Source organism: Streptomyces sp. CB02009 (assembly GCF_001905825.1).
Lineage (GTDB): Bacteria > Actinomycetota > Actinomycetes > Streptomycetales > Streptomycetaceae > Streptomyces.
The window spans coordinates 747,274-855,535 of record NZ_LIVV01000001.1 but is presented as its reverse complement, the minus strand read 5'-3'; the positions used below and the strand labels follow the sequence as shown (position 1 = coordinate 855,535).

97 protein-coding genes and 3 pseudogenes are annotated in these 108,262 nt (G+C 73.1%); 46 read left to right on the top strand and 54 right to left on the bottom strand.

Translation table 11 applies throughout. The features are described 5' to 3' along the window. The 5 genes and pseudogenes from AMK27_RS43375 to AMK27_RS03780 all read right to left on the bottom strand — a co-directional run. A pseudogene (locus AMK27_RS43375) lies at positions 1-493 on the bottom strand (FUSC family protein); the annotation flags it as partial. A 55-nt stretch (positions 494-548) separates the two neighbouring features. Further along, positions 549-1,682: a hypothetical protein gene (locus AMK27_RS03795; RefSeq protein WP_073903905.1), complete on the bottom strand. Its 1,134-nt coding sequence runs from the start codon at positions 1,680-1,682 to the stop codon at positions 549-551. 194 nt (positions 1,683-1,876) lie between these two features. Further along, a complete protein-coding gene (locus AMK27_RS03790; RefSeq protein WP_073902569.1) occupies positions 1,877-2,320 on the bottom strand; it encodes a DUF2267 domain-containing protein in 444 nt (147 codons plus the stop codon). A 60-nt stretch (positions 2,321-2,380) separates the two neighbouring features. After that, positions 2,381-2,776: a DUF2267 domain-containing protein gene (locus AMK27_RS03785; RefSeq protein WP_073903903.1), complete on the bottom strand. Its 396-nt coding sequence runs from the start codon at positions 2,774-2,776 to the stop codon at positions 2,381-2,383. Between the two features lie 100 nt (positions 2,777-2,876). After that, entirely contained in the window at positions 2,877-3,308 is a 432-nt protein-coding gene (locus AMK27_RS03780) for an Hsp20/alpha crystallin family protein (protein WP_073902568.1), read from the bottom strand. Between the two features lie 128 nt (positions 3,309-3,436). On the opposite strand from AMK27_RS03780, the gene AMK27_RS03775 reads away from it, so the two are divergent. Further along, entirely contained in the window at positions 3,437-4,066 is a 630-nt protein-coding gene (locus AMK27_RS03775; RefSeq protein ID WP_073903901.1) for a type III effector protein, read from the top strand. Positions 4,067-4,204: 138 nt separating this feature from the next. Here the strand turns inward: AMK27_RS03775 and chrA are convergent, their stop codons facing one another. Further along, positions 4,205-5,614, bottom strand: coding sequence for a chromate efflux transporter (gene chrA / locus AMK27_RS03770; RefSeq protein WP_079188261.1), 1,410 nt, complete (start codon positions 5,612-5,614; stop codon positions 4,205-4,207). Between the two features lie 207 nt (positions 5,615-5,821). On the opposite strand from chrA, the gene AMK27_RS03765 reads away from it, so the two are divergent. Together AMK27_RS03765 and AMK27_RS03760 are read left to right on the top strand one after the other, a co-directional pair. After that, positions 5,822-6,316: a Chromate resistance protein ChrB gene (locus AMK27_RS03765; RefSeq protein WP_198955790.1), complete on the top strand. Its 495-nt coding sequence runs from the start codon at positions 5,822-5,824 to the stop codon at positions 6,314-6,316. After that, complete coding sequence (locus tag AMK27_RS03760) at positions 6,313-6,747, top strand: chromate resistance protein ChrB domain-containing protein (protein ID WP_073902567.1); 435 nt, start codon at positions 6,313-6,315, stop codon at positions 6,745-6,747. The genes AMK27_RS03765 and AMK27_RS03760 overlap by 4 nt, the downstream gene beginning before the upstream one ends. A 69-nt stretch (positions 6,748-6,816) precedes the next feature. Here AMK27_RS03760 and AMK27_RS03755 read toward each other — a convergent pair whose 3' ends face one another. From AMK27_RS03755 to dnaK, 8 genes are read right to left on the bottom strand one after another with little or no spacing between them, the layout of a single operon-like run. After that, positions 6,817-8,568: an FAD-dependent oxidoreductase gene (locus tag AMK27_RS03755; RefSeq protein ID WP_073902566.1), complete on the bottom strand. Its 1,752-nt coding sequence runs from the start codon at positions 8,566-8,568 to the stop codon at positions 6,817-6,819. Beyond that, positions 8,568-8,831 (bottom strand): UBP-type zinc finger domain-containing protein, encoded by a 264-nt coding sequence (locus AMK27_RS03750; protein WP_073902565.1) that lies wholly within the window; start codon positions 8,829-8,831, stop codon positions 8,568-8,570. The genes AMK27_RS03755 and AMK27_RS03750 overlap by 1 nt, the downstream gene beginning before the upstream one ends. Before the next feature lie 34 nt (positions 8,832-8,865). Then, a complete protein-coding gene (gene trxA, locus AMK27_RS03745; RefSeq protein ID WP_073902564.1) occupies positions 8,866-9,306 on the bottom strand; it encodes a thioredoxin in 441 nt (146 codons plus the stop codon). Beyond that, complete coding sequence (clpB, locus tag AMK27_RS03740) at positions 9,303-11,942, bottom strand: ATP-dependent chaperone ClpB (protein ID WP_073902563.1); 2,640 nt, start codon at positions 11,940-11,942, stop codon at positions 9,303-9,305. Before clpB ends, trxA begins: the two co-directional genes overlap by 4 nt. Next, positions 11,933-12,343 carry a chaperone modulator CbpM gene (locus AMK27_RS03735; protein WP_073902562.1) on the bottom strand — a complete coding sequence of 137 codons (411 nt, stop codon included), beginning with the start codon at positions 12,341-12,343 and terminating at the stop codon, positions 11,933-11,935. Before AMK27_RS03735 ends, clpB begins: the two co-directional genes overlap by 10 nt. Then, a complete protein-coding gene (locus tag AMK27_RS03730) occupies positions 12,340-13,293 on the bottom strand; it encodes a DnaJ C-terminal domain-containing protein (RefSeq protein ID WP_073902561.1) in 954 nt (317 codons plus the stop codon). Before AMK27_RS03730 ends, AMK27_RS03735 begins: the two co-directional genes overlap by 4 nt. A gap of 6 nt (positions 13,294-13,299) precedes the next feature. Then, positions 13,300-13,905, bottom strand: coding sequence for a nucleotide exchange factor GrpE (locus AMK27_RS03725; RefSeq protein ID WP_073902560.1), 606 nt, complete (start codon positions 13,903-13,905; stop codon positions 13,300-13,302). A gap of 9 nt (positions 13,906-13,914) precedes the next feature. Continuing rightward, the gene (gene dnaK / locus AMK27_RS03720) at positions 13,915-15,813 is read right to left on the bottom strand and encodes a molecular chaperone DnaK (RefSeq protein ID WP_073902559.1); all 1,899 of its coding nucleotides are present in this window, start codon (positions 15,811-15,813) and stop codon (positions 13,915-13,917) included. A 605-nt stretch (positions 15,814-16,418) separates the two neighbouring features. Between dnaK and AMK27_RS03715 the strand changes: the two genes are divergently transcribed. Further along, positions 16,419-18,050, top strand: a complete 1,632-nt coding sequence (locus AMK27_RS03715; RefSeq protein WP_241847291.1) for a PucR family transcriptional regulator — start codon at positions 16,419-16,421, stop codon at positions 18,048-18,050. Positions 18,051-18,189: 139 nt separating this feature from the next. Here the strand turns inward: AMK27_RS03715 and AMK27_RS03710 are convergent, their stop codons facing one another. The 7 genes from AMK27_RS03710 to AMK27_RS03680 all read right to left on the bottom strand — a co-directional run bounded on the left by AMK27_RS03710 (position 18,190) and on the right by AMK27_RS03680 (position 25,121). Beyond that, entirely contained in the window at positions 18,190-19,302 is a 1,113-nt protein-coding gene (locus AMK27_RS03710) for an acetate/propionate family kinase (protein ID WP_241847290.1), read from the bottom strand. Between the two features lie 430 nt (positions 19,303-19,732). Then, positions 19,733-20,539, bottom strand: coding sequence for a hypothetical protein (locus AMK27_RS03705; RefSeq protein WP_073902557.1), 807 nt, complete (start codon positions 20,537-20,539; stop codon positions 19,733-19,735). A 586-nt stretch (positions 20,540-21,125) separates the two neighbouring features. Continuing rightward, complete coding sequence (locus AMK27_RS03700) at positions 21,126-22,343, bottom strand: esterase/lipase family protein (protein ID WP_073902556.1); 1,218 nt, start codon at positions 22,341-22,343, stop codon at positions 21,126-21,128. Between the two features lie 264 nt (positions 22,344-22,607). Beyond that, positions 22,608-23,600, bottom strand: coding sequence for a DNA polymerase Y family protein (locus AMK27_RS03695; RefSeq protein ID WP_073902555.1), 993 nt, complete (start codon positions 23,598-23,600; stop codon positions 22,608-22,610). Continuing rightward, complete coding sequence (locus AMK27_RS03690) at positions 23,597-23,836, bottom strand: hypothetical protein (RefSeq protein ID WP_073902554.1); 240 nt, start codon at positions 23,834-23,836, stop codon at positions 23,597-23,599. The genes AMK27_RS03695 and AMK27_RS03690 overlap by 4 nt, the downstream gene beginning before the upstream one ends. A gap of 555 nt (positions 23,837-24,391) precedes the next feature. Next, positions 24,392-24,748 carry a PRC domain containing protein gene (locus AMK27_RS03685; protein ID WP_073902553.1) on the bottom strand — a complete coding sequence of 119 codons (357 nt, stop codon included), beginning with the start codon at positions 24,746-24,748 and terminating at the stop codon, positions 24,392-24,394. Positions 24,749-24,959: 211 nt separating this feature from the next. After that, a complete protein-coding gene (locus AMK27_RS03680; RefSeq protein ID WP_055599654.1) occupies positions 24,960-25,121 on the bottom strand; it encodes a hypothetical protein in 162 nt (53 codons plus the stop codon). Positions 25,122-26,101: 980 nt separating this feature from the next. Between AMK27_RS03680 and AMK27_RS03675 the strand changes: the two genes are divergently transcribed. The 4 genes from AMK27_RS03675 to AMK27_RS03660 all read left to right on the top strand — a co-directional run bounded on the left by AMK27_RS03675 (position 26,102) and on the right by AMK27_RS03660 (position 29,902). After that, complete coding sequence (locus tag AMK27_RS03675) at positions 26,102-27,367, top strand: MFS transporter (protein WP_073902552.1); 1,266 nt, start codon at positions 26,102-26,104, stop codon at positions 27,365-27,367. Between the two features lie 53 nt (positions 27,368-27,420). Beyond that, the gene (locus AMK27_RS03670; RefSeq protein ID WP_073902551.1) at positions 27,421-27,843 is read left to right on the top strand and encodes a GlcG/HbpS family heme-binding protein; all 423 of its coding nucleotides are present in this window, start codon (positions 27,421-27,423) and stop codon (positions 27,841-27,843) included. 95 nt (positions 27,844-27,938) lie between these two features. Then, on the top strand, positions 27,939-28,769 hold the full coding sequence (locus tag AMK27_RS03665; RefSeq protein WP_073902550.1) for an aldo/keto reductase: 831 nt from the start codon (positions 27,939-27,941) through the stop codon (positions 28,767-28,769). Positions 28,770-28,894: 125 nt separating this feature from the next. After that, complete coding sequence (locus tag AMK27_RS03660) at positions 28,895-29,902, top strand: TIGR03571 family LLM class oxidoreductase (RefSeq protein WP_073902549.1); 1,008 nt, start codon at positions 28,895-28,897, stop codon at positions 29,900-29,902. A 50-nt stretch (positions 29,903-29,952) separates the two neighbouring features. Here AMK27_RS03660 and AMK27_RS03655 read toward each other — a convergent pair whose 3' ends face one another. Next, positions 29,953-30,549, bottom strand: a complete 597-nt coding sequence (locus tag AMK27_RS03655; RefSeq protein WP_073902548.1) for an HD domain-containing protein — start codon at positions 30,547-30,549, stop codon at positions 29,953-29,955. Between the two features lie 69 nt (positions 30,550-30,618). On the opposite strand from AMK27_RS03655, the gene AMK27_RS03650 reads away from it, so the two are divergent. Continuing rightward, the gene (locus tag AMK27_RS03650) at positions 30,619-31,539 is read left to right on the top strand and encodes an NAD(P)-dependent oxidoreductase (RefSeq protein WP_073902547.1); all 921 of its coding nucleotides are present in this window, start codon (positions 30,619-30,621) and stop codon (positions 31,537-31,539) included. Positions 31,540-31,622: 83 nt separating this feature from the next. On the opposite strand, the gene AMK27_RS03645 is transcribed toward AMK27_RS03650, so the two are convergent. From AMK27_RS03645 to AMK27_RS03630, 4 genes are all read right to left on the bottom strand, one after another. Continuing rightward, the gene (locus AMK27_RS03645; RefSeq protein ID WP_073902546.1) at positions 31,623-32,795 is read right to left on the bottom strand and encodes an alpha-hydroxy-acid oxidizing protein; all 1,173 of its coding nucleotides are present in this window, start codon (positions 32,793-32,795) and stop codon (positions 31,623-31,625) included. Positions 32,796-33,004: 209 nt separating this feature from the next. Beyond that, positions 33,005-34,108: a hypothetical protein gene (locus AMK27_RS03640; RefSeq protein ID WP_073902545.1), complete on the bottom strand. Its 1,104-nt coding sequence runs from the start codon at positions 34,106-34,108 to the stop codon at positions 33,005-33,007. 157 nt (positions 34,109-34,265) lie between these two features. Next, positions 34,266-35,474: an enoyl-[acyl-carrier-protein] reductase FabV gene (fabV, locus tag AMK27_RS03635; RefSeq protein ID WP_073902544.1), complete on the bottom strand. Its 1,209-nt coding sequence runs from the start codon at positions 35,472-35,474 to the stop codon at positions 34,266-34,268. Between the two features lie 166 nt (positions 35,475-35,640). Continuing rightward, positions 35,641-36,351, bottom strand: coding sequence for an NPP1 family protein (locus AMK27_RS03630; RefSeq protein WP_376572532.1), 711 nt, complete (start codon positions 36,349-36,351; stop codon positions 35,641-35,643). Positions 36,352-36,616: 265 nt separating this feature from the next. Here AMK27_RS03630 and mgt point away from each other — a divergent pair. Continuing rightward, positions 36,617-37,859, top strand: a pseudogene (gene mgt, locus AMK27_RS03625) (macrolide-inactivating glycosyltransferase); the annotation flags it as partial. Between the two features lie 88 nt (positions 37,860-37,947). Here mgt and secD read toward each other — a convergent pair. Together secD and AMK27_RS03615 are read right to left on the bottom strand one after the other, a co-directional pair. Next, the gene (gene secD, locus AMK27_RS03620) at positions 37,948-40,392 is read right to left on the bottom strand and encodes a protein translocase subunit SecD (RefSeq protein WP_073902542.1); all 2,445 of its coding nucleotides are present in this window, start codon (positions 40,390-40,392) and stop codon (positions 37,948-37,950) included. A 146-nt stretch (positions 40,393-40,538) separates the two neighbouring features. Then, positions 40,539-40,946 (bottom strand): hypothetical protein, encoded by a 408-nt coding sequence (locus tag AMK27_RS03615; RefSeq protein ID WP_073902541.1) that lies wholly within the window; start codon positions 40,944-40,946, stop codon positions 40,539-40,541. Between the two features lie 207 nt (positions 40,947-41,153). On the opposite strand from AMK27_RS03615, the gene AMK27_RS03610 reads away from it, so the two are divergent. The 11 genes from AMK27_RS03610 to AMK27_RS03560 all read left to right on the top strand — a co-directional run bounded on the left by AMK27_RS03610 (position 41,154) and on the right by AMK27_RS03560 (position 54,839). Next, complete coding sequence (locus tag AMK27_RS03610) at positions 41,154-41,825, top strand: lysophospholipid acyltransferase family protein (RefSeq protein ID WP_073902540.1); 672 nt, start codon at positions 41,154-41,156, stop codon at positions 41,823-41,825. A 260-nt stretch (positions 41,826-42,085) separates the two neighbouring features. Further along, entirely contained in the window at positions 42,086-42,832 is a 747-nt protein-coding gene (locus AMK27_RS03605; protein WP_073902539.1) for a cupin domain-containing protein, read from the top strand. Continuing rightward, positions 42,829-43,914: a hypothetical protein gene (locus AMK27_RS03600; protein WP_073902538.1), complete on the top strand. Its 1,086-nt coding sequence runs from the start codon at positions 42,829-42,831 to the stop codon at positions 43,912-43,914. Before AMK27_RS03605 ends, AMK27_RS03600 begins: the two co-directional genes overlap by 4 nt. Continuing rightward, positions 43,911-45,014, top strand: a complete 1,104-nt coding sequence (locus tag AMK27_RS03595) for a hypothetical protein (RefSeq protein ID WP_073902537.1) — start codon at positions 43,911-43,913, stop codon at positions 45,012-45,014. Before AMK27_RS03600 ends, AMK27_RS03595 begins: the two co-directional genes overlap by 4 nt. Further along, complete coding sequence (locus AMK27_RS03590; RefSeq protein WP_079188170.1) at positions 45,011-45,994, top strand: hypothetical protein; 984 nt, start codon at positions 45,011-45,013, stop codon at positions 45,992-45,994. Before AMK27_RS03595 ends, AMK27_RS03590 begins: the two co-directional genes overlap by 4 nt. A gap of 43 nt (positions 45,995-46,037) precedes the next feature. Then, positions 46,038-46,625, top strand: coding sequence for a hypothetical protein (locus AMK27_RS03585; protein ID WP_073902536.1), 588 nt, complete (start codon positions 46,038-46,040; stop codon positions 46,623-46,625). 197 nt (positions 46,626-46,822) lie between these two features. Next, positions 46,823-48,598, top strand: a complete 1,776-nt coding sequence (locus AMK27_RS03580) for an asparagine synthetase B family protein (RefSeq protein WP_073902535.1) — start codon at positions 46,823-46,825, stop codon at positions 48,596-48,598. A 33-nt stretch (positions 48,599-48,631) separates the two neighbouring features. Then, positions 48,632-50,029: an aldehyde dehydrogenase family protein gene (locus tag AMK27_RS03575; RefSeq protein ID WP_073902534.1), complete on the top strand. Its 1,398-nt coding sequence runs from the start codon at positions 48,632-48,634 to the stop codon at positions 50,027-50,029. Between the two features lie 268 nt (positions 50,030-50,297). Next, positions 50,298-51,185, top strand: coding sequence for a bis(hydroxyethyl) terephthalate hydrolase (bdeA, locus tag AMK27_RS03570; protein ID WP_445194837.1), 888 nt, complete (start codon positions 50,298-50,300; stop codon positions 51,183-51,185). A gap of 99 nt (positions 51,186-51,284) precedes the next feature. Then, positions 51,285-54,032 (top strand): helix-turn-helix transcriptional regulator, encoded by a 2,748-nt coding sequence (locus AMK27_RS44130; protein WP_073902533.1) that lies wholly within the window; start codon positions 51,285-51,287, stop codon positions 54,030-54,032. Between the two features lie 36 nt (positions 54,033-54,068). Continuing rightward, a complete protein-coding gene (locus AMK27_RS03560) occupies positions 54,069-54,839 on the top strand; it encodes a class I SAM-dependent methyltransferase (RefSeq protein ID WP_073902532.1) in 771 nt (256 codons plus the stop codon). On the opposite strand, the gene AMK27_RS03555 is transcribed toward AMK27_RS03560, so the two are convergent. The 7 genes from AMK27_RS03555 to AMK27_RS03525 all read right to left on the bottom strand — a co-directional run bounded on the left by AMK27_RS03555 (position 54,836) and on the right by AMK27_RS03525 (position 61,832). Further along, a complete protein-coding gene (locus AMK27_RS03555) occupies positions 54,836-55,303 on the bottom strand; it encodes an NUDIX domain-containing protein (protein WP_079188259.1) in 468 nt (155 codons plus the stop codon). The genes AMK27_RS03560 and AMK27_RS03555 overlap by 4 nt on opposite strands. A 148-nt stretch (positions 55,304-55,451) precedes the next feature. Next, positions 55,452-56,381, bottom strand: coding sequence for a glutaminase (locus AMK27_RS03550; protein ID WP_073902530.1), 930 nt, complete (start codon positions 56,379-56,381; stop codon positions 55,452-55,454). Continuing rightward, a complete protein-coding gene (locus AMK27_RS03545) occupies positions 56,378-57,580 on the bottom strand; it encodes an enoyl-CoA hydratase/isomerase family protein (protein ID WP_107425465.1) in 1,203 nt (400 codons plus the stop codon). Before AMK27_RS03545 ends, AMK27_RS03550 begins: the two co-directional genes overlap by 4 nt. A 349-nt stretch (positions 57,581-57,929) precedes the next feature. After that, positions 57,930-58,613: a GNAT family N-acetyltransferase gene (locus tag AMK27_RS03540; RefSeq protein WP_073902529.1), complete on the bottom strand. Its 684-nt coding sequence runs from the start codon at positions 58,611-58,613 to the stop codon at positions 57,930-57,932. 297 nt (positions 58,614-58,910) lie between these two features. After that, positions 58,911-59,639: a ribonuclease H family protein gene (locus AMK27_RS03535; protein WP_073902528.1), complete on the bottom strand. Its 729-nt coding sequence runs from the start codon at positions 59,637-59,639 to the stop codon at positions 58,911-58,913. Between the two features lie 64 nt (positions 59,640-59,703). Further along, positions 59,704-60,621, bottom strand: a complete 918-nt coding sequence (locus AMK27_RS03530) for a phosphatase domain-containing protein (protein ID WP_241847289.1) — start codon at positions 60,619-60,621, stop codon at positions 59,704-59,706. Between the two features lie 2 nt (positions 60,622-60,623). Then, the gene (locus tag AMK27_RS03525) at positions 60,624-61,832 is read right to left on the bottom strand and encodes an RNA ligase (protein ID WP_073902527.1); all 1,209 of its coding nucleotides are present in this window, start codon (positions 61,830-61,832) and stop codon (positions 60,624-60,626) included. A gap of 202 nt (positions 61,833-62,034) precedes the next feature. On the opposite strand from AMK27_RS03525, the gene AMK27_RS03520 reads away from it, so the two are divergent. Next, positions 62,035-62,379, top strand: a complete 345-nt coding sequence (locus tag AMK27_RS03520; protein WP_073902526.1) for a hypothetical protein — start codon at positions 62,035-62,037, stop codon at positions 62,377-62,379. Between the two features lie 149 nt (positions 62,380-62,528). Next, entirely contained in the window at positions 62,529-63,110 is a 582-nt protein-coding gene (locus AMK27_RS03515; protein WP_073902525.1) for a dienelactone hydrolase family protein, read from the top strand. On the opposite strand, the gene AMK27_RS03510 is transcribed toward AMK27_RS03515, so the two are convergent. Further along, positions 63,100-63,549, bottom strand: coding sequence for a protein-tyrosine phosphatase family protein (locus AMK27_RS03510; protein WP_073903885.1), 450 nt, complete (start codon positions 63,547-63,549; stop codon positions 63,100-63,102). The genes AMK27_RS03515 and AMK27_RS03510 overlap by 11 nt on opposite strands. Positions 63,550-63,782: 233 nt before the next feature. Here AMK27_RS03510 and AMK27_RS03505 point away from each other — a divergent pair, with 233 nt between their 5' ends. Then, the gene (locus AMK27_RS03505) at positions 63,783-64,961 is read left to right on the top strand and encodes a YncE family protein (RefSeq protein WP_073903884.1); all 1,179 of its coding nucleotides are present in this window, start codon (positions 63,783-63,785) and stop codon (positions 64,959-64,961) included. Between the two features lie 6 nt (positions 64,962-64,967). Here the strand turns inward: AMK27_RS03505 and AMK27_RS03500 are convergent, their stop codons facing one another. Continuing rightward, a complete protein-coding gene (locus tag AMK27_RS03500) occupies positions 64,968-65,537 on the bottom strand; it encodes an NADPH-dependent FMN reductase (RefSeq protein WP_073902524.1) in 570 nt (189 codons plus the stop codon). Between the two features lie 100 nt (positions 65,538-65,637). Then, the gene (locus AMK27_RS03495) at positions 65,638-67,218 is read right to left on the bottom strand and encodes an aspartate:alanine exchanger family transporter (RefSeq protein ID WP_073902523.1); all 1,581 of its coding nucleotides are present in this window, start codon (positions 67,216-67,218) and stop codon (positions 65,638-65,640) included. Between the two features lie 59 nt (positions 67,219-67,277). Between AMK27_RS03495 and AMK27_RS03490 the strand changes: the two genes are divergently transcribed. Beyond that, positions 67,278-68,660, top strand: a complete 1,383-nt coding sequence (locus tag AMK27_RS03490; protein ID WP_073902522.1) for an NAD(P)/FAD-dependent oxidoreductase — start codon at positions 67,278-67,280, stop codon at positions 68,658-68,660. 156 nt (positions 68,661-68,816) lie between these two features. Here the strand turns inward: AMK27_RS03490 and AMK27_RS03485 are convergent, their stop codons facing one another. After that, the gene (locus AMK27_RS03485; RefSeq protein ID WP_073902521.1) at positions 68,817-69,644 is read right to left on the bottom strand and encodes a hypothetical protein; all 828 of its coding nucleotides are present in this window, start codon (positions 69,642-69,644) and stop codon (positions 68,817-68,819) included. A 178-nt stretch (positions 69,645-69,822) separates the two neighbouring features. Between AMK27_RS03485 and AMK27_RS03480 the strand changes: the two genes are divergently transcribed. The 3 genes from AMK27_RS03480 to AMK27_RS03470 all read left to right on the top strand — a co-directional run bounded on the left by AMK27_RS03480 (position 69,823) and on the right by AMK27_RS03470 (position 71,919). Next, on the top strand, positions 69,823-70,263 hold the full coding sequence (locus AMK27_RS03480; RefSeq protein WP_073902520.1) for a GNAT family N-acetyltransferase: 441 nt from the start codon (positions 69,823-69,825) through the stop codon (positions 70,261-70,263). A 91-nt stretch (positions 70,264-70,354) separates the two neighbouring features. Then, positions 70,355-71,434: an NAD(P)H-dependent amine dehydrogenase family protein gene (locus AMK27_RS03475; RefSeq protein WP_073902519.1), complete on the top strand. Its 1,080-nt coding sequence runs from the start codon at positions 70,355-70,357 to the stop codon at positions 71,432-71,434. After that, complete coding sequence (locus tag AMK27_RS03470; RefSeq protein WP_073902518.1) at positions 71,431-71,919, top strand: carboxymuconolactone decarboxylase family protein; 489 nt, start codon at positions 71,431-71,433, stop codon at positions 71,917-71,919. Before AMK27_RS03475 ends, AMK27_RS03470 begins: the two co-directional genes overlap by 4 nt. A gap of 76 nt (positions 71,920-71,995) precedes the next feature. On the opposite strand, the gene AMK27_RS03465 is transcribed toward AMK27_RS03470, so the two are convergent. The 3 genes from AMK27_RS03465 to AMK27_RS03455 form a co-directional block, all read right to left on the bottom strand. After that, positions 71,996-73,639: a GMC oxidoreductase gene (locus tag AMK27_RS03465; RefSeq protein WP_073902517.1), complete on the bottom strand. Its 1,644-nt coding sequence runs from the start codon at positions 73,637-73,639 to the stop codon at positions 71,996-71,998. A 255-nt stretch (positions 73,640-73,894) separates the two neighbouring features. Beyond that, complete coding sequence (locus tag AMK27_RS03460) at positions 73,895-75,328, bottom strand: aspartate ammonia-lyase (protein ID WP_073902516.1); 1,434 nt, start codon at positions 75,326-75,328, stop codon at positions 73,895-73,897. Positions 75,329-75,703: 375 nt separating this feature from the next. Next, positions 75,704-76,819 carry an asparaginase gene (locus AMK27_RS03455; protein ID WP_073902515.1) on the bottom strand — a complete coding sequence of 372 codons (1,116 nt, stop codon included), beginning with the start codon at positions 76,817-76,819 and terminating at the stop codon, positions 75,704-75,706. A gap of 118 nt (positions 76,820-76,937) precedes the next feature. Between AMK27_RS03455 and AMK27_RS03450 the strand changes: the two genes are divergently transcribed. From AMK27_RS03450 to thpD, 6 genes are all read left to right on the top strand, one after another. Beyond that, on the top strand, positions 76,938-77,402 hold the full coding sequence (locus AMK27_RS03450) for an Lrp/AsnC family transcriptional regulator (RefSeq protein ID WP_073902514.1): 465 nt from the start codon (positions 76,938-76,940) through the stop codon (positions 77,400-77,402). Positions 77,403-77,636: 234 nt separating this feature from the next. Further along, positions 77,637-78,440 carry an endonuclease I family protein gene (locus AMK27_RS03445; RefSeq protein WP_073902513.1) on the top strand — a complete coding sequence of 268 codons (804 nt, stop codon included), beginning with the start codon at positions 77,637-77,639 and terminating at the stop codon, positions 78,438-78,440. Between the two features lie 364 nt (positions 78,441-78,804). Beyond that, the gene (gene ectA, locus AMK27_RS03440) at positions 78,805-79,335 is read left to right on the top strand and encodes a diaminobutyrate acetyltransferase (RefSeq protein ID WP_073902512.1); all 531 of its coding nucleotides are present in this window, start codon (positions 78,805-78,807) and stop codon (positions 79,333-79,335) included. A 52-nt stretch (positions 79,336-79,387) separates the two neighbouring features. Next, positions 79,388-80,659, top strand: a complete 1,272-nt coding sequence (gene ectB, locus AMK27_RS03435) for a diaminobutyrate--2-oxoglutarate transaminase (RefSeq protein ID WP_073902511.1) — start codon at positions 79,388-79,390, stop codon at positions 80,657-80,659. A 73-nt stretch (positions 80,660-80,732) separates the two neighbouring features. Then, positions 80,733-81,149, top strand: a complete 417-nt coding sequence (locus tag AMK27_RS03430; RefSeq protein ID WP_073902510.1) for an ectoine synthase — start codon at positions 80,733-80,735, stop codon at positions 81,147-81,149. A 72-nt stretch (positions 81,150-81,221) separates the two neighbouring features. Then, a complete protein-coding gene (gene thpD, locus AMK27_RS03425; protein ID WP_073902509.1) occupies positions 81,222-82,118 on the top strand; it encodes an ectoine hydroxylase in 897 nt (298 codons plus the stop codon). Between the two features lie 196 nt (positions 82,119-82,314). Here the strand turns inward: thpD and AMK27_RS03420 are convergent, their stop codons facing one another. Continuing rightward, entirely contained in the window at positions 82,315-83,154 is an 840-nt protein-coding gene (locus AMK27_RS03420) for a SigB/SigF/SigG family RNA polymerase sigma factor (RefSeq protein WP_073903883.1), read from the bottom strand. Positions 83,155-83,411: 257 nt separating this feature from the next. Between AMK27_RS03420 and AMK27_RS03415 the strand changes: the two genes are divergently transcribed. The 5 genes from AMK27_RS03415 (at position 83,412) to AMK27_RS03395 (ending at position 87,803) form a co-directional block, all read left to right on the top strand. Then, positions 83,412-83,864, top strand: a complete 453-nt coding sequence (locus AMK27_RS03415) for an ATP-binding protein (RefSeq protein WP_107425464.1) — start codon at positions 83,412-83,414, stop codon at positions 83,862-83,864. Positions 83,865-83,922: 58 nt separating this feature from the next. Further along, positions 83,923-84,726, top strand: coding sequence for an N-formylglutamate amidohydrolase (locus AMK27_RS03410; RefSeq protein WP_073902508.1), 804 nt, complete (start codon positions 83,923-83,925; stop codon positions 84,724-84,726). Positions 84,727-84,854: 128 nt separating this feature from the next. Then, the gene (locus AMK27_RS03405) at positions 84,855-85,580 is read left to right on the top strand and encodes a flavodoxin family protein (RefSeq protein ID WP_073902507.1); all 726 of its coding nucleotides are present in this window, start codon (positions 84,855-84,857) and stop codon (positions 85,578-85,580) included. Between the two features lie 112 nt (positions 85,581-85,692). Beyond that, complete coding sequence (locus AMK27_RS03400; RefSeq protein WP_073902506.1) at positions 85,693-86,967, top strand: VWA domain-containing protein; 1,275 nt, start codon at positions 85,693-85,695, stop codon at positions 86,965-86,967. After that, positions 86,967-87,803 carry a hypothetical protein gene (locus AMK27_RS03395; protein WP_073902505.1) on the top strand — a complete coding sequence of 279 codons (837 nt, stop codon included), beginning with the start codon at positions 86,967-86,969 and terminating at the stop codon, positions 87,801-87,803. Before AMK27_RS03400 ends, AMK27_RS03395 begins: the two co-directional genes overlap by 1 nt. Before the next feature lie 119 nt (positions 87,804-87,922). Here AMK27_RS03395 and AMK27_RS03390 read toward each other — a convergent pair whose 3' ends face one another. Then, positions 87,923-89,173: an MFS transporter gene (locus AMK27_RS03390; RefSeq protein ID WP_073902504.1), complete on the bottom strand. Its 1,251-nt coding sequence runs from the start codon at positions 89,171-89,173 to the stop codon at positions 87,923-87,925. 61 nt (positions 89,174-89,234) lie between these two features. On the opposite strand from AMK27_RS03390, the gene AMK27_RS03385 reads away from it, so the two are divergent. Then, a complete protein-coding gene (locus AMK27_RS03385) occupies positions 89,235-89,609 on the top strand; it encodes a MerR family transcriptional regulator (RefSeq protein WP_073902503.1) in 375 nt (124 codons plus the stop codon). 295 nt (positions 89,610-89,904) lie between these two features. Here the strand turns inward: AMK27_RS03385 and AMK27_RS03375 are convergent, their stop codons facing one another. The 3 genes from AMK27_RS03375 to AMK27_RS43355 all read right to left on the bottom strand — a co-directional run bounded on the left by AMK27_RS03375 (position 89,905) and on the right by AMK27_RS43355 (position 93,358). Continuing rightward, a complete protein-coding gene (locus AMK27_RS03375; RefSeq protein ID WP_073902502.1) occupies positions 89,905-90,384 on the bottom strand; it encodes a (2Fe-2S)-binding protein in 480 nt (159 codons plus the stop codon). A gap of 17 nt (positions 90,385-90,401) precedes the next feature. Next, complete coding sequence (locus AMK27_RS03370) at positions 90,402-92,795, bottom strand: molybdopterin cofactor-binding domain-containing protein (protein ID WP_073902501.1); 2,394 nt, start codon at positions 92,793-92,795, stop codon at positions 90,402-90,404. A gap of 101 nt (positions 92,796-92,896) precedes the next feature. Beyond that, positions 92,897-93,358, bottom strand: a complete 462-nt coding sequence (locus AMK27_RS43355) for a hypothetical protein (RefSeq protein WP_073902500.1) — start codon at positions 93,356-93,358, stop codon at positions 92,897-92,899. Positions 93,359-93,641: 283 nt separating this feature from the next. On the opposite strand from AMK27_RS43355, the gene AMK27_RS03360 reads away from it, so the two are divergent. Further along, on the top strand, positions 93,642-94,373 hold the full coding sequence (locus AMK27_RS03360; RefSeq protein ID WP_241847288.1) for a type 1 glutamine amidotransferase: 732 nt from the start codon (positions 93,642-93,644) through the stop codon (positions 94,371-94,373). Positions 94,374-94,519: 146 nt separating this feature from the next. Then, on the top strand, positions 94,520-94,957 hold the full coding sequence (locus tag AMK27_RS03355; RefSeq protein WP_073902499.1) for an OsmC family protein: 438 nt from the start codon (positions 94,520-94,522) through the stop codon (positions 94,955-94,957). 57 nt (positions 94,958-95,014) lie between these two features. Here the strand turns inward: AMK27_RS03355 and AMK27_RS03350 are convergent, their stop codons facing one another. Beyond that, positions 95,015-95,716 carry an RraA family protein gene (locus tag AMK27_RS03350; protein ID WP_073902498.1) on the bottom strand — a complete coding sequence of 234 codons (702 nt, stop codon included), beginning with the start codon at positions 95,714-95,716 and terminating at the stop codon, positions 95,015-95,017. 226 nt (positions 95,717-95,942) lie between these two features. Here AMK27_RS03350 and AMK27_RS03345 point away from each other — a divergent pair, with 226 nt between their 5' ends. Together AMK27_RS03345 and AMK27_RS03340 are read left to right on the top strand one after the other, a co-directional pair. Beyond that, positions 95,943-97,442, top strand: a complete 1,500-nt coding sequence (locus AMK27_RS03345; protein ID WP_073902497.1) for an APC family permease — start codon at positions 95,943-95,945, stop codon at positions 97,440-97,442. Position 97,443: 1 nt separating this feature from the next. Then, the gene (locus AMK27_RS03340; protein ID WP_073902496.1) at positions 97,444-97,860 is read left to right on the top strand and encodes a universal stress protein; all 417 of its coding nucleotides are present in this window, start codon (positions 97,444-97,446) and stop codon (positions 97,858-97,860) included. 87 nt (positions 97,861-97,947) lie between these two features. Here AMK27_RS03340 and AMK27_RS03335 read toward each other — a convergent pair whose 3' ends face one another. The 3 genes from AMK27_RS03335 to AMK27_RS03325 form a co-directional block, all read right to left on the bottom strand. Further along, positions 97,948-100,191, bottom strand: coding sequence for a sulfatase-like hydrolase/transferase (locus AMK27_RS03335; protein ID WP_073902495.1), 2,244 nt, complete (start codon positions 100,189-100,191; stop codon positions 97,948-97,950). A 386-nt stretch (positions 100,192-100,577) separates the two neighbouring features. Beyond that, positions 100,578-102,092 (bottom strand): carboxylesterase/lipase family protein, encoded by a 1,515-nt coding sequence (locus AMK27_RS03330; protein WP_079188167.1) that lies wholly within the window; start codon positions 102,090-102,092, stop codon positions 100,578-100,580. 58 nt (positions 102,093-102,150) lie between these two features. Then, a complete protein-coding gene (locus AMK27_RS03325) occupies positions 102,151-103,386 on the bottom strand; it encodes an MFS transporter (RefSeq protein ID WP_073902494.1) in 1,236 nt (411 codons plus the stop codon). 135 nt (positions 103,387-103,521) lie between these two features. On the opposite strand from AMK27_RS03325, the gene AMK27_RS03320 reads away from it, so the two are divergent. After that, the gene (locus tag AMK27_RS03320) at positions 103,522-104,496 is read left to right on the top strand and encodes a LysR family transcriptional regulator (RefSeq protein ID WP_073902493.1); all 975 of its coding nucleotides are present in this window, start codon (positions 103,522-103,524) and stop codon (positions 104,494-104,496) included. Between the two features lie 44 nt (positions 104,497-104,540). Next, positions 104,541-104,909, top strand: coding sequence for a hypothetical protein (locus AMK27_RS03315; protein WP_073902492.1), 369 nt, complete (start codon positions 104,541-104,543; stop codon positions 104,907-104,909). Here the strand turns inward: AMK27_RS03315 and AMK27_RS03310 are convergent. From AMK27_RS03310 to AMK27_RS03300, 3 genes and pseudogenes are all read right to left on the bottom strand, one after another. Beyond that, positions 104,900-105,352 (bottom strand): nuclear transport factor 2 family protein, encoded by a 453-nt coding sequence (locus AMK27_RS03310; RefSeq protein ID WP_079188166.1) that lies wholly within the window; start codon positions 105,350-105,352, stop codon positions 104,900-104,902. The genes AMK27_RS03315 and AMK27_RS03310 overlap by 10 nt on opposite strands. 4 nt (positions 105,353-105,356) lie before the next feature. Further along, positions 105,357-105,866 (bottom strand): DinB family protein, encoded by a 510-nt coding sequence (locus tag AMK27_RS03305; RefSeq protein WP_073902491.1) that lies wholly within the window; start codon positions 105,864-105,866, stop codon positions 105,357-105,359. Between the two features lie 71 nt (positions 105,867-105,937). Then, a pseudogene (locus AMK27_RS03300) lies at positions 105,938-108,262 on the bottom strand (arylsulfatase); the annotation flags it as partial.

Here is a 108,262-nt window from a genome sequence, read left to right as displayed (position 1 = left end):
GCAGGATGAGCGCGGCCTGCACCACGCCCCCGAGCGCGATGACCCCGGCGTGCTCCAGAGCCCGCCCGACGCTGGTGGGCAGGGTGACGGTCACGAGCATGCTGCCGACCGTCGTCGCCGCGACGATCCCGGCGGTCGATCCCACGGCCCACGCCATCCCCGCGGCAAAGGCCCATACGGCCAGCAGCGGGAGGAACGTCACGAGTCGTTCCGCTGCCAGATAGCCTACGAAGGTGCTGAGGGCCAGACCGGCGCCCGCGCCGAGCGCGATCACTTTGCGCGGACGCCAGGTGCGCTGGAAGGTGGCTGCGCCCGCGGAGTAGGCGCCGAGGGCGGCCGATGCGGCATAAGCGGGGGAGGCCAGCCACAGCGCCGGTCCGACGATGATCGCCACCCCGACGGCCGTGCGCAGGGCGAGGAGGGGCTCCAGTCGCGTCTCCTCGATCGTGAGCCCGGATCGCACGACTTCTCGGAGGGCCCGCAGCCACGTCACGGGCATGAGCCTAGTCGGAACGCCCTGCGGGGTCGCGCCGAGCCGGTCCTCCGGCTCAGGTCACCCGCTGGTCCCCTCGGTCGTCCTGTGCCATCTGGCGTCGTTCCTGTTCCCGCTTGGAGTAGGCGGCCGCCCGGATGGCCTCGTCGCTCTCCAGGCCGGAGCCCAGCGCGCCGCCCACGGTGGCGGTCGACGCGACGAACCATGACAACGTCCAGTAGTCCGTCGCGTCCAGTGGTTCTCGTGTCAAGGAGGCGAACACCTGGTCGTTGAGGATGAACAGCGCCCACACGACGTTGATGAGCAGCAAACCCCCGTAGCAGACGAGCACGCCGATGCCCACGGTCAGGACCGTCGACGTGTTGTAGAGCCTCGCCCTCTGCCGTGCCTCCGGAGAGCCCTCCGCCGAGCGATGCCAGAGCTCCGCGTCGACGATCAGCCAGCCGATCATGAGTGCGACCGAGCCGACCATGGCGATCACGAGCCGCGGGGTGCTCAGTGCCTCGGCGAGACTCCAGACGGTGGAGTTGACGGTGGCGACCGCTCCCGTGGCCAATGCGGCCGCCAAGGCTTTCGACAGCCCCGGCACCAAGCGCCAAGGCCGGTTGGCGCGGACCATGCCGGCGAGCACCCGCAGGTAGCCGCGTGGCCCGCCGACGACGTACCGCAGATCGGCGGTCTCTTCTTCACCGGCCCCGCCCGGACGAACGGGTGTCAGACGATGGGCGAGCGGGCTTGGACGCCGTTCGCCACGCGGCCGCTCCCCGGCGCCGGAGTCCTTTGGCCCGGTCAGGGCCAGCACGGCCTCTTCCACGGCCCGCCGCGCCCTCGTCTGCAGGCGCAAGCCACCCAGGGAAGGAAGCGAGAGCAGCGCCAGGCCGTGTTCGTGGCTCAGGTCCACAGCCAGCCTGCGGCCGTGTGAGTGCAGCGGAAGGTCGGTGAGGGCCACGACGATGTCCCAGTCCTCCGCGCTTCCGCGGTCCTTGATCCGGCGCATCAAGGTGTGCGGGTCCTCGGTCCCCGCGGTGAAGGGCTCACTGACGACCGTGACCTCGAACCGCCGCTCCTGGGGGGACGTGTCGGCGAGCCGAGTGGAGAGGACCCGGGCCATGCGGTGCGCGATCTCCGTCGGCGCGTCCGGATCCGCCAGGAGGGCTACGACCGTGACGTCCTGAGGCGACGTACGCATGCCCCGCCTCTTCTCGTCGGCCACCCCCACAATCGCAGGTGCCCACAGGATGCCTTCACGGCTACGTCGCCACCGCACGCGACACGCGGGCCTCCCAGAGGAAGATGCGGGCCGTGCGCCTGGCCGCCTGCCGGGACCGCCGGGGGCGGTCACCGTCAGGCCTCTGCTTGCCGCGGCCGCGGGAGGCCGCTCGTCTACGCGGCCGAGTGGAGTTCGGCCCGGCCGAACAGCAGGGCCCAGCCGGTGGGGAGCCGGTGGAGGATGCGGGTGATGAGGTCGGGGCCGGCGTGGGCGGTGACGGCGGCGAAGACGGATCCGGTGTCCCAGCGGGTGGTGGCCAGGGAGGCGCCGGAGCGGGCGGCGAGGTCCTTGACGAAGGCCCAGCCTCCCAGCGGCTGATGGTCGGGGATCTGCGAGGCCAGGACGCGGGCGGCCTCCAGGGGCAGGCAGGCGGTCAGGTCGACACGCTCGTCGCCGGTCAGCTGGCGTCCCAGCCCTGCCAGGACCAGGCGGACGGCCTCGTCTGCCCGCTCGCGGGTGGGGTAGGCGCCTTCGTAACGGACCCTCTCCAGCATCTGCTCGTACGTCGTCGAGTACGGCTGCCGTTGCTCGAGCGGTACGCGGACGTCGGTGATCATTGCGGTGGATGCCTTTCGTCAAGCCGGGGTCGAGTGGGTGCCGGTGTGCGGCACCCTTGGTCAGATGGGGTGGGGGCGGCCGAAGAGGAGGTCGTAGCCGACCGGGAGCTGGAGCAGGATCTGTCCCAGCAGGTCCTCGCCCGCGGCGTCGGCGACCGTGGACAGCACGGCGCTGACGTCCCATGTCGCGGTCTGCTCGGTGGCGCCCTCGATCCACGCCGCGGTAGCCCTCACGAACCGCTCCGGTGGCAGCGGTTCGGCGCTCTGGAGCGGGTTGAGCAGGATCAGGGCGAATACCTCCGGCAGGCGTGCCGCGAGCTGGGCGCGGACTGCGCCGACCAGGTGCGCGCCGAGCAGCGCGAGGACCACCCGGGCCGCGCGCTCGGCCTCCTCTGCGGTGCCGTACTCGCCGCGTTCCCTGACGTGGTCGAGGAACGCTTCGCGTCGCAGGGTCATCTCGGTCGCCACCCTTTCGGATCTGGAAGTCCGTAGGGGTGCGGAGGGCGGGTGAGGGGGAGATCAGGAGCCCGTCCTCCGCACCGGTGTCCGGTCGGGGTCAGCCGGAGATCTCCCTGCGGCCGGAGCCGATGCCGACGGAGATCTTGCGGGGCTTGGCACGCTCGGCGATCGGGATGCGCAGGGTGAGCACGCCCGCGTCGTAGTCGGCCTCGATGCGCTCGGTGTCGAGGGTGTCGGCGAGCACGAGCTGGCGGGAGAAGGCGCCCAGTGGCCGCTCGGACAGTTCCATCTGCACGTCGTCGGCCTTCGCGACCGGGCGGCGCTCGGCCCTGACGGTGAGCATGTTGCGTTCGACGTCGACGTCGATCGCGTCCGCGCTGACGCCGGGCAGGTCGAAGACCACCACGTACTCGTCGCCCTCGCGGTAGGCGTCCATCGGCATGGCCGAGGGCCTCGACCAGGTGCCAGGACCCAGCAGCTGCTGCGTCATCCGGTCCAGCTCCCGGAAGGGGTCAGTGCGCATCAACATCGTGAGAACACCTCCAGCAGGTCAGGCAGTTACTGCCAATGCGCTTCACTGACACCGTTGTAACATGTCATCCAATGGATGACAAACACGATGTCGTCGACCTGATGACAGATCCGAGGGAGGTGCTCGTGACCCCGTCCGACCAGCCGCGGTCACCTCGTACCGACGGCCACAGCCCGGCGTCGTTCCTGGCTGCCGCGGCAGCCCTTCACGCCGTGGACGAGGCCCTGCGAGCCGCCCAGGAGCAGATTCCCGAGGGCCCCGACGCCGGGCCGGGACCGGAGCAGGCCCTGGCTTCGCTGTCGCTTCTGCGGCAGGTCCGCGAGCAGCTCGCCGGGTGGGAGACGGGCATGATCGAAACCGCCCGGGACGCCGGCGCGAGCTGGGCCGACCTCGCCTCTCCCCTGGGCGTCGCCAGCCGTCAGGCCGCCGAGCGCCGCTATCTGCGCGGCCGCCCCGGCGCGGCAGGGACCACCGGCGAACAGCGCGTGACGGCCACCCGGCAGGCCCGTGCCGCCGACCGCACGACCGCCGCCCGGGCCCGCCGCAACGCCGCCGACCTGCGCCGTCTCGCCGGGCAGATCACCGCACTCGACGACCTGCCCGTCTCCGCCCGCCACCCGCTCAGGGAGCTCCACGCCGCCCTCGCCCACGACGATCCCGCCGACCTCATCGCCCCCCTGCTCGCCGCCCGCCCCCACCTGGCGGCTGCCCACCCGGATCTCGCGGCCCGGCTCGACACCCTCACGGCCCCCTAGCACGCGTCGTACGATCCGCTGCCCGCCGACGCAACGTCCTGGAGGAGCAGGGTGTCGACGTGCACCAGCGCGGGCCCGAGCAGGTGCGGCGTGAGCAGGGACACGTCCTGGGACTTCGGTCCGCTTCCACGTCGGCGCTCAGACGCCGGGGAGCCCGGCCAGGGCGGCGCCCAGTCCGAGGGCGGCACAGACACCGAGGGTGCGCAGGACGCTCCAACGGAGTTTGAAGATCAGCAGGGCGGCGAGCACGGTGATCGCGAGCGCGGCGGGCCGCAGCGTGCCCGCGTCCGGCAGCGCGAAGGTCACAGGGCCGAAGACCTTCTCGTGCACGTCTGTGAAGAGGGCGTGTTCGGCGAAGTAGAGGGCGAGGTTGGCGATGACCCCGACGACGGCCGCGGTGATGCCGGTCAGGGCTGCGGAGATGCGCCGGTTGCCGCGCAGGCGCTCGATGTAGGGGGCGCCGAGGAAGATGAAGAGGAAGCAGGGCACGAAGGTGACCCAGGTGGTCAGCAGTGCGCCGAGCAGGGCCGCCGCCCAGGGGGCGAGGGTGCCGGGGTCGCGGTAGGCGCCGAGGAACGCGACGAACTGCACCACCATGATCAGCGGTCCCGGGGTGGTCTCTGCCAGGGCGAGGCCGCTGACCATCTCCTTCGGTGTGAGCCAGCCGTAGGTCTGCACGGCCTGCTGGGCGACGTAGGCCAGAACCGCGTAGGCGCCGCCGAACGTGACCAGCGCCGTGCCGGAGAAGAACACGCCCTGCCTGGTGAACACGCTCTCGGTGCCCGTCAGGAGGGCGACCGCGGCCACGGGGACGCCCCACAGGAGCAGCCCGATCGCGACAATGCGCCAGGTGCGGCGGCGGCTGGGCCGCTCGTGGTGCAGCGTGTCGTCGGGGATCAACGGCGCGGGGCCGTCGCCGGCCCCGTGGCCGCCGGCGGGCTTGAGCGCGTCGGGCTTGTACCGGCCGATCAGCCACCCCGCGAGGGCGGCGGCGGCGATGACCGCGGGGAAGGGCATCGAGAACAGGGCCAGCGCCGCGAACGAGGCCGCCGCCAGGGCGATGAGCAGCGGGTGGGTCAGGGAGCGCCGGGCGACCCGTGTGACGGCTTGGGCGACGATGGCGACCACCGCGGGAGCCAGGCCGGCGAAGACGCCGGTGACGGCTGCCGTCGAGCCGAAGGCGACGTAGAGGGCGGACAGGGCGAGCAGGGCGAGGACGCCCGGGAGCACGAAGAGGGTGCCGGCCACGAGTCCGCCGCGGGTGCCGTTGAGGAGCCAGCCTGTGTAGATCGCGAGCTGCTGCGCTTCCGGGCCGGGGAGGAGCATGCAGTAGCTGAGAGCGTGGTTGAACCGCTGCTGGCCTATCCAGCGTTTGTCCTCCACCAGTGCCCGCTGCATCACGGCGATCTGACCGGCGGGGCCGCCGAAGGTCTGCCAGGAGATGGCGCACCAGGCGCGGGTCGCCTGCCGCAGGGGGATCACGTCCCCGTCGGCGGCGCCCCGGTCGGCTCGGGCCCGGCAACTCGGTGGCTGGTCGGTGGCGGTCACCGGCACTCCCCTTCTCGTCCTGATCAGGCCGCACGAGACGACCGGGTCCGGGCGGCTCGGGCGTACGCGACCGCGTCACCCACCTCGCCCACTGTTGTGTAACCATGGTTACATCTGAAGATGGACTGAGGAAGGCGGTTCTCGGGGGATGGACATGAACAGCTCGTTGCAGCCGCCGGTCGTGAGCGGCGCCCCGGGACTCTTCGGGTGAGCGGCCCGGACACCGGGCAGCGCCAGTGGGTGCTGCTCTCCTACCGGCTGCCCCGGGAGCCCTCCACCCCGCGGATCACCGTGTGGCGCAAGCTCAAGCGCCTCGGGGTCGCACAGATCAGCGACGGCCTCGTCGCCCTGCCCGCCGACGCCCGCACCCGCGAGCAGCTGGAGTGGATCGCCGAAGAGGTCACCGACCACGACGGCAACGCCACGGTGTGGCTCGCCCACCCAGCCGCTGCCGGCGACGAACAACGGCTCATCGACACGATGACGCAGGCCCGTGCCGCCGAGTACCAGCAGGTGCGCGGCGAGGCCGAAGCCGCCCGCACGGAGGACGACGCCGAACGGCGGCGGGCCCTGACCAGGCTGCGCGCCGAACTACGGCGCATCCAACGCCGCGACTACTTCCCCCCCGACGCCCGCGACACTGCCGAGCAGGCCGTCAACGCCCTGCATGCCACCGACACCACGGAAGAGAGCACCCCATGAAGTGGGCCACCCGCGCCGGCATCCACATCGACCGCGCCGCCTGCGCCTGGCTGATCAGCCGCTTCATCGACCCTGCTGCCGAGTTCGTGTTCGTCACCGACCCCGCCCACGTCCCGGCCGACGCCACTCCCTTCGACATGCGCGGCGCCGAACTCGGGCACCACCACGGCGACTGCAGCTTCGAGACGATCCTGCGCGTCCACCGGCTCACCGACGACCCCGCCCTGCGACGGATCGCGGACATCGTCCATGAAGCCGACATCGACGACGAACGCTTCCACGCGCCCGAGGCCCCCGGCCTCGACGTCGTCCTGCGCGGTCTGTCCATGATCGGCGACGACGCCCACACCATGGCCGTCTCAAGCCCCGTCTTCGACGGCCTCTACGAGTATTACCGGCGCGCCACCCTCCTCGGCCGCGAACCCGCATGAGAACCGGGCAAGGCGAGCAGGGCGGCGGACGGCGAAGACTCGGCGCGAGCTCACAGCCTGACCATGACCTCAGCGCCAAGCGACTGTACCGTCGTTCCCCGAGGCCGATTCAGGGCCTGCGGGGCGGACCAGGCTGCCCGTCATCTCCCGGTGCTCGTGCACGAAGCGAATCGCCATGGCCCCCTCACCGGCGGCCGAGGCCACGCGCTTGACCGAACCGCTCCTGACGTCGCCGGCGGCGAAGACCCCCGGAAGGGTCGTCTCCAGCAGCAGCGGACCGCGGCCGAGCGGGTCCCACCGGGACGCGTCGGCCGCCGCCAGGGCGTCGGCACCGGTGAGGACGAAACCCTTCTCGTCCAAGGCCAGCACGCCCCCGAGCCAGTCCGTGCGCGGCCGGGCCCCGATGAACACGAACAGCGCCGCGGCCCGCACTTCGCGGCGCTCACCGCTCGCGTTGTCCTCGACGGTCAACGACTCCAGCTTCTCCTTCCCGGACACACGACGGACCTCGGTGTGGAGCATCACCTCGATCTTCGGGTGCCGTTCCACCTGATCGACCAGGTACCGCGACATGTCGGCGGTGAGGTCGCCGCCCCGGACGAGGAGATGGACCCGGGCAGCGTGGTTCGCGAGGAACAGCGACGCCTGCCCGGCCGAGTTCCCGCCACCCACCACGGCGACCGGATCCGCCCGGCAGAGACTGGCCTCGTGGACGGTCGCCGCGTAGTAGACGCTGATGCCCTCCAGGCGGTCGATGTCCGGGACGGCGAGCCTGCGGTAGCGCACACCCGAAGCGAGCACCACGGCGCCTGCCCGCGCCGTGGAACCGTCTGCGAAGGTGACGACGTACTCGTCGTCCCGCGGGGCGAGCCCGGTGACCTGGGCCGGCACCATGAGGCGGGCGCCGAACTTGTGGGCCTGGAGCACCGCCCGTTCGACGAGCTCGCCCCCGGAGATGCCCGAGGGGAAGCCCAGGTAGTTCTCGATGCGGGACGAGGTGGCGGCCTGGCCTCCGGTGGCCACCGCGTCCACGGTGACCGTGGTGAGGCCGTCGGAGGCTCCGTACACGGAGGCGGCGAGTCCTGCGGGGCCCGCGCCGACCACCAGTACGTCGCACCGCCCGGCCTCCGGCGAGGGGGCGGGCAGCCCGATGAGCCGGGCGAGTTCGGCGTTGCTGGGATTGCGCAGCACCTGCTCGCCCTTCCAGAGGACCACCGGGGTCTCCTCGGGTCGGATCGAGAACCGGCTCAGCAGCGCGTCGGCCTCCTTGTCACGCTCCAGGTCCACCCATCGGTGGGGAAGCCGGTTACGGGCGGCGAACTCCCGCAGCCGCAACGTGTCCGGTGAGTAGCACGACCCCAGGATCCGGAAGCCGGCGCCGAGGCCGATGAGCAGGTATCTGCGGCCCAGATAGGCGCGGAGGATCAGGTCGCCGAGGACGGGGTCGCGTTCGACCAGGGCGCGTTGAAGCTCCACCGGCACGGCCAGGACCTCGCCGGTCCGGCGCATCACGGCGGTGTCGAAAGCGGCTTGGCCCTCCAACAGACCGAGTTCACCGAGGAACCTGCCGGGTCCGTGCACGGCCACCGTGCGCTCCTCGGGCCCACCGTGGTCGTGGAGGATCTCGACGGCGCCGCTGAGGATCACGAGAAACTCCCGGAACGGCTCACCTTCGCGGTACAGCACCTCGCCCTCGGCGGCCCTGCGGCGTTCACCGTGCGCGGTCAGGTCCTGGAGTTGCTCCGATGTCAGCCGTGGAAACGCCCCGTACCGGTCAGGTGTCTCGCGGACGGCATCCTGCTCGTGCTCGGTCGTGCTCATCAGACCAGGGCCTCGTGAACGAAGCACCAGCGCCAGTCCTCTCCCGGCTGCAGGGACCGCACGACGGGGTGACCGGCACTCCCCGCGTGCCGCCTGGCGTGCTTCATGGGCGAGGAGTCGCAGCAGCCGACGTGTCCGCAGGTGAGGCAGAGGCGCAGATGCACCCACGGGGTGTGCTCCCTGAGGCACTCCTCGCAGCCTTCCGGGGTACGCGGTGTGACCGGGCGCACCATCGACAGGTGCGGGTCGGGAATCGTGGCCATGAGGGTTCTCCTTCCGTGAACCTCTTGCAGTGGTCTAGCGGCCCGCCATCGCCTGCTCGACCCATGCGCGCAGAACGTGTGCGGGTGCCGCGCCGGCCTGCCGGGCGATCGTCTCGCCCTTGTCCAGGACGAGGAGGGTCGGCACGGCCTGCACGTCGAAACGACGGCTGAGCTGCGGGTTCCTGTCGACGTCGACCTTCACGAGCTTGATCCGGCCGGCGAGGTCGCGGGCGACCTGTTCGAGGGCGGGGCTGACCGTGCGGCAGGGGCCGCACCAGGTGGCCCAGAGGTCGACGACCACGGGCACGGAGGCCCGTTCGACGACCTCGGCGAAATCGTCGTCGCCTGCGTCCACGACCCAGGGCAGCGGTTGCTTGCAGTGGCCGCACCTGGGCCGCCCCTCGGCGGTTACGGGTATCCGGTTGCCGCGCCCGCAGTTCGGACAGGTCACCGTCGTCGTCCGGGTGGTGTTCACGCAGCCCTCGCTTCCGAGGCAGGCTCCTGCCGGTCGTAGGTGACCACCAGCTCTCCGTGCGCGGCGTCGACGCGCACCGTCGCACCGTCCTGGACGTCGCCGCGCAGCAGCGCGCGTCCGACCAGCGTCTCGACCTCGTGGGAGATGTAGCGCCGCAGCGGCCGGGCCCCGTACACCGGGTCGTAGCCCTGGTGGGCGATCAGCTCCTTCGCCGCGTCGGTGAGTTCGACGGTGATGCGACGCTCGGCGAGCCGCTGTCGCAGCTCGTCGAACTGCAGGTCCACGATCCGCTCGATCTGCCGCTCACCGAGCGGCTTGAACAGCACGATGTCGTCGACGCGGTTGAGGAACTCCGGGCGGAAGTGTCCGCGCAGCTCTCCCATCACCAGGGCGCGCGCGTCGGGCTTGATCTCACCCTCGGCGGTGACGCCGTCGAGAAGGTGCTCGGAGCCGATGTTGGACGTCATGATGATCACCGTGTTGCGGAAGTCGACGGTACGGCCCTGGGAATCGGTGATGCGGCCGTCGTCGAGGATCTGCAGCAGGGTGTTGAAGACATCGGTGTGCGCCTTCTCGATCTCGTCGAACAGCACGACCGAGTAGGGCTTGCGGCGTACCGCCTCGGTGAGCTGGCCGCCCTCCTCGTAGCCGACGTATCCGGGCGGGGCGCCCATGAGCCGGCTGACGGTGTGCCGCTCCTGGTACTCACTCATGTCGAGACGGACCATGCTCTCCTCGGAGTCGAACAGAGCCCGGGCGAGGGTCTTGGCCAACTCGGTCTTCCCCACGCCGGTGGGACCGAGGAAGATGAACGAGCCGATGGGACGACGTGGGTCGCGGATGCCGGAGCGGGCGCGGATGATGGCGTCGGCGACGAGCTTGACGGCCTCGTCCTGACCGATGACGCGCTCGCGCAGGATCTCGTCGAGGCGCAGCAGCTTCTCGCGTTCGCCCTCCTGGAGGCGGGCGACGGGGACGCCGGTCCAGGCGGCGACGATCTCGGCGATCTCCTCCTCGGTGACGACCTCGCGCAGCAGCCGGTTCTGCCCCTGCTTGGAGGCCAGTTGCTCCTCCTCCGCGGCAAGCCGGCGCTCCAGATCCCGGAGGCGGCCGTAGCGGAGCTCGGCGGCCCGGTTGAGGTCGTAGGCGCGTTCGGCCTCCTCCGCCTCCAGGCGGACCTGCTCCAGTTCCTGGCGCAGCTCCTGCACACGGCGGATCGCCTGCCGCTCGGCCTCCCACTGGGCGCGCTTGGAGTCGGCCTCCGCGCGCAGGTCGGCCAGTTCCCTGCGCAGCTCCTCCAGGCGGGCCTCACTGGCGGGATCGGTCTCCTTCGAGAGGGCGGCGTCCTCGATCTCCAGGCGGGTGACGCGACGGGTGATCTCGTCGAGTTCGGCGGGCATGGAGTCGATCTCGGTACGCAGCCGGGCGCACGCCTCGTCCACGAGGTCGATGGCCTTGTCCGGCAGGAACCGGTCGGTGATGTAACGGTGGCTGAGGGTGGCAGCGGAGACCAGGGCGGTGTCCTGGATCTTCACTCCGTGGAAGACCTCCAGGCGTTCCCGCAGTCCTCGCAGGATGGAGACGGTGTCCTCCACGCTCGGCTCGTCGACCACCACCTGCTGGAAGCGTCGCTCGAGGGCGGCGTCCTTCTCGATGTGCTTGCGGTACTCGTCGAGGGTGGTGGCGCCGATCATGTGGAGCTCTCCGCGCGCGAGCATCGGCTTGAGCATGTTGCCCGCGTCCATGGCTCCTTCGGCGGCACCGGCGCCGACGACGGTGTGCAGTTCGTCGACGAAGAGCAGGATGCGCCCCTGAGCGGCCTTGACCTCGCCGAGCACGGCCTTGAGCCGTTCCTCGAACTCGCCGCGGTACTTGGCCCCGGCGACCAGGGAGCCCATGTCGAGGGCGAACACCGTCCTGTCGCGCAGCCCTTCGGGCACGTCGCCGCGGACGATGCGCTGGGCGAGACCCTCGACGATGGCGGTCTTCCCGACGCCCGGGTCGCCGATGAGGACCGGGTTGTTCTTGGACTTGCGGCTGAGGATCTGGGTGACGCGGCGGATCTCGGCGTCCCGGCCGATGACGGGGTCGAGGCTGCCGCTCCTCGCCTCGGTGACGAGATCGCGACCGTACTTCTCCAGAGCCTCGTAAACCACCTCGGGGTTGGCGGAGGTGACGCGCTGGTTTCCTCGGACCTGGGTGAGCGCGCTCAGGAACGAGTCCCTGGTGATGCCGGCCTCCTTGAGCAGACGCCCGGCCGCGGTCGACGACCCCTCCTCCGCGAGGGCGAGCAGGAGGTGCTCCACGGACACGTACTCGTCCTTGAGGCGTTTGGCCTCCCGCTCGGCGGCATCGAGCAGGCGGGCCAGCCGCTGGGTGACGAAGACCTGGCCGGGGGACGCGCCGGGCCCGGTGACCCGCGGGCGGCGGGAGAGCTCCTCCCGCACGGCCGCACGCAGTTCGTCGGGCCCGCTACCGGCCTGTCGCACCAGTCGCGGGATCAGACCGTCCTCCTGATCGAGGAGTGCGAGCAGCAGGTGCTCCCCGTCGACCTCGGTCTGCCCCATGCCGACGGCCGCGGACTGGGCTTCCTGAAGGGCTTCCTGGGACTTCTGGGTGAGACGGTTCATGTCCATGGGGGGTTATCACTCCTCGTGCCGCGCCCTCGCAGGGCGGCTTCGAGCAGGCTGATGCGATCGAGCAGGTCGAGCACCAGGCCGATCGAGGCGTAGTTGAGGCAGAGTCCGGAGCGCAGCCGCTGGATGCGGGCGAGCACCGCCGGGGCCGTGGGGTCGAACACCAGGCGCCCCGCGGCGTCGCGTTCGGCTTCGACGAGACCGAGGGCGACGAACCGGCGGATGAGATCGGGGTGGAGGCCCGAGCGACGGGCCACAGTGTCCAGGGAGAGTCTGCGGACGGGCACGAGCGCGTACCGGACGGTCGCCGCGGCGGTGAGGCCGGTGCCCGTGCGTACCGGGCGGTCGTCGCCCCTGTCGGCCCGGGCGGGGCCTGCGGCTCCCGAGGGTCGGTCGTTCATCGTGTCCTCCTGGGGTCGAAGGAGGAGGTGGCGGCGAGTTCCTCGAACAATTCGCGCTCCCGGTCGCCCAGGATGGGCGGCACCACGACACGGAGTTCGGCGTACAGATCGCCGTCGCCGCCGCGCGGGTCGGGCATGCCCTCGCCGCGCAGCCGCAGCCGCCGACCGCTGGACGAGCCCGCGGGGACGGTGACCTTCGCCGTGCCACCGCCAGGGGTGGGCACGGGCACGGTCGCCCCGAGGGCTGCCTCCCAAGGGGTGACGGGGATCTGGACGTGGACGTCGCGGCCGTCCAGCCGGAACTGCGGATGGGACTGGATACGCACCCGCAGGTACAGGTCACCACCGGGGGCATCACCACTCCCCCGGCCGCCCTCCCCCGCCAGCCGGATGCGCTGTCCGTCGGTGACGCCCGGCGGCACGTTGACCTCGTACCTCCGCGGCTGCCCGGTCGGCCCGGCGAGCGTGACGGTACGACGGCCGCCCTTGAACGCCTCCTCCACGGAGAGCGGCAGCTCGGCCTCCTGGTCGGCTCCCGGTACACCGCCGCGGGCGGCGCCCGCCCCGAAGAACGAACCGAACAGGTCCTCGAAGTCGATGTCCTCCGCTGCGAAGTCGTCGCCGAAGCCGGTGGCGTACCGGACGCGGGGGCCGCCCGCCCCCGCGGTCCCCCGGGCGCGGAAACCGCCGCCCGCGCCGGCCGCGACCCGGTCGTCGAAGTCCTCGGGGATCTTGCGGAAGTCCTCGCCGAAGCGGTCGTAGCGGGCCCGGGCCTTCGGGTCCGACAGGACGCTGTACGCCTCGTTGAGGTCTTTGAAGCGTTCCTCCGCCCCCGGGTCCTTGTTGACGTCGGGGTGGTGTCGGCGGGCGAGCCTGCGATACGCCTGCTGGATCTCGTCCTGGCTCGCGGTCCGCGGCACGCCCAGCACCTCGTAGAAGTCCTGTGCCATCGCCTGTCACTCCCGCTTCGCGACAGTCACGGCGGCGGGCCTGAGCTGCCGTTCGCCATCCCCGTAGCCGGGGCGCAGCACGTCGACGATCGTGCCCGGCGAGGCGTGGGGGTCCTCGACGACGCCGATCACCTCGTGCCGCGCCGGGTCGAACGCCACGCCGGTCTCCGCGTGCCGCGGGTAGCCGAGCAGTTCCAGGACGTTCACCGCCTGGTCGCGGACTGCCTGGACACCCTCCACGATGGCACCGGGATCGGCGCCGGCGTGGGTCAGGGCGAGTTCGAGGTTGTCCAGGACGGGCAGGAACGCGGCGGCCGTCCGGGAACGCTCGACCTTCCGCTCCCGCTCCAGTTCCCTGGCGTGGCGCTTGCGCAGGTTGTCGAGGTCGGCGAGCGCGCGCCGCCAGCGGTCCTGCAGCTCCTGGAGCTCCGCCGCGTACTCGTCGTCGGACGGTGCGGGGCCGCCGTCGGCCGCGCCGACGCCGGGTTGCCCGTCCGTAGCGGGCACCCGTCCGGTCGGCCGGCCCGAGGGCGGCGGAGCCGCGGCGTCCTCCGAAGCCGGATCGGTGTGGCCCGGTACGACCGGCTCGGGATTCTGGGGGTGGATGGGCATGGCGGTTCCTCAGTCCTTGTCGAACTCGGCGTCGATGACGTCGTCGTCACCGTCACTGCCGGTCGTGGGACCGCCGGTGGTGGCGTCCTGCCCGGGGCCGCCCGTGTCAGCCGCACCCTGGTGAGCCGCGAGGCCGGCGAGCAGCTGCTGGAGTTCGGAGGTCAGGGGCCGCACACGCTCGACGTCCGCCTCTTCCTTGACCGCCGCCCGGGCATCGGACACGAGCATCTCGGCGCGTGCCTTCTCGTGCGCGGGCGCCGCGTCGCCCAGTTCCGTGAGGCGCTTCTCGACCTGGTACGCGACAGCGTCGAGCTCGTTGCGGGCGTCGACGGCCTCGCGGAGCGCCTGGTCCTGCCCCTGGTGCCGCTCGGCCTCCTGGACCATGCGTTCGACCTCGCTGCGGTCCAGGTTGGAGCTCTCACTGATCGTGATGCCCTGTTCCTTGCCGTTGTCCCGATCGGAGGCCGTGACGTTGAGGATGCCGTTGGCGTCGATGTCGAAGGTGACCTCGACCTGGGGTTCGCCCCGCGGCGCCGGCCGGATGTCGGTGAGCTGGAACCGCCCCAGCACCCGGTTGTCGGCGGCAAGCTCTCGCTCACCCTGGAGGACGACGATGTCGACGGCCGGCTGGTTGTCCTCAGCGGTGGAGAAGGTCTCGGAGCGGCGCACCGGGATCGTGGTGTTCCGCTCGATGATCTTCGTCATCACGCCGCCACGTGTCTCGACTCCAAGCGACAGGGGGGTGACGTCGAGCAGCAGGACGTCCTTGACCTCGCCCTTGAGCACCCCGGCCTGGATCGCGGCGCCCAAGGCCACGACCTCATCGGGGTTGACGCTCATGTTGGGTTCCTTGCCGCCGGTCAGCCTGCGCACCAGGGCCTGAACGGCCGGGATGCGGGTGGACCCGCCGACGAGGATGACCTCGTCGATGTCGCTCTCGCCGGCCTTGGCGTCGGTCATGGCCTGCTGGACCGGTCCGAGGCACCGCTCCACCAGGTCTCCGGTGATCTGCTCGAAGGTGGACCGCATGATCGAGTCGGTGAGGTGCTTGGGTCCGGAGGCGTCGGCGGTGATGAACGGCAGGCTGACCTGGGTCTGCGTCACCGAACTCAGTTCGGTCTTGGCCTTCTCAGCCGCCTCGAAGAGTCGCTGCAACGCCTGCGGGTCCTTGCGCAGGTCGATGCCGTTCTCCTTCTGGAAGCCGTCCGCGAGGTGATCGACCAGGCGCCGGTCGAAGTCGTCGCCGCCCAGGTGGCTGTCACCGGCGGTGGAGCGCACCTCCACCACACCGTCGCCGACGTCGAGGATGCTCACGTCGAAGGTCCCGCCGCCCAGGTCGAAGACGAGGACGGTCTCGTGGTGCTGCTTGTCCATGCCGTACGCGAGGGCTGCGGCCGTCGGCTCGTTGATGATCCGCAGCACCTCGAGTCCGGCTATCCGGCCGGCGTCCTTGGTGGCCGTGCGCTGGGCGTCGTTGAAGTAGGCGGGCACCGTGATGACCGCCTCCGTGACCCGCTCCCCCAGCTGTTTGGAGGCGTCCGCGGTGAGCTTGCGCAGCACCTGGGCGCTGATCTCCTCAGGCGCGTACAACGTGTCGCGGACCTTGAAGCGGGCCGCCCCGCCGTCGCCCTCGACGACGTCGTACGCGACCGCCCTGGCCTCCTCGGAGATCTCGTCGAAGTGCCGGCCGATGAACCGCTTGGCGGAGTAGATGGTCCCCTTGGGATTGAGGATCGCCTGGCGCCGGGCCAACTGGCCCACCAGACGCTCGCCGGTGTCGGTGAAGGCCACCACGGACGGTGTCGTGCGGTTACCCTCGCTGTTCGGCACCACGGAGGGCTCGCCGCCCTCCCACACGGCGATCACCGAGTTCGTGGTACCCAGATCGATGCCCACTGCCTTGGCCATGAGAATCCTCCTCCCGGTGCGGCGGTCCTGCGCCGACTCTCCGGATCACGCTCGTTCGGGTACAAGTGGAATCCCAACCGGTGACAGGCAGAGTGCCGACCTGCCGACCAGCTGTTCAGCCTCGTCCGCGACCTTCTGGTCCGCGGCGACCCCGTACCGGCTCGGCTACAGGAACCTGAGCGAAGCGCAGTGCCGGCGGCCGCGCCGCAGCGCGGGAGAGGTCACCCGGTCATCGCGCGGTGCTTCCAGCCGGTGGCCGCCGAGGCTGCCAGACCCTGTCCAGGATGGTCGGCCGGATGGCTCGGCGCCTTCTCCCGACGAGCCAGAAGTGCGCGCGCCGAGTAGCCCCACGAGCACGAGAGGGGGATTCTGGGCATCTCGGCTGAGTCACCCCCCAGTGGGTAGTGTTAGTAGCGATCGCCTCCCCGGAGATCCGGGGAGATCGGAGTGATCCCATGAACGGCAGCCGATCACCGAACGCTCACGGCCGCTGCTCCGACGGGGAGGGCAGCCTTCCGCCGAAGAGCGCCGGGCGGCACCCTCCGGGCGCACGGGAGGAGACGCTCCCGCCCGCTACCGGACCGATCGGGCATGCCCTCCACTCCATGACGGGTTTCTCCCGCGCCCTGTTCGAAGCCGCGAGTGAAGGCGAGATCCTGCGCCTGGCCATGCATCACATAGCCGACGCCGGGCCGTACTGTGCGGAAGCCGGATACCTCCAGGTCGACGGCGATCTGGTCCCCAGCCCGAGGAACGATCACACCCACGCCGTATCCGTCGACCGGAGTGTCCGGGAACTGGAGGGGCGGGACGGGCCGGTGGCCGTCCCCGACAGAGCCTGGGGGTGGGCCCTCGGGCTGCGCGGGACGGAGCGACTTCACGGGTATCTGGTGGTGACCTCCGTAGCGCGGCCGACGGGGGCCCAACGGTCCCTGCTCGCGATGCTGATCTGGCACACCGCGGCCGCCCTGTCCGTCGCCTTCGCGCAGCGCCGCCGGCGCGAGGACGCGCTGGAGCTCCACCGGGTCAGGGAGGAACGTGCCACCCTTCAGCAGCAGCTGATCTCGGTGGCGGCTGAGTTGGGGAACCAGCGAGCCGTTCACGCGCTCATGGCCGACATCGCCGCATCAGGCGGCGGTGAGGAGGCCGTCACCCGCGCACTGCACCAGCTCACCGGACTTCCGGCGCTGGTCGAAGACCGCTTCGGACGGCTGAAGGCCTGGTCAGGTCCCGGTCGGCCCGACCCCTACCCGGAACCGGACCCCGCCCACCAGGACCTCATGCTGCACTCCGTCGCCCGGGAGGTCGGCCCCGTACGGATCGAGGACCGGCTGGTCACTCTGGTACGTCCACACGGCGAGATCCTGGGCGTACTGGCACTGGTCGACGCCCTCGATCAGGCCGACGGACACACCGCCTTCGCGCTGGAGCACGCCGCCGCGTCGCTCGCCCTGGAGCTGACGCACGTGCGCAACCTGGCCGAAGTGGAGCTGAGACTGCACCGAGAGCTGGTCGACGACCTCCTGGCGGGGACGGACGCCGCGAGCGCCTACGCCCGCTCCGAGGCGGTCGGACACGATTTGCGCCGCAGCCACTACGTCGTCGTCGTGGAGTGGTCGAACCGGACGGCAGACGATTCCTTCGCCCGGGCTGTGGGCCGGGCGGCCTCTGCCGTCGGCATGCGCTCGCTGCTGACCCGACGCTCCGATCACGTGGTCCTGGTCGCCGACGACAGGCCGCCCGCTCGCGCGCTCCACGAGGCGCTCGCCCGGGAGACCGGAACGCGGTCCGGGACGATCGGGGTGAGCTCCCCCTCCGACTCCGTGCCCGACATCCCCCACCGCTACCAGGAGGCACAGCGCGCCCTCGACGCGCGCCTCAGTTCCCGCGAGCGCTACGGCACGACCTTCTTCGACGAGCTCGGCCTGTACCGCATCCTGGGACCCGGCGCCGATCACCGGGAGCTGGAGGCGTTCGTCCACGAGTGGCTCGGGCAGCTCATCGACTACGACTCCCGCCATCACGCGACCATGGTGGAGACCCTCTCCCGGTACTTCGACTGCGGCGGCAACTACGACGAGGCCGCCGCGTCCCTCTCGATCCACCGCAGCACACTGCGCTACAGGCTGCAGCGCATCCGCGAGATCAGCGGCAACGACCTCGCGAACGTCGAAGACCGTCTGAACCTCCAGGTGGCGACCCGAGTGTGGAGGATCGTGCTGGGCGGATCCGGCTGACGAGGGAGGTCGGGGAGGTCTGCTGCTTCGGCCGTTCTCCGTTCTCCGTTCTCCGTTTTACGTTTTACGGACATCGGATCCGGACTCCGCCCGCGTGACATCCCTGGTTGTCGGTGAGGGGCAGTGACATCAGGCCCGGTCAGCCCTGAACCAGGAGAGCACGGGTCTCCAGGTCGATCTGTCGAGCCTCTCCGGTGGGAACGACAACGACGGGAACGCGTGCGTCGGGCGCGCTGACGATCTCGGGCTGTTCGGGGACCACTGGTCGCAGCCCGCCCGTGAGGCCGAACACGGACAGCCGGGCGCACACCTCTTCACGTACCTCAGGCTGATCCTCACCGATCTCACCGGTGAAGACCAGGGCGTCCAGACGGCTCAGAGATGCGGCCATCCCGGCGATACCGCGACGGCAGTGGTGGGTGAAGACGTCGAGAGCGAGTGCGGCACGCTCGTCGCCCGCCGCACGGCTGCGGACCAGGTCGCGCGTGTCGTCCGAAGTACCGGAGAGGGCGAGGAGGCCGGACTCGTGGTTGAGAGCGTCCTCGATCTCGTCGGCCGACACGTTCTTCTGTTTCATCAACCAGGTCAGTGCACCAGGGTCGACGCTGCCGCTGCGGCGACTCATCACCAAACCCTCCAAGGGTGTGAAGCCCATCGTGGTATCGACACTGCGTCCTGCGCGCACCGCGCAGGCCGAGCAGCCGCCGCCGAGGTGCACCATCACCACGTGCAGCTGCTCCGGGCGTCGGCCGAGGAGTTCAGCGGTGCGTGCCAGCGCCCAGGCGTAGGACAGACCGTGGAAGCCGTAACGGCGCAGTCCGTAGGCCTCGCGCCAGCCGGCAGGCACGGCATACTCCCGAGCCGCAGCCGGCAGGCCGGAGTGGAACACCGTGTCGAAACAGACCACGTGCGGGACGCCGGGCAGCAGGTCCCGGGCCGCGTCCAGAACGGTCAAGGCTTGCGGGACGTGCAGCGGCGCGAGTCTCGCCACCCGATCCAAGCGGACACGCACGTCGTCATCGAGCAGGGCGTGGCTGCACAGCTCCGAGCCACCGTGGACGATGCGGTGGCCCACGGCCGCAGGAGCCGGCCCCTCCCTCAGCAATTGCCGAAGCGAACCGAATGCGCTCTCGCCAGGAGGAGATTCGCTGTGATGTTCGTTGAGAACCTCACCGCCGTCCCCGAAGACCGTCAGACGCAAACTGGATGATCCCGCGTCCGCGACTAGCACCGGGCTGATTCGTGTCCGCACGCACCGATCCTCTCCCTTGTTCCGCATCACATTCTGAAAGAGACTTCCTGACCTAGCCAAGGCTCTCCGTGCCCGGCACTGAGTACCCGATCCGGCCGCTCAGGAAACGAGGTTCTGCTGGACAATCCCAGCCGAGCAGCAGAGCAGCAGGATTCGACGCCCCGATTCGCCGGCCGTGAAGCAAGGTGCTCACCGCTCTGGAGCAATGACGACCATCCAGATGGCGGCAGCGAAGGTCTCGTCACCAGAACACCGTCGATTCCGGTCCGGGCGCAGGTGCGTGGGGCGGGTGACGGCCACGAATACCCGTCGCATTGACTGCGTCACGGCTCCGAAGACCGTGCCTCGGTGAAGACCGCTACGAGAAGCAGAACACCGTAGAACGGGCGATCAACCGGCTCAAACGGCCTGGCGGGCCTTTCGGCAGGGCTCAGTGTTCCGGCAGCTCCGATGAAGCGAACCAGTGGGGGAACGGTCCGGCGGAGGGCGGGAAGGCGAACGGCGGGGTGCGGTCGGTGAGCAGGCGCAGCACGAACTCGCCGGTGCCGCAGTCGAAGCGCTGCCACTCACCGCCCAGGTACTGCACCAGGACCGGCCAGTCGTCGGGATCTTCCGGTCCGGTCAGCCAGTGAAAGCTCAGCTCCTGTTCGGAGATCCCCCATGTGAGCACGCCGCCGGGCGCGGGGTGGACGGGGTACGGCCGGTACAGGTCGGCGTACCGCGCCATGTCCTGGCCCCAGGAGACCAGATCCGTGCCCAGCGCACCCGGCACCAGCAGGTCCAGGTACTCGTCGAAGCTGCCCGGGCCGAAGGCGTCGACGATGTCCTTGTAGTCACCGGGCAGCGCGGTGCCCAGCGCGGCCTCCGTCGCGGCCCAGTCGACGCCGCGCCGATCGGGCTCCGTCCACCCGGTGGCCTCCCGCAGCAACGCAGCCCACCCGACGCCGGGCGGGCGGGTGAACGCGCGCCGGGCGAGGATCACGACGCGGCGCGGGCCATCGGCGGTGGCCGTCACGCCGTATCCGAACCAGTGCTCGGCCAGCACCCACCCGCGCAATTCCAGCAGCCCGCCCTCCCCGCCGACGGGGATCCCTTGCTCCCCGCCCACCGGCGGACCGTCGGGCGCCCCTGCCGCCATACCTCCGACGACCCACGCGCGTACGGGCAGACTCGTCCCGTCGATCACGTCCGCGGCGATGCGCTCGAGCTCGGCCAGATCCTCCGCGTCGCTGGGCACACAGACGTGCCCTGCGCCATGACTGGGCTGTGGGCAGTGCAATTCGGGCGCGCGGCAGGCGTCGTTCAGACGGGTGCGCAGAGCTGGGGCGTCCATGCGGCCAAGTGAACAGCACAGCACTGACATGGGTCGTTTCGCCACTGTCCCGGAACCAGAGAGACCGCAGTTCCATCGGAGGAGGCGTCGGACAGTACGGTCCTGCCGGCCACTAGCGTGCGTGGTGGGAGGTCAGGCCGAACTGGTCGTTGAACCGCTTCCCTGGTGCCCGTGACCTGTCATCCCTATATCACGGCTCAGGGCAACGGCCTACCGCCGGTTCCTCGACCGCTGCGCTCGACGGCGGTACGGCTCACCACCGAGCCACGCCGGGAAGATGCAGAAACATTCGTTGCGTCCGGCCCCCTGACTGGGGATGCAGGGGGCCGGGCGTGGTTTTTCCCACCCCGGAGGGGCGGTGCTTCCGCTGGTCGAACGGGCGCCGCTGCGGGCCGTACCCGGTGTCGTGGGCAGATGGACCTGCCGGCTCATCGGGTACGGCTGGCACGCCGCCGGCGTCGGTGCGCTGGCCGGGCGCCACCTGGGGTGTTTAGTCGGGCAGCCGGTCGAGGACCCACTCGCCGATGTCGGGGGTCATGAGGGTGTGCGGGTCGTTGTCGGCGGAGAGCAGGAAGTCGTCGAGCTCGGACTGGTCCGGGTCCAGCTCGTCGATGTTGGTGTAGAGGTCGTCGTGCCGGTCCAGGTCGCGCACGGAGACGGCGCTGACGGACGGCACGAAGCACACCGACCGGTGGGTCGCCTCGACCTCCTCACCCACGCCGGTGAGGGCGTCGGCGATGATGCCGAACGATTCGAGGGTGCCGCCCGGAGCCCCGTCCAACTCGGGGAAGTCGTCGGTGGTGATCGTGTGCGGCCCGCCGAGGACACCGTCGAGGGCGGCGACCTGCGCCTTCTTGCCCTGCGACTGAGCGAGGAAGCGGGTGCCCGCGAAGAGCGGCCCGGCGCAGCTGAGCGTCTCCTTCCCGGCCTCCACGCCGTTGCCCACGCCGTCGCCGCGTCCGCTGGCGACGCCGATCAGGCGCGGGATCCGGGGCCAGCCGCCCACCTGCTGCAGCTGCTCCTTGAACCGGGTGCGCAGGGGGCTCTCGGCGGGGGTGGCGTCGAGTGCGTCGAGGTAGCGCCAGAGCATCTGCTGCGAGGCCGGGCTGCTGATCTGCCTCAGGTAGGTGTCGTCTCCGGTCTTGGCGAGGTAGTGCGCGAACGCCTGGAGGCCGATCGGGACCCACGCCCCGCGGTGCGGGCTGTCGAACGACACGTAGACGCCGGCGCGGTGGTCGATGCGCTGGGTCTCCATCTTGGCCAGCGCGTAGCGGGCGACGATGCCGCCCATGCTGAACCCGCCGACCATCAGCCGGGCGTCGCCGAGCTGCTCGGCGGACGTGCGCAGGATGGCGGCCATCATCGTGTCCGCGTTGGTGAGGATGGACTCGCTGCGCTCGTCGAAGCCGACGAGAACCAGCGTGCGCCCCCGCGCACGGAGCTGGCTGACGAACGGGTAGCGCCCGTTCTCCAGCCAGTCGTACAGCCAGTCCAGGTCGCTGGGACCGAGGTTGAACCCGTCGGCCAGGACCACGGGCCGCACCACACCCCGCTGTCCCTCCGCGTAGTACACGCGGGCCGTGCCGTAGGGAAGTTCCCACGTCTCGTCGGCCGCGGGAGCCTGGGGCACCGCCGGCTGGTCCTGCGGGGTCACCAGTCCGATCGACCCGGCGGCCTTCCTTGCCTTCTCATTCCTGCTGTCGGCCACAAGGGCCCCTTTCACGTGACTGTTCGTCGGTTCGGGAACCATGCTTGTCACGTCTCTCGGCCGCCGCGCTGGTGCCGCTCCGGCTCTCACTCCGCTGGGCAGGCGTACGCCCGGGGCACACGGAATCGCAGGCCGGCGTATCCGCTACGCCTCATCGTCGGTGGCAGCTCTGTTGCCCTTCGGACCCTGAGACAGGCGTGCCCCGGATCAACACCAGCGCGAAAGCACGCGAGCCCACCCGCCCCAGGGCCTGGCTCGCAGGCGTCAGCTCGCCTTCCGACAAGCAGCGGCAGGCCCGGCGACCCGATGGCCGTACCGGGCGTTCAGCTTGTCGATCATCGGCTCCAGCCGCAGCCGGGCCTCCTGCGCGTGGTCGAGAGACAGCTGAGTACCCGGGCCTTCCTCAGCCGGACGGAGGTCTTCGGCGGTGAGGGTGAGGCGGCGGATCCGGGCGCGCTGGAAGGCCATGGCGTCCAGGAGCCGCAGGGTGCCGGTGCGCAGGTCCTCGGTACGGGCGGAGGGCTGCGGGAGGCGTCTGGTCCGCTCGGTGGTGGCGCCGTCGGCGAGGCGCACGGTCAGGGTGAGGCCGCGGGCGGTCTGTCCGCGGCTGCGGATCCGGTCCCCGAGGATGACGGCCAGGTCCAGGAGCGCGGCACGGACGAGGACCGGGTCGTAGACGTCGCGGTCGAAGCCGAAGGACTCCGAGGTGGACTCCGGCATCTTCTGGACCGCGACGGCGCGGGGGTCGATGCCTCGGGCCCGGGCGCGCAGGGTGCGTCCGGCTTTGCCGCCGAGGATGCGGCACACCACGGTCTCGTCCATGGCGGCGAGTGCGCCGATGGTGTGCAGCCCGTACCGCTGGAGCTGGGCGGCCTGGGCGGGGCCGATGCCGTGCAGCGCGTGAACGGGCAGGGGGGCGAGGAAGTGTTCGACCGCGCGGTGGTCGGGCAGGTGCAGCACCCCGGACCGGCCGGCGCGGGCGGAGGCGGTGGCGGCGGTCGCCCAGGTGTCGGCGACGCCGATGTGGGTGTCGATGCCGGTCTGCACCAGCGCTCGCACCCGGAAGCGGGCCGCGAGCTCGCTGGCGCCCACGCCGAACAGGCGCAGCGATCCCTTGACCTGCGCGAGGGCGGCGAGCGGCGGGAGCGGCTGGAGCTGTGGGGTGAAGCCGGCGAGGAGGTCGAGGACGTGGCGGTAGTCCTCGGGAGAGGTGTCCGGCCTGCACCGGACGTGCCAGATGACGCTCGTGCCCGTCATGCTGTCCGGCCCCTACTCGCGCGCTGCTCACGCACCAGCTGCCTCAGCTCTGCGCGCCCTGCGGCAGGGCGGGGGTGTGCCCAGTAGGGGTGGAAGTGCAGCTGCACCGACAGGCGCAGAAGGCGCCGGCGGAGCAGGGTCGTGCTGGTGGCGTGGGGGTGGGCGAGCTCCTCGTAGGTGGCGGTCCAGGATCGCTGGGCGGTGACGAGGTCGTCGGGAAACGGGTGGAACCTCATAGACCGATTAGAGCACCTGTTCGATTTGGAGTGCCAGTCGTGCCGCGTGGGTCGGGCAGAACGCGGGTTCTACTCTCAGCCGCATCGGCACCTGTCCGCCCGACCCCGAGGATGCGCGCCATGACCGCCCCTGCCCGGCTCCGGCCCCTGGGCCACTGCGCCCGTGCCACGCCGGCCTGCCACCGGTACGGATTCGATGGAAACCCGTTGCGTCAGGCACATCATCGAGGGGTGGCCGAACTCCGGGCGAAGAAGCCCACGAGCTGCCACCCGACCTCCTGCGGCTCAGGACCCTGGAGCACTGGCTTGTGCTGTCCCCTGGACCGGGTGCGGGAGGGAGCGGATAGCGGAGGTCGAGACCCGGGAGGCGGCTCTGCGTCCGGTGCGGCCGGGCCCGGAGGGTCCCGGCTGGGTGCCGTCGTTCCTGCGTGAGGGCCGACGGCCGGATCCGGGCGTGCGGCATCTGCTGACGGTGACCATGCGTGCAGAGGACATGGGTGTGGAGCGGCAGCCCGGTGGCTGCCGCCCCACACCCGCACCGCCTCTGCGGCTTCCTCAGAGGCGGTTCGAGAGGCCCCCGTAGTAGTCGCCGACCTGCCGGTGGTAGTCCTCGTTGCCGAGGTGCTTGTCCTTCTCGAACTCCGGGGCGGCCTTGATCTGGTCCTTGGTCCAGCCGACGTAGACCTTCTCCTCCTGCGCGTCGACCCGGTCGATCGTGCCCGCCGGCAGAAGAACCTCCTTGCCGAAGATCCACGGGCCGGTGTCGACCACGATGTACGAGGAGCCGACCTCCTCGGAGTGCTTGTCGACCTTGCCGATGGAACCGTCGGCCGCCTCGACCTTGTAACCCGTCAGGTCGGTTCCGACCGTACGACCAGACGTCTCGCGGTAGCCCCACACATTCTCAGTCATTCGGATTTCCCTCCGTAAACGGGAACCGATCGGGAATGTAATTCTCGATCGACCTTCTTCAGATGCATCACACAGGAGACGGAACTCGCGTTCCGGCCTGGACACCGCCTGCCCCGCGTTCGCGGCGCTACACGTCCGCCCTTTCCTTTCATCCGGAACGCGCCATGCCGACCCTGAACGCCGACCCTGAACTACGCCAGGAGAGGCCGTGCTACCAGCGGTACCAGCGGCCGCTGCTGTTCTTCGGCCGGGCAACGAAGCCGATCAACCAGATCACCAAGACGGCGATCGCGACCCACCAGAGAATCTTCACCGCGAAACCGGCACCGAACAGGATCAGAGCGAGCAGAAGAACAAGAAGCAGGGGGACCATAGTTATCAACCTCCGAAACACCGGATGCCCTACAACCCCTCACTCATGCATATGATTTCCAGCTGTTTTCTAGCGGCGCAGGTGGGTATAAGGCGCGAGCCCGGCTCCCCACTCACCCACTACCTTCCTTTGCCACTGCGCCGCACCTCGCGTCGACTGACCACCTCGGAGAATCGGGAGAGATCTGAAGCCGCCGCCGGCGAGCCGCGCGGGTTCAGGCCTCGGAATCCTGAGCAGGCTGCGGTCGCGACCCATCGGGTACGCCAAGGCGCAGGCCGCGCAGGCCAAGGAGAGCACGGGCCGGGCACTCGGCAACACGGATGACCGCCGATGGGCACGCCGACCAGGCCAAGGGCATCGCCCGCCAGACCAGGCAAAGACGTCAAGGGGACACCCTTCGCCACCGCTGAACCGCGCACGTCAACCATGGGTCCCGACCAATGCTTCCGGTCGAGACCCGGCCACGTCCCCGGCCTGGCGCCCCGGTGATCCCGAGCCACCGTCGACGGCCTGCCACCCGACCATCCGGCCGTCGGTAATCACCAGCGACCCAGACCGTTCCCAGGCGGCAAGGATCGGGGCCACCAGCACACCGCCGCGTCCGCATCGTCCGCACTGGCGCGCAGCGGGACGGTCGCGAGCACCGGTCGGAACTTTGCCGGCACCGCACGCACCCCCCGCTCTCCGTGGCCGCCCTACCGGAGGGCCGACTACTCGGTTCGCGACAGAGGCGTCCGCTCCAGGTGACCGAGGAGCTGGCCGCCGCACCACTGGTCGCACCGGGACGGGCGGGCCCGCGCCCGGAGGGCAGCGACTTCCGATGCGGTGCCGACCGGTCAGCTCCGCACCCGGGCCCCTTCGCGAGCAGTCCACACCATCGAGAGCACACTGGCTACCTGCGGTTGCACATATAGCGCGTGTGCAATTATTGTCGAGGCACGTAAAGAGATGCCTCAAGCAATTCTGGAAGGGGGCGAGCCATGCCGCTCGCACTACTCGCTCTTGCAGTCGGGGCCTTTGGCATAGGCACGACTGAGTTTGTGATCATGGGGCTGCTGCCCGAGATCGCCGCCGACTACGGTGTCTCCATCCCCGCTGCCGGCCTGCTCGTCACTGGTTACGCCCTCGGAGTCGTCGTCGGCGCACCGCTGCTCACCGTCTTCGGGGCCAAGGTCAGTCGCAAGCGAATGCTGATGCTGCTCATGGGCCTGTTCGTGCTCGGAAACCTGCTGTCCGCACTCGCCCCGAACCTGGGAGTGATGCTGACCGGCCGCGTCGTCGCATCACTCGCCCACGGGTCGTTCTTCGGTATCGGGTCGGTCGTGGCCGCTGAGCTGGTCGCGCCGGAGAAGAAGGCCGGCGCCATCGCCACCATGTTCACCGGGCTCACCGTCGCCAACATCGTCGGCGTGCCGCTCGGCACGTTCATCGGGCAGGCCCTGGGCTGGCGCACCACCTTCGCGATCGTCGCCGCGCTCGGTGTCGTCGGGCTGCTCGGTATCGCGAAGCTCGTCCCGGCCATGCCCCGCCCCGAGGGCGCCCGCCTGCGTGGCGAGCTGAAGGCGTTCCGTAACCCGCAGGTGCTGCTCGCGATGGCGATGACCGTGCTCGGCTTCGGCGGCGTCTTCGCCGCGATCACCTACATCGCCCCGATGATGACCCATGTCGCAGGCTACGCGGACGGCTCGGTGACCTGGCTGCTCGTCCTCTTCGGCATCGGCATGTTCCTCGGCAACCTGCTCGGCGGCCGCTTCGCCGACCGTGCGCTGATGCCCATGCTGTACGTAGCCCTCGGCGGCCTGGCGGTGGTGCTCTCGCTGTTCACGGTGACCGCGCATAACAAGATCTTTGCCGCGATCACCATCCTCCTCGTCGGAGCGCTCGGCTTCGCCACCGTCCCGCCGCTGCAGAAGCGCGTCCTCGACCAGGCGCACGGCGCCCCGACCCTCGCCTCCGCCGTCAACATCGGCGCCTTCAACCTCGGCAACGCGCTCGCCGCCTGGCTCGGCGGCCTCGTCATCGCCGCCGGCCTCGGCTACACCGCACCCAACTGGGTCGGCGCCGCCCTCGCCGCCGCCGCGCTCGGCCTCGCCCTCTGGTCCGCGGCGCTGGAGCGCCGGGCCCCCGCGAGCACAGATGCCACCGATGGCTCCAGCGCCTCACGTGCTCCCGGTGCTCCTGGTGTCTCAGCTTCCTCTGCTGCCGAGGACACCAGCGGTGGCGCCCGCGTCCCCGTACGCCACTGACCCACACACTTCCTCTTCCCCCTCCCCCACCGCACACCCCCAGGAGAAGCGCCATGACCACCACCACCGCCGTCGCCCCGCTGACCACACACGACGCCGAGATCCTGCTCACCGCCGCCCGCCGTGCCGCCGAGGCCGCCGGGGTCACCGTGAGCGTCACCGTCCTCGACGCCGGAGGCCACCTCCTCGCCTTCCGCCGCGACGACCGCGCCGTGCTGATCTCCGGCGAGACCAGCACCCGCAAGGCCTACACCGCCCTGCAGCTCAACGCCCCCACCGCCGACCTCGTCGACCTCGTCAAGCCGGACGGCCCCTTCCACTCCCTGACCACGGCCCTGGACCGCCCGCTCCTCTTCATCGCCGGCGGCGTCCCCGTGCACCGCGACGGCACGCTCATCGGCGCCGTCGGGGTCGGCGGCGGCGCGCCCGAGCAGGACCACTCCTTCGCGGTCACGGCCACCGCGGCCCTCGCCTGATCCCTGATCCGCACCGGCGCCGTAGAGAACCCCAGAGACCCCCAGCGATCCCCCAGCGATCCCTCAGCGAACCCGTAGAAGAAGGCAGTTCACGCATGTCCCACGTCCCCGTCCCCACCGTCACGCTCAACAACGGCGTGGAGATCCCGCAGCTCGGCTTCGGTGTCTTCCAGGTCCCCGACGACGAGACGACCGCCGCCGTCGGCCACGCCCTCCAGGCCGGATACCGGTCCCTGGACACCGCCGCGATCTACGGCAACGAGGCCGGCGTCGGACGGGCGCTCGCCGACTCCGGCATCGACCGCGGCGACCTCTTCGTGACCACCAAGCTCTGGAACGCCGACCAGGGGTACGACTCCACCCTGCGGGCCTTCGACGACAGTCTTACCAAGCTCGGCCTCGACCACGTGGACCTCTACCTGATCCACTGGCCGACCCCGGCGCGCGACCTGTACGTCGACACCTGGCGTGCCATCGAGACGCTGGTCGCCGACGGGCGGGTCCGCGCGGCCGGTGTCTCCAACTTCCAGCCCGCCCACCTGAAGCGGCTGCTCGACAGCAGCGACCTCGTCCCGGCGGTCAACCAGATCGAGCTCCACCCGGCGCTCCAGCAGCGCGAACTCCGCGAGCTGCACACCGCCCACTCCATCGCCACGGAGGCGTGGAGCCCGCTCGCCCAGGGCGCCGTGCTCGCCGAGCCGGCCATCGCGGACATCGCCGCCCGGCACGGCAGGTCCCCCGCGCAGGTGGTGCTGCGCTGGCACCTCCAGCTCGGGAACGTCGTGATCCCGAAGTCCGTCACCCCGGCCCGTATCCGCGAGAACATCGACGTCTTCGACTTCGCGCTCTCCGCCGAGGAGATGAGCGCGCTCGGCGGGCTCGACCGCGGTCTGCGCACGGGGCCGGACCCCGACACCCTCAACTGAGCCGACACCCTCGACCGAGCCCGCCCGGGCCGGGTCCCCCTTTCACCCGCCACGCGCGCGGGCGGCGGTCCGCACCCGCTGCCCGCGCGCGAGCGCGCCTCCCCCGCCGGAAGGAACCAGCCGCGATGTCCGCCCCTCCGCCCGCCCCCACCGCCCTCGACCGGCTGGTGTCGTCCGACGGCCGGCCGACGCTCGGCCTCGAACTGCCCCTCGACAACGACCGGGACGCCACCCGTCTGCGTACGGACCGGGCCGCCGGCCGGCCCTTCGGCGTCCCCGATCTCACCGAGCACGCCCGGCTCGCCCGGCTCGCGGACTCGCTCGGCTTCGCGGCCCTGTGGGTGCGTGACGTGCCCCTCCACGACCCGGAGCACTTCGGCGACGCCGGCTCGGTCTTCGAGACCTTCACCCACCTGGGTCATCTCGCGGCGGTCACCGAGCGGGCCGTGCTCGGCACGGCCGCCGTCGTCCTCCCGCTACGGCAGCCGCTGCTCGTCGCGAAGGCTGCCGCGACCGTGGACGTCCTCTCCGGCGGGCGCTTCGTGCTCGGCCTCGCGAGCGGTGACAGGCCGGTCGAGTACCCGTTGTTCGGCGCGGACTTCGACGCCCGCGGAAGGACCTTCCGCGACAACATCGGGATCCTGCGCGCCGCCTGGGCCACGCGCCCGCGTGGCGAGGGGCTCGCGCTGCCCGCGCTCGGCCTCGACGCGGATCGACGGCTCGACGTCCTGCCCAAGCCCACCGGCCCGACCGTCCCGCTGGCCGTCGCCGGGAACGCCCGGCAGACGCCCGCGTGGGTGGCCGAGCACGCCGACGCGACGCTCGACTACCCCAGGCCGCTCGGGGCGCTGGCCCTCAGGACCGGGGAGTGGCGGGCACTCACCGCCGGCTCCGCCCCCAAGCCCTACCTCACGCCGATGCAGCTCGACCTCACGGCGGACCCCGCCACGCCCGCCGCCGCGATCCGCCTCGGCCTGCGCACGGGCCGCCGTGCCCTGCGCAACCACCTGAGGCGCATGGGGGACCTCGGGGTCGCCCATGTCTCCTTCAACCTCCGCCCGGGCAGCCGACCCGTCGAGGACGTCCTCCACGAACTCGCCGAGACGGTTCTCCCGGAGTTCCCCTCGCGCTAGCACCCGGCGGGACTTCGGTCAGCCGGACCGCCCGCCGTACCCACCCTCTCCTACCCGGACACCGGGAAGGCCGCCTGGAACGCGAGCCGGTGGTCGGCGCCGTCCCCGATGTCTCCGAGGAGTTCGTCGAGGGCGAGGTACTCCTCCCAGCGCTCTCTGCCGGACGCCTGCGTCAGCCGTACGAGGAGCAGGTCCTCGAGCTCCGGGACGCGCTTGTTCTTCCACACCTTGTCGGCCGTGCTCACCAGCAGGTCCTCGACTGTCGCGTCGGGAGCCGTCCAGGAGGCGTGGGTCCCGGCGAAGCGGGCCAGCGCGGGGCCGAACCCATGGGCGAGGAGGAGTTCCCGCCCCGCCTCCTCGTGCGCCGAGCCGGGCCCGGACAGCTCGGCGACGTGCACGGTCTTGCCGATGTCGTGCGTGGCCGCTCCGAAGAGCACGGCGTCGCGGTCCACGTCGAGGCCAGGACAGTGCTGCTCCAGCCAGTCGACCAGTCGCACCGCGACATCGTGAACGGCCCGCAGGTGGGCGGCCAGCCGCGGCGGCGCGGCGAGCGACCCGAGGAGCTCCGCCACCGGAGCCGGCAGCGGGCGGAGGGGTGGATCGCCCGCGGTGTGCAGGGCTCGGTGGAGACTGTTCGACGGTGTCACCGCGTCAGGCTACTGACGTGCCGGCACCACCGCACCGCTAGCGCCCGCCCGAGAACAGGAAGCGACTTCATGACCGACCGACCGACCGCGGGTGTCCTGGGCACCGGAATCATGGGGGCCGCCATGGCCCGCAACCTTCTCCGTGCCGGACTCGCCGTCCGGGTCTGGAACCGTACCCGCGCCAAGGCCGAACCGCTCGCCGCGGACGGCGCGTACGTCGCCGACACGCCCGAAGAGGCCGTGCGGGGCGCGGATGTCGTGCTCACCGTGCTCCACGACGGGCCCGCCGTGCTCCGGACCATGCGGCAGGCCGCGCCCGGGCTCCGGCGGGGCGCCGCCTGGGTGCAGTCGACGACCTCGGGGATCGAGGAGGTCGGCGAGCAGGCCCGCCTCGCTCGCGAGCACGGACTGGTGTTCTTCGACGCGCCCGTCCTCGGTACGCGCGCGCCCGCGGAGGCCGGGCAGTTGGTCGTCCTGGCCGCGGGACCCGGTGAGGACCGGCGGGCCGTCGAGCCGGTCCTCCAGGCCGTCGGCTCCCGCACCGTGTGGACCGGCGAGGACGGGGCGGACGCGGCGGCCACGCGTCTGAAGCTCGTGGCCAACAGCTGGGTCCTCGCCGCCACCCAGGCGACCGGTGAGGTCCTTGCCCTGTCCCAGGCCCTGGGGGTCGATCCGCAGAGCTTCTTCGACGTCATCGCGGGCGGGCCTCTCGACATGGGCTATCTGCACGCCAAGGCGGCGCTCGTCCTGGAGGACCGGCTCTCGCCGGCCAGCTTCGCGGTGGACACCGCACTGAAGGACGCCCGGCTGATCGTCGACGCGGGACGCCGGCACGGCGTGCGCCTCGACGTGGCCGCGGCCGGCGCGGAACGCCTCGCCCGCGCCTCGGCGCAGGGCCACGGCGAGGAGGACATGGCCGCCGCCTACTTCGCCAGTTTCGACGAGGAGGGGAACGTAGAGCAGGAGGGAAAGGAAGAGCGGGAGGGGTAGGGAGGGCAGGAGGCGTAGGGAGGCGCGGGTCCGGTCGGCGCCCGATCCGCCGGGCGCCGACCCGGACGCACAATGTGCCCCCCCTACGCCCGGACCGTACGCAGCGAACCCTCCGTACGGAGGTCCGCGAGCGTCGGGTAGCCGTCGACGGCCATGATCAGGTCGGCCTCGGCGAGCAGGGCGCGCAGGACGTGCACGATGCCGTCGGTGCCGCCGAGGGCGAGTCCGTACGCGTACGGCCGCCCGACGCCCACCGCGGTGGCCCCGAGCGCGAGGGCCTTGACGACGTCGGCGCCGCTGCGGACCCCCGAGTCGAAGAGCACCGGGAGGCCGTCGGCGGCGGCGACCACGTCGGGCAGCGCGTCCAGGGCGGGCAGACCGCCGTTGGCCTGCCGGCCGCCGTGGTTGGAGCAGTAGATGCCGTCCACACCGCCGTCCTTCGCCCGGCGGACGTCCTCGGGATGGCAGATGCCCTTGAGGAGGATCGGCAGGTCGGTGAGCGAGCGGAGCCAGGCCAGATCGTCCCAGACGAGCGGCTTGCCGAAGACGCCCACCCACTCCAGGACCGCGGCGCGCGGGTCCTCCTCGGGGCTCTTGGCCAGGCGGGCGCGGAAGACGGGGTCGGAGGTGTAGTTCGCGAGGGCGTGTCCGCGCAGCTGGGGGAAGTTGCCGGTGGCGAGGTCACGGGGCCGCCAGCCGGTGACCCAGGTGTCGAGCGTGACGACGATGCCCTTGAAGCCGGCGGCCTCGGCACGGCGTACGAGGCTCTCCGCGAGGTCACGGTCGGTGGGCGTGTAGAGCTGGAAGAAGCCCGGTGTGTCGCCGAACTCGGCGGCCACGTCCTCCATCGGATCGACGGTGAGCGTGGAGGCGATCATCGGCACGCCGGTGCGGGCGGCGGCGCGGGCGGTCGCCAGGTCGCCGTGCCCGTCCTGGGCGCAGAGGCCGATCACTCCGACGGGCGCCATGAAGAGCGGTGACGGCAGCTTCAGCCCGAACAGGTCGACGGACAGGTCGCGCTGGGCCGCGCCGACCATCATGCGCGGTACGAGGCCCCAGGTGCGGAAGGCCGCGGCGTTGGCCTCCTGGGTGGACTCGTCGCCCGCTCCGCCCGCGACGTACGACCACAGCGAGGGCGGGAGCGCGGCCCGCGCCCTCGTCTCCAGTTCGGCGAAGGTCATCGGCTGGGTGGGCAGGACGCCGAAGAGCCCGTCGAAGTAGATCTCGTGCTGGTAGTCGCCGTAGTGCTGGGGCATGGGGTGACGTGTCCCTTCCGGTTCCTGTCGGCGCGCTCGGGGGCGCCCCGCCGTGGTGGCCCCCATCGTGCCCGCCCGGTGCGTCCGTGACCATGGAACGGCGGCCTGAAATGCCCCCGGGGGCCGGTGCGACCCGTGATCAGGAGCGCGAGCGGCCGGTGGTCAGGAACCGCGTGCGACCGATGGTCAGGAACGCGAGCGGCCACCGGTCAGGAGCGCGACGCCGTCCTGCAGCCGCCGTCGGGGCTTCCCGTCCCTCCGAACATCGAGGTGCTGCGGTCGTACGGGTCGACGGTGTCGCCGTCGGCCGGACCGCCGTCCGCCCCCGACCTCCCGAACTCGGGGGTGAAGTAACCGGTGTTGTCGTCGCAGCCGCCGTTGGTCATGTCGACCTTGTACGAGACGAGGGAGAGGGTGCCCGGCTCGGTGATGACCTTCGAGGGGTCGTCCCAGCTCACCACGACCTCGCGCCGTGCGATCGTGCGCACGACCTCGTCGCCGCCGTCCGCCGGCACGACCGGGTACACGTAGGTGACGTCGGTGGTCACCTGCAGGGCGCCGCGGTCGCCCTCCCGGAAGGTCATCCGGCCGCGCGTCTTGACGACGTCGCCGGCCGGGCGCGCGTACGAGGCGTCGAAGCGGCTGAAGAGGAGGAGCGGGTCGTTCTGCTCCGTCGGCGTGTCGAACGCGGCGGCCAGGTAGGCCTTGACGTCCTTCTGGTGCGGGTTGATCACGGCGACGGCCTCTGCGGGGCGCTCGCCGCGGAGCACGGCCGGGTCCAGGCTGGTCGCGACGAGGAAGTCCCGCGTCTGCCGGAGGGCCTTCTCCACCTGGGCCTTGCTCATCCATCCCGTCGCCCGCGCGGCGGGGACGGTGATCCCGGCCGCGCCGTCCGCCCAGCGCACGGCGGGCGAGCCCCTGAACGGCTCGGCGAGCGTCCCGCGCTGGGCGGGCTCCACGGGCGGCGCCTCGGTCGGGCGCCCCGACTCCTGGGCCAGCGGCGGCCCGGCCGCCGTACCCCCGCCGGACGTGCCGATGATGTCCCACGGGTCGAACGCGACCACGAGCAGCGCCACGGCGACGACCAGACCGAGCAGATACCGGCCCTTGCCGCGCCGGGCAGGCGCGGCGGGCGTGTACGTGCGCCAACCGCCGTTGCCCGACGGCTCGTCGCGCAGTCGGTCCGTCACCTCCCGCGCCCGCGCGGACGGCTCCTTGGGCGCGTCCGGGACGCCTTCCACGGAATCCCGCAGGAACTGTTCCCAGACGTCGTCCGGCACCGACGAATCGCCCTGGTCCCCACCCGTTCTCACACCGAGCTCCTCGTATCGCTCACGCCCGCACGGGCGGCCCACCCCCCGGGGGCAACCGCATGATCCCATGGCGTACTTCAGGGCGTTGAGGCAGGTCAGGGCGTCCATGCCCAGCCGGCCCGGCGATCGGGGCGCGGCCTGGCGCCTCGGGCGCGGTTCAGGCGGTGGGGGCGGGCCAGGGGACGTCCGTCTCGACGGCGGCGGTGTAGTCGACGCCGGGGACGGAGAAGCCGTAGAGGCGGCGGACCTCGTCGCCGAACCAGTCGAGGTCGGCGAGTTCGGCGACGGTGGCGCTGGTGGCGCTGCTCCAGCGCTCGGCGACGGCCTTCTGCACGGCGGGGTCGAGTTCCCAGGTGTCGAGGCGGACGCGGTGCTCGTCGTCGGTGTCGAGGGGCTGGGCGCCTGTCAGCTGGTCCCACAGCTGCACGAGTTGGCCGACCGGGGGCGTCATGGCGTCGCCGAGGACGCCGCGCAGCAGTCCGACGTACAGGGCGATCCCCGGGATGGCGGTGGAGGACTGGGTGACGGCGGCGGCGTTGACCGAGGTCACGGCCCGACCGCCCAAGGTCGTGCCGAGGCGCTCGTCGAGTGTGCGCGCGGTGGCTTCCAGATGGGCCTTCGCGGCGCCGATGGTGCCCTGCCGGTAGATCGCGGCGGTGAGCGGCGAGCCGATGTACGAGAGGGCGACGGTGGCGAAGCCGTCCGCGAGCAGGGACCGGTCGGCCAGGAAGGTGACCCAGCGTTCCCAGTCGGCGCCGCCCATCACGGCCACGGTCTGCTCGATGTCGTCTCCTTCGGCGGGTGCCGTGGTGACGTCCTTGACCTCCGGGGCGCCGTGCTCGTCGAAGACGAGCGTCTTGGTGGTGTGGGGCGCGCCGACCGGCTTGAGGACCGAGGCGTACACGTCGCCGGTGTCCGGGTCGGTGCGCCGGGGGGCGGCCACCGAGTAGACCAGGTAGTCGAGTCGTCCGCCGAACCGCTCGGTGAGGAGGTCGGCGACCTGCTCCTTCGTCGTGTCGCTGAAGGCGTCCCCGTTGAGGAAGACCATGTCCCGTCCGTGCTGCCGGGCGAGCCGCGCGGTGGCCGCGGTGCGGTACCAGCCGGCCGTGCCGGTGCGGCGCGCGGGCGCCTTCTCGAAGCACACGCCGATCCCGCGGATTCCGACGCGGGCGAGGCCGGCGATCGTCGCGGCCAGGCCGTACCCGGCGGACGAACCGATGACCAGGGCCACCGGTCCTTGCGTTCCGGCGGGGGCCGGCGCGGGGACGGCCTGCCACATCTCGTCCACCAGCCGGCGGCAGCCGGCGGGGTGGGAGTCGAGGAACAGGAAGCCCCGGTTCTTGGGGGTGATGACGCGTTCGCTCACGTGTGGTGTCCCAGGTGTGTCGGTACGGACGAGGCCGCGGCGGCGGCCCCGTCCCGCAAGTCTGCGGTCGCCCGGACGAGCGTGGTGATCTTGACCTGGCACAACGATGAACTGCCCGGCTTGGAGGGTTTCCCACTGGCTCCGGCGGGCCGGAGGAACGACCGGGTCAGGCGTAGGGGTCGAAGGGGATGCCGGCCGGCTTGGCCTTGGCCAGGTGGGGGGCGAAGTTGCCGTCCTTCAGGCCGAACACCGCGCTGCCGAAGTCGGCCTGGCTGAGCTTGTCGCGCAGGCCGGCCGGGTAGCCGTTCCAGCCGACCAGGCTCGGGTACTGCCAGGTGTGCTGGTGGTTCTCCGGCGGCTCGTCGTTGGAGTTGGCGGGGCGGAAGCAGTGCGTGCCGATGCCGTCCTTGTGGTAGACGACCTTCGGGTGGGTGCCGTCCCAGCGGATGGCGTCCCGGCCGTAGGTGTTGAAGTTGCCGTGGGCGGACGTGGAGACGTACTGCGCCTGGTTGTTCTGCACCCAGACCACGACGTGCTCCCAGTCGTGGCGGTGCCCTCCGAGGCCGCTGCCCCAGACGGCCTGGTCCTTCTCGAAGTACAGGCCGTAGAGGATCGCGCACCAGCCGTTGTTGCACTTGGCGCGGGAGTATCCGTTGGTCTGGGTGAGGTCCCAGGAGTCACGGCACTGGCCGCTGACGGTTCCGGAGGGGTTGAGCCCGCCGTTGACGGTGCCGTCGGGTCCGATCGCCGCCGTGGAGTAACAGCCGTCCGTATCGTAGTCGTAGGCCGGCTGGAAGGTCTGCTCCAGGCCGTCGGCGTTGGCCGGGAGCGGCGGGGGCGGCGCGGCGAACGCGCTGCCGGGCAGGGCGATGGTCATCGTGAGGGCGGCGGCGAGGGCGAGCGCGCCCCTGGTGGCGTACACCTGTGTCTTCACTGTGTCCCCTGGGTCGGGCGGCATGTTGCGACAGGCGTCATCTTGGCATGGACAGCTCACATCGGTGAGGGCGCGACCATGAAGGCGAGGTGACGACGCGTCGACCGGCACCCGCGAGGCGGCGCGCGCGGGCCGGACGCCCTCCGGGAACCCCACACCTGAACCCTGCACTCGCACCCGCACCCGTACCCGTACCTGCACACCTCATCAACTAGACGAGACGTATCGTCTCCTCTATGGTGGTCGTCATGACCACCACCGCGTCTCCCGCGCACATCGCCATGTTCTCCATCGCGGCGCACGGCCACGTGAACCCGAGCCTGGAAGTGATCCGCGAGCTCGTCTCCCGTGGCCACCGCGTCAGTTACGCCGTCCCCGCGTCCTTCGCCGAGAAGGTCGCGGAGACGGGGGCCACACCCGTCGTCTACACCTCGACCCTGCCGACCGACGACGACCCGGACGCCTGGGGGACGGAACTGATCGACAACATCGAGCCCTTCCTGAACGACGCCGTGCAGGCGCTGCCGCAGCTCGCCGAGGCCTTCGAAGGGGACCGGCCGGACCTCGTCCTCCACGACATCACCGCCTACCCGGCCCGCGTCCTCGCCCACACCTGGGGGATACCGGCGGTCTCGCTGTGGCCGAACCTCGTGCCGTGGGAGGGGTACGAGGAGGAGGTCGCCGAGCCGATGTACGCCGAGCTCAAGGCCTCGCCGCGCGGCAAGGCGTACTACGGGCGGTTCGAGAGCTGGCTCGCCGAGCACGGTCTCGACACCGACCCGGACAGGTTCGTCGCCCGCCCTCGCCGCGCGCTCGTCCTCATCCCGAAGGCGCTGCAGCCGCAGGCCGACCGGGTGGACGAGTCCGTCTACACCTTCGTCGGAGCCTGCCAGGGCGAGCGCGCCGACCAGGGCGGCTGGAAGCGGCCCGCGGACGCGGAGAAGGTCGTCCTGGTCTCCCTCGGATCCTCCTTCACCAAGCTGCCCGGCTTCTACCGCGACTGCGTGACGGCCTTCGCCGGCCTCCCCGGCTGGCACGTCGTCCTGCAGATCGGGAAGTTCGTGGACCCGGCCGAGCTCGGCGACGTGCCGTCCAACGTGGAAGTGCACTCCTGGGTGCCCCAGTTGGCGATCCTGCGGCAGGCCGACGCCTTCGTGACGCACGCGGGTGCGGGAGGCAGCCAGGAGGGCCTGGCCACCGCCACGCCCATGGTGGCCGTTCCGCAGGCGGTCGACCAGTTCGGGAACGCCGACATGCTCCAGGCCCTGGGCGTGGCGCGGCACCTGCCGATGGACGAGGTCACCCCGGAGCGGCTGCGGGAAGACATGCTCGCGCTCCTCGACGATCCCGAAGTGCCGCGCCGCGCCCGGGAGATCCAGGAGTCGATGGCCCGCGAGGGCGGCACACTGCGGGCCGCCGACCTGATCGAGGCGGAGCTCGCGGGCGCGTGACCCGGGGGACGCGTCAGCGCTCGGGCGCGGGTGACCGGTCGCCCATTCCACCGGTGGGGCTCCGGACGTGCCGGCCGGTTCGCCCCGGTCAGACCACCGCCCCCGAGCGGTCCCGGTCCACGCCGGCACCGCCCGCCCGCTGCCGCCCGCCGGGGCCGGAACGGCCGCCCGCAGCACCGGGCGCGGCCGACGCCGGGTTCCTGTGCTCCAGGGCCACCGCCAACGGCATCGCCGTGAACACCGTGGACGCCATGCCGAGCACGACTCCGGCGAGCAGCGCGACGGAGAAGTCGGTGAGCGAGTCACCGCCGAGGAAGGCGAGCGCGACCAGGACGAAGAGAGCGCCCATCCCGGTGTTCACCGTCCGGGGCAGGGTCTGGGCGACGGCCCGGTCGGCGAGGTCCGCCAGCGGGACGCCCCCGCCCCGCCGCCGCAGCTCCCGCAGCCGGTCGAGAACGACCACCGAGTCGTTGACCGAGTAGCCGACGACCGTCAGGAGCGCGGCCAGGAAGACGCTGTCCACCGGCTTGCCCAGCCAGGCGAACAGACCGATCACCAGCAGCACGTCCTGGGTCATGGCGGCCACCGCCGCCGTCGCGTACGTCCAGCGGAACCGCACGGTCAGGTAGAGGAGTTGGGCCGCGACCGCCAGTCCGAGCGCGAGCAGGGCGTGGGTGCGCAGCTCGCCTCCCAGGCTGGGCCCGATCAGGTCGTCGCGCTCCACCTCCACCGGGCCGGCGACCCGGGTGAGAGCCTCCCGGATCTCCCGCTGCTCGCCGTCGCCGCTCTCCCGGACGCGTACCGACACGTCGCTGTCGCCGGTGGTCTGGACGACGGCGTCGGGGAAGCCTGCCTCCGCGATCGCCGCGCGCGCCGCGTCCGCGTCGACGGGACGCTCGGCCGTGTACTGGACGACCCGGCCACCGGTGAACTCGACGCCGAACTCCACGCCCCGGACGCCGATTCCGGCGAGGGCCACCATCAGGAGTCCGGCGCAGGACAGCAGCCAACGGCGCCGGTGGACCATCAGGCGCGGCACCCGGCGGGTCAGCCGGGTGCGCAGCCGGCCGAGTCCCGCCATGCCGGTGACCGCCGGCCGCCGGCGCACCACGGGCAGGCGCAGAGCGAGGTCGGCGAGGAGTCGGGTGATCACCATCGCGGTGAGCAGGGAGGTCACGACACCGATCGCGAGGGTCACGCCGAAGCCCTTGACGGGGCCGGTGGCGAAGACGAACAGCAGGCCCGCCGCGAGCAGGGTGGTCACATGCGAGTCCGCGACAGCGCTCCACACCTTGCCGAACGCCGTCGTCAGCGGCCGTCGCAGATCGCGTCCGGTCGCGGCCCGGCCCAGTGCCGCGTACTCCTCCCTCGCGCGTTCGAAGACGAGGACGTTCGCGTCGACGGCGATGCCGATGGCCAGGACGAATCCGGCGAGGCCGGGGAGCGTGAGCGTGGCGCCGAGGGCGACCACCGCCGCGTACGAGATCAGTCCGTAGAGGAGGAGCGCGGCGGTCGCGAGGACGCCCAGGAGCCGGTAGACCACCATCACGAAGACGCCGGTGCAGGCGAGGCCGATCACGGCGGCCCAGGCACTGGCCCGGATCGCCTCGGCGCCGAGCGTCGGTCCCACGGTGCTCTGCTCGATCGTCGTGACGGGGACCGGCAGGGCGCCGCCCTGGACGAGGGCCGCGAGGTCGCGGGCGTCCTGTGCGGAGAATCCGCCGGTGATCTGCGCGGAGCCGCCGCCGATGCCCGCGCCGCACGGGACGCCGGTCTGCATGGCGGGCGCGGAGACGATGCGGTCGTCGAGGACGATCGCGACCCTGCGGGCCGGGTCTCCGGGCGCCGCGCAGGCGGCGGCTCCGGTCAGCCGGGCCCAGGTGGCGGCGGCGCCGTCGCGGAAGGCGAGGTCGACCGTCCAGCCGCGGCCGCTCGTGGTGTCGAGCACGGCCTCGGCGCTCTTGACGCCGTCGCCGGTGAGGTCGGGTGCGGCGAGGTCGAGGAAGCGGCCGGGCGCGTCGGGGTCGGCGAGGACCCGCGCCGTCCCGTTGCTCGTGGGCGATGCGTCGGATCCGTCGGATCCGTCAGATGCTTCCGGACCGGCCGCACCTTCCGATCCGGCTGATCCTTCCGGTGCGGCTGGTCCCGCCGATCCTTCCGGTCCGGCCGGCTGCTGTGCCTCGCCCTTGACGGCGTGGAAGGCGAGCTGGGCCGTGCGGCCGATGACCTCGGCGGCCTCGCGCGGGTCCCGGAGTCCGGGGAGTTCGACGACGATACGGCGCTCGCCGGAGCGCGCGAGCGAGGGTTCGGCGACGCCCAGCCCGTCGACGCGCTTGCGGAGCACCTCCACGGCGCGGTCGGTGGCCGCGGCGTCGGCGCGAGCGGTGGGCCCGTCCTCGGTCTGGAGGACGATACGGGTCCCGCCGCGGAGGTCGAGTCCGAGGCGGGGTGGGGTGGTCAGGGTGATCCAGAGGGACAGGGCGACGACGGCGAGGGCGAGCAGCGCACGCCAGAAGGCGGAACGAGAGGACACGGTTACTCCACGGGCGGCGCACGGCGACGGCACGCGTCCACGCGGAAGGGGGAGCGCGCACCGGCCGTGCCGGACGTACGGATGGATCCGCGTCGGGGACCGGTCCGAGGGCATGCCGATGGCCCGGACGGCGACGCGGGGAAACGTCAGCTGTGCCGGGTGGAGGGAGGGCCGCGAGGGGCCCGGGGGTCGTGGGCCGTGCCGGGCGGGGCGCGCTCCTGGCGGGGGTCGCCCGCGAGGGCGCCGCGCGCCGGGAGGAAGAGGTCGACGGGCACGGGGGCCGTGCCCGCGGGCAGGGCCTGGAGCCGTACGGGGTTCTCGACGGCGGCGGGGAGCCGTACGACGGCGGTGGGCGCGAAGTGCGGCTCGGGCGCAGAGGCGCGGGGTCCTGCGCCCTGGGACGCGGCGGGCACCACGGTCCTGGTCGGAGCCGGGCCGGTCGCGGCCGTGAGGTCCGTCGGCTGCGCGGTCGCCGCGGGGAGGACGAGGAGGGACCAGACCGCGCAGAGCATCGCGGGCAGGAGGGCCAGGAGCTGTCGCGTCGGACGTCCCACCGCCGTTCCCCTCCCTCCTTGGTCCGGCCTGCGCCGTGCCGGCTGTCGAGCCATCAGCGTAGACCGCCCCGCACGGCCACCCGCCACCGCGCCCCGCACTCATGGCGCTTGGGTACGCGAGCTGAGTACGCGTGCTCATGTGAGGGAGCGCCCGGTCTCGCACGATGAACAGGTCAGCGCCTCGTCCTCGGAGCCAGGGGGCCCCTCGTGCTCAGCCGTCTCGCCGCCCGCGTCGTCCCGTTCTTCGGACGACTGACCGTCACCGCCGATCCCGGGGCACGCCTCGAACCCGGCAGCATCCTGGTGGTGAACCACACCTCGACGGCCGACCCGGCACTCGTCCTCGCCGCGCTCCGCAAGCGGCTCGCCGTCGAGCCGGTGCTGCTCGCCACCGCCGGGCTGTGGCGCATCCCCGTGCTGGGCCGGGCCCTGACCCGCGAGGGCCATGTGCCCGTCCACCGCGGCTCGGCCCATGCCTCCGCCGCCCTCGACCACGCGGCGGTGGCGCTGGCCTCGGGGCGGCACGTGATGCTGTACGCCGAGGGCCGCATCCCGACGCGTCCGGACTCCGCGGAGAACCCGCCGGAGGCGTTTCGTACGGGGCTCGCGCGGCTCGCCGAGGCCACCGGGCGTCCGATCGTACCGATCGGTCAGGCGGGTGCCCGGCGGATCACGTCGGGCGGGCGCGTGAATCAGATCGCCGGGGTGCTCACCGCGCCGGTCCGCAGACCGTGTCTGCACGTCCACATCGGGGCGCCGCTTCGGCTGCCCGCCGATGTGACCGTCGCGACGCAGCTGGCCCACGGCGCCGTCACGGCGGCGTGGCGGACGGCTGCCGGGGCACTCGGCGAGCCGGCGGCGGCCGACCGGCAGCACTGAGCGGGGACGCGGGAACGGTCCCGGCGGAAGGACGCGAGGCCGGCAGCAGGATGCGAGACCGGCCCCGGCGGAAGGACGCGAGGCCGGCAGCAGGATGCGAGACCGGCCCCGGCCGAGGGACGCGCGGCCGGTCGGCGGGGCGGCCGTTCACCTCCGGGTCCCCCGAGAGTCGCCCCGGGTACTCCCCCTGTTGGCGATCAGCGCTCTACCATGCGGTGGTTGTGCGTGAACACGTACAACGGGCGTCAGGGGGAGGCGCGATGGCGGTACGACCCGTACGACAGGGACGAGCGCAGGACCGGGTACCGGACGACCTGCCGGGCCGGGTGGCCGGGAATCTGCCCGGTGGAGTGGAGCTGTACCACCTGAGGCCCGACGGCGGCATCCTGCTGGCCGACCGGGACGGCAGTCGGGAGCTCGGGCCCGAGCGGGAGTTCCTGCGGTTCATCGACGACGGGCAGTTCGCCCACTACCTGGTCGGGGACGCGGGGACCTCGCCGGAGCGGCCGTCGAACGCCACCGTCAAACTCGGGGTGGTCGGCCCGCGCAGTGCCTTCACCCCGCACGCGCACGGCGGCGAGCACTTCGTCCTCAGCCTCGGCCATGCCTCCTGCGGGCTGTACGACGAGGCCCGCGGGCGCGTCACCGACGTCCCGCTCGCGCCGGGCATGCTGATCCGGATCCCGGAGATGATGCCGCACTCCTTCGCCAACCGCGGCGACGACCCGCTGACCATCCTCGCCGCGAACACCGGCTACGGGATCGACCACGAGGACTACGCGATCACCGCGGCCGAGGCCGAGCGGCGGGCCCGGTCCACGGGCGGCGGCTCCGGCGGCCGGACCGCCCTCGCCGCCGAGCCCGTCACGGACTACCGGGCCCTGGCCGCCGAGCTCCGCGACATCGAGCGCGCCCAACGGGTCCACGGCATCGCCGCCACCACGGTCCGCGAGCGGCTCGCCGCCCGGCTGCGCCGGGTGGCGACCGCGCTGGAGGTGCCCAGGTGATCTGTCCGCACTGCGAACGCAACCTGCTCCGCAAGGAGCGCACCGGCAACCGCTGCACCCACTGCAAGCGCACCTACGCGCTGGACCCCAAGACCAACCCGCTCCGTCTCAACGACCTCCGGGTCCGCCGGATCACCACCGCCCTCACCGACGGGGGCCGGATCGCGATCGTCCCCGACCAGCTCTGGTACGCCCTCTCCCGCAAGCGCCTCCGGGACAGCGACTTCGGCCAGGGCTGCCTGGGCGGAGCCTTCGCGGGGGCCGGCTTCGTCACCGTCGTCGCCCTCTTCGCCGAGGCACCGGCGCTGCTGCTGGCCTCCGGCGCCCTGCTGATCATCGGCCTGGGCATCTTCGTGGCACGGGTGATGGGCGCGGGCAAGGGCATACCGCCGGTCGGCCGGGAGGGCTTCCCCACCCTGGTGCTCTCCCCCTGGCGGTCGGTGTACGGGGGGCTGCCGCCCGGTGTGCTGGACACCGCGGCGTCCGACACGGGCACGGCGGGTGCGGCCGGCCAAGCAGACCCGGCGGGTGCGGCGGGCGCGGCAGGCGCCACCGGGGTGCTGGTCTGCCCCGACCGTGCCGTCGTCGCGTTCCTCGTCGCCGACGGACTGCCCGCCCGCCACGGCCTGGCGGTGGTCCGGACTCCGGCGGAGGCCGCGGCCGTCCCCTCGAAGGGGCCGGTGCTGGTGCTCCACGACACCGACGCGGACGGCGAACTGCTCGTCCGGGGCGTCCGGGAGGCCCTGCCGGGCCGGACCGTCGTCGACGTGGGACCGCCGCTGCGCACCGTACGGTCCCTCCCCCAGGCCGTTCCCTACCGGGACCCGCGGCGGCGGCCCGGCCCGGCGGACCTGCGGATCCTCACCGCCCTGGGGACGTACACCCCCGAGGAGCTGAAGTGGCTCGGGCAGGGCTGGCGGTTCCCGCTCGTCGGACTGCCGCCAGCCAGGCTGCTCGCGGTCGTCGACCGGGTCGCCGGGCAGGTGTCGCACGGGGCCGACCCCGACCGGCGGCGCGCCGCGGACCTCGGTTTCCTCACCTGGCCCGAGGCCGCGGGACCGGACCCGGTGGGTGGCCGGTGATCTGCCCGCACTGCGCCGCCCAGCTGGCGGCCAGGGAACGGACCGGGCAGACGTGCGCACGCTGCGCGCACCGGTTCGCGCTCGACCCGAAGGTCCACGGCCGCGGCATGCACGATCTGCGGATCCGGCGGATCGCCGAACGGGCCACCGACGGCGGACGCCTGAAGGTGACCCTCACCCAGCTCTGGTACCTCTCCCGGGTGTCCACCGTCCTCTGGGGCGCGAAGCCCGCACACGGGATCAGGCCCGGCGTCCGGTGGTTGGTCGCCGCGCCCCTCGCCCTTCTCCTCCTCGTCACCGGCCAGCTCGTCCACGGCGTGGCGGGCGCGGTCGCCGTCGTCGCCGCGGTCGTCGTCGTGGTGGTGGCGTCGTCCCTGCGGTACAGGCCCGCCGTCAGGGCCTGGTCGAGCATCACACCCTCGGAGTCCGCGTTCCGGCAGGCGATGACCGGTCCCTGGCGAACCGTGTACGAGCAGCTGCCACCGGGTGTGGTGGACGACGACCCGCGCGTGCCGGCACCCCGTGAGTCCGGCGGCGGCCGACGCGAGGCCGTCGTCCTGTGCACCGACCACGCGGTCGCGGTGTTCCTCCGGGCCAACGCCGTCCCCGCCCGGCTGAAGGCACGGCTCGTCGAGGCCGAACCGGCCGCCGCGCACGAGGCGCTGGCGGACCTCCCCGCCGGGCTCCCGGTGGTGGTGCTCCACGACGCGAGCGCCCTGGGAGCGCTGCTCGCCCCGCTGCTGCGCCTCGCCCACCCCGGCCGGGTCGTGGTGGACGCCGGGCTCCCGGTGTCCGCGGTGAGGACCCGCCGGGATGCCGTGCACCGGATCTCGACCACGTCCACGGTGGACGCCGCGGACCTCCGGTCGGTCGCGGGGCTGTCCGAGGAGGACGCCGCGTGGCTGGCCGGGGGCCGCTGGAGTCCGCTCGCCGCCGTCCCGCCGGCCCGCCTGGAAGCGGTCGTCACGGCGGCCGTGGAGCGGGCCCTGTCCGCCCGCCCCGCCGAACCCCGCTCCACCGACGGCTTCCTGACCTGGCCGGCCGAGGCGCCGCCGAAGGCCGGCGACCCGTCCCGTACGAAAGGCACCACGGCCGGATGAGCAAGCGACACCTCCCGCCTCCGCGCTCCGGCCCGACCGCCGGGACGGGACTGCCCTCCGGCCGGCCCGCCGGGGTCGCCGGCCGGGCGATCACCGCGGCCGCGGCGCGCGCCGGTGCGCCCGGCGGGCTGCGCTTCACCGAGCGCCAGCTGTACTACGAGACCTGCCGCGTCCTGACCCCCGGTTCGACGCTCCTGAGGGGCCGGGTCCCCGGCACTCCTGCCCCCGTCCTGCGGCTACCCGTGTTCACCCGCGCCCTGGAGGCGCGCGGCCGGGAGACCGTACCGGGCCTGCTGCCGCCGCTGCCCGAGTCCGGCGCGCGGGTGGGCCCGCGCCGGCCGCGCGAGCGGGCGGAGAGGCCGGAGCCGTCGGAGTCATCGGAGTTGCCAGAGTTGTCGCAGTTCTCGGAGGCGTACTCCGAACCCGATGTCTACGACTACGGGCTGCCCCGGCTGCTGATGTGCCAGGACCGCTCGATCGCCGGGATGCTGCTCGCCAACCACATCCATCTGGAGGCGGCCTGCCCGGTGTTCGCCGCCGAGGACGCCCTGCCCCTCGACCCGAGACTGCTCGCCGCCCTGCGGCGGGCCGAGGGTGCCACCGTGTACGTCCTGCACGACGCGAGCCCGGCCGGGCTCGCCCTCCCCGCCCAGGTGCGGTCCGGTCTGGGGCCGGTGCCCGGAGTGCGGGTGGTGTCCCTCGGCCTGGCGCCCCGGCACGCGGCCGCCCTGCGGCTGCCCACCGGCCGGGGCCCCGCGCCCGGTCCCGCCGCCCTCGCCGCGCTGCCGGCGGCGCTGCGGCCGCGGGAGGCCGACTGGCTGGCGGAGGGACGGTTCGCCGAGGTGGCGGCCGTGCCTCCCGACCGGCTGCTGCGCACGGTCCTGCGCCTCACGCGGGGGCCACGACCGCCCCGCGACTCCCTCTGGAGCGGTCTGCGCGGGCTGCGCGGAGCCGGCTTCATGACCTGGCCCGCCGCGTGACCCGTCCCGGCGCCCCCTCCCACCGACCCGAGGTACGCACACCATGAACCGTCCCGAAGAGATCGGCTACGCGGACGAACTGCTCGCCGACGGCACCGTCCACCGCCGCTACGAGAACGGCCTGGAGGAGTGGCGCCGCCGCACGTCCGGCCACCCGCACCTCGTGCACTGGCACGACAACCGCGGCGCCTCCGGCACCGACGAGCTGCTCGGCGACCGGATCATCAAGCGCAGCCTCGCCGACGGCACCGTCACCTACGCCCGTGACATCGGCTACGGCCGCACCCTGTGGGCGCGCGGCGAGAAGGTGCTGGTCAACCGGAGCTCCTTCGGCGGCCGGATGGGCGTCCTGCTCGCGGGCCTCGGGGTGGCGACCCTCGCCGTCACCGCCGCCCAGCTGCCGCCGCTCAGCATGTCCCCCGAGCAGGAGGAGGCCCTGCGGCAGCAGCAGGCGCAGGCCCAGCAGTCCAGCGGCGGCGGAGGCGGCGACAGCGGTGGCTCGGGGTACTCCGACGCCGGGTCGGAGGGAACCGACGGGTCGGGGTCAGGGGACGGCAGCGCCGACGGGAACGACTGGGACGCGCACTGGGACGGCGACGGGGACGCCTGGAACGACGACGACTTCGGCTGAGGCGCGCCCCACGACCCCCGACCCGCGCCCCGGCACAACCGGCACCACCCAGGCCCCGGCACAACCGGCACCACCCAGGCCCCGGCACAACCGGCACCACCCAGGCCCAGGCACGACCGGCACCACCCGCGCCGCTGCCCGACCGGCGGCACCCCGCACCGCAGCACGACCGGCAACACCAGGAGAAGGAGCAGTTCGTGGCACGTCTGAGCGCCTGTCTGGCCGCCACCACCGGGCAGGCACGCGGCCATCTCGACGCGATGGGCGCCCTCGGCCCCGGCCATGTCCCGGTCAAGGTCCCCGGCGCCGAGCTGTCGCTGCTGTCCGGTGAACACGGCCGCGCCCAGGGTCCGTTCACCGCGCACGGGCGGACGGCCGTGGGCGAGGTCACCCTGCACAACCGCGCGGTGCTCCTCGCCGCGCTCGCGGAGCGGGCCGCTCCCCCGCCGTCCGACTGCGCGGACGGCGAACTGCTGCTCCACTGCTGGGCGCTGCTCGGGGACGCGGGGGTGGCGCTGGCCGAGGGGATGTTCGTGCTCGCCGTGCTCGACGGCCCCGACCTGGTCCTGATCCGTGACCACGTCGGTGCCCGCACCCTGTTCTACGCGCGGGCCGACGCCGCCTGGGCGGCCTCCACCTCGCTGCGCACGCTGCGCCGCTGGCCCGCGCTCGGCACCTCGATGAACCTGTCCGCGGTCCGCTCCTTCCTCACCTTCGCCTATCTGCCCGGTGAGGAGACCCTGCTGACCGGTGTGCGGGAGGTGCTGCCCGGCCGGGTGCTCCGGCTGCACCGGGACGGGACGTCCACCGAGACCGTGCACTGGGAGCCCCGGGAGCGCGTCGAGGACCCTCGGCCGGAGGACCCGCGCGGCCATGTCCTCGCGCTGCGCGGCCTGTTGGAGCAGGCGACGGCGAGCAGGCTGCCCGCCGCCGAGCCGGCCGCCGTGCTGCTCTCCGGCGGGATCGACAGCTCCCTGGTCACGGCCCTCGCGGCGAAGCTGCACAGCCACCCGGTGCACACCTACTCGATCAGCTTCGGCGACGACCTGCCGAACGAGCTGGGCTACTCGGGTCTGGTGGCCGCGCACTGCCGCACGCGCCACCGGGTCCTGAACGTCTCGGGCGCTGCCGTGGCCGCCCGTCTCGCCGAGGCGGCCGCGCTGCTCGACAGCCCCGTCGGCGATCCGCTGACCGTGCCGAACCTGATGCTCGCCGAGGCCGTGGCCGCCGACGGAGCCTCCGTGGTCCTCAACGGCGAGGGCGGGGACCCCGTCTTCGGGGGACCGAAGAACCTGCCCATGCTGGTCCAGGAGATGCACCGGACTCCGGGCGCGCCCTGGGACGAGGACCGGGCGACCGCGTACCTCCGCTCGTACCGCAAGTGCTGGACGGACCTGCCGGAGCTGCTGACGGCGTCGGCGCTGGAGGCCCTGCGGGACGCCCCGCCCCTGGAGCGGCACGTGGCACCGTATCTGACGGCCGCCGGCGGCAGCCCGTACCGGATGGGGCACTTCCTCAACCAGCTGCTCCACTGCAACCTGCGGACCAAGGGCGCCCACCACATCCTCACCAAGGTGGAGCGGCTGACGTCCTCGCAGGGGGTGGAGGGCCGTTCGCCGCTCTTCGACCGGTCGGTCGTCGACCACGCCTTCGCGACCCCGCCGTCCCTCAAGCTCCGTGGCACGGCGGAGAAGTGGATCCTCAAGGAGGCGGTACGCGACCTGCTGCCCGGCACGGTGGTCGATCGCCCCAAGAGCGGGATGCGGGTCCCGGTCCAGCAGTGGCTGACGGGCCCGCTCCGCGACCTCGGCCAGGACCTCCTCCTGGGGCCCAGGTCGCTGCGGCGCGGCCTGTTCCGCCCGGAGACGGTCCGGTCCTGGCTGCGGGGCGAGGGCGCGCTGCTGCCCCGGCAGGGCGGCAAGTTGTGGCTGGTGCTCACCCTGGAGCTCTGGCTGAGGTCGTACGACGTGTGAACCCGCACCACCCCGATGGACGAGAGGCCCCGCATGACCAGCGACGCAACCGGCTCCCCCGCCGTGACCGAACTGACCGACCCGCGTACCGGGGCGCCGCGGGGCACGGCGGTGCTGTCCCGGCTGCCCGAGGTACGGGCCGCCGTGGCCGGCGCGCGTGCCGCCCTGCCCGGCTGGAATGCCCTGACGCCCAAGGAGCGGGGCCGGCGCCTCGACCGGCTCGCGGGTCTGGTCGAGGAGCACGCGGCGGAGTACGCGGTCCGCGAGGCGGCCGGGACGGGCAAGCCGGAGTCGGAGACGGCCGGCGAGATCGAGCAGGTCGCGGACCTGTTCCGTTTCTTCGCGACGGCGGCCAGGACCCGTACGGCACCGGCGGCGGGCCTGCTGGTGGCGGGCCACGAGAGCTGGGTGCGCTGGGAGCCCGTCGGTGTGGTGGGGGTGGTCGTGCCGTGGAACTATCCGCTGCTCATGGCGGCCTGGCGGTGTGCACCGGCCCTGGCGGCCGGGAACACGGTGGTGGCGAAGCCGGCCGAGACGACTCCGGACAGCCTGGATCTCCTCGCGGAGCACGCCGGGCTCGCCCTGGGCCCGGGGGTCCTCGCGCATCTCCCCGGCGACCGGGAGACGGGCAGGCTGCTCGTCGGGGCGGCGGTGGACATGGTGGCGTTCACGGGCAGCGGCCGGGCCGGGGAGGACGTGGCGGTCCGCGCGGGGACGCGGCGGGTGAGTCTGGAGCTGGGCGGCAACGCCCCGGCGATCGTCCTCCCGGACGCGCCCGCCGACACCTGGGAGTCGCTGGCCGACGCGGCCACGTACAACGCGGGGCAGAGCTGCGCCGCTCCGGCGCGGGTCATCACCCTGCCGGAGAACTACGAGGCCGCCGTCGCCGGACTGACGGCGGCGATGGCCGCCCGGGTGGCGGGGCGGGACTTCGGCCCGCTCAACAACACCGACCAGGCAGAGCGTTACGACCGGTTGGTCGCCGCGTCCGACGCCAAGCGGGACATCGTCGCGGACATCGCGCCGGCACCGGGTGAGGAGGCGGGGCACTGGCGCCCGGCGCGGGTGCTCGCCGACCTCCCGGACGACGACCCGGCGGTCGTCGAGGAGGTGTTCGGCCCGCTCCTCACCGTGCAGCGGACCGACGGGGTGGAGGCCGCGCTCGCCCTGGCCAACGGCGTCCCGCAGGCCCTGGCCGCGAGCGTGTGGACCTCCGACCTGACGACCGGCCTGGAGCTGGCGGCCGCGCTGGACGCGGGCGAGACCTGGGTCAACTGCCACCTCGTGCAGACGGCGGAGCTCCCGCACGGCGGCCGCGGTGCCTCCGGGCACGGCACCGACCTGAGCACGCTGGCCCTCCAGGAGTACCAGCGGCCCAAGACGGTCACGGTCCGGGTCGGACGCCGGATCCCGGGGACGTCGACCCGATGACGCCGCGCGACCGGCCCGATCGGCACGACACCCCGTAGGAGCCGTACCTCTCGGAGCCGTATCTCTCGGAGCCGTATCTCCCGGAGTCGTATCTCCCGGAGTCGTATCTCCCGGAGAAGACCGGCGATTCCGCCGATGCCCGTGGGACGTGGCGGCCGGACAGTGGCCGGGCCAGTTCACGGCGTGGCCGCCGCCCGGACGCCCGGGCGGCCGCCACCCCACGACACGAGAGGACGACTCCGTCGTGACACGACACCTCGGCGCGGCCATGGCCGCCGCCTGTCTGACCCTGCTGCTCGCCCCCGGCGCCCAGGCCGCCGGCTCCGCCTCCGCTGCCGCCTCCGACTCCGCGAGCGCGGCTGCTGCCGCGGACAACCCGTACGAGCGCGGCCCCGCGCCCACCCCGTCGAGCGTCGAGGCGCTGCGCGGCCCGTACGCCGTCGGCGAGACGGCCGTCTCCTCGCTCGCCGTCAGCGGTTTCGGGGGCGGAACGATCTACTACCCGACGTCCACGAGTGACGGCACGTTCGGCGCGGTGGTGATCTCGCCGGGGTTCACGGCCTACCAGTCCTCGGTCGCGTGGCTCGGGCCGAGGCTGGCCTCGCAGGGCTTCGTGGTGTTCACCATCGACACCCTGACCACGGTCGACCAGCCCGACAGCCGGGGGCGGCAGCTCCTCGCCGCGCTCGACTACCTCACCCAGCGAAGCGCCGTGCGGGGGCGCGTCGACGCCGGCCGGCTCGGTGTGATGGGGCACTCGATGGGTGGCGGAGGCACCCTCGAAGCCGCAAAGAGCCGTCCGTCGCTCAGGGCAGCCGTCCCCCTCACCGCGTGGAACACGGACAAGACCTGGCCCGAGATCACCACGCCCACGCTCGTCATCGGTGCGGACGGCGACACCATCGCCCCCGTGGCCACCCACTCCGAGCCGTTCTACGAGAGCCTGCCCGGCTCCCTCGACAAGGCGTACCTGGAACTCAACGGGGCCACGCACTTCACCCCGAACTCGTCGAACACGACGATCGCGAAGTACAGCCTCTCCTGGCTCAAGCGGTTCGTCGACGACGACACCCGCTACGACCAGTTCCTGTGCCCGCTGCCGCGGCCGAGTCTGACGATCGACGAGTACCGGGGCACCTGCCCGCTCGGTTCCTGACGCTCTGTGCACCGTCACAGAGCCCGGCTCCCGGTTCTGGGCCAGTGCCCAGGACCGGGCGCCTTCCGCCGTACCGTACGGCTCGGTAACGTGACCTCCGTGAGCGGAGCGACGCACCCCGCCGGCGGCCCTCGGCTCTACGACCGCGCGGCCGAACTCGCCGCCGTGGCCCGCCTGTCGGCCCGCGTGGCGTCCGGACACGGCGGCGTCCTGTTCGTCACCGGCAACCCCGGCGAGGGGCGCACCGCCCTCCTCCGCCGGGCGGCGCACGACTTTCCCGGTACGGCCCACCGCGTCGGCGCACCCCACCACCGGGGCCCCTGGAGCGCGGCACGGGCGCTGTTCGCGGAGCTCGCCCCCACCCCGGCGGCCGGCCGCCGGGCGCTGCGGCTCGCGCGGGGCGAGGGCGGGCTCGCCCGGGCCGTGACCGCCCTCGCCGTCGAGCGGGAAGCGGTACTGATCTGTGTCGACGACCTCCACCTGTGGGACGCGCATTCACGGGCCGCCCTCGCCGCGGCCTGGCAGGAGACGGGCACGCGGAGGCCGGGCCGGGTGGGATGGCTGGTGTCGGCCGCGCGTCATCACCGGCTCCCCGAGGTGCCGGGAGCGGAGACGGTGCGGCTCGGCCGGCTGACCGTGCCGGGGGCGCGGGCGATGCTCGGTGACCTGTGCCCGGAGGCAGCGCCCGCGCCGCCGGTCGGGGAGCGGCTGCTCGACGAGGCGGCCGGCCATCCCGGCGTCCTGGCCGCGGCGGTACGGCGGCTGACCGCGCCTCAGCTCGCGGGCGTCCTGCCGCTGCCGCGGCCTGCGGTCGACGACTCGGTCCTGGCCGAGGTGTACGGAGGACTCCTGGAGCGCCTGCCCGCGGCCTCCCGCCGGCGGCTCGCCACGGTCGCCGTGGTGGCCCTGGCGGGCCGCGCGGGGGCCGGGGCGGGCACGGCGGCGTACGGGGTCGATGGCGGGGGCGGTTCGACGCCCGGTGGGGCGGTGCGCGGGGGCGGTGGCAGTGGGCGTTCGGCTCCCGGTGGGGCGGCGTACGGGGGCGGTGGCAGCGGCGGTTCGGCGCGCGGGGCGCGTGCCCCGGCCGGGGCGCTGGAGGGGCTGGTCGCGGACGGGCTGCTGCTGCGCCGCGGGGGCGGGGCGGTCGGCTTCGAGGACCCCTTCCTGGGGCGGGCCGCGCTCGCCTCGGCCCGGCAGCCCTGGCGGGGCGGGACCCGCGCCCCCGGCGGTTCCGAGGGCGGCGCGGAGGCGGTGCCGGTGGACGGCCCGGCCTCGGGCGCGGCGCCCTCGGCGGACCGCCGGGCGGCGGGTGCGGCGCTCGCGCGGGGTGAGGGCCATCGTGCCGACCGGCTGGGGCCGCCCGCCGCCGTGCGCGCGCTCTCGCCGGTCGCCCGGGGCCGTGCCCAGCTGGTCCGGGGGCTCGCGGCGCTGGCGGGCGGCCCGGTCATGGACGCCCATGAGGCGCTGCTCCAGGCGGCGGAACTGCTGCGGGGGCGGGCGCCGGTGGAGGCGTCCGACGCCCGGTTCCTGGCGATGGAGGCGGCCTGGGCGGGCGGCGACGTGGAGGCGTGCCTGGCCGCCCTGGGCGGCGGGGAGGACGTGCGGGGCCTGGAGCGCGACTTCGCCGACGGGCTGCGCGCCGCGTTGACCGTACGACTGGACGACGCGCGGACGGCACTGGTGCGGGTGGTGGCGGGGGACGGCGGCGCGGACGATCCCCGGTTGCTCCTTCGGGCCGGGGCCGCCGCCCTCGTCCTCGGCGACACCGCGGCGGCGGCCCGGATCCACGCCCGCGCGCTGGTCCGGGCGCGGGCGGAGCACCGCACCGCCCTGCTCCCCCACGCGCTCGAACAGCTCGCCTACGCCGAGCTGCGGGCCGGCCGGTACGGCCGGGCCGCGCTCGCGGCGCGGGAGGGGCTGCGGTCGGCCGAGTCGACGGGCCAGCACAACGTGGCGGCCCACCAGCACGCCGTACTGGCCCTGGTGGCCTCGGTGAAGGGCGACGGGAGCCTGGTGGCGGAGCACGCCGGGCGGGCGCTCGCGACGGCGGGAGCGCACGGGCTCGTGCAGGCCGCGACGCTCGCGGAGTGGGCGCTGGCGCGGGCCGAACGGGGCCGGGGGCTGGCCGCCCAGGCCGCCGCGCGGCTCGTGCCGCTGGTCCGGCCGGGCCCCCGGGGCGGTCACTTCGCGCTGCGCATGCTGGTGGTCCCCTGCTTCGTGGAGACCGCGGTCGCGGCCGGCCGGGAAGCGGAGGCCCGGGACGCGGCCGAGGAGTACGCGGCCTGGGCCGCGCTGGGCGTCGACGGCCCCGCGCCGGCGCAGTCGGCACGCTGCCGGGCCCTGCTGGCGGAGGGCGAGGCGTCGGCGTACTGGTTCCGTGAGGCGGTGCGTCGCCACGACGGCTGCGGGAACGACTTCGAGCGGGCCCGCACCCTGCTCGCGTACGGGACCTGGCTGAGGCGCCGCCGACGGCCCGGCGACGCACGGGGTCCGCTGCGCGACGCCCTCGTCACCTTCGAGCGGGCCGCCGCCGAGGGCTGGGCGGAGCACGCGCGCTCCGAACTCCGTGCGACGGGAGGCGCGTCGGGCGGGGCGACGGACCCGGCGGCGCTGCGCGAGCTGACCCCGCAGCAGCAGCGCATCGCCCGCCTCGTCGCGGGCGGAGCCACCAACCAGGAGGTCGCCGACCATCTCTCCCTCAGCCCCCGCACCGTGGACCACCATCTCCGCGGCGTCTTCGCCCGGCTGGGCATCCGGTCCCGTGTCGAACTCCCGGCAGTGGTGGACGGGTGGGACGCGGACCGTGAGGTACCGGCGCCGGCCGCCGCACGGCCGCCGGGCCGGTGACCGGGCCCGGGCGGGGTGCCGGGTGATGATGAGGGGATGACATCCTCCTTCGAAGAACTCGTCGCGGAGGCCTCCGAGGCGTCCGTCGACGGCTGGGACTTCTCCTGGCTCGACGGCCGGGCGACGGAGCAGCGGCCCTCCTGGGGCTACCACCGGGTGCTCGGCGAACGGCTCGCCCGTGCCTCCGCGGGCCTCGACGTCCAGACGGGCGGCGGTGAGGTGCTCGCCGGTGTGCCGACGCTGCCGCGGACGATGGTGGCCACCGAGTCGTGGCCCCCCAACCTCGCCCGGGCCACCGCGGTGCTGCACCCGAGGGGAGCCGTCGTCGTCGCGGATCCCGACGAGCCTCCGCTGCCCTTCTCCGACGCGGCGTTCGACCTCGTCACCAGCCGCCACCCCGCCACCGTGTGGTGGGCGGAGATCGCCCGCGTCCTGCTGCCGGGCGGCACCTATCTCGCCCAGCACGTCGGGCCCGCCAGCGTCTGGGAACTGGTCGAGTTCTTCCTGGGGCCCCAGCCGGAGGCGGCCCGGCACCGGCACCCCGACGACGAGAGCGCGGCGGCGCGCGCCGCCGGTCTGGAGATCGTCGATCTCCGCTCCGAGCGGCTGCGGATGGAGTTCCACGACATCGGTGCCGTCGTGTGGTTCCTGCGCAAGGTGATCTGGATCGTGCCGGGCTTCACGGTCGAGTCCCAGCTGCCCCGGCTGCGCGCGCTCGACGCGCTGATCCGCACGGAGGGTCCGTTCGTGGCCCACTCCGCGCGGACCCTGATCGAGGCGCGCAAACCGGAGACCGCCCGGCGCTAGCGCTCCAGGTACGCGGCGCGGGGGACGGCGCCGGACACCAGGGGGGCCATATGGGCGCGGTAGCGGGGCGACAGGGTCCCGAGGGAGGTGATCTTCTCCAGCGGGACCCAGTCGAGGCCGATCTGGTCGATGTCCTGCTCGGTTCCGCCGACGAGTTCGGCGCTGCCCTCCACGGTGCAGAGGAAGACGACCTCGACCCGGTGGAAGTTCTCCGAACTGAGCACTCCGGGGTCCTCCGTCCAGCCCTCCAGGACCCAGAGCAGCGGGCCGACCCGCACGGTCAGACCGGTCTCCTCGTGGACCTCGCGGCGGAGGGCGTCTGGCAGCAGCTCCCCCGTCTCCTGGCCCCCGCCGGGCAGGAAGTGGCACTCGCTGCCGTTCCAGAGGTTCCGGGTGAGCAGGACGGACCCCTCGTGGAGGACGACGGCCTTCGCGGAGGTGCGGATGCGGGTGGGGACGGTCATGGGGGTCTCCTCGGTCCGGGCGGTCGGCCACCCCGGCAGCATGCCCACGCCGACCGACGGCAATGCCGGGCCTCCGCCCCCGCGGCCGGTGGGGGCGCGGCATGCCGCTTCGGCCGGGGTCGGGGCATGCCGCTTCGGCCGGGGGCGGTCAGAAGACCGACAGGCCCGTGATGGTGGTGAAGCGGTCGAGGGCGGTCACGCCGGCCACCGAGTTGCCCCGGTCGTCGAGCCCCGGGCTCCAGACGCAGAGCGTGCAGCGGCCCGGCACGACGGCGACGACCGCCCCGCCGACGCCGCTCTTGCCCGGGAGGCCCACCCGGTAGGCGAAGTCGCCGGCCGCGTCGTACGTGCCGCAGGTGAGCATGACGGCGTTGACCTGCTTGGCCTGGCTGCGGGTCAGCAGCCGTGAGCCGTCGGCGCGCAGGCCGTGGCGGGCCAGGAAGCCGGTGGCCAGGGCCAGGTCGGCGCAGGACGCTTCGAGGGAGCACTGGCGGAAGTACTCGCGGAGCAGGTCGGGCACCGGTCCCGTGATGTTGCCGTAGGAGGCCATGAAGTGGGCCAGGGCGGCGTTGCGGTCGCCGTGGGCGGCCTCGGACGCGGCCACGTCGGTGTCGAAGGCCAGGTCCGGGTTGCCGCTCTCGGCGCGCAGGAAGGCGAGCAGGCCGCCCGAGGCGTCGCCGGTCAGCCGGTGCAGGCGGTCGGTGACGACGAGGGCACCGGCGTTGATGAACGGGTTGCGCGGGATGCCGTTCTCGTACTCCAGCTGGACCAGGGAGTTGAACGGGTCGCCGGAGGGTTCCCGGCCGACATGGGCCCAGAGCGCGTCGCCCTCTCCGGCGAGGGCGAGCGCGAGGGTGAAGACCTTGGTGACGGACTGGGTGGAGAAGGGCCGCCGCCAGTCCCCCACCCCGTAGACCGTGCCGTCGAGTTCCGCCACGGCCATGCCGAAGTCACCGGGGTCGGCGGCGGCGAGCGCGGGGATGTAGTCGGCCGGGGTGCCCCGGTCGGCGAGCGCGGCGATCTCCTCGGCGATGCGGTCGAGGACGGGCTGGAAGGAGGTGGTGGCGTTCGTGGTCACGCGCGGTCCCGGGGGGCCCGGTCCTCGGCGGCCGGCCGGTGGGAGGCCAGGTCATGGGCGGCCGGCCGGTGGGAGGGCAGGTCGTCGGCGGCCGGCCGGTCGCCGACGGCCTGCTCGGTGGGACGCCGGTGCGCCTCGTGCTGCCGGGCGGCCGCCAGGCCGAGGTCGCCGCCGGGCGGCGCGGCGAAGGAGCGGGCGACGGACGCGTCCGTGACCTCGGGCAGCGTGGCCGGGGTCCAGCGGGGGTTCCGGTCCTTGTCGACGACCTGGGCGCGGATGCCCTCGACGAGGTCGGGGGTGGTCAGGGCGGCGCAGGAGACACGGAACTCCAGGTCCAGGACCTCTTCGAGGGTCGCGAGGGCCCGCGAACGGCGCAGGGTGGCCAGGGTCGCCTTGAGGGCGGTCGGGGACTTCGCGAGCAGGGTGGTGGCCGCCTCCTTGGCCGCGGGCACGCCGGTGTCGAGGAGCCGTTCCACGACGGCCTCGACGGTCTCGGCCCGGTAGCAGGTGTCGATCCACTCCCGCTGCTCGCCGAGGACGCCGGGCGGGGGCGTGGCGGTGTGCCGGGCGACGGCCTCCGCGGCCGGGAGCCGGGTCAGGTCGCGGACCAGGGAGGGCAGTTCGGCCGACGGGACGAAGTGGTCGGCGAGGCCGGTGAGGATCGCGTCGGCGGCGCCGACGTGGCCGCCGGTGAGGGCGAGATGGGTGCCGAGCTCGCCGGGGGCGCGCCCGAGGAGGTACGTGCCGCCGACGTCGGGCACGAAGCCGATGCCGGTCTCCGGCATGGCGACCCGGGAGCGCTCGGTGACGACGCGGACGGAGCCGTGCGCGGAGACGCCGACGCCGCCGCCCATGACGATGCCGTCCATGAGGGCGACGTAGGGCTTCGGGTAGCGGGCGATGCGGGCGTTGAGCCGGTACTCGTCGCGCCAGAAGGCCGCGGAGGCGGAGCCGCCGGCGCGTGCGTCGTCGTGGATGGCGCGGATGTCGCCGCCTGCGCAGAGTCCGCGCTCGCCCGCGCCCTCGATGACGACGGTCGTGACGGCCGGGTCGTGCTCCCAGGCGGTCAGGGCCGCGTCGAGGGCGAGGACCATGGGGTGGGTGAGCGCGTTGATGGCACGGGGGCGGTTCAGGGTGAGGAAACCGGCCCGGCCCTCCGTCCGGAGGAGTACGTCGGCGGTTCCGGTCGGCACGTTCACTCGGTCCCTTTCCTGGCGCGGGGCGCTGTCGCGATCACCGTACCGGGCGGGTCGGGACGCGGCTCAGGTGGACCGGGGATCGCCGCTGGTCATCCGCCCCGGCGGTCGGCGGGAGCGGTCGCCGCAGAGCGGACCGGTCGCCGAAGAGGAGGAGTGCGCGGGGCGCGCGGAGGTGGGGACAGGGGGCGGGAAGGACTCATCCGCTTCTCGCGGATCCTGATTGCACGGTGCGCGGTCCTGTGACGGCCGCTACCCCGCGTCCTCGTGAGTCGAGTCCTTCCCGTCCCTTCCATGGAACCACCGCTCCGGCGGGGGCGCGAGCGCCCGCCGGAGCGGTGCCGGAAGGGGTTCAGGCCGGGAGCAGATCCTGCGGAACGCGCACCTGGCGGGGGGTGGAGAGGCGGAGTTCGATGATGTCGCGGACGGTCGGCCACTCCTCGTCGAGGATCGAGTAGAAGGCCGTGTCGCGGACGGCTCCGTCGAGCCCGCGGGAGTGGGCGCGACGGACTCCTTCGCAGCTCGCTCCGAGGCGCTCGATCGCGATTCTGGAGCGGGTGTTGCGGGCGTCCGCGCGCATCGTGATGCGGCGCACGCCCCAGGCTTCGAAGGCATGCCGGAGCATGAGGTACTTGGCCTCGGTGTTGATGCCGGTGCCCCGGGCGTCGCCGGCGATCCAGGTGTTGCCGATCTCGGCGGCGTCCGGCACGGAGGTCAGCGGGTCTCCGTGGGGCATGCCGGGGACGGGCGGCCAGACCAGCGGCCCCCGCCAGTAGTCGAGTTCGAGGAACCGGGTCGAACCGATGACTCGCTCGTCGGCCGTACTGACCAGGGCGAAGGGCAGGGATCTTCCTGCTGCCTGATCGGTCAGGGCGCGCGCGATGTAGTCGAGGGCCGATTCGAAGCCGTCGGGCACGGGGGTGAAGGCGTAGGCCGATCGGTCCGCCCCGCCGGCCCGGGCGAGGGCGTCGGCGTGCCGCATCGCCAGCGGCTCCAGGCGCACGGAGCGCCCGGTCAGGAGAACAGGTACTGGCACGGAACCTCGGGTCTTTCACGGGCAGGGAAAGCTTCCGCCGAGGGGTCGCCGCGGCGGCAGCAGGAGGGAGGTTCTCGCCGGTGCCGACCACGTCATGAGAGCGACAAATAAGCAGGTAAAACGGTTCGTCACCGGTGGCGAGGAGGACAGTATGCAGCCACAAGCGCTCGGAGAACAGAACCCCCGGCGAACCCGGGTACACGCCTGGGTGAAGGCTGGCGCGCGCCCGGGTGGACCGGTCTCAAGCAACGGACGGACCCGCCCGCCAGTCGGACGGCCGGCGGGCCCGGAAAGGGATCAGACGCAGGTGGGATGGCCCCAGCCGTCGGGGTTCTTCGCGATGGTCTCGCCCTTGTCGTAGGCCTTGCCGCAGCGGCATCGGCCCGAGAATCTCGCCTTCAGCGTGCCGCCGGACGGGCGAGTCCTGCGGGCTCCCGCACCGCCGCCGGAGCCACCGGAGGCACCGCCCGCCGAGGCGCCCGCGGAGCCGGACGGCGCTGAGGAGCGCGCGCGGGGCGCGGAGGCGCGTGTCGGCGCTTCAGGGGGCGGCAGCGGGGCTCCGGCGGCGGATCCCGTGGGCTCCTGCGTACGGGCGGTGTGGCTGGCCGCGCGGTCGGCCGCGTCGTTGAGGGGGTCGCCGTCGACCTGGTGCGCGGGGACGTAGACGAAGTCGACGTCCCGGCCGGTGAGGAGCGCGTCGATCCGGACGACCAGGTCCTTGTTGGCCACGGGGCTGCCCGAGGACGTCTTCCAGCCCTTGCGACGCCAGCCGGGCAGCCAGGTCGTGACGGCCTTCATCGCGTACTGGGAGTCCATCCGGACCTCGACCGGCGCCGCCGGGTCGAGGGTTTCGAGCAGCCGTTCCAGGGCCGTGAGCTCGGCCACGTTGTTGGTCGCGCGGCCGAGCGGTCCGGCCTCCCAGCGGTCGATCGCTCCGTCGGCGCGGCCGATGACCCATGCCCAGGCCGCGGGCCCGGGGTTTCCCTTCGACGCGCCGTCGCACGCCGCGATGATCTTTTCCACCATCCCACGATCCTGACACGGCGGCGGGGGTGGCCGGCCCCACCCCCGTGAGGCCGGCCGCCGCGGGTCAGAAGTCGCCGTAGTCGACCTGCCAGGTGGGCAGGCCCATCCGGCGCCAGAGGGCGACGACGCGGTCCCGGTCGTCGAGGGAGACGCGGACGTTGTACCGGTGGCGCACGTGGGCGTCGAAGAGCTCGGCCTTCACGAGGTCGTCGCCGCGGCCGTCGCCGGAGCCCCGCATCCACAGTTCGTCGTACGGCACCTCGTGGTGGGCGAGCCAGGCCTCGGTGATCGCGCGGTGGTCCTCGCTCCGGCCGGACAGCAGCACGATCCGGTCCTGCTCGGTGTGGCGGAAGGCGCGCAGGGCGTCCCGCACCGGGACGTTGAGCAGGTCCTGGTCGCAGTACCGGAAGTCGTACGGGCCCCGGCTCACGCGCAGGGCGAGGGTGCCGTCGATGTCGCACATGACGGCGGTGGGGAGGCCCGGGTCCGGGACGTAGGGCTCGCCGACCGTGGGGCGGTCGTTCAGCCAGTCCGCGGTGAGCCGCCAGCCGCCGCGGGTGGCCTTGGCGTGCTTCTCGGCGAGGATGCGGATGATCTCCTCGCCGACGGGCCGCTCGCGGGCGGCGTCACGGCGCACGCACTCGTCGACCGGGACGTCGGTGAAGTCGTGGACGACGAAGGTGGCGAGGCCCCCCACGGCGGCCTTCAGCCGCTTCGGGATGTGCGGGGTCAGATGGGTGTTGTCGACGACGACGTCGAAGCCGTCGTCGACGGCGGCGCGGACGGCGGAGTCCTGGATGCCGAGCACGGTCTGCTCGTGCTTGTGGGACCGGCCGCGGTCCGGGGCGGGGACGTCGAGCATGGAGCGGAGGTCGTCGAGGTTGACGCGCCGCACGCGTCCCTCGGCGGCCGCCTGGAGGGCGCGGGCGGCCGTCGTCTTCCCGGAGGCCGGGAGGCCGGTCATGACATGGACGACAGGCACGGTCAGTTCTCCTGGTCGTGGGCGAAGGGGTCGGTGGCCTCGGGACGCAGCTGGCGCCAGAGGAGGAGGTCGGTGGGGCGCCCGTCGAGGCGCAGGAACAGGGCGGCGCGCAGGCCCCGGTCGGGCACCCCGGCCGCGGCGCGGGCGAAGGCGCCCCGGTCGCCGGCGAGGTGGGCCAGACCCGCGTACGCCTCGTCGACCGCCCGCTCGCGCTCGGCGGCCGCGGCTTCGAGGCCGCCGATCACCTCGCGCACCCAGGCGTCGAACTCGTCCGGCACCTGCTCCAGGAGGGCGTCGAGCGGCTTGCCGCCATCGGCCTCGACCTCGGCCACGGAGCAGCCGAGGCCCTTGGCGAGCTCGCCGGCCGGGAGCGCGGCGAAGCGCTGGATGCCGCGGCCGCGCCAGATGTCGCGCTCGGTGACGCCGGTGAGCACCTTGTGGAGGCGTACGTACTCGGCGAGCTTGGCCTTGGCGCGTCGGCCGGAGGCGAAGCGCAGGACGAAGCCCTCGGCGTCGGTGCCGGTGGCCCGGTGGCCGTCGGGGAGGGTGTTGGACTCGGTCAGGGCGACGAGCTCGGCGAGGTCCATGGCGGGCCAGGTGCGGACGACGGAACCGACGCCCTGCCAGCCGGTCGCGGCCTCGGCGAGCGGGACCTCCGTGCCGTCCCGGTCGAAGGCGGCGAGCAGGACGAGGTCGCGGCGGTCCCCGTAGTTCACCACGATGCGGTTGCCCGGGTGGAGGATCTCGGCGAGGTACGTGACGCCGGGCGTCAGGCCCGCCGTGTCGGCCGCGTCGAGCCGGCGCTGCGCCCAGGTGGCCTGGACGCTGGTGAAGGAGCCCTTGGAGGCGACGTGCCAGCGGCCGTCGTAGTGGAAGACCACGCCGAGGCTGCCGTCGACCTTGTCGTACACCTCGAAGGGCTCGTCGGGCAGCGGCGGCGCGTAGGGGCGGCCGGCCGCGTGCTCCGAGACGTTGAAGAACTTGGGGAGGGGCAGCGCGACGATCCGTCCGTCGGCGTCGTCGGCGACGAGTCCGCGGCAGCGGGTGGTCGCCTCGTTCCAGTGCTGGGCGTACTGGCACGCGCGCGTGTACGTGTAGATCGACAGCGGCAGCCGAGGGTGCCGCTTGCGCGTGATGTGCCCGGCCGTCAGCGCGGCGGTGAGCTCGTCGGACGGCATCAGGTCGTGCAGAGTCAGGGTCGCCTGGCTCATGGGTCCCTCCCCGGGTGTTCGGTGATCCATTCTCCGTGGTGGGGGCCCTGGGGGACAGCGATTATCCCGGATGTCGGCGGCGCGGCGCGGGGGCGGCCGGGGCGGTGGGCGGGACTCGCTCCGGGGTGTGTCGGTGGTGCCCCGTAGACTCGCCGTCTCCCCGTCGGTGACGTCACCGGCGCAGACGAAGGAAGCGAGCCCCATGAACCACGCGGACGGCACGGCACCGATCTACGCCGAGCTCATACGGGAGCGGGGGGATGTTCCGGGTGACGTCCGCCAGGTCGCCGAGGAGGTTCTGCGGGACCTGAGCCGGGTCATCCAGGTGCCGCCGCAGGGGGTCCAGGGGCCGCAGCAGGGCGTCGTGGCGCACGCGGGGGCGGGCGCGCACCCGGGGGCCCACCAGGGCTCCCACCAGGGCGTCGTCGCCATCGCCCACCAGGGCGCGGTGCAGCCCTCCGGTGTCGGGGGCCCGATGGGCGTCGGCGGACCCGCGGGGGTCGTGGGTCAGGCGGGCGCCGTCCTGCCGCACCGCCCGGTGCGCTAGGACACCTCCCGGGCCGTTCCACCCCGGTCCCGCTCGGCTCGCCGCCCGTGCGCCCGTCCGCGGGCGTTGTCAGTGGCGTGGGTCATGCTGCTGCGATCGGCCCGTGCCGCAGTGGGGCGGGTCCTGTACGGACGACTGGGGATGACGACATGGCCGAGGTTCTGCTCTTCCACCACTGTCTCGGGCTGACCGCGGGAGTCGGCGCGTTCGCCGAGGAGCTGCGGCGGGCGGGGCACACCGTGCACACTCCCGACCTCTACGAGGGCCGGACCTTCACCGACCTCACGAGCGGCGTGGGGCACGCCCAGGAGGTCGGCTTCGGCACCCTTCTGGAGCGCGGCGAGCAGGCGGCCGCGGAGCTGCCCTCGGAGATCGTCTACGCCGGGTTCTCGCTCGGCGCGCTGCCCGCGCAGAAGCTGGCGCAGACGCGACCGGGGGCGCTCGGCGCCCTGCTGTTCAGCGCCTGCGTGCCGGTGGCGGAGTTCGGTCCCGCCTGGCCGGAGGGGGTCCCCGCGCAGGTGCACGGGATGGACGCCGACCCCTTCTTCGTCGACGAGGGCGATCTCGCGGCGGCCCGCGCGCTGGTGGCCGACGCGGCGGACCGGAGACTCTTCCTGTACCCGGGGACCGCGCATCTCTTCGCCGAGCGCGGGACGCCGTCCTACGTGCCGGAGGCGACCGCGCTGTGCCTGGAGCGGGCGGTCTGCTTCCTCGACGCCGTCAAGCGCTGAAGCGGCGGACGTAGCGGCGCTGCCAGGGGGTCTCGACGGCGTGCCGGTCGTAGTGGCGGCGGACGTGGTCGACGGCCTCGTCGGCCGGGACCCCGTCGAGGACGGCGAGGCAGGCCAGGGCGGTGCCGGTGCGGCCCCGTCCGCCCCCGCAGGCGAACTCGACCCGTTCGTCCGCGGCGCGCTCCCAGGCGTCGGTGAGGACCGCTCGGGCCGCGTCACGGTCCGCGGGGAGGCGGAAGTCCGGCCAGCGGAGCCACACCGACTCCCACGGGACCTCGGGCGCGCGCCGCCCGAGCAGGTGGACGGCGTAGGTCGGGCGGGGCCCGCCGGGCAGCGGGCGGCGCAGGGCGCGGCCGCGCACCAGCCGTCCGGAGGGAAGCCTCAGGACGCCGGGGGCCGACTCCGGCCAGGGTTCGGTCGTCGCGTCACGGTCGGTCATCCCGCCACGGTACGGGTCGAAGGGGCTCGACGGTTCGGGTCGACGGAGTTCGGAGGACAGCGCCGGGGTCACGTCGGGGTCAGCCGATCGGTCGACCCCGGCGTCATCCGTACCGCCACCGGGCCGGGGCCGGCCGTCGGACCGGGTCCGGCCGTGCGCGGGCGGAGGATCGGTACGGGGTGCGGCCCGTCCTCGGACGGGCCGCCCGTGTCCGCCGAGCCGAGGAGTCCGTCATGACGAAGTACCGCCGTGCGTCCCGTTCCGCCCGGGTTCTCCTGCCCGGAGCCGTGGCCGTGGTCCTGCTCGCCGGGTGCGCGCAGGGGTCCGGCGGGGCGGCCTCCGCGGGGGGATCGGCCTCTCCGGCCGGGGTGAGCCCCACGGGCGCGCCGCCCACGGCCGGCTCCTCCGTCACCGTGGCACCCGCCCCGACGGGCGGACCCGCGCCGGGCACGCTCCTGGTCGCCGACTTCGGTTCCGACACGGTGACCTTCGTCGACCCCGCGCGGGGTGCCACCGGCTCGGTCGTGGTCGGCACCGCTCCCTACGGTCTGGCCCTCGGGAAGGACGGGCGGGCCTGGGTGGCGACCGCGGAGGGCGTCGCGGTGGTGGACACGGCGACCCGGCGGCGGCTGGCGCTGGTCCCGTACGAGACGGACACGGGTCCCGTGACCACGGGCGAGTACCGGGGCGGCGGCATGGGCATCGCCCTCGCGCCTGACGGGCGCCGGGTGTACGTGGGGGTCAACGTGCCGGGCGGGAACGGCAGCCTCGAGGTGATCGACACGGCGGCCCTGCGGGTCACGGACACGGTGCCGGTCGGCCGGCGCCCCTTCGACGTGGACGTCTCGCGTGACGGAGCCGAGGTGTACGCGACGAACCACGACTCCTTCGACGTCACGGTGGTCGCGGCGGGGACGCTGGAGCCGCGGCGGGTGGAGGTCGCCCCGTACGGCACGGAGGGCGGGCTCGGTTCCTGGCTGAAGCCGCACTACACGGCCGTACGTCCCTCGGACGGCAGGCTGCTGCTGCCCTTCGAGGGGGAGCGGCTCGCGGTCGTCGACCCGCGGACCGGCCGGACGACCGTGGAGCCGATGACGGCCGACACCCACCAGCACGGCGCCGCGGTCACCGCCGACGGCACGCTGCTGGTGGTGGGCACGGGGCCGATCGACCCGGACGAGGACGAGGGGCCCTCCCTGACGGTCAGGGCCCCCGGCGGCGCCGAGCGGGTCTATCCCCTGGAGGGTCCGCACGAGGACGTGGCGGTCTCCGAGGACGGCCGCACCGCCTATGTGACCGGCGGGTTCACCCGCGACGGGTACTGGGACGGCCTGAGCGTCGTCGACCTGGACACGGGTGACGTCCGCCGGCTGGCGGCCGGTTCGCGTCCGCTGGGGGTCGTGGTCCTGTGAGCCCGTTCAGCGCTGGGGCAGGACGGTGGTGACCCGTTCGATGAAGGTCTTGAAGTCGGCCATGAAGTCGGTCAGGAACTGCTGGGTCGTCGGGTCGGTGACCTCGCCGTCCGGGGTGAAGAGCCCCGGGACGAACTGGATGTAGCCCTCGGGTGCGTTCATCTGCGGGGAGTTGCAGAAGCTCAGCACCGAGCGGAGGCTCTGCTGGGCGACGGCGGTGCCGATCTTGCCGGGCGAGGCGCCGATGACGGCCGAGGGCTTGTGGGTGAAGGAGTTGGTCCCCCAGGGGCGGCTGGCCCAGTCGATGGCGTTCTTGAGGCCGCCCGGGATGGACCGGTTGTACTCGGGGGTGACGAAGAGGACGGCGTCGACGGCGGCGATCGCGTCCTTGAGGGCCCGGCCCTCGGGCGGGTAGTCGGCGTCGAAGTCGTGGTTGTAGAGCGGCAGGTCCTTGATGGGGATCTCCTGGAACTCCAGCTCCGGCGGCGCCACGCGGAGGAGGGCGCGGGAGAGGATCCTGTTGATGGAGTCCTTCGACAGGCTGCCGACGAAGTAGCCGACCTTGTACGTGGTCATGCGTGGTTCCGCCTTCCGGGAGGGGGTCCGGCCTCCGCGCCGGGCCTCCGGCAACGTAACCCGGCCGCGGTGCGGCGGCGACCGGAGTGCCGCCGGGGTCTCAGAGCCCCACGATCAGCTGGATGCAGACGATCTTGACGAGGATGGCCAGGGCGAACAGGGTCGCGTAGCCGGTGTTCACCCGGCTGTCGGAGACGCGGCTGTTGGCGTACGCGGTGATGGCCGGGTTGCCCACGTATCCGGCGAGGAGCCCCATGGTGCGGGGCCTGCTCTGGCCGAGGAGCCGGGCGACGAGCACCATCAGGGCGTAGCTGAGCACCGCGCCGATCACGAGCACCGCGAGGAGCTTGAGGCCGAAGAGCGAGAACGCCTCGCGGCGGAAGGCGTAGCCCGAGGTCAGGCCGACGCAGGCGAGGAAGATCAGCAGGCCGATCTGGCGCAGCGTGAGGTTGGCGCGGGTCGGCAGGACCCAGACGAGGGGCCCGGTGCGGCGCAGCCGGCCGAGGACCATGGCCATCACGAGAGGTCCGGCGGCGGTGCCGAGGGACAGGACGGTGGAGCCGATGGTCAGCTTGGGGATGCCGATGAGGAACCCGGCGGCGAGGCCGAGACCCATGCTGACGGCGCTGACCTCGCTGACCTTGGCCTCGGTGTCGCCGAGGAAGCCGGTGACCTCGGCGGTGCGTTCCCTGGGCATGGCGACGCGGACCCGGTCGTCGAGCTGGAGCAGCAGGTCGTCGTGGGCCAGGAGGTCCTGGTCGCCGCGGCGGACCCGGGTGGCCTTGGCTCCGTAGCGGTCGCCGAGGCCGAGTTCGGCCACGGTGTGTCCGGCGAGGTCGGGGTTGGTGAGCAGGATGCGGCGGTAGTCGACGATGTCGCGCCGGTCGAGGAGGTGGGTGGCGGCCTGGGTGCCGAGGGCGGCGATGCCTGCGGCGACGGCCTCGGGTCCGCCGACGAGGACGACCTGGTCGCCGGGGGCGAGGGCGTCGAGCTCGCGGGCGACACGGGGCGTGCCGCCCCGGGGCCGGTGGGCGCTGGCGAGGAGCCGGCCGTCGGCGGCGCCGGGGACGTCGGCCCAGCGGAGGGGCCGGGTGACGTCGACGGTGCGGGTGATCAGTTCCTTGGGGAGTCCGGAGCCCGGGTCGCGGCGCCCGGGCCAGTTGCGGGCGGCGGCGACGGCCGAGACGAAGAGGATCGTGAGGACGACGGCGAGGGGATACCCGATCGCGTAGCCGGTGGCGGGCTGGGCGGGGTCGGGTGAGGAGGCCTGGGCGGCGGCGAGGCCGGGGGTGGTGGTGCCGATGCCAGCGAAGCCGCCCGCGAGGTAGGGGCCGGCGATGTCGAAGACCTTGCTGCCGAGGAGGCCGACGGCGACGGCGGTGACGACGAGGGCGGCGACGGCTCCGGTCATCACGGCGAGCTGGGGGCGGAGTTCGCGGAAGAAGGCCGGGCCCGCCTCCAGACCGACGGTGTACACGTACAGGGCGAGGCCGAGGACGGAGAGTCCCGCGGGCACGGCCGGGCCGATGTCGGGGTCGAGCGCGCCCAGGAGCAGGCCGAAGAAGAGGACGCCCGCGGGGCCGAGCTTCACGGGACCGAAGCGGACCATGCCGAAGAGCGATCCGGCCGCAATGACGATAAAAAGGGTGAACCACGGATAGTCAGCGAAAAATTGCCACATGCGGCTTACTCAGCCATATCCGATGGTTTCTTGCACGCTCATACGGAAGGGCGGACAGCGTGACGCGACCGAGGATTCTCGTGGTGGGCGCCGGATTCGCCGGAGTGGCCTGTGTACGGCGGCTCGAACGACGCCTCGCGGAGCGGGAGGCGCAGCTCGCGCTCCTGTCACCGTTCTCGTACCAGCTGTATCTGCCCCTGCTCCCCCAGGTGGCGGCGGGGGTCCTGACCCCGCAGTCCGTCGCGCTGTCGCTACGCCGCAGTGAACGGCACCGCACCCGGATCGTGCCGGGCGGAGTGGTCGGCGTGGACACGGCGGCGAAGGTCTGCGTGGTGCGCACGATCGCCGGTGAGTACGTGACCGAGCCGTACGACCATCTCGTGCTGGCGCCCGGCAGCGTGACCCGCAGCTTCGACATCCCCGGGCTCGCGGAGCACGCGCGGGGGATGAAGACCCTCGCCGAGGCCGTGTACATCCGCGACCACGTCATCGCCCAGCTCGACCTGGCGGACGCGAGCACCGACGAGGAGGAGCGGGCGGCGCGGCTGCGGTTCGTGGTGGTCGGCGGTGGTTACGCGGGTACGGAGACGGCGGCCTGCCTCCAGCTGCTCACCCACAACGCGGCCAAGCGGTATCCCCGGATCGACCCGAAGCTCATCAAGTGGCACCTGGTCGACATCGCGCCGAAGCTGATGCCCGAGCTGGGCGACAAGCTGGGCGCCGCCGCGCTGGACATCCTGACCAAGCGCGGCATCGAGGTCTCCCTGGGCGTGTCGGTGGCCTCCGTGGACGACGACGCCGTGACGCTCACGGACGGGCGGGTGCTGCCGAGCCGGACGCTGATCTGGACGGCCGGGGTGGCGGCGAGCCCGCTGATCGGCACGCTCGGCGCGGAGACGTTCCGGGGGCGGCTCGTGGTCACGGCCGAGATGAACGTTCCGGGGCTCGACGGGGTGTGGGCCCTCGGGGACGCGGCGGCGGTGCCCGATCTCGCCAAGGGCGAGGAGGGCGCGATCTGTCCGCCGACCGCCCAGCACGCGATGCGGCAGGGGAAGGCGCTCGCGGACAACCTGGTCTCGACCCTGCGGGGTGAGCCGACCCACCCGTACACCCACAAGGATCTGGGTCTGGTGGTGGACCTCGGTGGGCTCGACGGGGTCTCCAAGCCGCTCGGTGTGGAGCTGCACGGGGCGCCGGCGCAGGCCGTGGCCCGGGCCTACCACTGGGCGGCGCTGCGGACGAACGTGGCGAAGACCCGGGTGATGACGAACTGGCTGCTGAACGCCGTGGCCGGGGACGACTACGTACGCACCGGGTTCCTGGCGTCGAGGTCGGGCACGCTGCGGGACTTCGAGTACACCGACGCGTATCTGACCCCCGAGCAGGTCCGGCTGCACACGGGCGCGTTCCGCGGGGCGGTCGGGTCCGGCGGAGGGAACTGAGGCGCACGCGCGCGGACGGGGCCGGGGAAGGGCGACGGCCCGCGGACGGGGCCGGACGGCGAGGACGCGTCCGGCCCCGTCGCCGCGCCCGGCGGGCGACAGGGCGAGGTCCTCTGCCGGGCTCAGCGGGCGACGGGGCGGAGTCCTCTGCCGGGCTCAGCGGGCCAGTTGGGGCGTCGGGCCCATGACGATGACGGGCTCCTGGGCCGGGTCGAGGGCGCGGATGAGTTCGCGCAGCGGCTCGCGTTCGAGGGCGATGCAGGCCTGGGTGGGGCCGCCGTGGTCGACGTGGATCCAGACTCCGCCGCCCTTCTCGTCGCCGAGCGGGCGTTCCTTGTCGAGCGGTGTCCGGCCCGGGACGCGGTTGTAGTCGATGGCGACCACATGGTCGAAGGAGCCTTCGAGGGGTTCGCCGTGGAAGCCGGTGCCGCTGATGGCGAAGTCGGCGTCCTGGTCGTACGGGAGGCGGGAGCCCGGGTCGGGCAGCCGGCCGCCCGCGTCCCCGAGCCGGAAGACTCCGATGGGGGTGCGCAGGTCGCCGGCCGTGTGGTCGGCGGTCCAGCCCCTCAGCGCGTTGCGGGTGGGCCACGGGCCCGCCGACGGGGTCCAGTGGCCGCTCGGGCCCTTCTCGTAGAGGATCGCGGTGGAGAAGTTGTCGTCGGCGGTGGCTCCGGTGACGACGAGGGCCTGGGTGGTGCCGTCGGGGACGAGGGCCTGGGTGGTGGGGCCGACGCCGGGGAGCCTGGGCGCGGGGGCGGGCTCGGAGGCGATGCTGCTCGCCGGCTCCCCCGGCCCGGCGGCCCCGCGCGCGCCGCCGGGTGGGGTGCCCGCGGGGCGGGAGTCCCCGGCGGTCGCGGCGGCCGCGGGCGTCCCTGCGGGGGCGGCGGGGGCGGGGGGCGCGGTGGTCGCGCAGCCGCCGAGCAGCAGGGCCGCGCACAGCGTGCCGGCGCTCAGCAGCGCGGGGGCGCCCTTGTGGACGGGCATGGAAGGATCCTCCTGAGCGGGGGCAATGCGTGGATGCGTACCCGTTCGGCGGGCGGCGCTGCGGCGGTTACTCCGGCCTCACCCGTACGGCCGCGTCCAGCGGTGTCGAGGGCCCTCGTCGGCGCTCCTCCTCCGCATGCGGTTGACCGGGCCGGACGGGGCGCGCTTTCCTGCAGGCATGAATGATCTTCGTATCGAACGGGCGCGGAGCGAGGCCCTGCTCGCGGACTGGCGGACCGTCCACAACACGATCATCCCGACGGCCGTGCTCTCCTCCGACGAGGTGCGCGAGCGGGCCGGCCGGAACCGGCTGGAGGTCGCGTATCTCGGGGAGGTGGCGGTGGGTTGCTCGACGGTGCGGCCGCCCGACGAGGAGACCGCGGCGGCGACCGTCATCGCGCGGACGCTGCCCGCCTTCCGGGGGCGGGGTGTCGGGACCGCGCTGTACGAGCGCGGGCTCGCGCACGCGCGGACGCTGAGCGAGGAGGGCGTGGAGACGGTGGTCCTCGCGTCGAACGAGGACGGGCTGCGGTTCGCGCTCGCGCGCGGCTTCGTCGAGGTGGAGCGGTACGTCCTGCCGGGCGACACGGTGCCGTTCGTGACGCTGCGGCTGGCCTGAGGGGTCCCGGACCGCACCACGATCTGACGATTCGTCAGATCATGGTGTCACGGGTCTGGGAACCTTCGGGGCCCGGCGCTACTCTCCGCGCATGATTCGGACGGTGGTGTGGGGTACCGGAAATGTCGGGCGCGCGGCGATCCGCGCCGTGGACGCCCATCCAGGGCTGGAACTCGCGGCCGTGCTGGTCTCCGATCCGGCGAAGGTCGGACGGGACGCGGGCCGGCTCGCGGGGCTCGGCCACGACCTCGGGGTCGTGGCCGTCGACGATGTGGGCGCGGTGCTCGACGGGCGGCCGGGGGCGGTGGTGTACGCGGCTTCCGGCGACACCCGGCCCGACGGGGCGCTCGACGACGTGGCGCGCGCGGTGCGGACGGGCGCGGTGGTGGTCACCCCCGCGCTGTATCCGCTGTACGACCAGCGCAACGCGCCGCCCGAGTTCCGGGATCCGGTGCTCGCGGCGGTCGCCGAGGGCGGTGGTTCGCTGTTCGTGTCGGGAGTGGACCCGGGCTGGGGCAACGACGTCCTGCCGCTGCTCGTGAGCGGGCTCGGCAGCACGGTGGACGTGATCCGCTGCCAGGAGATCTTCGACTACTCGACGTACGAGCAGGAGGAGTCGGTCCGCGACCTGATCGGGATGGGCCGGCCGCTCGACTACGAGCCGCCGATGCTGCTGCCGTCGGTGCCGACGATGGTCTGGGGCGGGCAGATACGTCTGATGGCCCGCGCGCTCGGCGCCGAACTCGACGAGATCCGCGAGACGGTGGACCGGCGTCCGCTGGAGTCGACCGTGAAGACCCGGACGATGGGTGTCTTCGAGGCGGGGACGCAGGGCGCGATCCGCTTCGAGGTGCAGGGCGTCGTCGGCGGGGAGCCCCGCATCGTGATCGAGCACGTGACCCGTATCCATCCCTCGTGCGCGCCGGACTGGCCGGTGCCGCCGGACGGGGCGGGGGCGCACCGGGTGATCGTCGAGGGCAGTCCCCGGATCGAGGTGACGGTGGCGGCGACCGCAGAGGGCGAGAACCGCTCGGCGGGCGGGAACGCGACGGCGGTGGGCCGGCTGGTCGGGGCGATCGACTGGCTGGTGGCCGCGGAGCCGGGACTGTACGACGCGCTGGACGTGCCGCTGCGGCCGGCGGTCGGGAAGCTGGGAAGGAGACCACGGTGATCATCGACATTCCCGAGGGCCAGGAGCCGATCGGGTACGTGTGGGGCGACATGGTCCCGGAGATCGGGACGGCGGCGGCGAACTTCTCGCTGTCGGTGTACGCCCATACGACGCTGGGGCTGCGCGAGTTCGAGGCGGCACGGCTGCGGATCGCGCAGATCAACGGCTGCGGATTCTGCCTGGACTGGCGTACCGACCGGGACGGGGTGAAGGTCGAGGAGGGTTTCGACGAGGTCGTCGCGGCCTGGCGGGAGACGGAGGTCTCGGAGGGCTTCGACGAGCGGACGCGGCTCGCGGCCGAGTACGCGGAGCGGTACGCGCTGGACCACCACGGTCTGGACGAGGAGTTCTGGGAGCGGATGACGGCCCGGTACAGCCAGGCGGAGATCGTTGAGCTGACGATGAGTCTGGGCTCGTGGCTGGCGTTCGGGCGGCTCAACCGGGTGCTCGGCCTCGACGAGGTGTGCGTGCTGCCGACGCACTGAGCGTACGGGGAAGGGCCGGCCGGGTGGTTCCCGGCCGGCCCTTCCCCGTACGACGTGTCCGTGCCGCGCCTCGGGTTCAGAAGTCCTCGGCGACGATCCGCTCGATGTTGCGTTCGGCGAGGGCCGTGATGGTGACGAACGGGTTGACGCTGGCGTTTCCGGGGATCAGGGATCCGTCGATGACGTACAGCCCGGAGTAGCCGTGGAGGCGTCCGTGGTTGTCGGTCGCCTTGCCCAGGACCGCGCCGCCGAGCGGGTGGTAGGTGAGGTGGTCGCCCCAGATCTTGTACACACCGAAGAGGTCGGTGCGGTAGATCGTGCCCTCCTTGGAGTTGATCTTGTCGAAGATGGTCTTCGCGGCGTCGATGGACGTCTGCTTCCAGGCCCTGTCCCAGCTCAGGTCGACCTTGCCGGTGGCCGGGTTCCAGGTGAACTCGGCCCGGTGGGGGGTCTTTGTGATGGAGAGGTAGAAGGAGGCGTAGGTCTCGATGCCGGTGGGCAGCGGGGCCACCTCGGCGAAGGCGCCGCCCGCGTCCCAGTTGTCGATGCCCGCGGTGGGCATGGCGGACTGGAGCTTGCCCGTGGCGTCCCACATGTGGTTGGCACGGCCGCACATGACGTTGCCGTTGTCGCCCCAGCCCTTGCCGATCTCGCCGTTGAGGGCGGGGAGGGCTCCGGTGGCCTTGAGGCGGGTGAGCAGCTTGCTCGTGCCGATGCTTCCGGCGGCGAAGAAGACCTTGTCGGCGGTGACGGTCTTGCTCGCGAGGGTGGCGCCCGTGGTGTCGATCTGGTCGATGGCGACGGTGTAGCCGCCGCCGGCCGCCGGGGTGACCGAGGTGACCTTGTGCAGGGCGGAGACGGTGACCCGGCCGGTGGCGGCGGCCTGGGCCAGATAGGTCTTCTGGAGGGTCTTCTTGCCGGCGTTGTTGCCGTAGATGACCTCTCCGTCGAGGGCGGACTTCGGGACGGCCCCGGCGGCCTCCTGCTTCATGTAGTCCCAGTCGTAGACGTTCGGGACGAACACGAAGGGGAAGCCGGAGCGCTGGGCGTGCTTGCGGCCGACGCGGGCGTACTGGTAGCAGGCGGCGTTCTCCCACCAGGACTGGTCCACCTCGGTGACGCCGAGTCCCGCGTTGGCGCGGGGATAGTAGGTCGCGTACATCTCTGCCGCGTCGACGGTGGGGAGGATGGCCGCGAAGTTCTCGCGGCGCGGGGTGACGGCCATGCCGCCGTTGACGAGGGAGCCGCCGCCGACGCCCCTGCCCTGGTAGACGGTGATGCCGGCGAAGTCCTCGGCGTCGAGGATGCCCGTGTGCCGTGGGACGTCCTTGTCGAGGGGGAAGCCGAGGAAGTTGCTCAGCGGCTGCTTGGTGCGGGTCCGCAGCCAGAAGGAGCGGTAGTCGGGTCGGGTGGTGTTGGCGAAGATCTTGCCGTCCGGTCCTGGGGTGTCCCAGGCCATGCCCATCTCGACCATGTGGACGGCGACACCCGCGCGGGCGAGCCGGAGGGCGGCCACGGAGCCGCCGTATCCGGTGCCGATGACGAGGGCGGGCACGTGGGCGCCGGTGGGGATGGGGGTGTCGACGAGGCGGGCCTCGGCGTGGGCCGGGGTGCCGTGGCCGACGAGGGCGGCAGCACCGAGAACAGAACCTGTTCCCGCGAGGAATCGGCGGCGGCTGACGCCACCGATTCCCCTTGCGGGCAGGGGGAGTTCGCTCATGTGGTGTTCCTCACTCAGGGGCGAATGGGAACATGTTCTACTGTCGGCCATCGGGGAAGTCACGAGAAACCGACGGGTAACTTCAGGTCTGTTACACCTCTCGAACGGATGCCGTCGCATACCGGGCAGGGCCACGGACTTCCGGCCGCCCTTCCGTCCAACTCCCGTACTCCCCCGCCCCATGGAGCGCACCAGACCCGGCGAGGGCCGGACGGTGGATGGCCGGAAGGCGCTCAGGGGCCGGGGGCGGAGGGGTCAGGCCAGGACCGGGCCCGGTGCGCCGGTGAGGCGCTCGGGGGTGAGCAGCTCGGCGAGGCGTTCGGCGGGCAGCAGGCCCTTCTCCAGGGTGAGTTCGACGACGCCGCGCCCGGTGGCGAGCGCCTCCTGCGCGATGGCCGTGGCCGCGGTGTAGCCGAGGTGCGGGTTGAGCGCGGTGGCCAGGCCGATGGAGTTCTCGACGGCGGCCCGGAGCGCCTCGGTGTTGGCGGTGATGCCGCTGACGCACCGGTCGGCGAGGGTCAGGCAGGCGGCGCGCAGGGAGAGGAGGCTCTTCGACAGGGCGTGGAAGATGACCGGCTCGAAGGCGTTGAGCTGGAGCTGCCCGGCCTCGGCGGCCATGGTGATGGTGATGTCGTTGCCGATCACCTCGAAGGCGACCTGGTTGACGACCTCGGGGATCACCGGGTTGACCTTGCCGGGCATGATGCTGGAGCCGGCCTGGACCGGCGGCAGGTTGATCTCGTTGAGCCCGGCACGCGGCCCCGAGGACAGCAGCCGCAGGTCGTTGCAGGTCTTGGAGAGCTTGACCGCGATGCGCTTGAGGACCCCGGAGAGCTGGACGAAGGCGCCGCAGTCCTGGGTGGCCTCGATCAGGTTGGCGGAGGTGACGAGCGGCAGGCCGGTCAGCCCGGCGAGGTTGCGGCGGGCGGTCTCTGCGTAGCCGGGGGCGGCGTTCAGACCGGTGCCGATGGCGGTGGCGCCGAGGTTGATCTCGTGGATGAGCTCGACGGCCTCGGCGAGCCGGCTGCGGTCCTCCTCCAGCATCACGGCGTACGTGGAGAACTCCTGGCCCAGTGTCATGGGCACCGCGTCCTGGAGCTGGGTGCGGCCCATCTTGACGACGTCGCGGAACTCCAGGGCCTTGGCGGCGAAGGCGTCCTGGAGCACGGCCATGGCGAGGAGGAGTTCGCGGGCGGCGCCGATCGCCGCGATGCGGATGGCGGTCGGGTAGACGTCGTTGGTGGACTGGCCGAGGTTGACGTCCTCGTTGGGGTGGAGGCGGTCGTAGTCGCCCTTGGCGTGGCCGAGGAGTTCCAGGGCGCGGTTGGCGACGACCTCGTTGGCGTTCATGTTGGTGGAGGTGCCGGCGCCGCCCTGGACGACGTCCACGACGAACTGGTCGTGGAGCCGTCCCGTACGGATCTCCCGGCAGGCGCCGGCGATGGCGGCGGCCTTGTCGGCGGGCAGCAGCCCCAGTTCCTCGTTGGCCCGGGCGGCGGCCTCCTTGACGGCGGCGAGCGCGTCGATCAGGAGCGGGTAGACGGAGATGGGCGTGCCGGTGACGGTGAAGTTCTCGGTGGCGCGCAGGGTGTGGACGCCCCAGTAGGCGTCGGCGGGGACGTCCCGGTCCCCGAGCAGGTCGTGCTCGCGGCGGACGGGAACGGGGTGCGGGGCCGGTGCGGGAACCATGGGGGTCCTAGGGGTACGCGGCGCGCCCAGGGGGCGCCGGGGGTGCGTGGGGTGGGGTGTCGCCCGTGCGGGACGGGTCGGGCGGCCGCCGTCCGCGAACGCGGTGGGGCCGGGTCAAGAGGGCGTCCGCCGCAAGGCGGGGCCGAGTCCGGGGGGCCGGTCACGGGCGCGCGCCGGGAGCCGGCCGGGCGGGGCCGGGCGCGGGCACGGTGGCCCAGCAGGCCGTACGACGGCGGGACGGGTGGGCCGTACGACGGCGGGGCCGATGGACCGTACGGCGGCGGGGCGGGTGGGAACTCCGCGGAGGTTGGCTCCGGCTCGCGGACGGGCGGGGGGGTGCGCCGCCCGCGAGCCGGGGTTCTGGGGTGCGCCGGGTCAGGCGCGGGCGGCGACGGCCGAGGCCGAGCGGGAGCCGCCGGTGGCGAGGGCCGGTTCCGCGCGGACGGGCCCGTCGAGGAGGCGTCGCAGGAGGGCGGTGCTGTGGGCGGGGTCGCCCGCGCCGCTGCCGCCTTCGGCGAGGAGTGTGGCGAGGACCGCGATCCGCGCCTGGGCGGCGCGGAGCGTGCCGGTGAGCAGGGCCCCGGCGGCGACGAGGTCGACGGCACCGCCGCCGGTGTAGATCTCGGCGAGCGGCCCGGCGGGGACACGGGTGGTCACGGCCACCAGGACGCCCTGGGCGACCGCGTCGGCCACGGCGGCGGCGATCTCGGGGGTGGCGTTGCCCGCGCCGGTGGCGACGAGGACGATGCCGTCGGCGCCGGCGCCGACGGCCGCGTTCAGGAGGAAGGGATCGCCGTCGGAGTGGTGCGTCACGATGGCGACCCGGGGCAGCGGGACGGCACCGGGGACCTCGGGGTCCGCCTTCTCCGCGGCGGCGGGCAGCGGCAGCGGCGCCGGGCGCTCCGGCTGCCGCTCGATGTCGACGCGGGAGAAGCCGACGCGGCCCAGGCGCTCGGCCGAGGGGTCGGAGAAGGCGTCGGCGGCGAGCGTCTGGGTCTTGACCGTGCCGCGGGCGGCGTGGACGCGCCCGTCGAAGACGACGAGGACGCCGAGGTCGCTGACGGAGGAGGCGACCTGGAGCGCGTCGTAGAGGTTGCCGGGGCCGTCCCCGTCCCCGGTGCCGAAGGGGCGCTGGGCGCCGGTGAGCACGACCGGGCGGGCGTCGGTGTGGTGGAGGTCCAGGAAGAAGGCGGTCTCTTCGAGGGTGTCGGTGCCGTGGGTGATCACGATGCCGTCGACGCCGGGGTCGGCGAGGGTCTCGTGGACGGTCCTGAGCAGGGCAAGCTGGTGCGCCGCGGTCATGCGGGAGCTGTTGACGTTGAAGAGGTCGACGACCTCGACGGTGACGCCCTCGGGAAGCGGGGCGGTGGCCAGCACGTCGTTGCCCGAGGCGTCGGCGGCGTATCCGGTGCCCTGCCAGCGGCTGGCTATCGTGCCGCCCGTGCTGATGACGACGATCCGGCGCGCTCCCCCGTCGTTCGTCCGCTTCATGCCGTCCGTCCTCACTCCGTACCGAAATCACCCTGCGTCGCAACGATAGGACAGAAGGCGCGCAAGCCGATTGCGAAATCGCCCGCCGTATCGTTTCGTCGTGGTAGATAATTGCGCCATGGACCGAATCGATCTCCACATCTTGCGCGAGCTTCAGAGCGACGGCCGGCTGAGCAACCAGGAGCTGGCCCAGCGGGTGGGGCTCAGCCCGTCGCCCTGTCTGCGCCGGGTCCGGCAACTGGAGCAGGACGGGGTGATCCAGGGGTACCGGGCGATCATCGATCCGGAGGCGGTGGGGCGGGGCTTCGAGGTGCTCGTCTCGGTGGAGGTGCGGCGGGACCGGGAGACGGTGGAGGCCTTCGAGGAGGCGCTCCGGGACGTGCCGGACGTCATCGAGGCGTACCGGCTGTTCGGGAGCCCCGGCTGCCTGCTGCGGATCGCGGTCGCCGACCTCGCGGCGTACGAGCGGCTGTGGATCGAGCGGCTGACGACCCTCACCGGGGTGACCGAGGTCAATTCGCAGATCATCATGAAGCGCATCAAGGAGCCGAAGGGGATGCCGGTGGACGTCCGGGGCGGCTGAGGACACTCCGGGCCACCACGACCCCAAGAGGCGGGCGCGCGCGGCCCCTTGGGGAGGCGACCACTCGTTTCGGCCATATGCGAACTCGTCATGGAACAGCCTTCTCCTCGTTACATGACAGGTACCTGCCGTGTGCCACTCTCCCGGTGACACGAAGTCAACACGCGTAGACAGCGGCATCGTCGAGCCGACGCCCGCCGTCCCCCGCGTACCGTCCCCGGGAAAGGGCCCCCCATGTCCGTTGTGCGGATCGGCAGCTGGAAGGTGTGGGCGGCGGCAGCCGCCGCCACCCTCGTCGGCGTCACGCTCCCCACGGTCGCCGCTACCCCCGCCGGCGCCACCACCACCGCGTACGACAGCACGTACTACAAGAACGCGATAGGCAAGACCGGCACGAGCCTCAAGTCCTCGCTGCACACCATCATCAGCAGCCAGAGCAAGATCTCGTACGACGCGGTCTGGAACGCGCTGAAGACCACCGACCAGGACCCCGCCAACACCAACAACGTCATCCTGCTCTACAGCGGGACCTCGCGGAGCAAGAGCCTCAACGGCGGCGACGTCGGCGACTGGAACCGCGAGCACACCTGGGCCCAGTCCCACGGAAACTTCGGGACCTCGGCCGGCCCCGGCACGGACCTGCACCACCTGCGGGCGGCGGACGTCCAGGTCAACAGCATCCGGGGCAACAAGGACTTCGACAACGGCGGCAGCGCGGTCAGCGGCGCCCCCGGCAGCTACACGGACAGCAACTCGTTCGAGCCGCGTGACGCCGACAAGGGCGACGTGGCCCGGATGATCCTGTACATGGCCGTCCGCTACGAGGGCGACGACGCCTGGGCCGACCTGGAGCCCAACGAGTCGACCACCAACGGCAGCGTCCGCTTCCACGGGCGCCTCTCGGTCCTGAAGCAGTGGAACGAGCAGGACCCGCCGAGCGCCTTCGAGGAGCGCCGCAACGACATCATCCACACCACCTACCAGGGCAACCGGAACCCGTTCATCGACCACCCGGAGTGGGTCGAGGCGATCTGGTAGGCCGAGCGCCGCAGCGGTGACAGGAGCCGGGCCGGGGTCGTCGTACCCGGCCCGGCTTCCGCGCGTCCGGGGCGGGGCGCCTCGGGGCCGTTCACGGAAAAGCCTCTACGCCTGACCGCCGGGGCCGCCTTCAAACGTGAAATGGCGGATCTTCTCACGCTCTTGGCGTGATCGTCAGACACACCTCAGAGGCGTTATCCATCCGTTACAAACGGTCACTCTGTCCTGGTTCGTGCGCCTTTCCATGTGACCTGGCACATATTTCACCCTCCAGTGACCGACGGCCCATCTATCACGGCTGGGTGTCCACAACAACCCCCTAGGGCCAGGAAGTTCCGAGATCCACTCGGTAGCTTCGGCGCCCATGACCCCGTTGACCACTGGCCTGACGACCACGACCCTTCGCACCACTCCCCCGACGCTCGCGGACGGCGCCGAACTCTGGCGGATCGCACGCGGCTCGGGCGAACTCGACCTCAACTCGCCGTACAGCTATCTGCTGTGGTGCCGTGACTTCGCCGGCACGACCACGGTCGCCCGTGACGCCTCCGGACGCCCGATCGGCTTCGTCACCGGATATCTGCGCCCCGACGAGCCGGAGACCCTCTTCGTCTGGCAGATCGCCGTCGAGGGTTCGCACCGCGGAAGCGGGGTAGCCGGGACTCTGCTCGACGCCCTGTCCGCGCAGGTCGCGGCGGAGCACGGGATCAGCCGGATCGAGGCCACCGTCACCCCGGGGAACCTCGCCTCCGACCGGTTGTTCCGGTCGTTCGCACGCCGGCACGACGCGGAGGTGACGCAGGAGGTGCTGTTCCCGGCCTCCTCGTTCCCCGCGGCGGGACACGAGTCCGAGGTGCTGTACCACATCGGCCCCCTCGGCCCGCCGGCCTCCTGAGCCGTCGACCGCGTACGCCACCCACCCGAACAACACCCTGGAGAAGAGCTTCGTGACCCTCACCGACATCGCCACGCCCTCCGTCTTCGAGACCGTCGAATCGGAGGTCCGCAGCTACTGCCGCGCCTGGCCCGTCGTCTTCGAACGCGCGGTCGGCAGCAGGCTGTACGACGAGCAGGGGCGTCCGTACCTCGACTTCTTCGCCGGCGCCGGGTCGCTGAACTACGGCCACAACAACCCCGTGCTCAAGCGGGCTCTCCTCGAATACCTCGGCAACGACGGCATCACCCACGGCCTCGACATGTCGACCACCGCCAAGCGCGACTTCCTCGAGGCCTTCCACACCACGGTCCTGGAGCCCCGGGCCCTGCCCTACAAGGTGATGTTCCCGGGCCCGACCGGCACCAACGCCGTGGAGGCCGCGCTGAAACTCGCCCGCAAGGTCACCGGGCGGCAGACCGTCGTCTCCTTCACCAACGCCTTCCACGGCATGTCGCTCGGCTCGCTCGCCGTCACCGGGAACGCCGCCAAGCGCGCCGGCGCGGGCGTCCCGCTGCCGCACGCCATCCGGATGCCCTTCGACGACTACCTCGACGGGCAGCTCCCCGACTTCCTCTGGTTCGAGCGGCTCCTCAACGACGCCGGCTCCGGCCTCGACCACCCGGCCGCCGTGATCGTCGAGACCGTCCAGGGCGAGGGCGGCATCAACGTCGCACGGGCCGAATGGCTGCGCGCGCTGGCCGATCTCTGCCGCCGGCACGAGATGCTCCTCATCGTCGACGACATCCAGATGGGCTGCGGCCGCACCGGCGACTTCTTCTCCTTCGAGGAGGCGGGCATCACGCCCGACATCGTCACGCTGTCCAAGTCCATCAGCGGCTACGGGCTCCCCATGGCCCTCTGCCTGTTCCGGCCGGAGCTCGACGTCTGGCAGCCCGGCGAGCACAACGGGACCTTCCGCGGCAACAACCCCGCCTTCGTCACGGCCACCGCCGCCCTCGACGCCTACTGGCGCGACGGCACCCTGCGCGGCCGCACCCTGGGCCGGGCGGACCGGGTGGAGCGCGCCCTCCTCGACCTGTGCGGGGGCGACGCGCGCACCGGTCTGTCCGTGCGCGGCCGCGGCCTCGTGTGGGGTCTCGAGTTCGCCGACGGGGAGCGCGCCGAAGCCGTGTGCCGCCGCGCCTTCGAGACCGGCCTGCTGGTCGAGACCTCGGGCCCGAGCGGCGAGGTGGTCAAGCTGCTGCCGCCGCTCACCGCGACGGACGACGAGCTCGACGAGGGCCTCGGCATCCTGGCCCGCGCCGTCCGCCACACCGCCTGACCCCGCGCCCGACCCCACCTTCCAGCGGCCGGCAGCACAGCCGGCCCGATGACCCGAAAGGCAGTCGTACCCCATGATCGTCCGTACCTTCGACGAGCTGGAGAACACCGAGCGGCACGTGAAGGCCGCCTCGGGCACCTGGGAGAGCAAGCGCATCGTCCTGGCCCGTGAGCGGGTCGGCTTCTCCCTCCACGAGACGGTGCTGTACGCCGGCACCGAGACCGCCATGTGGTACGCGAACCACGTCGAGGCCGTCGTCTGCACGGCCGGCGAGGCCGAGCTCACCGACCACGAGACGGGCCGCACGTACACGATCGTGCCCGGAACGATGTACCTGCTCGACGGGCACGAGCGGCACACCCTCAAGGTCAAGGCCGACTTCCGCTGCCTGTGCGTCTTCAACCCGCCCGTGACCGGGCGCGAGGACCACGACGAGAACGGCGTCTACCCGCTGCTGACGGAACCGGAGCCCGCGTCCGACGACGCCTGAGCCCGGCACGCGACCGACGCCCGAGCCCCGGCACGCGACCGACACACCCACGCGAAAGGAAGCACGCTCCCCATGCCCTCCGCACCCACCCGCCCCGTCGACCTCTACCCCACCCGCGGCCCCAAGGAAGAACTGATCGGCCGCAAGGACCCCGTCGTGTGGTCCGGACCCGGAACGGCGGGCCCCTTCTGGGCCCGTGAACTGGAGGAGTTCGAGCGCGACGGCTTCGCCACGGTGGACGAGATCGTCACCCCGGACGAGGTCGACGTGCTCCGGGCGGAGCTGGACCGGCTCGTCTCCGACCCGGCCGTACGGGCCGACGAGCGGGCGGTCGTCGAGCCCCGTTCCCAGGAGATACGTTCCGTCTTCGAGGTGCACCGGATGAGCGAGGTCTTCGGCCGGCTCGCCCGGGATCCGCGGATCGTCGGGCGCGCCCGCCAGATCCTCGGCTCCGACGTCTACGTCCACCAGTCGCGGGTCAACGTCAAGCCCGGCTTCGGGGCCAGCGGCTTCTACTGGCACTCGGACTTCGAGACCTGGCACGCGGAGGACGGCCTGCCGAGGATGCGGACCGTGTCGGTGTCGATCGCGCTCACGCCGAACCACACCACCAACGGCAGCCTGATGATCATGCCGGGATCGCACCGCACGTTCCTGGGCTGCGCCGGTGCCACCCCCAAGGACAACTACAAGCGCTCGCTGCAGATGCAGGACGCCGGCACGCCGTCCGACGAGGCGCTGACCACGTTCGCCGAGGCCTGCGGCATCCGCCACTTCACGGGCCCGGCGGGCTCCGCCACCTGGTTCGACTGCAACGCCCTGCACGGGTCGGGCGACAACATCACCCCGTACCCCCGGAGCAATGTGTTCCTCGTCTTCAACAGCGTCGAGAACCAGCCGGAGGCGCCCTTCGCCGCCCCGGTCCGGCGGCCCTCGTACATCGCGGCGCCCTTCTCAGATCACGTGTGAGGGCGCGCCGCGCCCGTCCCGACGAGGCCTCCTCGGCGGAACGGCGCTCCTCGGAGGCCCCGCGCTGACCCCGCGGCTTCCGATCGGCCCGCACACAGGAACGCGCGGCCCGGGCATCCCGGGCCGCGCGTTCCTCGCTGCAGTGTCACCGCGCACTCACCGGGCACGCATCGCACGAGCACCCTCCTCGGGCCGCTCAGCCCGCGCACTCCTCCCGGCCCTCACCGGCGTCCTCGACCATGCCGTCCCTCAGGCGGTCCAGGCTTCGGGCGAGCAGACGTGAGACCTGCATCTGGGAGACGCCGATCCGCTCCCCGATCTCCGTCTGGGTGAGCTCCTCCACGAAGCGGAGGTGCAGCAGCAGCCGATCGCGCGGGGCGAGGGCCTCCACGAGCGGGGCGAGGGTGTGGAACTCCTCGAAGAGGGCGAGCGCCGGGTCCTCCTGGCCGATGAGATCGGCCAGGGCCGCGTCCTCCTCCTCGCTGTCGCCGGCGAGCCTGGCGTCCAGGGACGTGGAGTGGTAGCCGTTGGCGGCGACCTGGGCCTCGACCACCTCGTCCTCGGACAGGTCCATGACCGGCGCCAGCTCGGAGGGGCGGGGTGCCCGGCCGAGGCGCGCGCTCAGCTCGTCGGTCGCCTTGGCCAGCTCCACCCGCGCCTCCTGGAGGCGGCGCGGCACGTGCACGGCCCAGGTGCTGTCGCGGAAGAACCGTTTGATCTCACCCACGATGTACGGCACGGCGAAGGTGGCGAACTCCACCTCGCGGGACAGGTCGAAGCGGTCGATCGCCTTGATCAGGCCGATCATGCCGACCTGCAGGATGTCCTCCCGCTCGTCCCCGCGCGACCGGAACCGCCCCGCCGCGTACACCACCAGGGACATGTTCATCTCGATGAGGGTGTTCCGGACGTACTGGTGCTCCGCGGTGCCCTCCTCCCGCGCCGCGAGTTCGCGGAGGAACACCTTCGACAGGGCACGCGCGTCCCGCGGTGGAACGGCGTGCGGGACCTCGGGAAAGGGCAGTTCCCCGCCCATGCCGTTCGTCGCGTACGCCGTCGTCGCCTCGGCCTGATCGGTCCGCACAGGAACAACCTCCTCCGACTCGCGGTCCGTTCAGTTGTCCTTGTCCTCGTACCCCCGCTTTTCGGACGCATTCCCTGTCCGCTCGCGGCTGATTCCGCCCGGCAATGGGCATCACCCCGGTTCGAACGGGAAGACGAAACCCATCACCTCCTGAGGAAACAGTAAGAAACATCAAGAAGCAGGAAGAAACAGGAAGAAGGGGATGCGCGATGAAGACCTGGAGCGACACCCGCCACCCGGCCCCCGGGGCGGACCCGCGCGGTGCCCGGAGTGCCGGTGCGCCCCCGGTCCGTACTCCGGCCGACGCGCGGCAGCTCGTCCGCCACACCCTCGAGGCGCTCGGCCCCCTGCGACCCGCGCAGGTCGAGGACCTGCTGCTCGTCACCTCGGAGCTGGTCACGAACGCGCACCGGCACGCGGGCGGCGTCACCGGATTCGGGATCGGGGTCGGACACGACCAGGTGACGGTGTCGGTGTCCGACGCCAGCGGGCAGACGCCGCTGTACGAGCGCCCCGCGGATCTGCGTCCCGGGGGCTACGGCTGGCCGATCGTGCTCCGCCTGTGCCGCGAGGTGACCGTCGACGCGGGACCCGACGGCAAGACCATCCACGCGGCCGTGGCGGTCGAGCGGTGCGCCGTTCCGGAGCCCGCCGGAACGTGAGCCGGTGACCTTCGTGACCCGATGACCCGCGAGGCCCGCGCTGTGGAAGGCTGAGCCGATGACCTCACGCTCGTACGACGTCCTCGCCGGCGCCCCGGACTCCCCCGTACTGCTCCATGTCCCGCACTCCTCCCGGGTGATACCCCCGGACGTGCGCGAGGGCATCCTGCTGGCGGACGGGGAACTGGGCCTCGAGCTCGACCACATCACCGACGCCCACACGGCGGAGATCGCGGCCGCGGCCGCGGCGGCCGCGGGCGCCACCCCCTGGCAGTTCGTCAACCGGCTGTCCCGGCTGGTCGTCGACCCGGAGCGGTTCCCCGACGAGCGCGAGGAGATGCTGGCCGTCGGGATGGGCGCGGTGTACACGAGGACCACGCACCGGGCGCCGCTGCGTCCCGCCGGATTCGACCCGGCGCCGCTGATCGACCGGTACTTCACGCCGTACGCCGAGGGCATGGCCGCCGCCGTGGCGGAACGCCTGGAGGCGACGGGGCGGGCCGTGATCGTCGACGTCCACTCGTACCCGACCGGGCCGCTGCCGTACGAGCTCCACGGCGAGGGCCCCCGCCCGCCGGTCTGCCTCGGTACCGACGCCTTCCACACGCCGCCGGCCCTGCTGGACGCCGCCCGGGAGGCGTTCGGCGGGTTCGGGGGCCTGGCGACGGACACGCCCTTCGCCGGGACGTACGTACCGCTGTCCTACTACGGCAGGGATCCGCGGGTCAGCGCGCTCATGATCGAGATTCGGCGCGATGTCTACATGAGCGAGCCGGGCGGCGCGGCGGGACCGGGGGTCCAGGCGCTCGGGGCCGCCCTGGCGGCGCTCGTCGACGCCGTGCCGCCGCACCCGGCGGCGTAGGGCCGGTCACGCCTCCGGGCGCCTGCTCATGCGTTCGGTCGCTGCCGGGTGGCTCCGGGGCGGGGGCCGTGCGCAGGCTGGGGGTGGTCCCTGGAGGGATCGCCCCCCGTGCGTGAGGAGACCCGTCGATGGCCGTGCCCGATTCCACCCCGTACCGGTACGACGACCTCGGCGCGCTGTACGTCAACTGCACGCTCAAGCGCTCGCCCGAGGTCAGCAACACCGAGGGGCTGATCGAGCGCAGCCGGTCCGTCATGGAGGCGCAGGGCGTGGCGACCTCCCTGGTGCGGGCCGTCGACCTGGACATCGCGACCGGGGTGTGGCCGGACATGAGGGAGCACGGCTGGGAGTCGGACGCCTGGCCCGCGCTGTACGAGCAGGTGATGGCCGCCGACATCCTCGTGCTCTGCGGGCCGATCTGGCTCGGCGACAACAGCTCCGTGATGAAGCGGGTGATCGAGCGGCTCTACGCCTGCTCGAGCCTCCTCAACGGTGCCGGGCAGTACGCGTACTACGGCCGGGCCGGCGGCTGTCTGATCACCGGCAACGAGGACGGCGTGAAGCACTGTGCGATGAACGTCCTCTACAGCCTCCAGCACCTGGGGTACACGGTGCCGCCGCAGGCCGACGCGGGCTGGATCGGCCCGGCGGGTCCCGGCCCCTCCTACCTGGACCCGGGCTCGGGCGGCCCCGAGAACGACTTCACCAACCGCAACACCACGTTCATGGCCTGGAACCTGATGCATGTCGCCGGGCTGCTCAAGCGGGCGGGCGGCATCCCGGCCCACGGCAACCAGCGCTCGGCGTGGGACGCGGGCTGCAGGCCGGACTTCCCGAACCCCGAGCACCGCTGACACCCGGGGGCCGCTCGGCGAGCCGCGCGGTCTCCCCCGTTCTGACCGCATCTCAGGCCCCGGCTCACACCCCCGTTTTGGATTGTCGGAGGATCATCAATACGATCCGGCGATGATCACGAGAAAACGGCTGGCGACCGGGGCCTGCGCGCTGCTCGCCGCCCTGAGCGTCGCGCTCCTGCCGACGGGCGCGACCGCGGACGCGCCGGTGGCGAAGGAATCCCCCAAGGTCGAGCTGGTCCTCGACGTGAGCGGCTCCATGCGGGCCAAGGACATCGACGGCAAGTCCCGGATGGCCGCGGCCAAGCAGGCCTTCAACGAGGTCCTCGACGCGGTGCCCTCGGAGGTCCAGCTCGGCATCCGCACCCTGGGCGCCGACTACCCGGGGCAGGACCGCAAGCGGGGCTGCAAGGACACCCGGCAGCTCTATCCGGTGGGCCCGCTCGACCGCACCGAGGCCAAGACCGCCGTGGCCACCCTGGCCCCGACCGGCTGGACGCCGATCGGTCCGGCGCTGCTCGGAGCGGCCGAGGACCTGGAGGGCGGTGACGCCACCCGGCGGATCGTGCTCATCACCGACGGCGAGGACACCTGCGCCCCGCTCGACCCGTGCCAGGTGGCACGCGAGATCGCGGCGAAGGGCATCCATCTCGTCATCGACACCCTGGGCCTGGTCCCGGACGCCAAGACCCGGCAGCAGCTCACCTGCATCGCGGAGGCCACCGGAGGCACGTACACCTCCGTCCACCGCACCGAGGACCTCTCCCGCCGGGTCCGGCAGCTGGTCGACCGTGCCGCCGACCCGGTCGTCACGCCCGTGGCCACCGAGGGCGCGCTGCGCTGCGCCGACGCGCCGCAGCTCAAGCCCGGCCTCTACACCGACCGCGAGGCCTTCGGCCAGCACCGCTGGTACCGGGTGGACCTGCTGCCCGGTCAGGAGCTCCGCGCCTCCGTCAGCGTGTCGGCCGACCGCGCCGTCAACAACGACTACGGCGTCCTGCTGCGCGCCGTCACGCGCCACGGCCGGGAGATCGTCCGCGGCTCCGAGGCCGGCGACGGGCGCACCGACGTCATATCGACGGGTCTGCGCTACCCGAAGCCGGAGCTCGACGACGAGACCGAGGACGGCAAGCCGGCCGCGGAGACGGTCTGCCTCCAGGTCAGCAACTCGTTCTCCGCTCCCCCGTCGGTCAAGACGACGCCGGGCATGCCCATCGAGCTGACGGTGGACGTCGTCGACGGCCCGTCGACCGCGTCGGACGTGGCCTCGTTCGGCCTCGGCCGCGGCTGGTGGCTGCTCGGCGCGCTGGTGCTCGTCGGCTTCGTGGCCGGTCTGCTCTGGGGCTGGCTGTCCCGCTGGCGCTTCGCTGTCTGGAGGACCCACTGATGCGTACCGTACGCACGCTCGCCGCGGCGGCCCTCGCGGGCACCGCTCTCCTCGGACTCGCGGCCCCGGCCGCCCTGGCCGACTCCCCCTCGTCCTCGGCCGACCCGGGCAAGGACGCTTCCGCCGCGGGGCCGACGGAGGCCGGAACCACGTTCCGCACCGCCGCCCGGTTCCTCCCCGGCCAGCAGGCCACCGCCCAGGCCGCCACGGGTGACTACCTGTACTGGGTGTTCCCGGCGGACACCGGGCAGCGGCCGACGGTGGACGCCACCGTCACCCTGCCCGACGCGGCCCTGCGGCACGGCCCCGCCACCTGGCGGGTCGACGTGTACGACGGGCTCCGGCGCCGCCAGCCGTGCATGTACGGGACCCAGTCCCGCGCCGCGGCGAAGGAGACCACGACGGTGCGGCTCACCTGTGTGCTGCGGCCCGTCCGTGCCTCGGCCGATGCCTGGTCGAACGACCCGCTGCCCGGCAGCTACTACGTGCGGCTGACCGCCGTCTCGCTGCCGGACGAGGACCTCGGCCAGCCGTTCACGGCCCGGCTCGGGGTGAGCACCGTCGACAAGGGCGGCGCCTACGCGACCGACGGATCGCTCGCCGCTCCGCTCGTGCCCGGCGCGACCACGGCCGACCAGGCGGAGGCCGACGAGGAGGCCGGCCGGCCCTCCGCCGTCGAGGCCGCGGCCCCGGAGGACGGCTGGTCCTCCGGCTGGTGGTCCGACCGCTGGCTCTGGACCGCGGCGGGCGGCGTCCTCGCTGCCCTCGCGGGCATCGGCGGATACGTGCTGACGCGCGGCGGCGGACGGCCGTCCCGGGTCCCGCCGGGCGCCTGACCGCTCCACGGAGACGCGGCGCCCGACCGCTCCACGGAGACACGGAAAGGCCCCCACCGCGATGCCGCGGCGGGGGCCTTTCCGTGTTCCCTGCGGACAGGGTCCGTGTGCGCTCCGGTTCACCGGCGGGAGGCCGGACGGGCCGGGAAGCCGTGGGCGCGGGCCCCCGCCACGAGCGCGACCACCGGGACGAGGAGGACGAGCACGCTCCAGGACAGGGCGCCCGCGCCGAGCGCGTCGAGCAGCACACCGCCGGCGATGCCGCCGCCCGCCATGGCGGCGTTCCAGAGGCTGACCAGCAGCGTCTGGGCGGTGTCGGCGTGCTCGCCGCCCGCGTCGGCGACGGCCGTCTGGAGGAGGGTGGGCGCGCCGCCCCAGCCGAAGCCCCAGAGCGCGGCGGCCGTCAGGACGAGCGCGGTGCCGCCGGCCGGGACGGCGAGCACGGCGGCCGCGACGGCGACGAGGAGGGTGCCGGCGAGGGTGAGGATCCGGAGCCTGCGGTCGATGTGCCGTCCGGTGAACCAGATCCCGGCGAGCGAGGCGGCGCCGAAGACCAGCAGGACGAGGCCGGTGGAGCCGGCCAGCCCGCGATGCCCGAGGTAGGCGGCGACGTAGGTGTAGAGGACGGTGTGGGCCAGGACGAGGGTGAACGTGACGGCCAGGACCGGCAGCACGCCGGGCACCCTCAGGGTCCGGGCGACCGGGGCGCGCCCGCCGTGCGCCTCCCCGGGCAGGTCGGGGACGGCGAGGGCGATCCAGCCGAGGAGGGCGACGGCGATCACGGTCATGGCGGTGAAGGCGACCCGCCAGCCCACGGCCTCCCCGAGGAACGTGCCGGCCGGCACGCCGAGGGAGAGCGCGAGGGGGATGCCGGTCATGGCGACGGCGACGGCCCGGCCCTGGAGGTGCGGCGGGGCGATCCGCCGGGCGTACCCGGCGAGCAGGGCCCAGGCGACGCCCGCGGCGACCCCGGCGAGGAACCGGGCGCCCATGGTGAGGGCGTACGAGGAGGAGACGGCCGTCACGGTGTTGGCGGCGGCGAATCCGGCGACCGAGGTGAGCAGCAGCCGCTTGCGGCGCCATGCGGCGGTGCGGGCGGCCAGCGGGACGGCGGTGAGGGCGGTGCCGAGGGCGTAGACGGTGACCGCCTGGCCCATCGCGGCCTCGCCGACGCCGAGGTCGGCGCTCATGCCGGGCAGGACACCGGCGGGCAGGGTCTCGGTGAGGCTGGTGACGAAGACGGCGGTGGCGAGGGCGAGCAGGGCGAGGAGCGGCAGCCGGCCGGATGTGGAAGGGGTCTCTGGGGTGGAAGGGGTCTCTGAGGTGGCGGGCGCGGCGGAACGGGCCGCCGCTGTCGTGTCGTTGGCCATGGATCTATGCTCGAACCCTCACATTGATGTGAAGGTCAAGCGAGTCCCTGGAGGGGCGTCCATGCGGATCGGGGAACTGTCGGAGCGCACCGGGACACCGCGTCGGCTGCTGCGCTACTACGAGGAGCAGGGTCTCATCGTCGCGGACCGGCTGCCGAACGGCTACCGGGTCTACGACGAGTCGAACCCGGACCGGGTGCTGCAGATCCGGGGCCTGCTGGACGCCGGTCTGCCGACCCGGATCATCAAGCAGATCCTGCCCTGCCTGAACAAGCCGCGGATCATCCATTTCCCGGACGCCACCCCGGAGATGCTGGCCACCCTGGAGGACGAGCGGGACCGGATGACCGAGCGGATCCGCTGCCTCACCCGGAACCGGGACGCGGTGGCGGAGTATCTGGACGCGGTGCGGGAGAAGCTGGAGCCGTCCCGCTGACCGCCGCGCTCCGTGCCGTCCGCACGCTCCAGCGCCCGGCCTGCCGTTCGACCGCGAGCGGCAGCCCGAAGCAGGTGCCGAGGAGCTCGTCGGTGAGCACCCCGTCGACGGGGCCCTGGGCGAGGGCCCGTCCCTCGCGCAGGAGGAACTGGAGTCCACGCTCGCGCTGCTCAAGGGCCCGGGCGAGACAGCGGGGACCTCGGCCTGACCCTCCCGGGTCGGGCCGGGCCGGTCGGGTCGGGTCGGGTCGGGTCAGGTCGTCAGGTCGAGGTCGGGCAGGTAGGTCGAATCGGGGTCAGGTCATCCTGCGCGCGCCGTCCAGCACGGCCTGCCGGATGCGGTGGTAGGTCCCGCACCGGCAGATGTTGCGGATGGTGTCCAGGTCCGCCTCTGTGATCTCGCGGCCGGCCTCCCGGGCCCGCCGCACCTCCGCGACCGCGGTCATGATCTGGCCCGGCTGGCAGTAGCCGCACTGGGCCACGTCCAGGTCGAGCCAGGCCTCCTGCATGGGGTGGAGGTCGCTTCCGACGGTGGCGGGGAGCCCCTCGATGGTGGTGACCTCGTCGTGCGGGGCGAGGTCCTCGACGGGCACGGCGCACGGCGTGAACGCCTTGCCGTTGAGGTGGCTCGTGCAGGCCCGGCAGACGCCGACCCCGCAGCCGTACTTGGGTCCGGTGACGCCCAGGACGTCCCTGAGGACCCAGAGGAGCCGGACGTCGCCCTCGACGTCGGCGGTCACGGCCTTGCCGTTCAGGATGAAGGTGTGCTGCGGCACGGATGCTGCTCCAGGTCTCAGAGGGCGCGGTCGCGGCCGTCGGTCGGAGAGGCGGGGACGGGCGGAACGGTCGGCAGGGGGGTGAAGGCGAGCGGATCGGCGTGGTTGACGGGGAAGACCGTCGGCATGGTGCCGGTGGCCCGGCCGTAGGCACAGGCGACGGCGGCCATGGCGCCGGCCACCGCGAGTTCTCCCGCGCCGCCCGGCTTGTCGCCGGTCGAGGGCATCACGATGATCTCGAGCTCGGGCGGGGTGTTCCACTGCCGGGTGTAGAAGTACTGGTCCCAGCTGCCTTCGAGGAAGTGCCCGTCGCGCAGGTGGAGTCCGGAGGTCAGGGTGAGGGCGATGCCGTCTGAGATGCCGCCCATCATCTGGGCCTCCAGGCCGCGCGGGTTGACCGCGAGACCGACGTCGACGGCGCAGACCGCCTTCGTCACCCGTGGTCCGGTGACGGCGCCGGGGATCTGCCGCCCGGTGGTCCCGGGGCGGCAGTCGATCTCGACGAGCAGGGCGACGACGGAGTGGTACTCGGTGTGGACGGCGATGCCCTGGGCGGTTCCGGCGGGCATCGGCCGGCCCCACTCCCCCACGTCGGCGACCTTGTCGAGGACGGCGCGGGCGCGCGGGTCCTTCAGGAGCCGGCGGCGCATCGCGTACGCGTCCTGGCCCGTGCGCCGGGCCAGTTCGTCGATGACGAGTTCCTGAGCGCAGCGGACGTTGGGCGAGTAGATGTTGCGCATCGACCCGGTGTTGAAGCCCTTGTCCGTCTCCGAGAGCAGCTGGGTGGTGACGCCCAGGTGGTAGGGGCTGATCTGGGTGAGCTGGAACATCGTCTCGGAGAAGGCGAGGTCGCCGACGGGCAGCCGGGCCGCCTCCGCCGTGAGGAGCTCGCCGATGCCGTGCCCGAAGTCGGTGGCCACGGAGGTGTGGCGCTGCTCGTACGTGAGGACCTCGCCGAGCGTGTACGTGGCGCGGACCCGCGAGGTGGACATCGGGTGCGTACGGCCCTGGCGGAAGTCGTCGGTCCGGTGCCACATCAGTTTGACGGGCTTCCCCATGGCGCGGGAGATCTCGGCGGCCTCGGCCGCGGCGTCGTGGAAGAGCTTGCGGCCGAAGGAGCCGCCGCCCTCGGTGACATGGACGCGGACGGCGGAGACCGGCAGACCGAGCGTGCGGGCGATCTGCTCCTGCGCGACGATCGGGGCCTTGAGGGAGCCCCAGATCTCGGCGGAGTCCTCCCGGACGTCGGCGATCGCGCAGTTGGTCTCCAGGGCGGCGTTGCTGGCGAAGTGGAAGGTGAAGCGGGCGTCGACGGCCTTGGTGAGCAGCGGCAGCGGCGGTACGACCAGCGGGAGTTCGGCCCGGCGCAGCTTCGCGAGGACGGTCGCGTCGGAGGCTCCCTCGGCGGTGCCGGGCCCCCAGTCGACGCGGAGGGCGCGCACGGCGTCGATGCACTGGCCGAAGGTGCGGCCGCGGACGGCGACGCCGGTGGAGACCGCGACGACGTCGGTGACACCGGGCATGGCCCGGACCTCTGCGAGGTTGGCGACGGAGCGGACCGTGCCGTTGATGGTGGGCGGGCGGCAGACCATGGTGGGCAGGGCGTCCGGGACCTGGAGGTCCATCGCGAACTTCTTGCGGCCGGTGATCGCTTCGAGGGCGTCGACGCGGCGCTGTGCCGTGCCGATGAGCCGGAAGCGGTCGGGGTCCTTGAGGGTGACCTCGACGGCGGTGTCGGACACGGCCGCGGCCTTCGCGGCGAGCTCGCCGTAGCCGAGCAGCGCACCGGTCGGGGAGAGGACGGCGCCCGCCTTGGTGGTGAGGGTGCCGACGGCCTCGCCGAGGACGAGGGAGGCGGCGTGCAGGAGCCTGCCGCGGGCGACGGCGGCGGCGACGCGCAGGGGGTGATAGGTGGAGTAGGTGGTGTTGGAGCCGCCCGTCAGCTGGTTGAAGAGCAGCTCGGGCCGCGCGTCAGCGAGCGTGACCTCGACCTTGTCCAGGGGCAGGTCGAGTTCCTCGGCGACGATCATGGCGCTGGAGGTGGTGATGCCCTGGCCGACCTCGGCACGGGGCAGCGCGAAGTGGGCGGTGCCGTCCTCGTCGAGACGGATGGTGATGAGGTGGCTGGTGGGGAGCGCCGCGAGGGTGAGCAGTTCGTTGAGGTCGAGGAGTTCGGCGGGTCCGGGGAGCGAGGGGATGAGCGCCGGGGCCGCGGCGGCGGCCTGCCGGGGCGCGAGCGCCTCGGCGCCGAGCGGTGCGGCGACGGTGAGCGTGGGGGCGGCGAGGACGTACCCGAGGAACCGGCGCCGGCTGGTGCCCCGCGGCGCGTCGTTACCGCTCCCGGAGCGCACGTCTCCGTCCCCGCTGCCGCTCGTGGGGTGCCCCTCCCGCACGGGATGCCGCCTCGCCATTCGGTGTGCCCTTCGTCGTGGCCCCGATGCCGACGCACCGGGGTGCCTCCTCGGATGCGGTGATCATCGCCCATGTGGGGTCCCGCCGGGAGCCGTTCGACTCAGAGTCGGCCCGAGGGGTGCGTGGGCCGCGCTCCGGGGAGAAGACGCCGCAGGGCCTCCTCCTGGCGGGCGAACCGCGCGGCTGATCCGGCGCTGCGGCGCAGCGGAGCCGTCCGGGCGAGGCGGCGGACCGGTGCGATAAGGGCGCCGCGGCGGGGCGGACGGACGGCCCCGCGCGTCGCTCGGGTGCGGAGACGAAGCGGGCGGGCGGCGCCCCGGGTCGCCCGGGCGCGGAGGCGGGCGCCCGAGCGGCGCAGGGCGCCGGAGCGGAGCTGGGCGGACGAGATCCTGGCGCGCTGGCCGCCGCCCGCGATCAGGGCGTTGACGGATGCCATCGGGTCGCCGCCCACCGACCGGGCGAGCAACGCGCCGACGACCACCGGCCCGAGGGCGACGGCGAGTGCCGTGCCGGTGGCGGTGACGTGCTGGAGGGGGCGGGTGCGCCGGACGTCGAGGGTCATGACCACAGTCCAGCAGGGCGCGGGCGGCCCCGTATCGGTCCGGATACTCAGGCGGGCGCGGACCGCTACTCAGACGGGACCGCGCGAGGGCCTCCCAGGGGTCCCGCACGAACGTTTCTTCGGCGATCCTCGGGGTCGGCGAACGCGACGAGGCGTTCCCGAACGGCCCATGGGAGGCGGACCGACCGTGACGACGGAGACGACGGAGGCGACAGGGCCTGCGGGGCCCGCAGGTGCGGCAGAGCACATCGGGAGCGGACGGGCTCCGGCAGGCCCCGCACCCGTGCCCGCGGCCGTGCTCGTGGTGCAGCACGAGGAGGACGCGGGCGCGGGACTCGTCGGCGAGCGGCTCGCACGGGCCGGCCTCCGGCTCGACGTCGTGCGGGCCTGGGAGGGCGAGGCCCTCCCGGCCGACCTGGGCGGCCACGCGGGGCTGTTGGTCCTCGGTGGGTCGGTGAACTGCGAGGACGACGAGGCCGCGCCCTGGCTGCCAGGAGTCCGGGCACTCGTCCGGGAGGCCGTGGGCGGGGAGGTGCCGCTGCTCGGGATCTGTCTGGGCGGACAGATCGTCGCCCACGCCCTGGGCGGCTCGGTCACGCCACGCCCCCAGGGGCCGGAGTTGGGCGCCGTGCCGCTCAGGAGACTGCCGGCCGCGACCGACGATCCGGTGCTCGGAGGGGTCCCGGACGGTGCCCCCGCGGCGCAGTGGCACTGGGACGACGTGGACCGGCTGCCGCCCGGCGCGGTTCCGTTGCTGACCGGCGACTCCTGCCCGCACCAGGCGTTCCGGGTCGGCAGCGCCTGCTGGGCGGTGCAGTTCCACCCGGAGGCCGACGGGGCCACGGTGGCGGAGTGGGCGGCCGAGGACGGCGAGCGGCTCCGGGCGTCGGGCCTCGACCCGGAAGCCATGGTGGCCGGGGTACGGGACGCGGAGCCCGCACTCCGCACGGTCTGGGGCGCGGTCGCCGAGGCCTGGGGCGCGCTGGTCCGCGCCCGCGCGGACACAGGGCGGTAGCGGCCGCCGCGCGCGGGCCCAGGTGCTCACCCTTCGGTGAGCACCTGCCCGGCGCGTCCGCTTGGGCAGAGCGGGGGCGGTGGGGTTGCTTGGCCGGGGCGCCGTACCGTACGAGCACGCACATCCGAACGAAGGAGACCGCCGTCATGGCCGACTACCGGATCGAGACCGTCCGCACCGGTTACCGGAACTGGACCGCCCGGAACGACCGGGGCGCGGAGGTCCGGATGGCCGCCGCCGACGACGCCGACGCGCAGCCCTCGTTCACCCCGGTCGAGTTGCTGCTCGCGGCGATGGGCGGCTGCGGCGGGCTGGTCGTGGACCGCACCGCGCGGGCCGTGGACCACGACGACCTGAAGATCGTGGTGGAGTCGGTCTCCGGGCCCGAGGACGACGGCCGGGTGGGCCGCATCCGGGTCAGCTACGAGTTCGAGCTGCCGGACAACAACCCGAAGGCGGCCGAGGTGTTCGCCCGCGGGGTGCGGCTGACGCACGAGAAGTTCTGCACCGTGAGCCGCACGGTGGAGCACGGCGCGCGCGTGGAGGCGATCCTGCCCGACGGCACGGTCGGCTTCGAGGGCTGATCCCCGGCGCGCTCCCCTCGCGCGCTCACCCCGCCCGTTCCCCCGGCGCTCCCCGGTTCACTCCTCGATCGCGCCGCCGACCCGGCGCAGATGCTGCCGGAAGGTGTACGAGGGGTCCTCGGCCCGGGCCGCCAGGAAGGCGTCGAACCCGGTCTGGGCCCGGAGCGTCTCCCCCGCCCTGATGCGGCGGGCCTGTTCCCGCTCCGTGCGGAACAGCGTGCGGGCCACGTCGAGGACGGCCTCCACCCGGGCGGCCGGCACGAAGAGCACACCGTCGTCGTCGGCGAGGACGACGTCGGCGGCGGTCACCGTGTGCTCGCCGAACCGGGCCGCGGTCAGCGCGTCGGGGTCCCGGGGGTCGGCGCGTACGGGGCCGGGCGCGTGCCGTCCGTACGAGAAGACGGGCAGCCCGATCTCGACGAGGTCGGGCGTGTCCCGGTGCAGCCCCCAGACGGCGACCCCGGCGACACCCGCCGCCTCCGCCTCCAGGACGGCGAGGTCGCCGATGCAGGCCTCGTCGCGGCGACCCGCGTTGTCGATGACGAGCACGTCGCCGGGCTCCGCCCGGGTGAACGCCTCCAGGAAGACGTCGACGCTGCCGTAGTGGCGCACGGGCAGAGCCCGGCCTGCGACCCTCCGCCCCGCGACGACGGGCAGGATCCCGGCGGGCGCGGCGCGCAGAGGCTCGCCAAGGCGCACGCAGGCGTCGGCGACGAGAGGGGTGGAGAGTTCCGCGAAGTCGTCCAGATCCTTCGGCATCAGGCGTTCCGTTCGGTGACGAGTACGGTACGGCGGGCTGCGCGATGCTATCGGGTGACCGCGCGCGACCGGCCGGGCTCCCCGGACGGCCCACGCCCCCGAGGGCCCACGCAACCTCGTCCGGTCCGCGTCGCACACCCGGCCGGAGTACGGCCCCGCGTCCCTGGCGTGCAGCCCCGGCCCGCCCTCCCTACGATGAAGTCATACCTCTCCAGAGCGAGGCACCATGGCCGCAGAGGAACCAGCCTCACCCGCCGGTCGCCCCGCGGGTCTGAAGGCGAATGCGATCGGGTTCGTCGACGCCCTCGTCATCGGACTCAACTCCACCTCCCCCGCGTACTCCCTGGCCGCCGTCATCGGCCCGATCGTCGCGCTCGCCGGGATCTACGCACCCGGCGTGATGTTCGCGTCGTTCGTCCCGATGCTGCTCATTGCGTCCGCGTTCTACTACCTGAACAAGGTCGACCAGGACTGCGGTACGACCTTCTCCTGGGTCACGCGCGCGATGGGGCCGTGGGCCGGATGGCTCGGCGGCTGGGCCATCGCGATGACCGGCGTCCTGGTCGTCGGCTCCCTCGCGGACGTGGCCGTCAGCTTCGCGCTGCTCTCCTTCGGCCTCGACAGCTGGGTGGACAACGCCTTCGTACGGCAGTCCCTCACCGTGCTCCTGATCCTGGTGATGACGGCCGTCTGCGTCATCGGCACCGAGCTGTCGGCCCATGTGCAGAACGTCCTCATCCTGGCGCAGGTCGCCTTCCTGCTGGTCTTCGTGGGTGTGGCGCTGTACAAGGTGTACGACGGCACGAGCGCGTACGACTCCGTCGAACCCTCCCTCAGCTGGCTGAACCCCTTCGGCGCCGGAGGGGCGGCGCTGACCGGCGGGCTGCTGCTCGGCGTGTTCATCTACTGGGGCTGGGAATCCGCGGTGAACCTCACCGAGGAGGTCAAGGACTCCGCGACCGCCCCGGGCAAGGCCGGCCTCTGGTCGACCGTCATCCTGCTCGTCACGTACGTGTCGGTCGGCTTCGCGGTCGTCGCGTACGCCGGTCCGGCGTTCCTGGCGGAGAACGCGGGCGAGGAGGAGTTCATCTTCGCCCAGCTCGCCACCGACGTACTGGGCGGCTGGGACTGGGTCCTGCTCCTGGCCGTCGCCACGTCCGCCATCGCCTCCACCCAGACGACGATCATCCCAGCCTCGCGGACCGCCCTCTCCATGGCCCGGCGGCGTGCGCTGCCCGCGCACTACGGCCACATCAGCCCCCGCTTCCGCACCCCCGACGTGAGTACGTGGTGGGTGGCCGGCATCGCCATCGCCTGGTACCTGGTGGTGAACCAGATCAGTACCAACGCCCTCTTCGACTCGCTGACCGCGCTGTCGCTCCTGATCGCGTTCTACTACGCGCTCACCGGCATCGCGTGCGCCGTCTACTACCGGCGCCATCTCCTCGAGAGCGTCCACAACTTCCTGCTGATCGGGGTCGGCCCGCTCGTCGGTGCCGGGCTCCTGACCTGGCTCCTGGTGAGGTCGGTCTCCGACATGTCCGATCCCGCGAACTCGTACAGCGGCACCTCGTGGTTCGGCCTCGGGCCGCCGCTCGTCATCGGTATCGGCATCGCCCTCACCGGGGTGGTCGTGATGATCGTGTGGCGGCTGCGGGCGCCCGCCTTCTGGAGGGAGCGGCCGGGCGTGGTCGACCCCGAGCTGGTGCACGGCAAGGAGCGCTGAGATGTCGGTCGTGCTCGGATACGACGAATCCCCCGGCGCGGCCCGGGCGCTGCGGATCGCGGTCGAGGTGGCCGCCGCCTTCGACGAGCGGCTCGTGCTGGTCTACGGCGCGGCGGTGCCCGGTCCGCTGGGCGAGGAGTACCGGTCGCACCAGGAGGCCATCCGCCAGAGCGGCCGCGCCGGCCTCGAGCACGCGGTCACGGAGGCCGACCGGGCGGGTGTGCCGACCGTCGTCGAGGTGCTCGACAAGAACCCGGCCCAGGCCCTCATCGACGCGGCGGCCCGCCACGCGGCCCGCGTCATCGTGGTGGGCAGCTGGGGCGAGAGCCCGATGCGCGGCGCGCTCCTCGGCTCCACACCCCACAAGCTGCTCCACATGTCGACCGTGCCGGTGCTGTGCGTGCCGCCGGAGGAGTGACCGGGCGCCGTCCGGCCCCGGCCAGGACCCGTTCTCCGGCCCCGGCCCCGACCCGCCGTCCGGCTCCGTCTCCGACCCGCCGTCCGCTCATGTCCCCGTGCGGACGGTGACGCGGGCCAGCGCCCAGGAGGTGTGGTCGAAGGAGGTCCTGGCGTTGGCGTCCGCCACCTCCAGCCGCAGCACCCTGACGCCCCGCACGTCGACGTCGACCGGGACGGGTCCGCCGGCGGCGGTCAGGACGGGGCTGGTGAACAGGACGCGGTCGTCGCCGTACACCGTGGCGCGCGTGGCTCCGGCGGAGCTCTGGCGGGCCGAGAAGTCGTCGATGCCGACCAGGGCGGTGAACCGGTCCCCGACACCGCCGAGGTGGAAGGCCACGTCGCTGTGGGCGTGGACGCCGAGGCCCTTGGCGTAGGTGGTGCCGCCGAAGGCGATCGGGGTGCCGTCGCCGCCTGCGTTCTTGCCGTTGGACGTGTCGCGTTCCACGGGGCCCCAGCCGTTGACGGCGCGGATCCAGGTCAGGTCGGAGAGGTAGCTGTCCCGGGTGGGCGCCGGGGGCGGAGTGGTGACGAGACCCGCGTCCTCGTACCGCACGGGACCTCCCGGGGCGAGCGCGGTGCCCTCGGCGGTGAGGTTCCACGGTGTGGAGGCGGGGGCTCCGGCGCGCGGGGTGACCTGCCAGCCGACCGTGAGCGCGGCGCCCGGGGCGAGCTGGGCGGCGGTGGTGGGCGTGACGGCCTGTACGGTCCAGCCCGTGGGGGCGCGCAGGGCGAGGGCCGCGGAGCTCCAGGGCCGTGACGAGCCGTTGGCGAGGGCGGCGGTGACGGTGAAGGCCTGGCCCGGGACGGCGAGGGACGGCACGGTGAGGGTCGTGCCGAACGCGGCACGGGGGTAGGAGTCCTCCCAGGAGGAGCGCATCAGCGCGACGAGATCGGCCGCCCGGGCGGGGTGGCGGGACGCGAGGTCGGAGCTCTCGCCGATGTCGGTGGCCAGGTCGTACAGCTCCACCTGCCACTGGTCGTCCGGCAGCGCGTGGTCGCGGACGGGGGCGAACCTGACCGCCTTCCACCGGTCCTTGCGGAGCGCCTCGGCGAGCCAGGTCGCCCGCTGCTTGTCCTGGGCGTTCGCGCGGGAGGTGACGCCCCGCTCGTCGCGGAACCAGTACAGGTGGTCGTGGAGTGCGGCCTCCGTGCCTCCGGCGAGCAGCGGCGCGACGGAGAGCCCGTCGACGTCGGACGGCGCGGGGGCGCCGCCGAGCTCGGCGAGGGTGGGGAGGAGGTCGGTGAGCGGGGTCGGCCGGTCGCTCGTGCCGGTCCTGACCCGGCCGGGGCCCCAGGCGACGAGGGGGACGCGGACGCCTCCCTCGTACAGGTTGCGCTTGTAGCCGCGCAGCGGTCCGTTGGAGTCGAACAGGTCGGGGTTGACGCCGCCCTCCTCGTGGGGGCCGTTGTCGCTGGTGACGAGGACGATCGTGTCGTCCGCGAGGCCCAGGGCGCCCAGCCGGTCGACGACGTCGCCGACGAGGGCGTCGAAGAGGCTCACCTGGGCGGCGTGGCCCTTGTCGGCGGCGCTCCACGACCGGGAGGCGTACGCGCCGTGGGCGGGGACGTCGCTGGGTGCGTGGGGCACGGTCGGGGTGAGCAGCAGGAGGAACGGTTCGGCGGCGTGGCGGTCGAGGAAGTCGAGCGCGCGCTGCCGCAGCAGGTCGGGGGCGTAGGCGCCCTTGGCGCCGCCCGCGTTGGCGGCGATCGGCTCCTTGACGCCGTTGTGCCAGAGGTAGGCGGGGTAGTACTGGTGGGCGTGGCCGTGGTCGATGTAGCCGTGGAACTCCTCGAAGCCCCGGGCGTTGGGGTGGCTGTCCTGGTCGGCGCTCTCCGGCCCGAAGCCCCACTTGCCGATCACCCCGGTGCGGTAGCCGCGGGCCCTGAGCACCTGAGCGAAGGTGGTGTCGGCGGCGGTGAGGGAGCCCTGCGCCCCGGACGGGTTGGCCCGGACGGTCGCGTGCCCGGTGTGCAGACCGGTGAGGAGCGAGCAGCGGGAGGGGGCGCAGACGGCCGCCGTGGAGTACGCGTCGGTGAACCGCAGCCCCTCCGCGGCGAGTCCGTCGAGGCGCGGGGTGGTGATGAGCTTCTGGCCGTACGCGCCCAGTTCGCCGCGTCCGAGGTCGTCGGCGAGCACCACGACGAGGTTCGGCGGGCGGGTCGGCGCCGCCGCGCTCCCGGTCCCGGCCGCCGCGGGCGCCGCCTGGACGTCGGCGGCGGCGGTCCCGGGCAGGGCGCCGAGGCCGAGGGTGGCGGCGGACCCGGCGATGAAGCGGCGGCGACTGGACATGGTGGGGGCTCCTTGGGCGGGGAGTCGGACGCGGCGCGCGCGGGCATGCCGGGAACGGCTGGATGCCAGGGGCGGGCAAGGGCCGTTCGTCCGCCCCCGGCGTCCAGCCGAGCATGGCGGCAGCCGTCCCGGTGGACCATGCACGGCGTATGAAAAGCGTGTGACACGAGCCCTGTTGGAGCCGGTGCGTGGGTGACACGAGCCGGTTGAGGCCGATCGGCCGGTGACACCAGCCTGTTGAAGCCGGTCCGCAGGAGACACCAGCCGGTCGAGGCCGATCCGCCGGTGGCACGGGCCTGTTGAGCCGGTCAGCGGGTGACAACCCCGTCGCCCGGGCCCCTCGTCCGGCCCCCTCGTCCGGGCCCGCCGCCCGGGCCCGCCGCCGATCAGTCCAGGTGCCCCTCCGGCGCTCGGTCAAGCCAGAGTGCGCGGACGCCGTGGAGCGGGTCCGCGGCGGTCCGGGGTTCGGTGTCCCAGATCCTGGTGGCGCGTCCGGCCTCCGTGTAGCGGGGCCAGTCGGCGCCCGGGTCCTGGTCGGTCACGAAGGCGACCCAGGCCCGGTGCACGGCGTCGGCGAGCGCGCGCGGCGGTGCGTCCCCGGCGACGGAAGGGACTCCCTCGGCGTCGAGGAGGTCGAAGGCGAAGGGCAGGTCGACGCAGTGGAAGGCGAGGTCCGCGGCGGGCGAGCGCCAGGCGAACTCGTAGAGCCAGGTGGGCCGTTCGCGGGCGGCGCGGGCGTCGGCGACGGCGAGGTTCGGGGCGCGGAAGGTCGCGTCGGTCAGCGCCTGGCCGAAGAGCCGCTCGGGGCCGCCGTCCGCGTACGCCTCGGCGAGGGCGTCGGCCCGCGCGGGGTCGAGGCCGAGGCCGCCGAGGAGGACGGGCAGCGGCGGGCCCTCCGGGCCGGGAGCGGGGAACATCGTGAACTCGTGCTCGGTGAAGCCGAGCATCAGCGGCACGTCCGCGCCCGCCTCGCCGGTCGTGAGCGCGTCGAGGACGGGCAGCGGGATGAGCGCGCCGTCGGCGAAGGGGGCGAAGGTCAGCATCGGCGGCAGGCCCTCGCGGTCGGGGCCCGGCTCGCTCATGCGGTCCTGGAGGGCGAGGATCTCGTCGTCGCCCAGGTCGCGGAGGGCGGCGGCGGTGGCCGGTACGCCGGTGCGGGCGGTGAGGAGCCGGGCGGCGGCGCGGGCGGCCTCCGGGCCGTCGGGGCGCGGGACGGCTCCCGAGACGGAGAGCGCGCCGCGGAACAGGCCCTGGGCCGCGGGGACGGCGAGGAGGGTCTGGACGGCGCCGCCGCCCGCCGACTGCCCGGCGACGGTGACCTTGGCGGGGTCTCCGCCGAAGGCCGCGATGTTGTCCCGCACCCATTCCAGGGCGGCGATCCAGTCCCGTACGCCCCGGTTGTCGGGCGCGTCCTCCAGGTGCAGGAAGCCCTCGATGCCGAGGCGGTAGCCGACCGAGACGAGGACGACGCCGTCGCGGTTGAAGGCGGCTCCGTCGTACCAGGGACTGGCCGCCGAGCCGGCGACGTAGCCGCCGCCGTGGATCCAGACGAGGACGGGCAGCGGGGCCGCGGGGGCGGTGCCGGGGGTGAAGACGTTGAGGTTGAGGATGCCGGCGCCGGGGACGGAGGGCTCGGGGATGGTGGTGATCTCGGCGAAGGGGCGGCGCTGGGCCGTCGGTCCGTACGCGGTGGCGTCCAGCGGCTCCGTCCACGGCTCCGGCGGAACGGGCGCGGCGAACCGCAGGTCGCCGACGGGCGGCTGCGCGTACGGGATGCCGAGGAAGCGCAGGCTGCCGTCGGCGCGGCGTTCGCCGCGGACGGGGCCGCGGCCGGTGGTCACCGTGTCGCCGGTGGTCGCCGTGCCGCCGGTGGTGGGGGTGTTCGTGCCGGTGGTGCTCATGGGTGCTGCTCCTTCTGCGCGGGGGCACACGAAGCCCGGGGCAGGAGCCTGCCACTCGTCACTTACACGTGTCAACGCATGCTGTCGCGCCCGCCTCCCGCCTGGGCAGCAGCAGCGGTGTCGCAAGCAGCAGGGCGCCCGCAAGGCCGATCGCCGCACGAGGTCCGACGACGGCGGCGAGAAGCCCCCAGAGCGCGGTCAGGGCGGCCAGGGACGCCTTCGCGGTGACGGACCAGGCGGTGAGGGTGCGGGCGACCCGGTCGGTCGGCGTCAGGTCGAGGCGATGGGCGGCGAGCACCGGGGTGAACACGGCGGCGCAGGTGATCAGCGCCAGCTCGACCGCCATCACGAGCACGAGCCCGGTGACACCGGGGTGGACCAGGACGAGGCCCACCGGCCAGCACGCGCGGAGGACGCCCGAGACCCGCAGGACCCGGTGCCGGCCGTACCGCGCGACGAGCGGCCGGGCCAGCCGAGAGCCGACGAGACCGCCGACGCAGGGCACCGCGAAGGCCAGCCCGTACTGCCACGGGGCGAAGCCCAGCGGCCCGAGCATCAGGACGGCCAGCAGCGGCGCGGTCGCCATGATGAGGCCGTTGACCAGGACGGAGTTGAGGAACAGCGGGCGCAGGACGGGCTGGCCGAGGATGTGCCGCCACCCTTCGAGACGGTCGCCGGCCCGCATCCCCGCCCCCGCCTCGCGCGTGGGAGCGGGCTCCCGGCCTCTGATCGCGCGGATGCCCGCCGCCGAGAGCAGATAGCTCAGGGCGTCGACCAGGACGGTCGCCACCGGGCCGGCGAAGGCGACGAGGGCGCCGCCGAGCGGCGGTCCGACGACGGTCGCGGTCCAGGTCGTGGATTCGAGCCGGGCCTGCGCGACCAGCCGGCCCTCCGCCGGTACGAGCGCCTTCAGGCAGGCGCCGGAGGCGGCGCCGAAGGTGATGTCGGCCGCGGCGACGAGCACGGAGACGACGAGGAGCTGGACGAAGCCGAGCCGGTCGAGCGCGTACGCGGCGGCGACGCTCAGCATCGCCGCGCACCGCACGAGGTCCATGGCGACCATCACGGGCCGCTTGCGGCGGAACTCCACCCAGGGGCCGAGCGGCAGTGCGACCGCCGCCCCGACGGCGGCGCCCACGGCGGCCAGCGCGGCCACCTCGGCGGAGCCCTTGTGGAGCACCGTGAGGGCCAGCAGCGGGAAGGCGTTGAAGGCCACCCAGGTGCCCAGGGTGCCGGCCGCGTACGCCGCCCACAGCCACCCGAAGTCCCGTCCGAGGGACACCTCGCCCGCCATGCCCGTACCCCTCTCACCGGCCGGCCGCACAACCACGGACCGACGGACGCCATCAAAGCGAGCGGAGGACCCGCAGATCAAACAACCGGGGCACGTGGACGGCACAACCTCTGGTTGTCGGGCTAGGCTCGGGGCGTGGACCTCGAAGCCGTACGCACCTTCCTCGCCGTGGTGGACTCGGGCCGGTTCCGGGAGGCGGCCGCCGAGCTCGCGATCACCCAGCAGGCCGCGTCCAAGCGGGTCGCCGGGCTGGAGAAGGAGCTCGGCGTGCGGCTGCTCGCCCGCACCGCGCGCGGGGCGGAGGTGACGATCGACGGGCAGGCGTTCCTGCCGCACGCGCGCGCCCTGCTGCAGGCCGAGGCGCGGGCGACGGCCTCCGTGCGGCCGGATCGGCGGGCGCTGCGCGTGGACGTGATCGGCCGGCGCCTGGCGACCGCGGGGCTGCTGCGGGGGTTCCACCGGGCGCATCCCGGGATCGAGCTGGACGTCGTGACGCTGTTCGACGCCGACACGGCCGTCGCCGCCCTCGGGGCCGGCACGATCGACGCGTCCTTCCGCGCGGTCACCATGCCCGGCCGGCGGCTTCCCGAGGGCATCGAGGCGGCCCCGGTCCTGGACGAGCCGCTGCAGCTCCTGACGGGCCCCGGGCACGCGCTCGCGGGCGCCCGTTCCGTCCCGCTCGCGCGGCTCGCCGGACTCCGGATCTGGATTCCCGGCATCGTCGGCGGAACCGAGTGGGCGGCCTACTACGCGGACCTGGCCGCCCGGTTCGGTCTCACCATCGAGGTGACGGGTCCGGACTTCGGCCCCGAGGCGCTGTTCGACACCATCGCGGACTCCCCCGACCTGGCCACGCTGGTCGGCGCGGGCACCCGGCTCGTCTGGCCGCAGGGGCACGACCTGCGGCGCGTCGCCGTGCACGGTCCGACTCCGGTCTATCCGCACTCACTTCTGTGGGCCGCGGACAACCCGCACCCCTCGCTGCTCGTCCTTCGTGACCATCTCACCGCCTCACCCGAGGCCCCCGGGTCCCCGGCCGCGGCGGAGCGGGATCCCGACATCTGGACACCCTCCTGGGCTCGGCCACGGGACCGGCGCCCCGAGCCCTAGACTCTGAACGCCCGGGGGACGGGCAGGTCCAGGGAAGGCGGCCCATGATGCAGTGGACGCACGACGCCGTGGGGGGCGTGCTCGTCCTGCTGCTCGGTGCGGGGCTCATCACCGTCGGCGTCCTCTGGAAGGGGCGCGCGGTCCGGCCGTTCGCCGCGTCCCGCGCGCGCTCCGTGGCCCAGCGGGAGTACGCCCGCGATCTGCTGCGGGCGGCCGACCACGTGATCGCGCTGGCCCGCCGGTCCGCCGGCGAGGGCGAACCGGCGATCGTCACCGTCGAGGCCGTGGTGCGCACCACGCAGGAGCGCTACGGGTACACCGGGGTGGAGCGGCGGCACGCGGCGGCCGCGCTGCGCCGCCGGTTCGAGCACGGGCGCTGCGCGGCCGACTGCGTGACCGACGCCTACGGCTGAACGTCCGCCTCGGGTACGGGCGTTCCCTGGTGGTAGTACATCCGCAGGCCGGTGCCGGCCGGCGCGTCGGGGTCGCGGCGCCAGAGCGAGCTGCGCCTGGCCCTGCGGCCGTCGAGGAGCGTCTCGTACGTGAGGTGGACGACGCCGGGGGCGAGCAGGGCCGCCGCGAAGGCGGTCGGCTCGTAGCGGGGTCCGCCCTCCGTCGCGCCGGACATCTCGGGGAGGTCGGCGAGCATCTCCTCGTACGTCCAGCGCCGGCCGGACGCGCCGACCTCGACGAACCCGGGGTCGAGCAGTTCGGCGGCACGGGCCCGGGAGACGCGTACGGCCGGGTCCAGGAGCGCCAGTTCGCCGGCGACGGCCTCGGCGATGTCGGGGTGGGTGATGTCGGGGTCGGCGCAGGCGTGGCCGTCGGGATCGCCGGGGGTTCCCGGGGCGGTCATCGGGTCACTCCCCCGTCGTGCCGTCGAGGCGTTCGCGCAGCAGGTCGGCGTGGCCGTTGTGCCGTGCGTACTCCTCGATCATGTGGGCGAGGACGTAGCGCACGGAGTACGTCACGCCCTCGTGGGTCCCCGTGGCGTCGAGGGAGCCGGCAGCGGCGACGATCGCGCGGGCGCGGGCGCACTCCTCCCGCCAGACGGTGAACGCCTCGTCGACGTCGGCGTCGTCCACGTCGAAGTCGGCCCAGTCGGTGGAGCCCGGCGGCGTCCAGCGGCTGCGGCTCCGCTGGCCGTCGAGCGTGTTCCGGAACCAGCCGCGCTCGACCTCGGCGGCATGGCGGACCAGGCCGAGGAGGGACAGCCCCGAGGGGTCGACCGCCCGCGTCCGCAGCTGCTCGGGCGTGAGCCCCTCGCACTTCAGGGCGAGGGTGTCGCGCTGGAAGTCGAGCATGGCCGTGAGGACGGCGCGTTCGTCCCCGGTGTACGGCACGGACGTGCGGTGATCTTGGATGGTCATACGCGCATTCTGCCCTCGTTCCGCCCGGGGCGGCCCGCGGTTTTCACGGACCGCCGCGCGGACGTGTGGCTCTACTCGAAGGCGGCGGCGGCCTCCTTCAGTGCGGCGGCGACGGCTTCGGGCGCGTCGGGGCCGGGGGCGCCCGGCCGGTAGGTGACGGACTTCAGCCGACCGGTGTAGCGGAAGGACCGGTGGCGTTCGAAGAGGGGCCAGGACACGGGGGACTTCCGGTCGACGCCGACGCTGATGCCCTGGAACGGGGCCATGCCGATGAGTTGGTGGACGCTGCCGGGGGCGGCGCGGTGCTCGCCGTCCACGGTGACCGTGAACCTCCAGCGCAGTCCCTCCTCCGCCGCGGCGGCGAGGAGGATCTCGTGCGGGCCGGGCCCGAGGGGGCCCGCGTCGGTCTCGTGGAGGGTTCCGTACTCGTTGTACGCGAGGGCGAGCCGGCCGTTCTCGACGTAGAGGCTGTAGCCGCCGCCCTGGTCGCCGTGGGAGACGAGGACGCCGTCCCCGGTCTCGTCGACGGCCACGGCGATCTCGAAGGAGCGCAGCGAGACGAGCCGGGAGGAGCGGTAGCGCTCCAGCTCCGGGGTGCCGGGGAGCAGGGTGAGGGGGCGGCTGAGGCGCTCCTCTGCGGGGTTGCGGCGGGCGAGGGCCCCGCTGTGGTCGGGGAGCGGGAAGACGCCGTTGCGCCAGGCGGCGTCCTCCCAGGCCGCGGAGAGCTCCTTGACGAGTTCGGGGTGGGCGGCGGCGAGGTCGTGGATCTCGGTGGGGTCGGTGCGGATGTCGTACAGGGCCCATTCGGAGTCGTCGTAGGGGGCCCCGGGCCGGTGGAGGGTGACGAGCTTGCGGCCGTCGCGGTAGTGGCTGCGGTTGCCGGTCATCTCGCAGTACTGCTCGGGGTGGGTGGAGTCGTGGGCGGCGTCGGCGAGGACGGGGCCGAAGCTGACGCCGTCCGGTTCCTGGGGCGGGACGCCCCTGCGGCTCTCGGGCCGGGCGAGACCGGCGAGTTCGAGGAGGGTGGGGGCGATGTCGGTGACGTACTGGTACTGGGGGCGCAGTCCGCTCGCGAGCCGGCCGTCCCTGACGCCCTCGGGCCAGGAGAGGACGAACGGCACGCGGACACCGCCCGCGTAGGTGTGGCCCTTGTAGAGGCGGAAGGGGGTGTTGGAGGCCATGCCCCAGCCGCGGGGGTAGTGGACCAGGCTGCGGGGGCCGCCGATGAGTTCGGGGTCGCGGTCGACGTCGGGGTCCCAGTCGCCGGGGAGGCGCGGGTGGTGGACGAAGCGGCTGAAGTACGAGCGGGTGCCCTCGGCGCCGCCCTCGCCGGTGCCGCCGTTGTCGGAGGTGAAGACGATGACGGTGTTGTCGAGTTCACCGAGGGCGGCGAGGGTGTCCGTGAGGCGGCCGAGGTTCTGGTCGATGTTGTCGACGAGGGCCGCGTACACCTCCATGTAGCGCGCGTACAGCCGCTGCTGAGTTACCGTCAGGGAATCCCACGCCGGGACGTCGAGTCCGGCCTCGCTGTTCCGCGCGGGGAGTTCGGTGCCGGGCGGGAAGAGCCCGGCGGCGAGCTGGGCGGCGAAGCGCCGCTCGCGCAGGACGTCCCAGCCCTCGTCGTAGCGGCCGCGGTGGCGGGCGATGTCCTCGGCCTTGGCCTGGAGGGGGCCGTGGACGGCGTTGTGGGCGAGGTAGAGGAAGAAGGGCTTGTCGGGCTCGTGGGCCCGGAGCGACTTCACCATGGAGAGGGCCTGGTCGGTGATGTCGTCGGTGTAGTAGTAGTCGTCGGGGAACTCGTCGATGTCGAGAGGGCTGTTGTCCCGGACGAGCTGGTGCGGGTGGAAGAGGCTGGTGAGCCCTTCGAGGACGCCGTAGTACTGGTCGAAGCCCTTCTGCAGGGGCCAGTTGGCCCGGTCGTCCGCCGCGTTGGAGGCGGAGTCGCGGACGAGGTGCCACTTGCCGACGGCGTAGGTCGCGTAGCCCGCGTCGTGGAGCAGTTCGGCGAGCGTGGGGATGTCGTCGGCGATCTCCATGCCGTAACCGGGGAAACCGGGGTCGGAGTTGGCGACCATGGCGTAGCCGACGCGGTGCGGGTTGAGGCCGGTGAGCAGGGCGGCCCGGGCCGGTGAGCACAGCGGCATGGTGTGGTAGTTGGTGAGCCGGACGCCGGCGTCGGCGAGTCCGTCGAGGACGGGCGTGGGGATCTCGGAGCCGAAGGGTCCGATGTCGCTGAAGCCCATGTCGTCGACGAGGACGACGACGATGTTGGGGGCCTTGGCGGGCGGGGCGGTCCGGCCGGGCCAGGCGGGCTCGGACTCCGCGAAGGTGCGGCCGACGTGCCCGGCGAACCCCTCATAGGGGTCGCGCCGGGCGGCTGTGGCCCGAGGGGCTTC

What these genes read in the sequence shown, in the direction of transcription:
- AMK27_RS03465 (WP_073902517.1), bottom strand. Translation starts at nt 73,639, where the DNA reads ATGAGCGAACTCCCCCTGCCCGCAAGGGGAATCGGTGGCGTCAGCCGC.
- AMK27_RS03355 (WP_073902499.1), top strand. Translation starts at nt 94,520, where the DNA reads ATGGCCGACTACCGGATCGAGACCGTCCGCACCGGTTACCGGAACTGG.
- AMK27_RS03525 (WP_073902527.1), bottom strand. Translation starts at nt 61,832, where the DNA reads ATGAGCCAGGCGACCCTGACTCTGCACGACCTGATGCCGTCCGACGAG.
- AMK27_RS03535 (WP_073902528.1), bottom strand. Translation starts at nt 59,639, where the DNA reads ATGGTGGAAAAGATCATCGCGGCGTGCGACGGCGCGTCGAAGGGAAAC.
- AMK27_RS03340 (WP_073902496.1), top strand. Translation starts at nt 97,444, where the DNA reads ATGTCGGTCGTGCTCGGATACGACGAATCCCCCGGCGCGGCCCGGGCG.
- AMK27_RS03645 (WP_073902546.1), bottom strand. Translation starts at nt 32,795, where the DNA reads ATGCCCCAGCACTACGGCGACTACCAGCACGAGATCTACTTCGACGGG.
- AMK27_RS03445 (WP_073902513.1), top strand. Translation starts at nt 77,637, where the DNA reads ATGTCCGTTGTGCGGATCGGCAGCTGGAAGGTGTGGGCGGCGGCAGCC.
- AMK27_RS03415 (WP_107425464.1), top strand. Translation starts at nt 83,412, where the DNA reads ATGAAGACCTGGAGCGACACCCGCCACCCGGCCCCCGGGGCGGACCCG.
- AMK27_RS03590 (WP_079188170.1), top strand. Translation starts at nt 45,011, where the DNA reads ATGAGCAAGCGACACCTCCCGCCTCCGCGCTCCGGCCCGACCGCCGGG.
- AMK27_RS03755 (WP_073902566.1), bottom strand. Translation starts at nt 8,568, where the DNA reads ATGAGCACGACCGAGCACGAGCAGGATGCCGTCCGCGAGACACCTGAC.
- AMK27_RS03430 (WP_073902510.1), top strand. Translation starts at nt 80,733, where the DNA reads ATGATCGTCCGTACCTTCGACGAGCTGGAGAACACCGAGCGGCACGTG.
- clpB (WP_073902563.1), bottom strand. Translation starts at nt 11,942, where the DNA reads ATGGACATGAACCGTCTCACCCAGAAGTCCCAGGAAGCCCTTCAGGAA.
- AMK27_RS03715 (WP_241847291.1), top strand. Translation starts at nt 16,419, where the DNA reads ATGACGGGTTTCTCCCGCGCCCTGTTCGAAGCCGCGAGTGAAGGCGAG.
- dnaK (WP_073902559.1), bottom strand. Translation starts at nt 15,813, where the DNA reads ATGGCCAAGGCAGTGGGCATCGATCTGGGTACCACGAACTCGGTGATC.
- AMK27_RS03345 (WP_073902497.1), top strand. Translation starts at nt 95,943, where the DNA reads ATGGCCGCAGAGGAACCAGCCTCACCCGCCGGTCGCCCCGCGGGTCTG.
- AMK27_RS43355 (WP_073902500.1), bottom strand. Translation starts at nt 93,358, where the DNA reads ATGACCCTCGACGTCCGGCGCACCCGCCCCCTCCAGCACGTCACCGCC.
- AMK27_RS03310 (WP_079188166.1), bottom strand. Translation starts at nt 105,352, where the DNA reads ATGACCGCCCCGGGAACCCCCGGCGATCCCGACGGCCACGCCTGCGCC.
- AMK27_RS03400 (WP_073902506.1), top strand. Translation starts at nt 85,693, where the DNA reads ATGATCACGAGAAAACGGCTGGCGACCGGGGCCTGCGCGCTGCTCGCC.
- AMK27_RS03500 (WP_073902524.1), bottom strand. Translation starts at nt 65,537, where the DNA reads ATGACCACGTACAAGGTCGGCTACTTCGTCGGCAGCCTGTCGAAGGAC.
- AMK27_RS03305 (WP_073902491.1), bottom strand. Translation starts at nt 105,866, where the DNA reads ATGACCATCCAAGATCACCGCACGTCCGTGCCGTACACCGGGGACGAA.
- AMK27_RS03725 (WP_073902560.1), bottom strand. Translation starts at nt 13,905, where the DNA reads ATGCCCATCCACCCCCAGAATCCCGAGCCGGTCGTACCGGGCCACACC.
- AMK27_RS03750 (WP_073902565.1), bottom strand. Translation starts at nt 8,831, where the DNA reads ATGGCCACGATTCCCGACCCGCACCTGTCGATGGTGCGCCCGGTCACA.
- AMK27_RS03795 (WP_073903905.1), bottom strand. Translation starts at nt 1,682, where the DNA reads ATGCGTACGTCGCCTCAGGACGTCACGGTCGTAGCCCTCCTGGCGGAT.
- AMK27_RS03510 (WP_073903885.1), bottom strand. Translation starts at nt 63,549, where the DNA reads ATGACCGACCGTGACGCGACGACCGAACCCTGGCCGGAGTCGGCCCCC.
- AMK27_RS03390 (WP_073902504.1), bottom strand. Translation starts at nt 89,173, where the DNA reads ATGGCCAACGACACGACAGCGGCGGCCCGTTCCGCCGCGCCCGCCACC.
- AMK27_RS03730 (WP_073902561.1), bottom strand. Translation starts at nt 13,293, where the DNA reads ATGGCACAGGACTTCTACGAGGTGCTGGGCGTGCCGCGGACCGCGAGC.
- AMK27_RS03695 (WP_073902555.1), bottom strand. Translation starts at nt 23,600, where the DNA reads ATGACGGGCACGAGCGTCATCTGGCACGTCCGGTGCAGGCCGGACACC.
- AMK27_RS03560 (WP_073902532.1), top strand. Translation starts at nt 54,069, where the DNA reads ATGACATCCTCCTTCGAAGAACTCGTCGCGGAGGCCTCCGAGGCGTCC.
- AMK27_RS03420 (WP_073903883.1), bottom strand. Translation starts at nt 83,154, where the DNA reads ATGGGCGGGGAACTGCCCTTTCCCGAGGTCCCGCACGCCGTTCCACCG.
- AMK27_RS03485 (WP_073902521.1), bottom strand. Translation starts at nt 69,644, where the DNA reads ATGCCCGTCCACAAGGGCGCCCCCGCGCTGCTGAGCGCCGGCACGCTG.
- AMK27_RS03520 (WP_073902526.1), top strand. Translation starts at nt 62,035, where the DNA reads ATGAACCACGCGGACGGCACGGCACCGATCTACGCCGAGCTCATACGG.
- AMK27_RS03315 (WP_073902492.1), top strand. Translation starts at nt 104,541, where the DNA reads ATGATGCAGTGGACGCACGACGCCGTGGGGGGCGTGCTCGTCCTGCTG.
- AMK27_RS03735 (WP_073902562.1), bottom strand. Translation starts at nt 12,343, where the DNA reads ATGAACGACCGACCCTCGGGAGCCGCAGGCCCCGCCCGGGCCGACAGG.
- AMK27_RS03575 (WP_073902534.1), top strand. Translation starts at nt 48,632, where the DNA reads ATGACCAGCGACGCAACCGGCTCCCCCGCCGTGACCGAACTGACCGAC.
- AMK27_RS03605 (WP_073902539.1), top strand. Translation starts at nt 42,086, where the DNA reads ATGGCGGTACGACCCGTACGACAGGGACGAGCGCAGGACCGGGTACCG.
- AMK27_RS03660 (WP_073902549.1), top strand. Translation starts at nt 28,895, where the DNA reads ATGTCCGCCCCTCCGCCCGCCCCCACCGCCCTCGACCGGCTGGTGTCG.
- AMK27_RS03395 (WP_073902505.1), top strand. Translation starts at nt 86,967, where the DNA reads ATGCGTACCGTACGCACGCTCGCCGCGGCGGCCCTCGCGGGCACCGCT.
- AMK27_RS03505 (WP_073903884.1), top strand. Translation starts at nt 63,783, where the DNA reads ATGACGAAGTACCGCCGTGCGTCCCGTTCCGCCCGGGTTCTCCTGCCC.
- AMK27_RS03450 (WP_073902514.1), top strand. Translation starts at nt 76,938, where the DNA reads ATGGACCGAATCGATCTCCACATCTTGCGCGAGCTTCAGAGCGACGGC.
- AMK27_RS03690 (WP_073902554.1), bottom strand. Translation starts at nt 23,836, where the DNA reads ATGAGGTTCCACCCGTTTCCCGACGACCTCGTCACCGCCCAGCGATCC.
- AMK27_RS03585 (WP_073902536.1), top strand. Translation starts at nt 46,038, where the DNA reads ATGAACCGTCCCGAAGAGATCGGCTACGCGGACGAACTGCTCGCCGAC.
- AMK27_RS03515 (WP_073902525.1), top strand. Translation starts at nt 62,529, where the DNA reads ATGGCCGAGGTTCTGCTCTTCCACCACTGTCTCGGGCTGACCGCGGGA.
- AMK27_RS03330 (WP_079188167.1), bottom strand. Translation starts at nt 102,092, where the DNA reads ATGAGCACCACCGGCACGAACACCCCCACCACCGGCGGCACGGCGACC.
- AMK27_RS03370 (WP_073902501.1), bottom strand. Translation starts at nt 92,795, where the DNA reads ATGGCGAGGCGGCATCCCGTGCGGGAGGGGCACCCCACGAGCGGCAGC.
- bdeA (WP_445194837.1), top strand. Translation starts at nt 50,298, where the DNA reads ATGGCCGCCGCCTGTCTGACCCTGCTGCTCGCCCCCGGCGCCCAGGCC.
- AMK27_RS03780 (WP_073902568.1), bottom strand. Translation starts at nt 3,308, where the DNA reads ATGTTGATGCGCACTGACCCCTTCCGGGAGCTGGACCGGATGACGCAG.
- AMK27_RS03410 (WP_073902508.1), top strand. Translation starts at nt 83,923, where the DNA reads ATGACCTCACGCTCGTACGACGTCCTCGCCGGCGCCCCGGACTCCCCC.
- AMK27_RS03675 (WP_073902552.1), top strand. Translation starts at nt 26,102, where the DNA reads ATGCCGCTCGCACTACTCGCTCTTGCAGTCGGGGCCTTTGGCATAGGC.
- AMK27_RS03480 (WP_073902520.1), top strand. Translation starts at nt 69,823, where the DNA reads ATGAATGATCTTCGTATCGAACGGGCGCGGAGCGAGGCCCTGCTCGCG.
- AMK27_RS03785 (WP_073903903.1), bottom strand. Translation starts at nt 2,776, where the DNA reads ATGACCCTGCGACGCGAAGCGTTCCTCGACCACGTCAGGGAACGCGGC.
- AMK27_RS03680 (WP_055599654.1), bottom strand. Translation starts at nt 25,121, where the DNA reads ATGGTCCCCCTGCTTCTTGTTCTTCTGCTCGCTCTGATCCTGTTCGGT.
- AMK27_RS03405 (WP_073902507.1), top strand. Translation starts at nt 84,855, where the DNA reads ATGGCCGTGCCCGATTCCACCCCGTACCGGTACGACGACCTCGGCGCG.
- thpD (WP_073902509.1), top strand. Translation starts at nt 81,222, where the DNA reads ATGCCCTCCGCACCCACCCGCCCCGTCGACCTCTACCCCACCCGCGGC.
- AMK27_RS03325 (WP_073902494.1), bottom strand. Translation starts at nt 103,386, where the DNA reads ATGGCGGGCGAGGTGTCCCTCGGACGGGACTTCGGGTGGCTGTGGGCG.
- AMK27_RS03760 (WP_073902567.1), top strand. Translation starts at nt 6,313, where the DNA reads ATGAAGTGGGCCACCCGCGCCGGCATCCACATCGACCGCGCCGCCTGC.
- AMK27_RS03460 (WP_073902516.1), bottom strand. Translation starts at nt 75,328, where the DNA reads ATGGTTCCCGCACCGGCCCCGCACCCCGTTCCCGTCCGCCGCGAGCAC.
- AMK27_RS03670 (WP_073902551.1), top strand. Translation starts at nt 27,421, where the DNA reads ATGACCACCACCACCGCCGTCGCCCCGCTGACCACACACGACGCCGAG.
- AMK27_RS03555 (WP_079188259.1), bottom strand. Translation starts at nt 55,303, where the DNA reads ATGACCGTCCCCACCCGCATCCGCACCTCCGCGAAGGCCGTCGTCCTC.
- AMK27_RS03685 (WP_073902553.1), bottom strand. Translation starts at nt 24,748, where the DNA reads ATGACTGAGAATGTGTGGGGCTACCGCGAGACGTCTGGTCGTACGGTC.
- AMK27_RS03630 (WP_376572532.1), bottom strand. Translation starts at nt 36,351, where the DNA reads ATGACCATCGCCCTGCCCGGCAGCGCGTTCGCCGCGCCGCCCCCGCCG.
- AMK27_RS03495 (WP_073902523.1), bottom strand. Translation starts at nt 67,218, where the DNA reads ATGTGGCAATTTTTCGCTGACTATCCGTGGTTCACCCTTTTTATCGTC.
- AMK27_RS03650 (WP_073902547.1), top strand. Translation starts at nt 30,619, where the DNA reads ATGACCGACCGACCGACCGCGGGTGTCCTGGGCACCGGAATCATGGGG.
- AMK27_RS03455 (WP_073902515.1), bottom strand. Translation starts at nt 76,819, where the DNA reads ATGAAGCGGACGAACGACGGGGGAGCGCGCCGGATCGTCGTCATCAGC.
- AMK27_RS03385 (WP_073902503.1), top strand. Translation starts at nt 89,235, where the DNA reads ATGCGGATCGGGGAACTGTCGGAGCGCACCGGGACACCGCGTCGGCTG.
- AMK27_RS03790 (WP_073902569.1), bottom strand. Translation starts at nt 2,320, where the DNA reads ATGATCACCGACGTCCGCGTACCGCTCGAGCAACGGCAGCCGTACTCG.
- AMK27_RS03335 (WP_073902495.1), bottom strand. Translation starts at nt 100,191, where the DNA reads ATGTCCAGTCGCCGCCGCTTCATCGCCGGGTCCGCCGCCACCCTCGGC.
- AMK27_RS03665 (WP_073902550.1), top strand. Translation starts at nt 27,939, where the DNA reads ATGTCCCACGTCCCCGTCCCCACCGTCACGCTCAACAACGGCGTGGAG.
- ectA (WP_073902512.1), top strand. Translation starts at nt 78,805, where the DNA reads ATGACCCCGTTGACCACTGGCCTGACGACCACGACCCTTCGCACCACT.
- AMK27_RS03475 (WP_073902519.1), top strand. Translation starts at nt 70,355, where the DNA reads ATGATTCGGACGGTGGTGTGGGGTACCGGAAATGTCGGGCGCGCGGCG.
- AMK27_RS03350 (WP_073902498.1), bottom strand. Translation starts at nt 95,716, where the DNA reads ATGCCGAAGGATCTGGACGACTTCGCGGAACTCTCCACCCCTCTCGTC.